The 98,927-nt window shown below is 67.2% G+C and carries 101 protein-coding genes and 2 pseudogenes; 26 read left to right on the top strand and 77 right to left on the bottom strand.

The annotated features are described in order from the left end of the window. Positions 1-418: 418 nt before the first annotated feature. Both B0E41_RS03465 and B0E41_RS03470 read right to left on the bottom strand, forming a co-directional pair. Positions 419-1,678 carry a HAMP domain-containing sensor histidine kinase gene (locus tag B0E41_RS03465; RefSeq protein WP_077328857.1) on the bottom strand — a complete coding sequence of 420 codons (1,260 nt, stop codon included), beginning with the start codon at positions 1,676-1,678 and terminating at the stop codon, positions 419-421. Between the two features lie 169 nt (positions 1,679-1,847). Then, a complete protein-coding gene (locus B0E41_RS03470) occupies positions 1,848-2,579 on the bottom strand; it encodes a response regulator transcription factor (protein WP_171984649.1) in 732 nt (243 codons plus the stop codon). Positions 2,580-2,758: 179 nt separating this feature from the next. Here B0E41_RS03470 and B0E41_RS03475 point away from each other — a divergent pair, with 179 nt between their 5' ends. Beyond that, the gene (locus B0E41_RS03475) at positions 2,759-4,312 is read left to right on the top strand and encodes an AMP-binding protein (protein ID WP_077328859.1); all 1,554 of its coding nucleotides are present in this window, start codon (positions 2,759-2,761) and stop codon (positions 4,310-4,312) included. Here B0E41_RS03475 and B0E41_RS03480 read toward each other — a convergent pair. Beyond that, positions 4,278-5,684: an AmpG family muropeptide MFS transporter gene (locus B0E41_RS03480; RefSeq protein WP_143433639.1), complete on the bottom strand. Its 1,407-nt coding sequence runs from the start codon at positions 5,682-5,684 to the stop codon at positions 4,278-4,280. The two genes, B0E41_RS03475 and B0E41_RS03480, sit on opposite strands and share 35 nt — an antisense overlap. Positions 5,685-5,731: 47 nt before the next feature. Between B0E41_RS03480 and B0E41_RS03485 the strand changes: the two genes are divergently transcribed. Together B0E41_RS03485 and B0E41_RS03490 are read left to right on the top strand one after the other, a co-directional pair. Next, positions 5,732-6,598 carry a M48 family metallopeptidase gene (locus B0E41_RS03485; protein ID WP_077328864.1) on the top strand — a complete coding sequence of 289 codons (867 nt, stop codon included), beginning with the start codon at positions 5,732-5,734 and terminating at the stop codon, positions 6,596-6,598. A gap of 47 nt (positions 6,599-6,645) precedes the next feature. Beyond that, a complete protein-coding gene (locus B0E41_RS03490; RefSeq protein ID WP_077328866.1) occupies positions 6,646-6,882 on the top strand; it encodes a hypothetical protein in 237 nt (78 codons plus the stop codon). 20 nt (positions 6,883-6,902) lie between these two features. On the opposite strand, the gene B0E41_RS03495 is transcribed toward B0E41_RS03490, so the two are convergent. The 3 genes from B0E41_RS03495 to B0E41_RS03505 form a co-directional block, all read right to left on the bottom strand. Beyond that, positions 6,903-7,541: an MBL fold metallo-hydrolase gene (locus B0E41_RS03495; protein ID WP_077328868.1), complete on the bottom strand. Its 639-nt coding sequence runs from the start codon at positions 7,539-7,541 to the stop codon at positions 6,903-6,905. A gap of 39 nt (positions 7,542-7,580) precedes the next feature. Next, the gene (locus B0E41_RS03500; protein ID WP_077328870.1) at positions 7,581-8,540 is read right to left on the bottom strand and encodes a LysR substrate-binding domain-containing protein; all 960 of its coding nucleotides are present in this window, start codon (positions 8,538-8,540) and stop codon (positions 7,581-7,583) included. 236 nt (positions 8,541-8,776) lie between these two features. Next, positions 8,777-9,580, bottom strand: a complete 804-nt coding sequence (locus tag B0E41_RS03505; protein ID WP_171984650.1) for an exodeoxyribonuclease III — start codon at positions 9,578-9,580, stop codon at positions 8,777-8,779. Between B0E41_RS03505 and pyrE the strand changes: the two genes are divergently transcribed. Both pyrE and B0E41_RS03515 read left to right on the top strand, forming a co-directional pair. Further along, positions 9,579-10,295 (top strand): orotate phosphoribosyltransferase, encoded by a 717-nt coding sequence (gene pyrE, locus B0E41_RS03510; protein ID WP_077328872.1) that lies wholly within the window; start codon positions 9,579-9,581, stop codon positions 10,293-10,295. The genes B0E41_RS03505 and pyrE overlap by 2 nt on opposite strands. A gap of 95 nt (positions 10,296-10,390) precedes the next feature. Continuing rightward, complete coding sequence (locus B0E41_RS03515) at positions 10,391-10,963, top strand: DUF4124 domain-containing protein (protein ID WP_253194591.1); 573 nt, start codon at positions 10,391-10,393, stop codon at positions 10,961-10,963. Positions 10,964-11,099: 136 nt separating this feature from the next. Here the strand turns inward: B0E41_RS03515 and gatB are convergent, their stop codons facing one another. The 3 genes from gatB to gatC are packed head-to-tail and all read right to left on the bottom strand — an operon-like array spanning position 11,100 to position 14,393. Further along, positions 11,100-12,599: an Asp-tRNA(Asn)/Glu-tRNA(Gln) amidotransferase subunit GatB gene (gene gatB / locus B0E41_RS03520; protein ID WP_077328874.1), complete on the bottom strand. Its 1,500-nt coding sequence runs from the start codon at positions 12,597-12,599 to the stop codon at positions 11,100-11,102. A gap of 1 nt (position 12,600) precedes the next feature. Further along, positions 12,601-14,097 carry an Asp-tRNA(Asn)/Glu-tRNA(Gln) amidotransferase subunit GatA gene (gene gatA / locus B0E41_RS03525; protein ID WP_077328876.1) on the bottom strand — a complete coding sequence of 499 codons (1,497 nt, stop codon included), beginning with the start codon at positions 14,095-14,097 and terminating at the stop codon, positions 12,601-12,603. Continuing rightward, the gene (gene gatC / locus B0E41_RS03530) at positions 14,094-14,393 is read right to left on the bottom strand and encodes an Asp-tRNA(Asn)/Glu-tRNA(Gln) amidotransferase subunit GatC (RefSeq protein WP_077328879.1); all 300 of its coding nucleotides are present in this window, start codon (positions 14,391-14,393) and stop codon (positions 14,094-14,096) included. The genes gatA and gatC overlap by 4 nt, the downstream gene beginning before the upstream one ends. Before the next feature lie 263 nt (positions 14,394-14,656). Between gatC and B0E41_RS03535 the strand changes: the two genes are divergently transcribed. The 4 genes from B0E41_RS03535 to mrdA are packed head-to-tail and all read left to right on the top strand — an operon-like array spanning position 14,657 to position 19,193. Beyond that, entirely contained in the window at positions 14,657-15,700 is a 1,044-nt protein-coding gene (locus B0E41_RS03535) for a rod shape-determining protein (protein WP_077328881.1), read from the top strand. 51 nt (positions 15,701-15,751) lie between these two features. Continuing rightward, positions 15,752-16,693: a rod shape-determining protein MreC gene (mreC, locus tag B0E41_RS03540; RefSeq protein ID WP_077328883.1), complete on the top strand. Its 942-nt coding sequence runs from the start codon at positions 15,752-15,754 to the stop codon at positions 16,691-16,693. Then, a complete protein-coding gene (gene mreD, locus B0E41_RS03545) occupies positions 16,690-17,220 on the top strand; it encodes a rod shape-determining protein MreD (RefSeq protein WP_077328886.1) in 531 nt (176 codons plus the stop codon). Before mreC ends, mreD begins: the two co-directional genes overlap by 4 nt. Further along, positions 17,217-19,193: a penicillin-binding protein 2 gene (gene mrdA / locus B0E41_RS03550; RefSeq protein WP_077328888.1), complete on the top strand. Its 1,977-nt coding sequence runs from the start codon at positions 17,217-17,219 to the stop codon at positions 19,191-19,193. The genes mreD and mrdA overlap by 4 nt, the downstream gene beginning before the upstream one ends. A 199-nt stretch (positions 19,194-19,392) precedes the next feature. On the opposite strand, the gene B0E41_RS03555 is transcribed toward mrdA, so the two are convergent. The 30 genes from B0E41_RS03555 to B0E41_RS03700 all read right to left on the bottom strand — a co-directional run bounded on the left by B0E41_RS03555 (position 19,393) and on the right by B0E41_RS03700 (position 47,649). After that, positions 19,393-20,151 carry a TSUP family transporter gene (locus B0E41_RS03555; protein ID WP_077328890.1) on the bottom strand — a complete coding sequence of 253 codons (759 nt, stop codon included), beginning with the start codon at positions 20,149-20,151 and terminating at the stop codon, positions 19,393-19,395. Between the two features lie 145 nt (positions 20,152-20,296). Beyond that, entirely contained in the window at positions 20,297-21,640 is a 1,344-nt protein-coding gene (locus tag B0E41_RS03560) for an ATP-binding protein (RefSeq protein ID WP_077328893.1), read from the bottom strand. A gap of 119 nt (positions 21,641-21,759) precedes the next feature. After that, the gene (locus B0E41_RS03565) at positions 21,760-23,217 is read right to left on the bottom strand and encodes a nickel-dependent hydrogenase large subunit (protein ID WP_077328895.1); all 1,458 of its coding nucleotides are present in this window, start codon (positions 23,215-23,217) and stop codon (positions 21,760-21,762) included. A gap of 7 nt (positions 23,218-23,224) precedes the next feature. Further along, positions 23,225-24,220 carry a HupU protein gene (locus B0E41_RS03570; RefSeq protein WP_077328897.1) on the bottom strand — a complete coding sequence of 332 codons (996 nt, stop codon included), beginning with the start codon at positions 24,218-24,220 and terminating at the stop codon, positions 23,225-23,227. Then, positions 24,217-24,765, bottom strand: a complete 549-nt coding sequence (locus B0E41_RS03575) for a hydrogenase maturation protease (RefSeq protein ID WP_077328900.1) — start codon at positions 24,763-24,765, stop codon at positions 24,217-24,219. Before B0E41_RS03575 ends, B0E41_RS03570 begins: the two co-directional genes overlap by 4 nt. After that, positions 24,762-26,282 (bottom strand): Ni/Fe hydrogenase subunit alpha, encoded by a 1,521-nt coding sequence (locus B0E41_RS03580; protein ID WP_077328902.1) that lies wholly within the window; start codon positions 26,280-26,282, stop codon positions 24,762-24,764. The genes B0E41_RS03575 and B0E41_RS03580 overlap by 4 nt, the downstream gene beginning before the upstream one ends. 153 nt (positions 26,283-26,435) lie before the next feature. After that, positions 26,436-26,960 carry an NADP oxidoreductase gene (locus tag B0E41_RS03585; protein ID WP_077328904.1) on the bottom strand — a complete coding sequence of 175 codons (525 nt, stop codon included), beginning with the start codon at positions 26,958-26,960 and terminating at the stop codon, positions 26,436-26,438. Then, positions 26,957-27,661 (bottom strand): 2Fe-2S iron-sulfur cluster-binding protein, encoded by a 705-nt coding sequence (locus tag B0E41_RS03590; RefSeq protein ID WP_077328906.1) that lies wholly within the window; start codon positions 27,659-27,661, stop codon positions 26,957-26,959. Before B0E41_RS03590 ends, B0E41_RS03585 begins: the two co-directional genes overlap by 4 nt. Next, on the bottom strand, positions 27,658-29,481 hold the full coding sequence (locus B0E41_RS03595; RefSeq protein ID WP_077328908.1) for an NAD(P)H-dependent oxidoreductase subunit E: 1,824 nt from the start codon (positions 29,479-29,481) through the stop codon (positions 27,658-27,660). Before B0E41_RS03595 ends, B0E41_RS03590 begins: the two co-directional genes overlap by 4 nt. After that, positions 29,478-30,938, bottom strand: a complete 1,461-nt coding sequence (locus B0E41_RS03600) for a sigma-54 dependent transcriptional regulator (RefSeq protein ID WP_290440835.1) — start codon at positions 30,936-30,938, stop codon at positions 29,478-29,480. The genes B0E41_RS03595 and B0E41_RS03600 overlap by 4 nt, the downstream gene beginning before the upstream one ends. Then, the gene (locus B0E41_RS03605; RefSeq protein ID WP_077328910.1) at positions 30,935-32,689 is read right to left on the bottom strand and encodes an enoyl-CoA hydratase-related protein; all 1,755 of its coding nucleotides are present in this window, start codon (positions 32,687-32,689) and stop codon (positions 30,935-30,937) included. Before B0E41_RS03605 ends, B0E41_RS03600 begins: the two co-directional genes overlap by 4 nt. A gap of 7 nt (positions 32,690-32,696) precedes the next feature. Continuing rightward, a complete protein-coding gene (locus B0E41_RS03610) occupies positions 32,697-33,164 on the bottom strand; it encodes a hypothetical protein (protein ID WP_077328913.1) in 468 nt (155 codons plus the stop codon). A 169-nt stretch (positions 33,165-33,333) separates the two neighbouring features. Continuing rightward, complete coding sequence (gene hypE / locus B0E41_RS03615; protein ID WP_077328915.1) at positions 33,334-34,446, bottom strand: hydrogenase expression/formation protein HypE; 1,113 nt, start codon at positions 34,444-34,446, stop codon at positions 33,334-33,336. Continuing rightward, positions 34,443-35,606 carry a hydrogenase formation protein HypD gene (gene hypD, locus B0E41_RS03620; RefSeq protein ID WP_077328917.1) on the bottom strand — a complete coding sequence of 388 codons (1,164 nt, stop codon included), beginning with the start codon at positions 35,604-35,606 and terminating at the stop codon, positions 34,443-34,445. Before hypD ends, hypE begins: the two co-directional genes overlap by 4 nt. Further along, the gene (locus B0E41_RS03625; RefSeq protein WP_077328919.1) at positions 35,603-35,851 is read right to left on the bottom strand and encodes a HypC/HybG/HupF family hydrogenase formation chaperone; all 249 of its coding nucleotides are present in this window, start codon (positions 35,849-35,851) and stop codon (positions 35,603-35,605) included. Before B0E41_RS03625 ends, hypD begins: the two co-directional genes overlap by 4 nt. Further along, positions 35,842-36,993, bottom strand: coding sequence for a hydrogenase maturation protein HypF (locus tag B0E41_RS03630; RefSeq protein ID WP_077329057.1), 1,152 nt, complete (start codon positions 36,991-36,993; stop codon positions 35,842-35,844). The genes B0E41_RS03625 and B0E41_RS03630 overlap by 10 nt, the downstream gene beginning before the upstream one ends. A gap of 13 nt (positions 36,994-37,006) precedes the next feature. Then, entirely contained in the window at positions 37,007-37,990 is a 984-nt protein-coding gene (gene hypB, locus B0E41_RS03635; protein WP_077328921.1) for a hydrogenase nickel incorporation protein HypB, read from the bottom strand. 23 nt (positions 37,991-38,013) lie between these two features. After that, positions 38,014-38,361: a hydrogenase maturation nickel metallochaperone HypA gene (locus B0E41_RS03640; RefSeq protein ID WP_077328923.1), complete on the bottom strand. Its 348-nt coding sequence runs from the start codon at positions 38,359-38,361 to the stop codon at positions 38,014-38,016. Continuing rightward, the gene (locus B0E41_RS03645) at positions 38,354-39,529 is read right to left on the bottom strand and encodes a hypothetical protein (RefSeq protein ID WP_077328926.1); all 1,176 of its coding nucleotides are present in this window, start codon (positions 39,527-39,529) and stop codon (positions 38,354-38,356) included. The genes B0E41_RS03640 and B0E41_RS03645 overlap by 8 nt, the downstream gene beginning before the upstream one ends. Further along, entirely contained in the window at positions 39,526-40,074 is a 549-nt protein-coding gene (gene hybE / locus B0E41_RS03650; protein ID WP_077328928.1) for a [NiFe]-hydrogenase assembly chaperone HybE, read from the bottom strand. The genes B0E41_RS03645 and hybE overlap by 4 nt, the downstream gene beginning before the upstream one ends. A gap of 190 nt (positions 40,075-40,264) precedes the next feature. Further along, positions 40,265-40,492: a rubredoxin gene (locus B0E41_RS03655; protein WP_077328930.1), complete on the bottom strand. Its 228-nt coding sequence runs from the start codon at positions 40,490-40,492 to the stop codon at positions 40,265-40,267. A 31-nt stretch (positions 40,493-40,523) separates the two neighbouring features. Beyond that, positions 40,524-41,405, bottom strand: a complete 882-nt coding sequence (locus tag B0E41_RS03660) for a hydrogenase expression/formation protein (protein ID WP_077328931.1) — start codon at positions 41,403-41,405, stop codon at positions 40,524-40,526. A gap of 25 nt (positions 41,406-41,430) precedes the next feature. Then, on the bottom strand, positions 41,431-41,856 hold the full coding sequence (locus B0E41_RS03665; protein WP_253194599.1) for a thioredoxin domain-containing protein: 426 nt from the start codon (positions 41,854-41,856) through the stop codon (positions 41,431-41,433). 99 nt (positions 41,857-41,955) lie between these two features. Beyond that, positions 41,956-42,261, bottom strand: a complete 306-nt coding sequence (locus B0E41_RS03670; RefSeq protein ID WP_077328935.1) for a HypC/HybG/HupF family hydrogenase formation chaperone — start codon at positions 42,259-42,261, stop codon at positions 41,956-41,958. Positions 42,262-42,264: 3 nt separating this feature from the next. Then, positions 42,265-42,927, bottom strand: a complete 663-nt coding sequence (locus B0E41_RS03675) for a HyaD/HybD family hydrogenase maturation endopeptidase (protein WP_077328938.1) — start codon at positions 42,925-42,927, stop codon at positions 42,265-42,267. Between the two features lie 22 nt (positions 42,928-42,949). After that, entirely contained in the window at positions 42,950-43,273 is a 324-nt protein-coding gene (locus B0E41_RS03680; protein WP_253194593.1) for a HigA family addiction module antitoxin, read from the bottom strand. A gap of 4 nt (positions 43,274-43,277) precedes the next feature. Next, positions 43,278-44,006: a Ni/Fe-hydrogenase, b-type cytochrome subunit gene (cybH, locus tag B0E41_RS03685; protein WP_077329061.1), complete on the bottom strand. Its 729-nt coding sequence runs from the start codon at positions 44,004-44,006 to the stop codon at positions 43,278-43,280. A 41-nt stretch (positions 44,007-44,047) separates the two neighbouring features. Next, entirely contained in the window at positions 44,048-44,650 is a 603-nt protein-coding gene (locus B0E41_RS03690) for a HupE/UreJ family protein (RefSeq protein ID WP_077328940.1), read from the bottom strand. 26 nt (positions 44,651-44,676) lie between these two features. Further along, positions 44,677-46,536, bottom strand: a complete 1,860-nt coding sequence (locus B0E41_RS03695) for a nickel-dependent hydrogenase large subunit (RefSeq protein ID WP_077328942.1) — start codon at positions 46,534-46,536, stop codon at positions 44,677-44,679. A 24-nt stretch (positions 46,537-46,560) separates the two neighbouring features. After that, entirely contained in the window at positions 46,561-47,649 is a 1,089-nt protein-coding gene (locus tag B0E41_RS03700; protein ID WP_077329063.1) for a hydrogenase small subunit, read from the bottom strand. A gap of 680 nt (positions 47,650-48,329) precedes the next feature. Between B0E41_RS03700 and B0E41_RS03705 the strand changes: the two genes are divergently transcribed. Then, positions 48,330-48,650, top strand: coding sequence for a hypothetical protein (locus B0E41_RS03705; RefSeq protein WP_077328944.1), 321 nt, complete (start codon positions 48,330-48,332; stop codon positions 48,648-48,650). A gap of 44 nt (positions 48,651-48,694) precedes the next feature. On the opposite strand, the gene B0E41_RS03710 is transcribed toward B0E41_RS03705, so the two are convergent. From B0E41_RS03710 to B0E41_RS03730, 5 genes are all read right to left on the bottom strand, one after another. Next, positions 48,695-49,537, bottom strand: a complete 843-nt coding sequence (locus B0E41_RS03710; RefSeq protein WP_077328946.1) for a hypothetical protein — start codon at positions 49,535-49,537, stop codon at positions 48,695-48,697. Positions 49,538-49,565: 28 nt separating this feature from the next. Further along, the gene (locus B0E41_RS03715; RefSeq protein WP_171984652.1) at positions 49,566-50,228 is read right to left on the bottom strand and encodes a hypothetical protein; all 663 of its coding nucleotides are present in this window, start codon (positions 50,226-50,228) and stop codon (positions 49,566-49,568) included. 212 nt (positions 50,229-50,440) lie between these two features. Further along, positions 50,441-51,616, bottom strand: coding sequence for an ATP-binding protein (locus tag B0E41_RS03720; protein WP_077328950.1), 1,176 nt, complete (start codon positions 51,614-51,616; stop codon positions 50,441-50,443). After that, on the bottom strand, positions 51,613-52,341 hold the full coding sequence (locus tag B0E41_RS03725; RefSeq protein WP_077328952.1) for a response regulator transcription factor: 729 nt from the start codon (positions 52,339-52,341) through the stop codon (positions 51,613-51,615). Before B0E41_RS03725 ends, B0E41_RS03720 begins: the two co-directional genes overlap by 4 nt. Before the next feature lie 87 nt (positions 52,342-52,428). Next, a complete protein-coding gene (locus B0E41_RS03730) occupies positions 52,429-54,099 on the bottom strand; it encodes a GMC family oxidoreductase N-terminal domain-containing protein (RefSeq protein WP_077328954.1) in 1,671 nt (556 codons plus the stop codon). A 210-nt stretch (positions 54,100-54,309) separates the two neighbouring features. Here B0E41_RS03730 and B0E41_RS03735 point away from each other — a divergent pair, with 210 nt between their 5' ends. From B0E41_RS03735 to B0E41_RS03755, 5 genes are all read left to right on the top strand, one after another. Next, on the top strand, positions 54,310-55,224 hold the full coding sequence (locus B0E41_RS03735) for a LysR family transcriptional regulator (RefSeq protein ID WP_077328956.1): 915 nt from the start codon (positions 54,310-54,312) through the stop codon (positions 55,222-55,224). A gap of 130 nt (positions 55,225-55,354) precedes the next feature. Next, positions 55,355-57,307 carry an acyltransferase family protein gene (locus tag B0E41_RS03740; RefSeq protein ID WP_077328958.1) on the top strand — a complete coding sequence of 651 codons (1,953 nt, stop codon included), beginning with the start codon at positions 55,355-55,357 and terminating at the stop codon, positions 57,305-57,307. A 113-nt stretch (positions 57,308-57,420) separates the two neighbouring features. After that, the gene (locus B0E41_RS03745) at positions 57,421-58,608 is read left to right on the top strand and encodes an ATP-binding protein (RefSeq protein WP_077328960.1); all 1,188 of its coding nucleotides are present in this window, start codon (positions 57,421-57,423) and stop codon (positions 58,606-58,608) included. 52 nt (positions 58,609-58,660) lie between these two features. Beyond that, positions 58,661-59,110 (top strand): NADAR family protein, encoded by a 450-nt coding sequence (locus B0E41_RS03750; protein WP_077328962.1) that lies wholly within the window; start codon positions 58,661-58,663, stop codon positions 59,108-59,110. 27 nt (positions 59,111-59,137) lie between these two features. Next, positions 59,138-59,524, top strand: coding sequence for a VOC family protein (locus B0E41_RS03755; RefSeq protein WP_077328964.1), 387 nt, complete (start codon positions 59,138-59,140; stop codon positions 59,522-59,524). Positions 59,525-59,533: 9 nt separating this feature from the next. Here the strand turns inward: B0E41_RS03755 and B0E41_RS03760 are convergent, their stop codons facing one another. Further along, positions 59,534-60,394: a hypothetical protein gene (locus tag B0E41_RS03760; RefSeq protein ID WP_077328966.1), complete on the bottom strand. Its 861-nt coding sequence runs from the start codon at positions 60,392-60,394 to the stop codon at positions 59,534-59,536. A gap of 185 nt (positions 60,395-60,579) precedes the next feature. Here B0E41_RS03760 and B0E41_RS03765 point away from each other — a divergent pair, with 185 nt between their 5' ends. Beyond that, complete coding sequence (locus tag B0E41_RS03765) at positions 60,580-61,086, top strand: low molecular weight protein-tyrosine-phosphatase (protein ID WP_077328968.1); 507 nt, start codon at positions 60,580-60,582, stop codon at positions 61,084-61,086. 12 nt (positions 61,087-61,098) lie between these two features. On the opposite strand, the gene B0E41_RS03770 is transcribed toward B0E41_RS03765, so the two are convergent. From B0E41_RS03770 to B0E41_RS03860, 19 genes are all read right to left on the bottom strand, one after another. Next, positions 61,099-62,073 (bottom strand): tripartite tricarboxylate transporter substrate binding protein, encoded by a 975-nt coding sequence (locus tag B0E41_RS03770; protein ID WP_077328970.1) that lies wholly within the window; start codon positions 62,071-62,073, stop codon positions 61,099-61,101. A gap of 36 nt (positions 62,074-62,109) precedes the next feature. Continuing rightward, the gene (locus B0E41_RS03775; RefSeq protein ID WP_077328972.1) at positions 62,110-63,579 is read right to left on the bottom strand and encodes an NAD-dependent succinate-semialdehyde dehydrogenase; all 1,470 of its coding nucleotides are present in this window, start codon (positions 63,577-63,579) and stop codon (positions 62,110-62,112) included. A 13-nt stretch (positions 63,580-63,592) separates the two neighbouring features. Further along, on the bottom strand, positions 63,593-64,612 hold the full coding sequence (locus tag B0E41_RS03780) for a dihydrodipicolinate synthase family protein (RefSeq protein ID WP_077328974.1): 1,020 nt from the start codon (positions 64,610-64,612) through the stop codon (positions 63,593-63,595). Positions 64,613-64,637: 25 nt separating this feature from the next. After that, entirely contained in the window at positions 64,638-65,657 is a 1,020-nt protein-coding gene (locus B0E41_RS03785; protein ID WP_216350724.1) for an ornithine cyclodeaminase family protein, read from the bottom strand. A 109-nt stretch (positions 65,658-65,766) separates the two neighbouring features. Next, positions 65,767-66,669: a LysR family transcriptional regulator gene (locus B0E41_RS03790; RefSeq protein ID WP_077329068.1), complete on the bottom strand. Its 903-nt coding sequence runs from the start codon at positions 66,667-66,669 to the stop codon at positions 65,767-65,769. A 10-nt stretch (positions 66,670-66,679) separates the two neighbouring features. After that, the gene (locus B0E41_RS03795) at positions 66,680-67,639 is read right to left on the bottom strand and encodes an NAD-dependent epimerase/dehydratase family protein (protein ID WP_077328976.1); all 960 of its coding nucleotides are present in this window, start codon (positions 67,637-67,639) and stop codon (positions 66,680-66,682) included. A gap of 13 nt (positions 67,640-67,652) precedes the next feature. Continuing rightward, a complete protein-coding gene (locus tag B0E41_RS03800) occupies positions 67,653-68,633 on the bottom strand; it encodes a fumarylacetoacetate hydrolase family protein (protein WP_077328978.1) in 981 nt (326 codons plus the stop codon). A gap of 38 nt (positions 68,634-68,671) precedes the next feature. After that, a complete protein-coding gene (locus tag B0E41_RS03805) occupies positions 68,672-69,250 on the bottom strand; it encodes a cupin domain-containing protein (protein WP_077328980.1) in 579 nt (192 codons plus the stop codon). An 18-nt stretch (positions 69,251-69,268) separates the two neighbouring features. Further along, complete coding sequence (locus B0E41_RS03810; RefSeq protein WP_077328983.1) at positions 69,269-70,063, bottom strand: cyclase family protein; 795 nt, start codon at positions 70,061-70,063, stop codon at positions 69,269-69,271. Beyond that, complete coding sequence (locus B0E41_RS03815) at positions 70,060-71,214, bottom strand: MFS transporter (RefSeq protein ID WP_077328985.1); 1,155 nt, start codon at positions 71,212-71,214, stop codon at positions 70,060-70,062. The genes B0E41_RS03810 and B0E41_RS03815 overlap by 4 nt, the downstream gene beginning before the upstream one ends. 13 nt (positions 71,215-71,227) lie before the next feature. Next, the gene (locus tag B0E41_RS03820; RefSeq protein ID WP_077328987.1) at positions 71,228-72,358 is read right to left on the bottom strand and encodes an FAD-dependent oxidoreductase; all 1,131 of its coding nucleotides are present in this window, start codon (positions 72,356-72,358) and stop codon (positions 71,228-71,230) included. Beyond that, positions 72,355-72,705: a Rieske (2Fe-2S) protein gene (locus tag B0E41_RS03825; RefSeq protein WP_077329070.1), complete on the bottom strand. Its 351-nt coding sequence runs from the start codon at positions 72,703-72,705 to the stop codon at positions 72,355-72,357. Before B0E41_RS03825 ends, B0E41_RS03820 begins: the two co-directional genes overlap by 4 nt. An 11-nt stretch (positions 72,706-72,716) precedes the next feature. Continuing rightward, positions 72,717-73,649 (bottom strand): VOC family protein, encoded by a 933-nt coding sequence (locus B0E41_RS03830; protein ID WP_077328990.1) that lies wholly within the window; start codon positions 73,647-73,649, stop codon positions 72,717-72,719. Positions 73,650-73,675: 26 nt separating this feature from the next. Then, positions 73,676-74,842 carry a prolyl oligopeptidase family serine peptidase gene (locus tag B0E41_RS03835; RefSeq protein WP_077328992.1) on the bottom strand — a complete coding sequence of 389 codons (1,167 nt, stop codon included), beginning with the start codon at positions 74,840-74,842 and terminating at the stop codon, positions 73,676-73,678. A 5-nt stretch (positions 74,843-74,847) separates the two neighbouring features. Continuing rightward, entirely contained in the window at positions 74,848-75,345 is a 498-nt protein-coding gene (locus B0E41_RS03840) for a nuclear transport factor 2 family protein (protein WP_077328994.1), read from the bottom strand. Then, on the bottom strand, positions 75,342-77,738 hold the full coding sequence (locus tag B0E41_RS03845) for an MMPL family transporter (protein ID WP_077328997.1): 2,397 nt from the start codon (positions 77,736-77,738) through the stop codon (positions 75,342-75,344). The genes B0E41_RS03840 and B0E41_RS03845 overlap by 4 nt, the downstream gene beginning before the upstream one ends. Then, complete coding sequence (locus B0E41_RS03850; RefSeq protein ID WP_077328999.1) at positions 77,735-78,778, bottom strand: hypothetical protein; 1,044 nt, start codon at positions 78,776-78,778, stop codon at positions 77,735-77,737. The genes B0E41_RS03845 and B0E41_RS03850 overlap by 4 nt, the downstream gene beginning before the upstream one ends. A 12-nt stretch (positions 78,779-78,790) precedes the next feature. Further along, positions 78,791-80,143: a DUF1329 domain-containing protein gene (locus tag B0E41_RS03855; RefSeq protein WP_077329001.1), complete on the bottom strand. Its 1,353-nt coding sequence runs from the start codon at positions 80,141-80,143 to the stop codon at positions 78,791-78,793. A 14-nt stretch (positions 80,144-80,157) separates the two neighbouring features. Next, positions 80,158-81,822 (bottom strand): DUF1302 domain-containing protein, encoded by a 1,665-nt coding sequence (locus tag B0E41_RS03860; protein WP_077329003.1) that lies wholly within the window; start codon positions 81,820-81,822, stop codon positions 80,158-80,160. Positions 81,823-82,035: 213 nt separating this feature from the next. Here B0E41_RS03860 and B0E41_RS03865 point away from each other — a divergent pair, with 213 nt between their 5' ends. Next, the gene (locus B0E41_RS03865) at positions 82,036-82,971 is read left to right on the top strand and encodes a LysR family transcriptional regulator (RefSeq protein WP_077329072.1); all 936 of its coding nucleotides are present in this window, start codon (positions 82,036-82,038) and stop codon (positions 82,969-82,971) included. Here B0E41_RS03865 and B0E41_RS03870 read toward each other — a convergent pair. Both B0E41_RS03870 and B0E41_RS03875 read right to left on the bottom strand, forming a co-directional pair. Continuing rightward, a complete protein-coding gene (locus tag B0E41_RS03870) occupies positions 82,961-83,434 on the bottom strand; it encodes an acyl-CoA thioesterase (RefSeq protein WP_077329005.1) in 474 nt (157 codons plus the stop codon). The two genes, B0E41_RS03865 and B0E41_RS03870, sit on opposite strands and share 11 nt — an antisense overlap. Positions 83,435-83,565: 131 nt before the next feature. Continuing rightward, positions 83,566-83,952, bottom strand: a complete 387-nt coding sequence (locus B0E41_RS03875; RefSeq protein ID WP_077329007.1) for a VOC family protein — start codon at positions 83,950-83,952, stop codon at positions 83,566-83,568. A 753-nt stretch (positions 83,953-84,705) separates the two neighbouring features. Here B0E41_RS03875 and B0E41_RS03885 point away from each other — a divergent pair. From B0E41_RS03885 to B0E41_RS03895, 3 genes are read left to right on the top strand one after another with little or no spacing between them, the layout of a single operon-like run. After that, the gene (locus B0E41_RS03885) at positions 84,706-85,383 is read left to right on the top strand and encodes a GNAT family N-acetyltransferase (RefSeq protein ID WP_171984653.1); all 678 of its coding nucleotides are present in this window, start codon (positions 84,706-84,708) and stop codon (positions 85,381-85,383) included. A gap of 4 nt (positions 85,384-85,387) precedes the next feature. Continuing rightward, positions 85,388-86,248: an ImmA/IrrE family metallo-endopeptidase gene (locus B0E41_RS03890; protein ID WP_077329015.1), complete on the top strand. Its 861-nt coding sequence runs from the start codon at positions 85,388-85,390 to the stop codon at positions 86,246-86,248. Beyond that, complete coding sequence (locus tag B0E41_RS03895; RefSeq protein WP_077329018.1) at positions 86,232-87,308, top strand: beta family protein; 1,077 nt, start codon at positions 86,232-86,234, stop codon at positions 87,306-87,308. Before B0E41_RS03890 ends, B0E41_RS03895 begins: the two co-directional genes overlap by 17 nt. Here the strand turns inward: B0E41_RS03895 and B0E41_RS26430 are convergent. From B0E41_RS26430 to B0E41_RS03920, 6 genes and pseudogenes are all read right to left on the bottom strand, one after another. Further along, positions 87,277-87,867, bottom strand: coding sequence for a sce7726 family protein (locus B0E41_RS26430; protein WP_143433640.1), 591 nt, complete (start codon positions 87,865-87,867; stop codon positions 87,277-87,279). The genes B0E41_RS03895 and B0E41_RS26430 overlap by 32 nt on opposite strands. 243 nt (positions 87,868-88,110) lie before the next feature. Beyond that, positions 88,111-88,257 (bottom strand): hypothetical protein, encoded by a 147-nt coding sequence (locus tag B0E41_RS27020; RefSeq protein WP_171984654.1) that lies wholly within the window; start codon positions 88,255-88,257, stop codon positions 88,111-88,113. 169 nt (positions 88,258-88,426) lie between these two features. Next, positions 88,427-88,702 (bottom strand): annotated as a pseudogene (locus B0E41_RS27805) (tripartite tricarboxylate transporter substrate-binding protein); the annotation flags it as partial. A gap of 3 nt (positions 88,703-88,705) precedes the next feature. Continuing rightward, a complete protein-coding gene (locus tag B0E41_RS03910; RefSeq protein WP_077329026.1) occupies positions 88,706-88,951 on the bottom strand; it encodes a hypothetical protein in 246 nt (81 codons plus the stop codon). Continuing rightward, positions 88,948-89,364, bottom strand: a complete 417-nt coding sequence (locus B0E41_RS03915; RefSeq protein WP_077329027.1) for a VOC family protein — start codon at positions 89,362-89,364, stop codon at positions 88,948-88,950. Before B0E41_RS03915 ends, B0E41_RS03910 begins: the two co-directional genes overlap by 4 nt. Continuing rightward, positions 89,364-89,906 carry an AraC family transcriptional regulator gene (locus B0E41_RS03920; protein ID WP_077329074.1) on the bottom strand — a complete coding sequence of 181 codons (543 nt, stop codon included), beginning with the start codon at positions 89,904-89,906 and terminating at the stop codon, positions 89,364-89,366. The genes B0E41_RS03915 and B0E41_RS03920 overlap by 1 nt, the downstream gene beginning before the upstream one ends. A gap of 239 nt (positions 89,907-90,145) precedes the next feature. Between B0E41_RS03920 and B0E41_RS03925 the strand changes: the two genes are divergently transcribed. Beyond that, entirely contained in the window at positions 90,146-91,225 is a 1,080-nt protein-coding gene (locus B0E41_RS03925; protein WP_077329029.1) for an XRE family transcriptional regulator, read from the top strand. Next, positions 91,206-91,715 (top strand): PIN domain-containing protein, encoded by a 510-nt coding sequence (locus tag B0E41_RS03930; protein WP_077329032.1) that lies wholly within the window; start codon positions 91,206-91,208, stop codon positions 91,713-91,715. The genes B0E41_RS03925 and B0E41_RS03930 overlap by 20 nt, the downstream gene beginning before the upstream one ends. A 108-nt stretch (positions 91,716-91,823) precedes the next feature. Here B0E41_RS03930 and B0E41_RS03935 read toward each other — a convergent pair. Together B0E41_RS03935 and B0E41_RS03940 are read right to left on the bottom strand one after the other, a co-directional pair. Beyond that, a pseudogene (locus B0E41_RS03935) lies at positions 91,824-92,296 on the bottom strand (acyl-CoA thioesterase). A 157-nt stretch (positions 92,297-92,453) separates the two neighbouring features. Beyond that, positions 92,454-93,116 (bottom strand): LysE family translocator, encoded by a 663-nt coding sequence (locus B0E41_RS03940; protein WP_077329034.1) that lies wholly within the window; start codon positions 93,114-93,116, stop codon positions 92,454-92,456. A gap of 213 nt (positions 93,117-93,329) precedes the next feature. Between B0E41_RS03940 and B0E41_RS03945 the strand changes: the two genes are divergently transcribed. Beyond that, the gene (locus tag B0E41_RS03945; RefSeq protein ID WP_077329036.1) at positions 93,330-94,304 is read left to right on the top strand and encodes a YafY family protein; all 975 of its coding nucleotides are present in this window, start codon (positions 93,330-93,332) and stop codon (positions 94,302-94,304) included. A gap of 128 nt (positions 94,305-94,432) precedes the next feature. Here the strand turns inward: B0E41_RS03945 and B0E41_RS03950 are convergent, their stop codons facing one another. Together B0E41_RS03950 and B0E41_RS03955 are read right to left on the bottom strand one after the other, a co-directional pair. Then, positions 94,433-95,674: a PHB depolymerase family esterase gene (locus B0E41_RS03950; protein ID WP_253194595.1), complete on the bottom strand. Its 1,242-nt coding sequence runs from the start codon at positions 95,672-95,674 to the stop codon at positions 94,433-94,435. A gap of 66 nt (positions 95,675-95,740) precedes the next feature. After that, positions 95,741-96,160, bottom strand: coding sequence for a CopG family transcriptional regulator (locus tag B0E41_RS03955; protein WP_077329038.1), 420 nt, complete (start codon positions 96,158-96,160; stop codon positions 95,741-95,743). A gap of 154 nt (positions 96,161-96,314) precedes the next feature. Between B0E41_RS03955 and B0E41_RS03960 the strand changes: the two genes are divergently transcribed. Together B0E41_RS03960 and B0E41_RS03965 are read left to right on the top strand one after the other, a co-directional pair. Then, positions 96,315-96,779: a DUF4864 domain-containing protein gene (locus B0E41_RS03960; RefSeq protein ID WP_077329040.1), complete on the top strand. Its 465-nt coding sequence runs from the start codon at positions 96,315-96,317 to the stop codon at positions 96,777-96,779. A 133-nt stretch (positions 96,780-96,912) separates the two neighbouring features. After that, positions 96,913-97,707 carry a DUF2007 domain-containing protein gene (locus B0E41_RS03965; RefSeq protein ID WP_077329042.1) on the top strand — a complete coding sequence of 265 codons (795 nt, stop codon included), beginning with the start codon at positions 96,913-96,915 and terminating at the stop codon, positions 97,705-97,707. Positions 97,708-97,734: 27 nt separating this feature from the next. On the opposite strand, the gene B0E41_RS03970 is transcribed toward B0E41_RS03965, so the two are convergent. Further along, entirely contained in the window at positions 97,735-98,574 is an 840-nt protein-coding gene (locus B0E41_RS03970; RefSeq protein ID WP_077329044.1) for a plasmid replication/partition related protein, read from the bottom strand. A 135-nt stretch (positions 98,575-98,709) separates the two neighbouring features. Between B0E41_RS03970 and B0E41_RS03975 the strand changes: the two genes are divergently transcribed. Further along, a partial coding sequence (locus tag B0E41_RS03975; protein WP_077329046.1) for a hypothetical protein occupies positions 98,710-98,927 on the top strand: 218 nt, incomplete at its 3' end.

Here is a 98,927-nt window from a genome sequence, read left to right on the forward strand (position 1 = left end):
CGCTCCACGCTTCCTTCCTACGCTCGGTCGCCCTCACGCAGTTGCGCTTCACTTTGCTCACTGTGACCAGCTCGCAGCGGGACTTGCACCCGCAGGTGTGCGCCCATGCTGGGCGCACCAAAAAAAAGCCACCTTGCGGTGGCTTTGAAAGTCCTTGGAAGGACGTCGTTGGGAGACCAGTTTCAAACGTTGCAAAACGTGTTGTGTTTGCCGGATCTTTGATTGGTGATGTTGTGACAGCAACTCGCAAATTGTGCGTTGCAATAAGTATTTCGTACATCCCCCATTTGGGGGAGCGCAGCAGCACTTGGTTGCACTTCAACCAACGGGCAGGCCAAAAATCATATCCAAAGGCCTATGGATACACACTGGCGGCCGAAGAGCGCCAGCCCTTTACTGAAACAGTAATTACCGTCAGTTACAAAGCCACGGGCAGGTCCACCACAAAGCGCGCGCCACCGCCCGGCCGGTCTTCGCAATGCACGCTGCCCAGATGGCGGTTCGCGATCGACTTGACCAGCGACAGACCCAGGCCCACGCCACCCACACTCTCGCTGGCACCGGGCAGCCGGTAGAAGGGCTCGAAGATGCGCTCGCGCAACTCGGCCGGCACGCCAGGCCCCCGGTCTTCCACACACACCCGCACCATGGCCGGACCGCGAACGCTCGTGTGCATCGCAATGCCCAGCCGCACCGGCTCGACCACGCCGTTCGCGCCCACCGGCTGACCATAGCGGCGCGCGTTTTCCAGCAGGTTGCGAAACAGGCGGCGCAGCAGCTTGGCATGCCCCTGCACCAGCACCGGTGAAATGCCTTCCGCCACATCGAGTTCGGCGCCGGTGCGTGAGCATTCTTCTGCCGCGAGCCCCACGAGGTCCACCTCTTCGGTCGGACCGATGGCCGACGCTTCGTTGGCGTCGCGCACGTCCAGCCGGCTGGCCAGCAAAATCTCGTCAATCAGCTGGTCCAGCTCCTCGATGTTGCGGGCCACCTCGGCGCGCTGGCTCGCGTGCGCCGCGTCGTGGCCCAGCAGCTCCAGCCCCATGCGGATGCGCGCCAGCGGTGAACGCAACTCGTGCGAGGCGTTGGCGAGCAAGGCCTTGTGCGACAGCATCAGGGTCTGCACACGCTCGGCCGCCGAATTGAAGCGCTCGGCCAGAAAGGCCACCTCGTCCTCACCCGCCACCGGCAGGCGCGTGCTCAGATCGCCCTGCCCCCAGCGCTCCACGCCACGCTGCAAGGCCTCCAGGCGCTTGGTCAGGCGGCGCACGATGGGGTAAGCGCCCAGCGCCACGGCCAACGCCACCAGCCCCAGCAGCCAGGCAAATCCATACGGCGACTGCAGGCCAAACAGGTTGCGGCGGTTTGACGCCGTGCTGCCGGGTGGTCGGCTGGGTCGCGGCAGCTGGATGTACAGCGTCTGGCCGTCTTTCATCTCCACCTGAAATTCCAATCCCTGACCGGGCACGCGCACCGCTTGGGCGGGCGCCTGGCCGACGATTTCGCCCGCGCCGTTGCGCAGAAAGATCTCGCGCGCCGACCGCGCGTCACGTTCCTCGCGGTCGCGGTCCAGCGCCATCTGCCACAACCAACCCGCCATCAGCGCCAACACCGCCACCGCCGCCACCACCGCCAGCCAGATGCGCAGATACAGGCGCTGACCCCACAAGCCTTTCATCGCCACGCTCCAAAGCCGAACCAGCGGCACAGATACAGGCGCCTGCACCCACCATGCCCAGCCAACGCGGTGTGGCCCACGCGGGAACGCCGCAGAACCGGCTTCGCCGGGCTGCAGGCGTTGTCCCCCCCAGGGGGAAGACGCAAAGCGGCGCAGGGGGAGGTCACCTCTAATCCTGTTGTTTCGCGAACACGTAGCCCACACCCCGCACCGTCAGGATGCGCTTGGGCTCCTTGCTGTCGGCCTCGATGGCGTTGCGGATGCGGCCGATGTGCACGTCGATGCTGCGGTCAAACGCCTCCAGCTCGCGCCCGCGCACAGCCTCCATGATCTGGTCGCGCGTGAGCACGCGCCCGGCACGCTCGGCCATCGCCACCAGCAGGTCGAACTGGTAGGAGGTCAGGTCGCACACACCGCTGCCCACCTGCACGGTGCGCGCGTCGCGGTCAATCTCCAGCGAACCAAAGCGCAAGACCGGCGTGCTGCGTGTGGCGGTCGCGGTGCCCGTGGGCTCGCCCCGGCGGCGCAGCACCGCGCGGATGCGTGCCAGCAGCTCGCGCGGCTCGAAGGGTTTGGGCAGGTAGTCGTCGGCACCGAGTTCGAGGCCGATGATGCGGTCCATCGGGTCGCCTTTGGCGGTGAGCATCAGCACCGGCACGCGGGCGCAGTCGTTGGGCAGCGCGCGGATGCGGCGGCAGACTTCGAGCCCGTCGATGCCGGGCATCATCAAATCAAGGATCACGAGTTCGGGCTGCAGCATCGGCAGCTGCTCCAGGCCTTTTTCACCGTCGCCCGCGTGGGTCACGGCGTAGCCGGACTGGGCCAGGTACTCGGTGACCATCTGCGCCAGACGCGCGTCGTCTTCGATCATCAGGAGGCGGGTGGGGCTTGGAGCGTTCATGGCTTTCAGTGTAGCGAGGTAGGTGGCCCCCACACTCCACCGCTGCGCGGGTCGTTGCCCCCCACGGGGGCTGATCCGCCTTGGGGCGGCCCGGCGGCGGATCGGTGAACAAGGCCATACCAAACGCATGGTCGCGCACGCGCGTGAAGCGCGTGGATCGCTCGCGTAAAGTTGCGTGAATGTTCACCCCGTCCTCTCCGCTGCCGCTGCCCGCCCCTTCGATGACCGCGCTGCTGCACGATCTGGCGACGGCCCGGCCCGATGCCCCGGCGCTCAGCGGCCGAGAGCCCGGCCAGGCGGCGATCCCCACCCTGAGCTACGCCGGCCTGATGCGAGAGGCCGATGCACTGGCGCAGGACCTCGCCACCCGCTGGGGCGTTCAGGCGGGCGACCGCGTCGCCTGGCTGGGCCTGAACCACCCGACCCAGATCGCACTGCTGTTCGCGCTGGCGCGACTCGGCGCCATGCTCGTGCCGCTCAACCACCGGCTCGCGCCCGCCGAGTGGGCGGCTGTGCTGGCCGACTGCACGCCGCGCTGTCTGGTGCACGACGCGGCGTTCGCCGAGGCTGCCACCGCCCTGTGCGCCGTACCAGGCGGGCCGGTCAACATCGCACTGCGCGACCTGAACACGCAGACCTGCCCCACCGTCCTCCCCGCGCCAGCGACCGGCGCCACGGACCACCCTGTGCTGCTGGTCTACACCTCGGGCACCACCGGCGCGCCCAAGGCCGCCGTGCACACGCAAGGCAACCTGCTGGCCAACATGGCGATGGCGGCGCAAGTGCAAGGTCTCACGGCGAGCGACACCGTGCTGACCGGGCTGCCGCTGTTCCATGTGGGCGGCCTGTGCATCCAGACCCTGCCCGCCCTCTCGGTGGGCGCGCACGTGCTGTTGCACAGCCGCTTCGACGCCAGCGCCACGCTGCAGGCCATCGCCACCGAACACCCCACACTCACGCTGCAGGTGCCCGCCACGCTCAAAGCGCTGACCGAACACCCGCGGTGGACCGGCACCGACCTGTCCAGCCTGCGCGCCGTCTGGGCCGGCTCCAGCCTGCTGCCGCCCGCACCGTTGGCGGCGTTTCATGCGCGCGGCGTGCCAGTCTGCAATGTCTACGGCAGCACCGAGACTGGCCCGTTCTCGATTGCCCTGCCACCGGAACATGCCCAGGACCATGCCGGCTCCTGCGGCTGGCCAGCGCCCGGCGTCGAGGTGGAACTGCGCGATCCCCTGGGCGCGGTGGTGGCTCCCGGCGCCGTGGGTGAAATCTGCCTGCGCGCGCCGAACGTGGTGACGCGCTACTGGCCCGACCGCACCGCCTGCGACGCCGACGGCTTTTTCCACAGCGGCGACCTTGCGCAACGGGCTGCCGACGGCAGCTACACCGTGGTCGGCCGCGCCAAGGACATGATCATTTCGGGCGGCGAAAACATCTACCCGGCCGAGATCGAGAACCTGCTGCTGCAGCACCCGCTGGTGATTGAGTGCAGCGTGGTCGGTCAGGCGGACGCGCGCTGGGGCGAAGTGGCGGTCGCGGTGCTGGTGCTGCAGCCCGATACGGAGGTGGGCGACGGCTGGGCCGCGCCCTTCCAGCGGTTCCTCGACGGCCGGCTGGCGCGCTACAAGTGGCCCCGGCGCTGGCTGCGGATGGACGCCCTGCCCAAGACCGCGCTGGGCAAAGTGCAGAAGGCCGCGCTCAAGACCCTGCTGGGCGCTCCGGCAACGGAATGAGGCGCGTGGCGAGCCAGATCAACGCGAGGACGGGCACGCCGAGGAGTGCCGTTGCCGTGAAAAAAGTCGGGTAATCGTAGGCATCGACAAACGCGCCCGAATAACCCGCCAGCCACTTGGGCGCAAGCAGCATCATGGAGCTGAACAGCGCGTACTGCGTGGCCGAGTAGGTCACGTTGGTCAGGCTGGAGAGGTAGGCGATGAACGCGGCCGAGGCCACACCCGCGCTCAGGTTGTCGGCCGAGATCACGGCGATCAGCGCCGTCACATCGTGACCGTGACCCGCGAGCCAGGCAAACAACAGGTTGCTCGCGGCCGACAGGATCGCGCCGAGCATGAGCACCCGCATCACGCCCAGCCGCAGCGACAGCGCACCGCCGATGAAGGCGCCGACCAGGGTCATGATCACGCCGTAGATCTTGGTCACCGCCGCCACCTCGTCCTTGGTGTAGCCCATGTCCACGTAGAACGGATTGGCCATGATGCCCATCACCACGTCGCTGATGCGGTAGACGCCGATCAGCGCGAGGATCAGCAGCGCCTGCTTGCCGTAGCGCTTCAGGAAATCGGCAAAGGGCTCGACAAACGCGCCCCGGAACCACTCGGCCGCGTTGCGCGCGGGGGGCACGGCCAGCTGCACCGGCTCGCGCGAGAACAGCACCGTCACCACCCCCACCAGCATGCTCGCGGCCATGACGAGGTAGGCCGTGGTCCAGGCCGCGTTCTGGTACAGCGCGCCCGGTTCGGGCTTGATCGCATCAACCGCCATCGCGGCGGCCTGCGCCACCGGCGCCACCTCGGCCCGCGCCGCCAGCCACAACACGCCCGCACCCGCCCAGATCATCGCCAGCCGGTAACCCGTCTGGTACGTGGCGGCGAGCACGCCCTGGTGCCGTGCGTCGGCGGACTCGATGCGGTAGGCGTCGAGCGCGATGTCCTGCGTGGCCGAGGAAAACGCCACCGCCAGCGCGCACCACACCACCACATTCAGCCCGGTACGCGGGTCTGACAGCGCCATGCCCACCAGCGCCGCCATGATCGCGCCCTGCGACAGCAGCAGCCAGCTGCGACGCCGCCCCATCCAACGCGTGAGCAGCGGGATCGGTAGCCGGTCCACCAGGGGCGACCAGCACCACTTGAAGCCGTAAGCCAGCCCCACCCAGCTCAGGTAACCGATGGTCGTGCGGTCCAGCCCCGCTTCGCGCAGACGAAAGCTCAGCGTGCCCAGCACCAGCAACAGCGGCAAACCGGCCGAGAAGCCGAGCGCAAACATGCGCAGGCTGGCGGGCTCCAGGTAGGCGCGCAGGGTCTCGCCCCAGCTGGGTCGGACTGTGGTGGGTGGTGGCGAAGTGGTGGTGGCGTTCTCGGTCATTGAGGCAATGGGGTGCACCCAGCGGGCGCTTTGCCTATTATTGACCCATGTGTTTTCTCTGCGACCTCAAGACATCCTCCGCCCCCATCTCCCAAGATGCCCCACAGCGCGGCCCCTGGCAGGCGCGCCGCGCCTTCATGCTCGCGGGCGCGGCAGCCGTCACCTTGCCCGCCGCTGCGCAGGTCGACGTTGGCAAAGCCTCCAGCATGCGCAAGCTCGTTCCCGCCGACGCCATCGAAAAGGCTGGCAGTCAGCAGTTTGTGCAAACCGTGCAGGAGGCGAAGCAGAAAAACGCCCTGCTGCCCAGCAACCACCCGCAAACCCAGCGCCTGCACGCCATCGCCCAGCGCATCATTCCGCACGCCGCCGCGTGGAACCCGCGCGCCAAGGACTGGCAGTGGCAGGTGGCGCTGATCCAGAGCAACCAGATCAACGCCTTCTGCCTACCCGGCGGCAAGATCGCCTTTTTCACCGGCATCCTGAGCCAGCTCAAGCTCACGGACGACGAGGCCGCGATGATCATGGGCCACGAGATGGCCCATGCGCTGCGTGAGCACGCGCGCGAGCGCCTGGCCAAAAGCAGCGCCACCAACCTCGGCCTGCGCCTGGGCGCCGAGCTGCTGGGCCTGGGCAACATCGGTACCGTCGCCGCCGACCTGAGCTCCCAGCTGCTCACGCTCAAGTTCAGCCGGGAAGACGAGTCCGAGGCCGACCTCGTGGGACTGGAGTTGGCCGCCCGCGCCGGCTTCCAGCCGCAGGCCAGCGTGAGCCTCTGGCAGAAGATGGCCTCGGCCAACAAGGGCGGCGGCCCGGCGTTTCTCTCGACCCACCCCAGTGGACCGAACCGCATCAAGGAACTGCAGGCGAACGTGCCGAAGGTGATGGGCCTGTACGAGCGGGCCCGGCGGGGCTAGCATCCGCCCGTCGGCACCCGCCGACACCCACCCGAAGGAGATGCACCATGAAAACCCTGATCACCGCGTCCGCCTTGCTGTTGTGCTCTGTGGCCTATGCCCACAACTGCCCCAACGAAATGAAGGCGATCGACGCCAAGCTCGGCACCAGCCCGAGCCTGTCCATGCAAGACATGGACAAGGTGAAGTCCTTGCGTGCGCAAGGCGAAAAAATGCACAAGGAAGGCAAGCACGACGAGTCCATGAAGGCCCTCGGCGACGCCAAGAAGCTGCTCGGCCTCTGAGCCTTGACCGGGCGGGCCGCTCAGCCCCCCTGGACGTGCGGATTGAAGCGCCGCTCCTCCCCAAACGTGCTCTCCGGCCCGTGCCCGGGGATGAACACCGTCTCATCGCCCATCGGCCAAAGCCGCTCCTTGATGCTGGCAATCAGCTGCGCGTGATTGCCCTGAGGGAAGTCCGTGCGGCCGATGCTGCCCGCGAACAGCACGTCGCCCACGAAGGCGCGCTGCGCCTCTGGCGACTGGAACACCACATGGCCCGGTGTGTGGCCGGGGCAATGGCGCACGTTGAGCGTGCAGTGGCCGATCTGCACCGTGTCGCCATCGGCCAGCCAGCGCGTGGGCGTGAAATGGCCCGCCGGCGGAAAACCGAACATGGCGCTCTGCTGCGGCAGGCCGTCGATCCAGAATTGGTCACCCGGGTGCGGGCCGATGATCGGCAGACCCAGCTGAGCGGCGAGCTCGGCCGTGCCGCCCGCGTGGTCGATGTGGGCGTGGGTCAGCCAGATGGCTTTGAGCGTGACGCCCAGGCGCTTCACCTCGGCCAGCAAACGCTCCAGCTCACCCCCCGGGTCGATGACGGCGGCGTCCATCGTTTCATCGCACCAGACGATGGAGCAGTTTTGCGCGAACGCGGTGACGGGGACGGTGAGGTACTGGAACATGGATCTCGGAGTGGGCGTTGAAAGGCTGGCGGTACTGTATCAATCGGGCTGGGGAACGCTGGCATCGCCAGACAGCAGGGTTCCGCCGGGCCAGTGTCCCTCGGTGCAGAGCCGCTGCACCAGCCCCACGACCAGGCTGGCCACGGCCTGGGACGCCGACGACAGCGGTATGTGCACCGATGCGCAAAGCACCAGAATGCGCTCCAGGGGTGGGTTCACCACCGGCCTCGCCACCAGCAGGCCGGCGTCAATCTCCGGCCGCAACGGCATGACGGGCAACAGGGTGTGCCCCAGCCCGGCCAGCAGCGTGGTGCGCAGGATGCTGATGGAGCTGATGTCGGCGAACACCTGGGGCGGTGCGAGGCCAGAGCGGGCCGCGGCCGCCTCAATGATGGGGCGCACGCCGTGTGGGCTTGCCGGCAGGATCAGCGGCTGCGCCAGCGCCTGGGCCAGCGTGACCGTCGCGGCCGGCGTGGTGCCCGGCACGGCGGGCTCGATTAGGCACAGCTGCTCGCTCAGCAGGCCCGTGCTGGTGAAACCGCCCAGGTGGCCGTCGTCGAACAGCACGGCCAGGTTGATCTGCCCGGTGCGCAACTGCCGCGTGAGATTGCCCGTGAGTTCCTCCGTCAGTTCGAGCTCGATTCGGGGATAGCGCTGGTGGACCTCGCGCAGCAGGGGCAGCGCCAATGCGTTGGAAGCGCTGTGCGGGATGCCGAACACCACCTTGCCGCGCGGCTCGTCGCCAGTGTGGCGTGCGCTGCGCAGCGCCTCCTCGGCCTGGCGCAGGATAGCGACCGCGTGCGGCAAAAAACGCTGCCCGGCATCGGTGAGCTCCACCCCGCGCCGGGAGCGGAGAAAGAGGCTGACGCCCAGCTCTTCTTCGAGCTGGGCCACCTGGTGGCTGAGCGCCGACTGGGCGACGAACACCCGTTCAGCGGCCTTGGAAAAGCTGCCGCTGTCGGCGATGGCCACAAAGTAGCGCAGCTGTCGAAGTTCCATGGTGGAGAAGGAATGACCGGTCAGAGGGTGACATCCATCTTGTTTCAAGATGGCAGGTAGCACAATCGGTATTGGACAGATGACTCTAGCGCCACTGTAATGCGTTCACCAACTTTGCCGACGCTCACTTCCAGCCACCCGCCGGAAGCCTCCCGCCGATCAGGCACCCGATGCCGGCAAAAAGCACCTCTTACCGGAAGTGCGGGCCGTTGGCTCCCCGGCGCGGGCGCCCGACCTCAGAGTGTGAAGTCGTATTCGATCGTGATCGGCGCGTGGTCGCTGAACTTTTCGCCTTTGTAGATGGCTTCGGTTTTGGCGTGGGCCGCCAGCGCGGGTGTGGCCAGGTGGTAGTCGAGCCGCCACCCCACGTTGTTCGCGTAGGCCTGGCCCCGGTTGCTCCACCACGTGTAGCAGGTGTCGGTGGTGTCGGGCTGCAGGCGGCGGTACACGTCGACCAGGCCGCCGTCGGCGAGCAACTTGGTCATCCAGGCGCGCTCTTCGGGCAGGAAGCCGCTGTTCTTCTGGTTGCTGCGCCAGTTCTTCAGGTCGGCGTTCTGGTGCGCAATGTTGACGTCGCTGCAGATGATGAAGTCGCGCTGGCCCTTGAGCGCCATCAGATGCGGGTAGAACACATCGAGGAAGCGGTACTTGGCCTCCTGTCGCTCCGGGCCCGACGACCCGCTGGGGCAGTACACACTGATGATGGATCGCTTGGCCGTCGGTGTGTCAAAGCGCAGTTCGACATAGCGGCCTTCGGCGTCGAACTCGCCGGCATCAAAACCCATCACCACGTCGCTGGGCTCATGGCGCGTGTAGACCGCCACACCTGAGTAGCCCTTCTTCTCGGCAAAGTGAAAATGGCCTTTGAGGCCCGCCATGGCTTCAAAGCGGCCGCTCACATCGGGCGCCTGGGCTTTCACTTCCTGCACACAAATACAATCGGGCGAGTGTCCGGCAAGCCAGGCCTCCAGCCCTTTGCTGGTGGCTGAACGGATGCCGTTGAGGTTGAGGCTGGTCAGTTTGAACAAGGAATTCTCCATGTCGTTGGAAGTGGGTGTGGCGGACAACGCCGCAGGAAAAGATGAACTGGCACAGGACTTCGTGCAGTTCTGCGTGGACTCGGGCGTGCTGCGCTTCGGCGAATTCAAGACCAAGGCCGGGCGGCTCTCGCCCTATTTCTTCAACGCCGGCTTGTTTGACGATGGCGCCAAACTCGGCCGGCTCGCGCAATTCTATGCACAGGCCCTGATCGCCAGCGGCATCGAATTCGACATGATTTTCGGGCCCGCCTACAAGGGCATTCCGCTGGGTGCGGCGGTCGCCATCGAGCTGGCCCGTCTGGGCCGCAACGTGCCCTTTGCCTACAACCGCAAGGAAGCCAAGAACCACGGCGAAGGCGGCTCGCTGGTGGGCGCGCCGCTCAAGGGCCGGGTGCTGATCGTCGACGACGTGATGTCGGCCGGCACCGCTGCGCGCGAGTCCATCGCCCTGATCCAGGCCGCCGGCGCCACGCCGCACGCGGTGGTGATCGCACTGGACCGCCAAGAAAAGGCCACCGAAGTGGGCGCCGACGGACAGGTGCGTGACGTGGACCACAGTGCGGTTCAATATGTGCAGCGGCAGCTGGGGATGCAGGTCTGCGCCATTGCGACGCTGTCGGATTTGCTGCACTATCTGACGGTGCACACAGGAGACGAACTGTCCAGCCACCACGACCGCGTGCTGGCCTACCGCGAGCGCTACGGCGTCGCTTGAGGAATCCTTTGCCCGTTTTCATCCCGATTCCTGTTGCTCAGGCGCTGCGACTCGCAACACTGGGGTGTGCCTTGGTGGCGCTGAGTTCTGCCGCCTTGGCACAGGACAAAAGCAAGGCCGGCATCTACAGCTGCATCGACGGCAAGGGGCGGCGCATCACCTCCGACCGCCCTATCGTCGATTGCCTGGACCGGGAACAGCGCGAGCTGAGCAACTCCGGCGTGGTCAAGCGCGTGCTGCCACCCAGCTACACCGCCGATGAACGCGCCCGCCTCGACGCGCAGAAAAAGGTGGAAGAAGCGGAGCGTTCGCGGGTGGCAGAAGAAAAACGGCGGGACCGCGCGCTGCTGATCCGCTACCCCAACCAGGCGGTCCACGACAAAGAGCGCACCGACGCGCTGGCGCAGATCGACGATGTGATTGGTGCGGTCAAGAAGCGCGGGGAAGAACTGGTCAAACAGCGCCGCGACATCGATATCGAGCTGGAGTTCTATCAGAACGACGTCACCAAAGTGCCATCCTGGCTCAAACGGAAGATCGAGGACAACGCGGAGCAGATCCAGATTCAAACCCGCTTCCTGAACGACCAGGGCAAGGAAAAGCAGCGCGTCAATACGCGGTTTGACGAGGAACTGGCCAAGCTGAAGATGCTCTGGAGCACTCGATAGCCCCCCTGCGCCGCTGACGCGGCTTCCCCCCAGGGGGACCAACGCCAGTGGCCCGGCGAAGCCGGTTCCACGGCGTTTGCTGGGTTGAGGCACGCGCTCCGGCTGAATGCCTGGCGGGTCCGCGCCCCCTTCTGCTTTATTGCAACTTTTGGCGCAGCAGGTCGTTGGCCTGTTGCGGGTTGGCTTTGCCCTTGCTGGCCTTCATGACCAGGCCCACCAGAGCGTTGAAGGCCTTGTCTTTGCCGGCGCGGAACTGCTCGACCATGGGGGCGTTGGCGGCCATCACCTCGTCGATGATGGCTTCCAGCGCGCCGCTGTCGTTCATCTGCTTGAGGCCTTTGGATTCGATGATTTCGTGAATCGCAATCGCAGCTTGAGTTAAGTCAGCATTTGCGACACCAAACGCACCACGACGACCTTCCCACAAGGAGTCAAAGACTATCTTGGCCGCATTGTTTGAAATGGTGCCATCGGCAATCTTGTTCAGCATTGCCGCCAAGTAGTCCGCTGGCACAGGGGCGCAGGAAATATCCGTGTCTTCGTTGTTCAAACGGCGCGACACTTCGCCCATGATCCAGTTACTGGCCATCTTGGCCTGCCCACTGGCCTTGGCGGCCGTCTCAAAGTAGGCCGCCATCGCCGGGCTCTGCGTGAGTGTGGTGGCGTCGTACTCAGGCAGGCCGTAGGTCTGCACCAGGCGCTCGGCCATCTGGCGCGGCAACTCGGGCATGCCGGCTTTCACCTGTTCCACCCAGCTGCGCGCGATCACCAGCGGCGGCAGATCCGGGTCCGGGAAGTAGCGGTAATCGGCCGCGTCTTCCTTGGTGCGCATGGCGCGCGTCTCTCCGGTGTCGGGGTCGAACAGCACCGTGGCCTGCTGAATGGCGCGGCCGTCTTCGATCTCTTCGATCTGCCAGCGGATCTCGTAGTCGATCGCCTGCTGCATGAACTTGAACGAGTTCAGGTTCTTGATCTCGCGGCGCGTGCCCAGAGGCGCCCCGGGTTTGCGCACCGACACATTGGCGTCGCAGCGGAAGCTGCCCTCCTGCATGTTGCCGTCGCAGATGCCGATCCAAGTCACGGTCTTGTGCAACTCCTTGGCGTAGGCCACGGCCTCGGCGCTGGAACGCATGTCGGGCTCGGTCACGATCTCCAGCAGCGGCGTGCCGGCACGGTTCAGGTCGATGCCGCTCTGACCGATGAAGTCTTCGTGCAGCGATTTGCCCGCGTCTTCTTCCAGGTGAGCGCGCACCAGGCGCACGGTCTTCTTTTCGTCACCGAGGAAGAAGCTCACCTCGCCGCCCTGCACCACAGGGATCTCGAACTGGCTGATCTGGTAGCCCTTGGGCAGGTCGGGGTAGAAGTAGTTCTTGCGAGCGAACACGCTTTGCTCGGCGATGTGCGAGCCCAGCGCGAGGCCGAGGCGGATGGCGTGCTCGACCGCACCGCGGTTCATCACCGGCAGCGTGCCTGGCAGGGCCAGGTCCACCGCGCAGGCCTGCGTGTTGGGCTCGGCGCCAAACGCCGTGGGCGCGCGGCTGAAGATCTTGGATTGGGTCGCGAGCTGGGCGTGGGTCTCGAAGCCGATCACGACTTCGTAGCCTTGCACCAGGGGGGGTTTGTTGGTGTTGCTCATGTCAAAAGCCCTCCGGCGTCTTCAGATGCCAGTCGGTGGCTTGCTGGAAAGCATGGGCTGTCTGCAGCAGTTCGCCTTCCTTGAAATAGTTGCCCACCAGTTGCAGGCCCACCGGCATGTTCGCGGCGCCGAAGCCGGCCGGCACGCTCATGCCGGGCAGGCCGGCCAGCGAGGTGGACAGGGTGTAGATGTCGGCCAGGTAGTTGGCGACCGGGTCGTCGCTTTTCTCACCGATCTTCCAGGCGACGGTGGGCGCCACGGGGCCGGCGATCACGTCGCACTGGGTGAAAGCCTGCTGAAAGTCTTGCGCGATCAGGCGGCGGATCTGCTGCGCCTTGAGGTAGTACGCGTCGTAGTAACCGTGGCTCAGCACATAGGTGCCGATCATGATGCGGCGCTGCGCCTCGGGGCCGAAGCCCTCGCTGCGTGACTTTTTGTACATGTCGGTCAGGTCGTCGTACTGTGCGGCGCGGTGGCCGAACTTCACACCGTCGAAACGGCTCAGGTTCGACGAGGCTTCGGCGGGTGCAATGACGTAGTAAACCGGGATGGACAATTCTGTGCGCGGCAGCGAAATGTCGACCAGTGTGGCGCCGAGCTTTTCATACTCAGACAGCGCGGCGCGCACGGCAGCGATCACGTCGGGCGCGCAGCCTTCACCGAAGAATTCGTTGGGCAGGCCGATGCGCAAACCCTTGAGCGGCTGCGCAGCGGTCGCACCATCACGAGGCGCGCCCAGCAGGCGCGTGTAGTCCTCGGCCGGGTGGTCGAGGCTGGTGGAGTCGCGGTCGATGTCGGGCCCGGCCATGGCGGTGAGCAGCGTGGCGCAGTCGGCGGCGCTGCGCGCCATCGGGCCGGCCTGGTCGAGGCTGGAAGCGAAAGCCACCATGCCATAACGCGAGCAGCGGCCGTAGGTGGGCTTGATGCCAGTGATGCCGGTGAAGCTGGCGGGCTGGCGGATCGAGCCGCCGGTGTCGGTGCCGGTGGCGGCGGGCACCAGGCGCGCGGCCACCGCGGCGGCCGAACCGCCCGACGAGCCGCCGGGCACACGGGCCGTGTCCCAGGGGTTGTGCACCGGCGCGTAGGCCGAGTTGTCGTTGCCCGAGCCCATGGCGAACTCGTCGCAGTTGAGCTTGCCCAGCGTCACGGCGCCGGCCTGGGCCAGATGGGCCACGACGGTGGCGTCGAACGGGCTTTGGTAGCCCTCCAGGATCTTCGATCCGGCGGTGGTGGGAAAACCCTGGGTGACGAAGATGTCCTTGTGCGCCAGTGGCACGCCCAGCAAGGGGCCGCGCTCACCGGCAGCCACGCGCCCATCCGCGGCCTTGGCCTGCGCCAGGGTAAGGTCTTCGTTGAAGGCCAGGTAGGCGCCCAGGCCGGCGTGCTGCCTGGCACGCGCCAGCAGGTGCTGCGCGGCTTCGACGCTGGAGGTCTTTTTGTCAGCGATGGCGGCGGCCAGTTCGGCCACGCCCATCTGATGCAGTTCTTGTGCGCTCATTCGATCACCTTGGGCACGAGAAACAAGCCGCGCTCGACCGCAGGCGCGCTCTTCTGGTTGGCTTCGCGGTTGTTGGGTTCGCTGGCCACATCGGGGCGCAGGCGCAGACTCACGTGGTCGATCACGGCCGTGGGGTGGGCCAGTGGCTCCACGCCGGTGGTGTCCACCGCGTTCATCTGTTCGACGATGTCGAAGAAGCCGTTGAGCTGGCTGAGCATGCGCTCGCTTTGGGGCCCGGAGAGTTCAAGACGCGCCAGATTGGCGATGCGCCCGATGTCGGACAAGGTCAGGGACATGGCAGGACGGGAACCGGTGTAAGTGGAAAGAAACGGGCTGTTGGAGGCTGAAATGCCCCTGAAACGGCCTGTAAAGTGATGACTGCTCCCCTCGGACGGCACAGTTATGCACAGGGGATACGGTATTATCCAAGGTTTAGCGGAAGTACCCGTTTCAGCACGCTTTTTGCCGCTGAATCAAAGACTTAAAGCCCCGACCTCCCGTCCAGCACCCGGCGATGACCGCACGAAGCGGCGGTCGTGCCCCACAGGATTTTTGCACCATGTTTGAAGCGTTCCGTCGGCAGTTTTCGACCGACCTGGCCATTGACCTTGGCACCGCCAACACCCTCATTTACGTTCGCGGCAAAGGCATCGTGCTCGACGAACCTTCCGTGGTGTCGATCCGCCATGAAGGCGGCCCTCAGGGCAAAAAGACCATTCAGGCTGTCGGCAAGGAAGCCAAGGCCATGCTGGGCAAGGTGCCCGGCAACATCGAGGCCATCCGCCCGATGAAAGACGGTGTGATCGCCGACTTCACCGTGACCGAGCAGATGCTCAAGCAGTTCATCAAGATGGTGCATCCGCGCTCGATGTTCAAGCCGAGCCCGCGCATCATCATCTGCGTGCCCTGCGGTTCCACCCAGGTCGAACGCCGCGCCATCCGCGAGTCGGCCCTGGGCGCCGGCGCCTCCGAGGTGTACCTGATCGAAGAACCCATGGCCGCGGCCATCGGCGCCGGCCTGCCGGTGTCCGACGCGTCGGGCTCCATGGTGGTGGACATCGGCGGTGGCACCACCGAAGTCGGTGTGATTTCGCTCGGCGGCATGGTCTACAAAGGCAGCGTGCGCGTGGGCGGTGACCGTTTCGACGAGGCCATCATTGCCTACATCCGCCGCAACTACGGCATGCTGATCGGCGAACCCACCGCCGAAGCGATCAAGAAGAACATCGGCTCGGCCTTCCCCGGCTCCGAAGTCAAGGAAATGGAAGTCAAGGGCCGCAACCTGTCCGAGGGCGTGCCGCGCAGCTTCACCATCTCCAGCAACGAGATTCTTGAGGCCCTGACCGACCCGCTCAACAGCATCGTCTCGGCCGTGAAGAGTGCGCTGGAACAGACCCCGCCCGAGCTGGGCGCCGACATCGCCGAGCGCGGCATGATGCTGACCGGCGGTGGCGCGCTGCTGCGCGACCTGGACCGCCTGCTGGCCGAAGAAACCGGCCTGCCGGTGCTGGTGGCCGAAGAGCCGCTGACCTGCGTGGTGCGTGGCTGCGGCATGGCCCTGGAGCGCATGGAGCGCCTGGGCACCATTTTCACCAGCGAATAAAGGCACGGCGCCGGTTCCCGGCCCCATCCACACAAGCGAGCCCACCCATCCATGCCACTGGGCACCCTGGATCGCACGCCTCCCCCGTTTTTCAAACAGGGTCCTTCGGCCTTGTCCAAACTGATGGTTTTCAGCGCCATGGCGCTGTTCCTGATGGTGGCGGACACACGTTTCGGCATCACCGCTCCGCTGCGCAGCGCGCTGGCCACGGCGCTGTATCCGGTGCAATGGCTGGTGCTGCAGCCCATTGAGGCGGTCGGTCAGGCAGGGGGCTATTTCACCAGCCTGCACCAGGCCCAGCAGAACGAATCGCTGGCCCAGAAGAAGCTGGCCTCGCAGGCCGAACGATCCCTGCAGCTCGAACAACTCGAACTGGAGAACCGACGCCTGCGCGAGCTGCTGGTCATGCGCGAACGCATCACCACAGCCACCACCGGCGCCCAGGTGCTCTACGACGCGGCCGACCCGTACTCTCGCAAGGTCGTGATCGACCGGGGGCAGACCCATGGCGTCGTGGCCGGCTCGCCCGTCATTGACGACAGCGGCGTGCTGGGGCAGGTGACGCGCGTCTACCCGCTGGTGTCGGAGGTGACGCTGCTGATCGACCGCGATCAGGCGATCCCCGTGCTCAACGCGCGCACCGGCCTGCGCAGCGTGGTCTATGGTCAGCCCGGGGTGGACGGCGATGGCCTGGAGCTGCGCTACACGCTGTCCAATGCCGACATCGCCGAGGGCGACCTGCTCACCACCAGCGGTGTCGATGGCGTCTACCCCGCCGGCCTGCCGGTCGCGAAGATCGCCCGCGTCGAACGCCGGGCCGAGTCCTCCTTCACCCGCATCAACTGCACCCCGCTGGCGCGCGTGCAGGGTGCGCTGCATGTGCTGGTGCTCACCCCTGTGGGCCAGGGCCTGCCGCCGTCACCGCTGCCGGCCACCGCCGCCAAGCCCCGGCGCCTGGCCTCGGACACAGCCAATGCGAGGAGCGCGCCATGATCATGCGACCCGGGCAGCAACTGTTGCTGCCCGCCAACCCCGCGTTCATCTGGTTCAGCCTGTTCGTGGCCCTGTTGTCGAACATGGTCATGAACATGGGCCTGTGGGGTCGGGGTGCCTGGGTGCCGGACCTGCTGGCCGTGGTGCTGGTGTTCTGGAGCGTGCACCAGCCCTTGCGCGTGAGCGTGGGCGTGGCCTTTCTGTTCGGGCTGACCATGGACGTGCAGCAGGGTGCCCTGCTGGGCCAGCACGCCCTCGCCTACACCGTGCTCGGCTACGCCGCGGTCTTCATGCACCGGCGCCTGCTGTGGTTCGGCGTGCCGACCCAGGCGGTGCAGGTGCTGCCGCTGTTTTTCGCGGCTCACCTGCTGGAGTTGCTGGTCGGCATGATCGCGGGTGGCAGCTTTCCCGGCTGGTCTTACCTGCTGGCCCCGATGATCGAAGCCGCGCTCTGGCCAGTGGCCAGCGTGATGCTGCTCGCGCCTCAGCGCCGCGCGCCAGACCCCGACGACAACCGGCCTCTATGACCGAACTGCGCAACGTCGAAGCCGACCTGGCGCAGTTTCGCACCCGGGTGCTGGTGGCGGGACTGGCGGTGGTGATCGCGTTTGGCCTGCTGGCCTCGCGCATGGTGTACCTGCAGGTGATGCGCCACGAAGACCTGGATGCACAGGCCGAGAGCAACCGCACGGCGGTGCTGCCGGTGGTGCCCAACCGGGGCCAGATCCTGGACCGCCATGGCCGCGTGCTCGCCACCAACTTCTCGGCCTACACACTGGAGATCACCCCCTCCAAGGTCGAGAATCTTGAGGCCACCATCGACGCCCTGGGCACCCTGGTGAACATCGAGCCGCGCGACAAGCGGCGCTTTCGCAAGCTGCTGGAAGAGTCGCGCAGCTTCGACTCGCTGCCCATCCGCACGCGCCTCACCGACGAGGAGGTGGCGCGCTTCACCGTGCAGCGCTACCGTTTCCCGGGCGTGGACGTGCGCGCGCGCCTGATCCGTCACTACCCGCACGGCGAGATCGCCAGCCACGTGGTGGGCTACATCGGCCGCATCAACCAGCGCGAAAAGGAATCCATCGAAGACTGGCCGGAAGAGGAGCAGGCCAACTACCGTGGCACGGAATACATCGGCAAACTCGGCGCCGAACAGCACTACGAGCGCGAGCTGCACGGCATCACCGGCTTCGACCGCGTCGAGACCTCGGCCGGCGGGCGCGCCGTGCGCTCGCTGGCCAACACGCCCGCCACGCCCGGCAACACGGTGGTGCTCGCCATCGACATCAAGCTGCAGAAGCTGATCGAAGACATGTTCGGCGACCGCCGGGGCGCGCTGGTCGCGATCGACCCACGCAACGGCGAGGTGCTGGCCTTTGTGAGCAAACCCACCTTCGACCCCAACCTGTTCGTCGAAGGCATCGACGTCGAGAACTGGAAAACGCTCAACGAGTCGCTCGACAAGCCGCTGCTCAACCGCGCGCTGCGCGGCACCTACCCACCCGGCTCCACCTACAAGCCTTTCATGGCGTTGGGTGCACTGGAAACCGGCACGCGCAGCGCCACCGCGATCATCAACGACCCGGGCTACTGGATGTTCGGCAACCACCGCTTCCGCAGCCACGGCGACGGCGGCCTGGGTGCGGTGGACATGCACCGCAGCATCGTCAAGTCCAGCAACACCTACTACTACTCGCTGGCCAACGACATGGGCGTGGACACCATGCACGACTTCATGGCACCGCTGGGTTTCGGCCAGATCACCGGCATCGACCTGCGAGGCGAGGTGCGCGGCGTGCTGCCCAACCAGGAGTGGAAGCGCAACAACTACAAGCGGCCCGAGCAGCAGCGCTGGTACGCGGGCGAGACCATCTCGCTCGGTATCGGCCAGGGCTACAACAACTTCACCATGCTGCAGATCGCGCATGCGCTGGCGACGCTCACCAACGGCGGCATCAAATACAAACCGCATCTGACGCTGGCGACCGAAAACGTGGTGACCCGTGAGCGCACGCCGTTGCCACTGGAGGCACCGGTGGACATGGGCTACCAGCGCGAGAACATCAACATCGTGCTGCGCGCGATGCAGGGCGTGACCACCGAGGGCACCTCGACCCGCGTGTTCGCGGGCGCCGGCTACACCAGTGGCGGCAAGACCGGCACCGCGCAGGCCGTGACCATCGGCCAGAAGGACCGTTACGACGCGCGCAAGCTGGAAGAGCACCAGCGCGACCACTCGCTCTACATCGCCTTCGCGCCCGTGGAGCAGCCGCGCATCGCACTGGCCGTGGTGGTGGAGAACGCCGGCTTCGGCGCCACCAGCGCCGCCCCCATCGCGCGCCGCGTGTTCGATTACCTGCTGATGGACCAGTACCCCAACCCGCAGGACCTGGCCGCGGTACAGAAGGGCGAGGCATCCGCCCCCATCGGAGCGCCACTCAAGGCGAGTTCACTCCCGTGGCCGCAAGAGGATGTGACCACCCCCGCCGCCGCGAAATAAGTCCACCCCCGCGCCGCCTGCGGCGTCACCCCCTCAAGGGGGCGATGCGAGTGGCCCGGCGAAGCCGGTTCCACCGCATCCTCGAACAAGACATGTCGCGCCGCCGGGGGAGTTGATCCCAGGGCACCGCCGGGCCGGCTTTGCCGGACGGCCAGTGCCGCCCCCTTGAGGGGGTCGCGCAAAGCGCGGCGGGGGTGGGTCATCTCCACCAGGCGTCGTAGCTGGTCTTCAGGATCAGCGCCGTCACCACCACGATGAACGCCGCGCGCACAAAACCGCTGCCATGCTTGAGCGCGAGCCGTGTACCGAGCAGGCTGCCCACCACATTGGCCACGGCCATCACCAGCGCGAAATGCCACCAGACGTGGCCCTTCCAGGCGAACAGCATCAGCGCCGCGAGGTTGGAGGTTGTGTTGAGCAGCTTGGCGCTGGCACTGGCGTGCAGGAAGTCGTAGCCCAGCCAGCGCACGAACAGGAACACGAAGAAGCTGCCCGTGCCGGGGCCAAAAAAACCGTCGTAAAACCCGATGGTGGCGCCCAGCGTGGCGGCGGCCATGGCTTCCTGACGGCCCGTGAAGTGCGGTGTGTGGTGGCGGCCCAGGTCCTTGCGGGCCAGGGTGTAGAGCAGCACGCCGAGCAGCACCAACGGCAGCGCGCGGCGCAGAAAGTCGGGCGAGATGATGGTCACCGTCCAGGCGCCCAGCATGGAGCCGGCGAAACACACCAGCGCGGCCGGCAGCAGCGCACGCCAGGGCATCTGCACCCGCTGCGCGTACTGCACCGTGGCCACCCCCGTGCCCCAGATCGACGCACCCTTGTTGACGCCGAACAGCGTGGCCGGGTGGGTGTTGGGAAACACCGCGAACAGCGCCGGGACAAGGATCAGGCCGCCGCCGCCGACGATGGAGTCCACAAAACCGGCGAACAGCGAAGCAATAGAGACGAGCAGCAATTCCATGCAAGGATTGTCACCCCCCTGAAGGATGACACCCCCTGCGCCGCTGCGCGGCTTCCCCCCAGGGGGACCACGCCCTGGGACCGGCAAAGCCGGATCCTCGGCGTGTGCTGGGTTCAGGCACGCGCTCCGGAGAAAGGAGCGCGCATTACTTCACTTTGGGCAGCTCCAGCACGAACTCTGCCCCTCCACCCTCTGCGTTGCGCGCACTCAGGCGCCCGCCGTGCTGTTCGACAATGCCGTAGCTGATGGACAGGCCCAGGCCTGTGCCCTTGCCCACCGGCTTGGTGGTGAAGAAGGGGTCGAAGATGCGCAGCAGGTGTTCGGGCGGGATGCCCGGTCCGTTGTCGCGCACGGTCACATGCACCTGCGTGCCCTCACTCGCCATCGCTACCCACACACAAGGTGACACCACACCAGGGCCGCCCACGGCGTCGAACGCGTTCTGCAGCAGGTTCATCATCACCTGCTGCAACTGCCCCGCACTGCCCATCACGGTGCAGGGCGCGCGCGCCTGCCAGCGCACGTCCACCGGCGTGGGCCGGCCTTTCTGCACCCAGTGGATGGCGCGTTCAATCACCTCGACCAGGTTCACCGGCACACGCTCTTCGGAGTCCATGGCCGAAAAACGCTTGAGGCCGTGCACGATGTCGGCGGTGCGCTGCGCGCCTTCGAGCGTGCCTTCGATCAGCGAGGGCAGGTCGCCCATTAGGTGTTCGATGCGCAGCTTCTGGCGCAGCGCCTGCAGCACCGGTTCGGGCTCGTGCGCGTGCAGCGCGGCCATGTAGGTCTGCAGCCGGTCGCAGTACTTGCGCAGCGCGTGCACATTGCCGAGCACGAAGCTGATCGGGTTGTTGAGTTCGTGCGCCACGCCCGCCACCAGTTGGCCGAGCGAGGCCATCTTTTCCGAATGCAGCAGCTGCTGCTGCGTGCGCTTCAAGGCCTCGTGGGCGGCGCGCATCTCGTGGTACGCGCGCTTGAGCTCGGCCGTGGGCCGGCCCACCCACACGGTGCCAACGCGCCGGCCGTTGGGGCCGATACGGGGCGTGCAGTTCGCGTCCACAGGCACCGGTTGGCCCTGCGTGTCGATCAGGTTGAGCTCGATGCCCTGGCCGGCGCGCGGTGCGTCGGACCGGTCCATCGCGGCGCGCGCCGCGTCCACGCTTGCGGCGTCGGCCAGCAGATCGGCCAGGCCGCTGCCGCGCAACTGTTCTTCACTGCGACCCACCAGCTCACACAGGGCCGCGTTGGCCTGTTCGATCAGACCGCGCTCGTCGCAGACCACCAGCACGTCCGACATGGACGTGAGCACGCTGAAGATGAACTGCTGTGACTGCTCCAGCTCGGTGTTCTTCTTCTCCAGCTCGACCTCGTCGTCGATCAGCCGCGTGTAGACCTCGTCCATCTTCTGGATCACGTCCAGCCAGGTGGACTCGTCAACGCCTTCCATGGACACGGTGGGCAGGGGGCTGGGTGCTCGGTCTTTGGTCATAACAAAGCGATTGTCGAACGAGCAGTGCCTCCTGCAAGGACACCGCCGGGCTGGCTTTGCCAGACGGCTGGTGTCGCCCCCTTGAGGGGGTGACGCGAAGCGGCGCGGGGGTGTTCCATCTAGTGCACGGTGCACACCATGCAAGGGTCAAACGAACGCACGATGTGCTGGACGGAGACAGGCGTTTTTTCGCCTTCCAGCACCGGCGCGTCCACCAGCGCCTGCTCCAGCGCACCGGGCGTGCCGGCGGCATCGCGCGGTGAAAAATTCCAGCTCGTGGGCGCGACGATCTGGTAGTTGGCGATGCGGCCGCGCCGCACCACCAGCCAGTGGCCCAGGCTGCCGCGCGCGGCTTCGCTCAGGCCCACGCCACTGCCCTCGTCGGGCAACGCGGTCGGCACGCAGAACGCCTCGGTCGGGCGGATCGCCTGCAGCCAGGATTCCATCAGCGGCACCACGCGCGCCAGCTCGATCAGCCGCGCCAGCACACGCGTGTAGACCGTGCCGCCGTGCCGCGCCACCGCGTCGCGCACCAGCGGCATGCCGCCGGCCAGCTGGCGCGCGATGGCGCCGGTTTCGACCACCTCGCCCCCCAGCCGCGGCGCCTTGTTCCAGGTGTAGGCGCCGGGCTTGTCGGGCTCGGGGCGGGTGATGCCATGCAGCGGGTGCAGCGGCTCGCGCGCGTGGGCCAGCCAGGCGTGGGTCGCGTCTTCGGTGATGCATCGCGCGTCCAGCACCTCCAGCCGCGTTTCGGCCGCGCGCCACACGCCACCGGGCAGGGCCCAGCCACCACCCGACTGTGCATAAGCGCCATAACTCAGGTAGCGGTCCGGCCCGGGACCGAGCGTGTCGAGCTGCAGGTCGCGCACGAGCGTGAGGAAGAAGCGCAGGTCGCCCCCCAGCGGGTCCTGCGCATGCCAGTCCCAGAGGGCGGCTTCGCTGTCCAGCGCGGCCACGGCTTCGAGCGGCGCGGCGAACAGTTGGCGCTCCAGGAAGCTGCGGAACTCGCGCACCTTGGCCAGCAGGCGCACACGCTCGGCGGCGTCGATGGCGCGGGTGGAGCCCCCCGGTTCGATCGACTGCGTGTGCGGCCACTTGCCGCCCAGCGTGCCCAGCAGCGTGAGCCAGCGCTGACGCGCCGCCGTGGCCGCGCGCACCTGTTCACCGTGGTCGGGTGCGAAGCGGCGTTGGGCTTCGGCGTGCCAGGGGTGACCCGCGTAAACCGGGCGGGCGAAGTCCGGCATGAAGAACAGGTAGAAGTGCGTCAGGTGGTCGGCCAGGTTTTCTGTCGCCAGGATCAGGTTGGTGGCGTGCTGCCCGTTGGGTGGCATCGCTATGCCGCCCAGGTCGGCCAGCGCACGCGCCGACGCCACCGACTGCGAGACCGAACAGATGCCGCAGATGCGCGGCACATAGACCAGCGCGTCGTGCGGCACCTTGCCCTGCAGGATCTGCTCGAAGCCGCGGTACATGGTGGCGTTGACCTGGGCGGAGGTGACGCGGCCGTCGGCGATGTCGAGCGAAACTTCGAGATCGCCTTCGACGCGGTTGAACGGACCAACGAGAAGTCTGCTCATGGCGTGCTCATTTCAAGCGTGTCTTTCTCACTGCGGGTTTGACAACGAGGTGGTCCGCCACCGCGTTGTTCTTCACCCGCTTCGGCGTCGCGCTCTTGGACAGCGAAGCCAGCGCCACGAACCAGGCCTTGGGCATGTCGGTCGGCAGGCCGATGGGGATGCCGGCGAGCTTGGGCGTCTCGTGGAACGGGTGGCCGGGTTCCTGGAACCCGGGCTCGGTGCAGGCGATGCAGGCGTAGCCACCGCGCGTGCAGCTGCCCTCGCCGTTCCACAACCGGGTGTTGCAGTCGGCGTGCACCTGCGTGCCCTTGCAGCCCATGTGCTCCATCATGCAGCCCAGGTCGGACGGCTTTTCGGCGCTGGCCTTGAACTCGTAGTACTCGTTGCGGGTGCAGCCGTGGTGCACCAGCTGGTCGGCGTAGAAACGCGGGCGGTTCAGCGGGTCGAGGTCGTCGGCCACGAAGCCGTCGGCGGCCAGCGCCATCAGCGTGTCGATCACCCAGCTCGGGTGGGTCGGGCAGCCCGCGATGTTGATCACCGGCAGGCCGCTGCCGGAGCGGAATTCGGCGCCGAGCAGGCCACCGATGCGGTCGTCCTCGTACTGCAGGCCGCAGGCGTCGGTGGGGTTGTCCCCGCCCGCCGTGATACCGCCCCAGGCCGCGCAACTGCCCACCGCCAGCACGTGTGCCGCTTTCGCCGCGAGTTCGCGCACCCAGTGGATCATGGGCAGGCCGGTGCCGGCCAGCATGTGGAAACGCCCGGTGCCGTTGGGGCCGCGCAGCAAGGAGCCTTCGACGCACAGCGCGTCGAGCCGGGTGCCCCCCTCCAGCACCGAGTGCAGCAGCGCGATCACCTCCTCGCCGCTCGCCATCGACAGCGACGGGTGCCACAGCAGGTTCACGCCACCGTCGCGCAGATGGCCCTGGAAATCGGGGGTGTCGGCGCACAGCAGCGACATGCTGCAGCCGCCGCAACCGCCACTTTGAAGCCAGAGCACGTTCATGTGGTCATCTCCTCGGTCAGGCCGGCCCAGGTCATCGCCCAGGCCAGCGCTTGCGCCAGATCGGCCATCGCTTGTTCACCGGGTGCCTCGCCCAGCTCGAAGCGTTGGGCGCGGATGGCGAGCAGCGTGCACGGTGGTGGCTCGGCGCGCTCCAGCCCGGTGTAGACCTGCAGCAGCGCCTCGGGGGCCAGCGCGTGGGTGGTGAAGCCAGCGACCGGCGCGGGCAGCACGGTGCTCACCGCGAACGGCGTTTGCAGGCCGATGGCGGCGTCCACGAAGAGCACACGCTCGCGGCCCACGAGGTCGAGCGCGTGTTCGACCTGCAGCTGGAAGTCGGTAAGGCATTCGAGCCGCCCTGCCGGCAGCTGTGCCTGTGCCCGGTCGGCCAGTTGTTCGACCAGCAACGGGCCGAGCGCGTCGTCGCCCCGACTCGGGTTGCCCCAGCCGAACACCAGCAGCGGCGCCACCTTGGAGGTCACTGGCGTACCTTCGCCCTCCGGGCTGCGGTGCGAGCTTGCTTGGGAGCGGCCCGGCGCTGAGCTCATGACGCAGCCTCCGCCGAATGCGGCCGGGTGCCGCGCACGGTGTCGCCGCGGGACGAGCGGTGCACGTGGTCGAGCACCTCACCGTGGGCGTCGCGCAGCGTCACCGCCAGCGGCATCTGGCCCAGCGCGTGCGTGGCGCACGACAGGCAGGGGTCGTAGGCGCGAATGGCAACCTCGATGTGGTTGAGCAGCGGCTCGGTGATGGTCTGGCCGTCCAGGTACTGCAGCGCGACCGAGCGCACGGCCTCGTTCATGGCCTGGTTGTTGTGCGTGGTCGAGACGATCAGGTTGCAGCTCGTCACCAGGTCGTCGTCGCCCACTTCGTACTCGTGGATCAGCGTGCCGCGTGGCGCTTCGATGATGCCGACACCACCGCGCTGGCGCTCACCGCTGGCGAGCAGCGGGCCGCCGAGGATGGCCGGGTCGTCCAGCAACTGCGCGATCACCTCCACGCCGTGCAGCAGTTCGATCATGCGCGCCCAGTGGGTGGCGAGCACCGCGTGCACCGGCTGGCCACCGTGCGCGGCCACGAAGGCCTGGCGCCGCGCTTCGGCGCGGGGCGTGGGAATGAAGTCGCAGTTCTGCACGCGGGCCAGCGGGCCGACGCGGTACCAGCCGGCGTCGGGACCGAGCGCCAGGCGGTAGGGGAACTTCATGTAGGTCCAGGGCTTGACGCCCTCGCCGATCAGCTCGCGGTAGCGCTGGTCTTCGAAGCCGTCGACCGCGATGCGCCCGTCGGCCTCGCGCACGCGCAGCGTGCCGTCGTAGAACTCCATGGCGCCGCCAGGGCCGACCAGCGACATCATGGCCGCGGGGGTTTCGGCAAAGCCGCCGAGGTGCTGAGGCAGGCCGGTGTGCAGGCGTGCGGCCAGGTCCACCGCCGCCTCGGCCCAGGCCAGTACCTCTGGCAACTGCGCACGCAGCACGTCGCGTTCGGCCGCATCCACCGCGCGGTTCATGCCACCGGGCACCGAGCCGGTGCCGTGCACCCGCTTGCCCGCCGTGATGCGGATGCACTCCTGCCCGAACTTGCGCAGCATCACACCCTGGCGCGCGGCCTCGGGGTGCGCCATCGCCACGCCCACGATGTTGCGCTGCACGACGTCGGCGTCGAAGCCGAACAGCAGGTCGGGCGAGGACAGGTGGAAGAAGTGCAGTGCGTGGCTCTGCACGATCTGGCCGTAATGCATGAGGCGGCGGATCTGGTTGGCCGCCTCGGGCACCGGCCAGCCGCCGACCACGCGGTCCAGCGCCTTGGTGGCGGCCAGGTGGTGCGAGACCGGGCAGATGCCGCACAGGCGCTGCACCATCACCGGCACCTCCCAGTAGGGCCGGCCGACGATGAACTGCTCGAAGCCCCGGAATTCGACGATGTGCAGGCGCACCTGCTGGATGCGGTTGTGTTCATCCAGCAGCAGCGTGACCTTGCCGTGGCCCTCGACGCGCGAGACCGGGTCGATCACGATGCGGCGCAGGCCCTGCGGGTCGGCGGCGGTTTCGAGAGAAGAAGGGTTCATGGCTGTTGCTCCACCGCGCTGAGCGCGACACACGACGCATGGCACAACGCCACCCAGGGGCACCGCCGGGCCGGCTTTGCCGGACGGCCAGTGCCGTCCCCACGGGGGGAAGACGCGAAGCGGCGCAGGGGGGCTTCACATTCAGTCATGGCATCAGTCGTAGCGGATCAGAACCTGCGTCGGTTCGCGCCCGGCGATGAGGTCCTGCAGGAACTGCCAGAACGCATCGGCCGACGGCGGGCAGCCGGGCAGCGCGTGGTCGATGCGCACCACCTCGTGGATGGGGTGCACCTTGTTGAGCGGCAGCGGAAGCTCGGGGTCGTTGGGCACCTCGCCGTAGACCGCCTGCAGCATGTCGCCCACATCGAGGTGGTTGCGCAGGGCCGGCAGGCCGCCGGTGATGGCGCAGGCGCCCACGGCCACGAGCACGCGGCAGTTGGCGCGGAACGCGCGCAGCACCTCCACGTTTTCTGCGTTGCAGAGCCCACCCTCGACCAAGCCGATGTCACACGGCCCCACGGTCTTGATGTCGGTGAGCGGCGAGCGGTCGAATGTGATGTGTTCGATCAGTTCGAACAGGCGCTCGTCGATGTCCAGGAAGGACATGTGGCAACCAAAGCAGCCGGCCAGCGAGACCGTGGCCACGCGCAGCTTGCGGGGAGCATTGACGGCGCTCATCCACGCGTCTCCTCGTCGTCGAAGGTCCTTTGACCGATGGGCACCGCAAAGCCGACCCGCTTGGGCAGCAGCGCACCCACCGGGCAGATGTGGGCCGCGCGGTCGGTCACCGACAGCGCACTGTCACCGAGCCGGCCGCTGGTGCTGTTGATCAGCAGGTGCGTGGCGATGCCGTGGCCACCGATGGCGAAGACCTGTTTGCCATCGAGTTCGTCGCTGGCGCGCACGCAGAGCTGGCAGAGGATGCAGCGGTTGGGCTCGAACAGCACGTCGGGGTGGCTGGCGTCGACCGGGCGCTCGGGGTTGAGCGTCTCGTAATGCAGATCGGTCATGCCGGCGCGCTCTGCCTGTTCCTGCAGCAGGCAGAGGCCACTTTTTTCGCAGCCGGGGCAGAAGTGGTTGCCCTCGACGAAGAGCATCTGCAACAGGCGCAGCCGCTGCGCGCGCAGTTCGGCGGTGTGGCAGTCCACGGATTGCCCGGCGGCAACGGCTGTTGTGCAGGCCGCTACTGGCCGGCCGTTCACCTGCACCGTGCAGACCCGGCACGAGGCGCTGGCCGACACCTCGGGGTGCCAGCACAGGTGGGGCACGTCGTGGCCGGCGCGTTGTGCGGCTTGCAGGATGGTGTCGCCGGGTTGCAGCGGAACGGGCTGGCCGTCGAACTGGAACACCGCCCGGTCGTTGTCGCGCGGTCCACTCATAGCTTGTGCTCCGTGTGCAGGTGGGCGCCGGAGTCGGTGCGACCCGTGACGCGCCGGGCCGCCGAAAGTTCGGCGTCGAGATCGAACTCGGGTTCGAACTGCGCGGTGGTCGTGCGCGATGCGTAGACCTGCCCGAAGTGGGTCAGCGTGTCGCGCAGCGGGTTGCAGGCCGAGGCGCCCAGGCCGCAGTGCGTGCCGCTGTGCAACAGCACATCCAGCTCGTGCAGACGTTGCAGGTCGAAGGCCGAGCCGCGACCGGCGCCGCGCTCGTGCGCGAGCTTGTCCAGCCGCCGCACCACCAGTTCGGTGCCCACGCGGCAGGGTGTGCAGAGGCCGCAGCTTTCGTGCGCGAAGAAGCGGGCAAAGTGGCGCGCCACCTCGAACAGGTCGCGCGTGCCGTTGAAGACCATGAAGGCGCCGGCACTGGGCACGTCGTCGAAGGCGATGGTCCGCTCGAACGCCGATGCGGGCACACAGCTGCCCGATGGGCCGCCCACCTGCACCGCCTGGGCATCGCGTGCGCCGCAGTCGGCCAGGATCTGCGCGATGGGGGTGCCCAGCGGGTATTCGTACAGGCCGGGGCGCTCGCAGTCGCCCGAGACGGAATGGATCTTGGTGCCGGTGGACGAGACCGTGCCCATGGCGGCCCACCAGGCGCCACCGCGGCGCGCAATGTGGGCCACGGCGCAGAAGGTCTCGACGTTGTTGACCACGGTGGGGCGACCGAGGTAACCGCGCTCCACCGGAAACGGCGGGCGGATGCGCGGCGTGCCGCGTTGGCCTTCCAACGATTCGATCAGCGCCGACTCCTCGCCGCACACATACGCCCCGGCGCCGAGGTGGATGCCGATGTCGAAGTCCAACCCGGTCAAGCCAGCGGCGTTGGCGCCCAGCAGCCCGCTGGCGCGGCGGCGCTCCAGCACCGCCTGCAGATGCGGCAGCAGGTAGCGGTATTCGCCGCGCAGGTAGAGCCAGCCCTGCTGCGCACCGACGGCGCGCGCGGCGATGGTCATGCCATCGAACACGGCGTCGGCGTGCTCGCTGAGCAGCACGCGGTCCTTGAAGGTGCCGGGCTCGCCTTCGTCGGCGTTGCAGACCACGCAGCGTTGCGGGCCGCTGGTGTCTTTGCAAGCCTGCCATTTGCGCGCGGTCGGGAAGCCTGCGCCGCCGCGGCCGCGCAAGCCGGCGCGGGCCAATTCGTCGATCAGGGCCTGCGGTTCTCGCGCGAGCACTTCGGGCAAGGCCGGCGCGTCCGCCGGCAACCCGCTCAGCAGCACACCGGCGCGGTGCACTTTGTTGTCCACGCGGAACCACTCAGTGGGCCATTCACCCACCGGTACCTCGGCCAGCATGAGCGCGGCGAGCGCGTCCACCCGCGCGGTATCGAGCCGGGTGATCACCTGGTGGTGGTTGATCAGCAGCGCCGGGCCCTGGTCGCACAGACCGGTGCAGGACGCCCGGTCGACGCTGAAGCGGCCCTGGGCATCGGTCTCGCCCGGCGCCACACGCAGGCGTTCGCAGAGCCGGGCCAGCAGCGCCTCGCTGCCCAACAAACGGTCGGTGATGTTGTCGGAGAACAGCACGCGCAGGCGGCCCACGGGCCGGGTGTGGAAGAAGCGGTAGAACGTGGCCACGCCTTCGACCTGGGCCAGCGGCAGGTGCAGCGCTTGCGCGATGTGCGCCAGCAAGTCGCGCGGCAGCCAGTGGGTCTGTGCCTGCGTTTCGCGCAGCACCTGCACGAGCGCGTGCAGGTCGTGGCCCCAGCGGGCCAGCACCGCATCAGCGGCGTGGAAGGCACGGGGCTGGTCGAATGCGGTCATGGCTTGTCGAGACCGAAGCGCTGCATTTTGGCCCTGAGACCCACGCGCGACAACCCGAGTTCCTGCGCCGCCCGCGTCTTGTTCCAGCGCTGGCGCAACAGGGTTTCGCGCAACAGCATGGCCTCGATCACGTCCAGCCGTTCGCCCAGCGTGCCGCTCTGCGGAATGGCGGCGGTGAGGTCGTCGGCCGAGCCCGAAGCGCGGCCTTGCAGCACGCGGCTGGAGAAGGCCGCGGCGTCCAGCTGCGTCCCATCGTGCAGGGCGAGCGCGCGCGCGATCTCGTTGCGCAGCTCGCGGATGTTGCCCGGCCACGGGTAGGCCAACAGACAGGCCATGGTTTCGTCCGGCAGGGTCGCACCCGGGTGGCCCAGTTCGGCCGCCACATCCAGCACCAGCTGGTGAGCGATGGGAGGGATGTCGGCCACGCGCTCGCGCAGCGGCGGCACGGTGATGGTGATGCCGGCCAGGCGGTAGTAGAGGTCTTCACGGAACAGGCCGTCGCGCACACGCTGCTCCAGCTGGCGGTGGGTGGCGGCGATCACGCGCACGTCCACCGGCACCGGGCGCGCGCCGCCCACGGGCCGCACCTCGCCCTCCTGCAACACGCGCAGCAACTTCACCTGAAAGGCCGGCGAGGTTTCGCCGATTTCGTCGAGAAACACGGTGCCACCGCTGGCGCGCTGGAACAGGCCGAGGTGGTCTTCAAAAGCGCCGGTGAACGCACCGCGCTTGTGGCCGAAGAGCTCGGATTCGAGCAGGGTGTCGGGGATGGCCGCGCAGTTCTCCACCACAAAAGGCCCCGCCAGGCGCGGAGAGGCGTAGTGAATGGCGCGCGCCAGCAGCTCCTTGCCGGTGCCCGATTCACCGAGCACCATCACCGGGATGTCGTAACGCGCGACCCGCTCGGCCATGGCGCACACGAGATCGAGCGGGCTGCCCGGCGCGCGCACGATGCGGTCGAAACCGAAGCTGCTGCGCGCCTGCGCCATCTGGTTCGCGGTGCGCTGGCGCAGCACGCGGGTGCTGGTGCGCAGCTCCAGGTCGAGCCGGCTGGTCTGGCGCTGCAGCGTCTGCGCTTCCACCGCGTTGCGCACCGAGTCGAGCAGGTGGTCGGGCGCCCAGGGCTTGAGGATGTACTGGTAGATGCCGGCCTCGTTGATGCCGGCGATGATGTCTTCGCTGTCGGTGTAGCCCGAGATGACGATGCGCACGGTCTCCGGCCACTGCTCGCGCACCTCCTTCAGGAAGGTCACGCCCGTCATGCCGGGCATGCGCTGGTCACACAGGATCACGCTCACCGGCTGGCGCTGCAGCAGGCCGCGCGCTTCCTCGGCACTGCTGGCGGTGAACACGGTGAAGTCCTCGTCCAGCGTGCGCCGCATCGCGTCCTGCGAACGCACTTCGTCGTCCACCACGAGCACGGTGGGCAGGGCTTCGGGAAGAAGAGGCGATGTCACAGCCGGTGTACCGCCAGGTGCCTTGGGGTCCAGGCGTGCGGCTGCTTGTGCACGAAGTGGTGGCGCGCCACGTGGTAGCTGGGATCGAAGCCGTAGAAATTGCGGTGCATGCGCGCCAGTTCCTGTTCGCGGTAATGGGCCAGCGGACGATGGGCTTCGTCCTGCTCGCGCCGGGCCTGTTGGGCCGCCAGCTCTCCGCTGTCATTGTAGGAGCCGGCCAGGGCCAGCGCGCGTTGCAGACAACGTTCTTCAAAGCCTTCGCGCGGCCCCTCATCGTTGTGGTCGATCAGGCCGATCTTCAGCGCTTCGGCGGCCAGCAGCGGCAGGCGCTGCGCCATCAGGTCTTTCGCGCCCGCCTCGCCCAGGCGGCGCGGCAGCAGGTAGGTCCAGTACTCGGAACCGTAGAGGTTGCCCATGTTCTTGTAGTGGGGGTTGAGCACCACACTGCCGTGCGCCCACACCTGATCGGCCGCGAGCGCCAGGAAGGCGCCGCCGGCGCCCGCGTTGCCGCGCAGCACACTGACCGTGAGGCGGTCGGTGGTCTGCAACACCGCGAGCGCGACATCGTTCATGGCGTGGATGTTGCGCCACGAGGCATCGGCCGCGCTGTCGCCCGCGCGGTGGGCCGCGGCCTCGATGCTGTTGAGGTCGATGCCGTTGCTGAAGAAGCCTTCACCGCCCATCAGCAGCAACACCTGCGTGGGCCGCTCGCGCACCTGGAGCAGCGCGGCGCGCAGGCGCTCGCAGCGTGCGGTGGACATGGCGCCGTTGTAGAAGTCGAAGCTCAGGCAGCCCACGCGCGCGCCCTCGGGGCCTTGTTCGATGTAGCGCAGTTCGCCCCACTCGTCGGCTGCCCGCTCCAGCGGCACGGGGCGCTGCGGCAGGCTGGCCGCTTCGCTGGCGAACAGCTCGGCCGCCACCTGCTTGAAACTGCCCTGCGCAGGCGATGTGCCCGGCGGGTCGGCGCGGCGCGCCTGGCCGATCCAGACGCCGCCGTCCACCGTGCGGCGCAGCAACGCGCCGTCGCGCACGGCCAGCAAAGCGCCGGGTTCGGCATTGCTGAACTCGGCCATGCTCGCGGCACTGGCCGGGTGGGCGTCGCCCAGGTAACAGGGCTGGCCCCAGAGCGCGTCGAGCACGCCGGGCTGGCCGTCACCACTTCGAATTTTTGCGAGCACGGTGGCGGTGCTGTCCTCGAACCAATTGATCGCGCGTTCGCCCTGGCGCAGCAGCGGCTGCCAGCGCACCTGCTGCGCCTCATCGGTCCACGCCGGGGCTTCGCGCTCCCCGCCAGCGAAGCGCTGCACGGCGGCCAGCGTGGCCTGCAGCGAAGCCTGCGTGACCTCGCGCCTGTACAAGCTGCCCTTGGTGGCCTCGCGAAGGGGAAAGCGCGCATGGGCCCAGACCGGACCGGCGTCGAAATCGCCGTTGGCCTGCAGCACCGTCACGCCCCAGTGCGGCTCACCGCGCCAGACCGCCCAGTCCAGCGCCGACGGCCCCTGGTCGCCCGGCGGGCCGGGGTGGACCACGAGGCAGGTCACGCGCTGCCACACGGTGGCCGGGATGCGGCGCTTGAGGAACGGCGCCAGCACCAGGTCGGGCCGGAACAGCGCCACGGCCTCTTCGGTCACGCTGTCGGCGATGTCGAGCTCCACGCTCAGGGTATGGCCCGCCGCGCGCAGCTCGGCGAAGAGCCGCTGGGTGAGGCTGTTGAAGCTGTGGCAGAGCAGGAGGATGCGCAAGGGGTTCATCGGGTTGTCAGGTGGCGGGGCGCAGTGCCAGCAGCTCGCGCGCGGCCTGCTTGCGCCCCAGGTAGATGGCCAGTTTGGACTCGATGCCGTCCAGCGCAGCGTTGAACTCGGCCACGCTGCGCGCGCCCAGCAGGGCCTGGGCCACCTGCGGCGTGTCGGGCCCGAAATGGTTGCCCAGATAGGCCATGGCCTGGCGGCGCAAAGCGTCGAGGTTGGGGCTGGCAGACGCCGCCTGCGCCGCCATAGAGGCGGAAACCGGTGCGGGCGGCGGCGCCACCGGCTCGATCAACCCCAGCGCCAGCAGCGTGTCCAAATGCCCCTGCAGCTGCGGCAGCCCACGCGCCATCAGGGCAGACACCGTATCGCTGCCGTTCACCAGGATCAGCACCGTGCGCGTGGCGGCCGACAGCCCCGCCTGCCGCCGAGCGATCTCGGCCTTGCCGCTCTCGGTTTTCCGAAACACCTGACTCGACATCCCGATCTCCTCGTCTCTCAGAATGGGCCGGCGAAAACAAAGACCAAGGACGCAGACCCAAACCTATCCGGAGCGCGTGCAGCGCCCCACCCAGAACGCCGCGGAACCGGCTTCGCCGGGCCGCCAGCGTTGCCCCCTGGGGGGTGACGCCGAAGGCGGCGCGGGGGGATCAACAAATGCGTGGCAGTTGTTCTCCACTCAGCCAGTCCACCACCCGCCGCCCGCCAAAACGCGTGGCCATCTGCACGAAGTGGTGCGGGTCAGCCGTGACCTCGCCGATGCGCGCCGCGTCCTGCCCCAGCGGGTGCGCGCGCATCGCGGCGAGCACCGTTTCAGCGAACTCGGGCGCCACCACCGCGATCAGCTTGCCTTCGTTCGCGACGTACAGCGGGTCCAGGCCCAGCAGCTCACACGCCGCGTCCACCTGCGGCTTCACGGGGATGGCGGCCTCCCGCAGCAGCATGCCCACGCCCGACTGGCGCGCCACCTCGTTGAGCGTGGTGGCGAGGCCGCCGCGCGTGGGGTCGCGCAGCACGCGCACGGCGCCCGGGGCTGCGGCCAGCATCGCGGCCACCAAGGTGTGCAGTGCGGCGGTGTCGCTTTCGATGGTGGTCTCGAAAGCCAGCGATTCACGCTTCGAGAGCACCGCCACGCCGTGGTCGCCGATGCTGCCGGAGAGCAGCAGCACGTCGCCCGGTCGCGCGTTGCGTCCGCTGATCTGCACACCCGGCGGCAGCACGCCCACGCCGGTGGTGCTGATGAACACGCCGTCGCCCTTGCCCTGCTCCACCACCTTGGTGTCGCCGGTGACCACGGGCACACCGGCCTCGCGCGAAGCGGCGGCCATGGACTTCACGATGCGCTGCAGATCGATCAGCGGAAAGCCTTCTTCGATGATGAAGCTCGCGCTCAGGTACAGCGGCTTCGCGCCACTCATCGCCACGTCGTTCACGGTGCCGTGCACCGAGAGGCAGCCGATGTCGCCGCCGGGGAAAAACAGCGGCGAGATCACGTGGCCGTCGGTCGCCATCACGAGCCGGCCCTGCGCCGGGTCGAAGGCCGGCAGCGCCAGCACCGCGCCGTCGTCGCCCTGGCGCAGGAATTCATTGTCGAAGGCCGCGAGGAACAGCTCCTCGATCAGCTGCGCCGCGGCCTTGCCGCCCGCGCCGTGGCTCATGTCGATGCGGCCGTGTTTGATGTCGAGCGGCCGGATGTAGTTCTTCTTCACCGGCCTGGGCGCGGGCGCCTCGCCACCGGCGGGTTGCTCGATGTCGGTTCTCATGGGGTGGCCTCTTCGGTGGCGGTGGTGACGACGATGGGGATGTCGCGGAAGCGGCCGTAGGTGTAGTGCGCGGCGCAGGCGCCTTCGCTCGACACCATGCAGGAACCGACCGGGTTTTCCGGCGTGCACACGGTGCCGAAGATCTTGCAGTCGGTCGGCTTCTTCACGCCGCGCAGGATGGCGCCGCACTCGCAGGCCTTGTTGTCGGCCACGGGCGTGTAGCTCAGGTCAAAGCGGCGCTCGGCGTCGAAGGCGGCAAAGGCCTCGCGGATCTTGAGCGCGCTGTAGGGCACCTCACCCAGGCCGCGCCACTCGAAGCTCGGCCGCAACTCGAACACCTCGGACACCAGGGCCTGCGCCTTGAGGTTGCCCTCGGGCGTGACGGCGCGGGTGAATTCGTTTTCCACGTGGGCGCGCCCCTCGTTGACCTGGCGCACCAGCATCAGGATCGCCTGCATCACGTCCAGCGGCTCGAAGCCCGCGATCACCACCGGCTTGCGGTACTCCTCGGCGAAGTGGTCGTAGGGTGCGGAGCCGATCACGATGCTCACGTGCGCCGGGCCGATGAAGCCGTCAATGGGCACGGTGCCGAGCTGGCGCACCTCGGGCGATTCGAGGATGTGGGTAATGGCCGAGGGTGTGAGCACGTGGCAGCACAAGACGCTGAAATTGGCCAGGCCCTCGCGCGCCGCGTCGCGGATGGCGAGCGCCGTGGGCGGCGTGGTGGTCTCGAAACCGATGGCGAAGAACACCACCTCGCGCTGCGGGTTCGCGCGCGCGATGGCCATGGCGTCGGCCGCGGAATAGACCATGCGGATGTCGCCGCCGCGCGCCTTGGCTTTGATGAATGAAAGGCTGTCCGAGGCCGGCACGCGCATGGTGTCGCCATAGGTGCAGACAATGGCGCCGCGCTCCAGCGCGAGGCGGATCGCGAGGTCGATGCGGCCGATGGGCAACACGCAGACCGGGCAGCCCGGGCCGTGGATCATGCGCACGTTGGGCGGCAGCAGCTCCAGCACGCCGTAGCGGCTGATGGCGTGCGTGTGGCCGCCGCAGAACTCCATGAAGCTGTAGCTGCGATGGGGGAGGGCTTCCGCGGCGATGCGTGCGCCGATCTGGCGGGCGAGGTCGCCGTCGCGGAATTCGTCGATGTATTTCATGCTGTTTCTGCCGGTGCAGGATTGGGTGCGAGCTGCGCCATTTCGGCGAACAGCGCCAAGGTGCGCTCGGCCTCCTCCGGGTCGATCACGCCGATGGCGTGGCCCACGTGCACGATCACGTAGTCGCCCACCTTCACGTCGGCCACGAGGGCGATGGAGATTTCCTTGCGGATGCCGCCGAGGTTGACCACGGCCTGATCGTTGGGGCGCAGCTCCACCAGGAGCGCGGGAATGGCTAGGCACATGGTTCGGTTTCCTTCGTGGTGTGTTCTTGTGGGGCGGTCGCGGCCAGCTGCTGGGCGGCGGCCCAGGCCTGGCCGAGCGCGAGGCCGGCGTCGCCACAGCCCTTGTCGAGCGGCCAGTGCACGCGCAGATTCGCAGCCTGCAGGCGCGCGGTCACACGCTCGCGCAGGATGCGGTTGAAGAAGCAGCCGCCGCCGAGGCACACGTCGCGACTGCCGCGTTCTTGGGCGGCTTGTGTGACCCAACCGGCCAGCGCGTCGGCCAACGCGAGGTGGAAGCCGGCTGCTGCTGCGTCCACGCCATCGGGGCCGGTGTTGAACAGCGCGGGCATGAGGCCCCGCAGGTCGAGGCGGTTTTGGGCGTCGATCACGGTGCCGGTCAGCGGAGGCGTGTCCGGGTGTTGGGCAAGCCAGCGCGCGGCGGCAGCTTCGAGTGCGATGGCGGCTTGTGCTTCGTCGGTCTGGCGAACGCTCAGGCCCAGCGCGCCGGCTGCCGCGTCGAACCAGCGGCCGGTGCTGCTGGTGGCGGGGCAGTTCAGGTTGCGCGCCAGCATCTGCTGCACACCCGACGCTACGGCTTCACCGACTTGCGGTGCGAAACGGGTGGTGATCTCATCGCCCCGGCCCAGCGCGTGCAAGGCACCGGCCGCCATGCGCCAGGGCTCGCGCGCGGCGCGGTCGCCGCCGGGCAAGGCCAGCGGCGTCAGATGCCCAAGGCGCTGCCACTGCGCACCGTCCACCCAGAGCAGTTCACCGCCCCAGGCTTGGCCGTCGGTACCCAAGCCCACGCCATCGAGCGCGAGACCGATCACAGGGCCTTCGATGCCGTGTTCGGCCACGACAGCAGCGATGTGCGCGTGGTGGTGCTGCACGCCGACGGCGGGCACGCCGAGCATGGCGGCGAGTTGCACCGCGAGCTGGGTGCTGAAGAAGTCCGGGTGCAGGTCGTGCGCCACCGCGGCAATGGGCGCGCCGTGGCCGGCCAGCAGGGACTCCACCGAGGCTTCGAGCGCGGCGCAAGCCGCGGGGTTGCTGAGGTCACCGTGCACCGCCGACCACACCGGCGCGCCATCCACCAGCAGGCAGGCGGCGTTTTTCAGCCAGGCGCCGCAGGCGAGCACGGTGGGCAAAGGCGCGGTGTTCATGGCGGACATCAGGTCAGAGCGCGGTGTCGGCGGCCAACGCTGCGCGGGCGCTTGCGAGCTCGGCTTCCAACTGGTGCACACGCTGCCTCAATGCGGATTCGGTGTCAGGCTCTTCGTGGTGGTGATGACCGTGGCCCATGGCGTGGTCCAGCCAGTGCAGCCAGGCGTCCATGCCTTCGCCGGTGGTGGCCGAGAGCTGCAGGATCTCGATGGTGGGGTTCACGCGCCGGGCGAGTTCGATGCAGCGCGCGACGTCGAACTTCACGTGCGGCAGCAGGTCGGTCTTGTTGAGCACCATGAGCGAGGCGGCGGCGAACATGTCGGGGTACTTGAGCGGTTTGTCTTCGCCCTCGGTCACCGAGAGGATGGCGACCTTGGCGGCTTCGCCCAGGTCCCACACGGCGGGGCAGACCAGGTTGCCCACGTTCTCGATGAACAGCAGGCTGTGCGCGTCATGCTGGTGGTGATCGTGCGAATGGCCGTGCCCGTGATCGTGGTCGTCGTGGCTGTGCAATTGCGCGAAGGCCTCGCTCACCATGGGCGCGTCGAGGTGGCAGCCCTTGCCGGTGTTGACCTGGATCGCGGGGGCGCCGGTGGCGCGGATGCGGTCGGCGTCGAAGCTGGTCTGCTGGTCGCCTTCGATCACGGCGACATGCAGGCCGGGCGCATGGGCCTTGAGCGCTTCGATGGTCGCGCAGAGCAGCGTGGTCTTGCCCGAGCCGGGGCTGGAGACCAGGTTGAGCGCGGTCACGCCGTGCGCCTCGAAATGTGCCCGGTTCTGCTGGGCCACGCGGTTGTTGGCACCGAGGATGTCGGTCTCCAGCTTGATCGCCCGCGCCTGGCTCATGCCGGGCACCGAGACGCGGGCCGCGCCGGCGCCGAAGTGCAGGTCGCCGTTGCCGGGGTTCACCTGCACCACGCCGGCCTCGCCCGCGTGGGTCTGGATATGCCGGGCATGGCCCGGGCTGTTGTCACTGCATCCGCAAACGACACACATGGTCTGTCTCCTTCAATCACTGTTCAATCATCACTGACTTGCATGTCAATGACGCGCAATTCCATGCCGCCCGTGGGCTGCATCTGGTAGCTGCCGCAGGCCGGGCAGGCGTCGCCGCGCTGGGTGATCGCCACGGTCTGGGCGCAGCCCATGCACCAGGCCTGACCGGGGGGTTCTTCGATTTCGATCAACGCACCATCGAGCACGGTGCCGGGCGCCAGGCTTTCCAGCGCGAAACGCAGGGCGCGCACGTCCACGCCCGCGAGCTGGCCGGCCTCAAGCCGCAGCGACAGCAGGCGCGAAAAGCCTTCGCTCACCGCCGTGTCTTCGACCAGCTGCAACACACCCCCGGCGAGGCTGGCTTCATGCATGGTGCACCTCCTGGCCAGCGGGCAGCGCGTGCATCACGTCAAACGGCACGCAGGGGTCAAACGCGGCCATGAGCAGGCGCACGCGGCGCTCGGTGTCTTCGGCGGGCTGGCCCGCATCCAGCGCGGCGATGTGTTGTGCCACCACACCCTGCGGATGGAAATTCCACTCGGTCGGCGCGAGCACACGGTAGGCGGCCACGCGCGCCGGCGCATCGCCCACGGGCGCGTCGATCTCCACCTGGTGCACGAGCAGACCACGCGCCATTTCCACCCAGGCCATGCCTTGGCGCTCACCGGTGTTCAGCGACCCGAAGCACAGCCAACCCGCGCCGCCCTGCCCTGGCACATCGGGCTTGCAGAGGCGGATCAGCTCGGCGATGCGGCTGCCCAGCAGCGCCCAGGGTGTGAACGGCAGGCCACCGGGCAGGTCGTTCAAGCGCGTCCAGTGGCCGGTGTGGGCAGGCGCGCCGTGCCACAAGGGGTGCAGCGCGAAGCCGGACGTGAGCGCCAGCGCAGCGGACAAACCGCGTTGGCCAACAAGGTCTGCGTGGGCACGGAGCGCGCTGGCCGGGTTCAGCGGGACCGCCGTGTTGGCCTCGCGCGCGGCGCGCAGCAGCGCGGGCAGCCAGCCGCTGTGGCGGTGGCGGTGGCACCAGTCGAGCAGCCAGTCGGTGCCGCAGGCCTGCCAGGCGCGAAGCCAGGTGGTGGTCGGCATCTGCAGCAGCTGATCCTCCAGCCAGGCGAGCGTGGCGGGCCAGGGGTCGGCCACGGCGGTGGCTGCAGGCGCAAGCAAGGGGCAGGTCATCAACGCAGCCTGCGCCTGGGCAGCCCACGGCCCGTGCGCGTCGGCGGCCAGCAGGCGCGGCCAGTCCAGGCCGATGCGGCGGATGTGTTCCTGCGCGGTCTCGGTGCGCAGGCGCTGCGCCACCTGTGAGGGCGCGGGCAACAGACCGGGCACGGCAGCCTCGATGGCGAGCTGGGCACACAGGCGGTGCGCGTGGCTGCAGAGGTTGAACAGGCTCGCCATGAGGCCGGGCAAGGCGCTCACCGCCTGACCGCGGGTCAGGCGCGGCGCCCAGTCCTGGCGGCTGCTGTGCAGGGCCAGCGGCAGCGGCGCGCCCGGTGCCACGCGCAGGCTGCCGGCCAGATGGGACAGCGCGGTGCTCATACCGCAGCTCCCGCGTCCGGCCGGCGGGCCATGAAAAAGGCGCGGCGCGCTGGCAGCGGCTCGGCCGAAACTGGTGCATCCACAGGTGCTTCGGGCTCGGGCCGGACCAGTGCCAGCGAAGCCAGCGCAGTCTCGCGCGCGAGGTCCTGGCTGGTGAAGCCGTTCATGGGGGAGAACAGCGCGCAGGTTTCGTGGTAACCGATGGCGGGGTCGTGCGCGCCGATGAAGTCAAACCGCTCGCTGCCGAAGTCGCGCACGGCTTTGCGTCCCACGCGGTTGCCGTGGGGCAGGTTGACCGCGGGCAGGCGCAGCAGGTTCATGAACCAGGGGGTGATGAGCACGCCTTCGGCCACAGGCTCGGCGCCCTCTTCTCCTTCTGTCCATTCGAAGCCCACCGCCTCGACCGACAGCGCCGGGTTGAGCAAGGGGATGCCTTGCATGCGTTCGTGTTGCACGTGGCGGTAGAAATCCACCAACGCTTGCACGCGCGCGGCCAGCTGGGCGGGAGAGGCCGAGGGTGTGTCTGTGCGGGTGAGCGGGCTCATGGCTGTTGCCCATCTTGCGGCGCATGGCCTGTGCCTGCGACATACGTTGTTGGCGCGGCGGGCCCCTCACCCCAGCCCTCTCCCCAGAGGGGCGAGGGAGTGAAGCCACCTCGCCCGCTGGCGGAGGAGGCCAGGCCCGTCCTGAACGGGTCGAAAGAGGGTGAGGGTCCGCGCTGGTGTTCCACGTCCATCACTCCAGCATCAGGAACTGTTCGGCATCGCCGTCGCAGTTCGGGCAGCGCCAGTGCGCGGGCAGGTCGGCGAACGGCGTGCCAGGCTGAATCTGCCATTGCGGGTCGCCGAGCGCCGGGTCGTAGACCCACCAGCAGATCTTGCATTCGAGGCGCGAGCCAGGGCGGAGCACGTCGCGGTTGCCCAGGTACGAGCCTTCAAAGCCCTCGAAGTGGTGATCGCTCATGGTGTTTCGCGTGCCGGGTGGGTGGGAACCGTTACACCGACTCGAGGTAGTTCATCACGTCGGCCAGCCGCTCGTGCGAATCGCGCAGGTCTTCCGGGGCGGCCATGGCCACCTCGGGCATGTCCACCACCTCGACCGTGTTGAGGATCACCTTGTCCATCGAGTTGTAGTACACCACGCGCCAGCAGTTCGGCAAGCGCGTGTTGGAGATGCGGCAGTTGCCGTAGCCGCGTGAAAGCATCAGCACGCGGCCGGTGCCCAGGTGGTGGTCAAGAAAGCCGATGTCTTCGGGCGTGACCGGCAGCAGCGTGAGGTTGACCACGTGCGAGACCTGGCCGGGTTTCCATCCCGCCACCTGGTCGCGGATCTCTTCCACCAGCAGCGGCGCGTTCTGCACGTTGGGTGGCAGCGGGCCGGCCCACTGCGGCATCGTGCCTTGCGGCCACACGTCGTCGACCGCGATGACGCGCAGCAGCGCCGGCACCGGGCTGACCTCGATCACGTCGTCGATCAGCGTGCGCTCGCCGTTCACGGTGCGGAAGGTGATGAGGCGCCACACACCGGCGAGCACCGCTTCCTGGATGCGCACTTCGAGCGCGCCGTCTTCTTCACGCACCAGGGCGCTGGCCTCGCCCTCACCCATGATCTGGTTGACCAGCCGCAGGTCGGCTGCGGGCAACGCGGTCAGCGAGACCTGGCCGCCCGGGCCGCGCTCGGCCGTGCGGTCCAGTAGCGCGAGCACTTGGTCCAGCACCGCGCGGGCCGCATCGCGCCCGGCCAGCTCTTCGGGCTCGGGCAGCACCGGCGCGCGGTAGGTGTCCATGTCTTTCGGCATGGGCAGGTAGTCCAGAGATTCGTCTTCGGACTGGGTGCCCGGGCCGAGGGCGACGAGGGGAATGGGAAAGTCTTTCATGGGGTGTCCTTGTCTGTCGGTGGGTTCAATGGCAACCGCTGTCGCTGCTCGCCGCGCCGGTCTGGCTCACCACCGGGATGCCGATGGTGGGTGGGCGCGAGGGCGGCATGGTGAGCGCGGCGGCGACGCCGTTCAGGTAGACGTCCCAGTCCTGCATGCCGGCGATGGCGGTGACGTACTGGCCGTCGCGGAAGAACAGCAGCGTGGGCCAGCGTTGCGAGCCGTAGCGGCGCGCCACCGCGTCCTCGTTGTCGCGCGGCACCACGGCGATCTGGAAGCGGTTGGCGAAGGTCTTCATGAGTTCGGGCAACACCGCCGCCACGTCCTGGCCTTCGGGGAAACGCACCGGGTCGCCTGCGAGCAACACCACGCGGTCGCCACCGCCCGCGCTCCACGCGGCCACGGTGGTCTCTTCGACCCAGGCGGCGCCGAAGTCGCGCGCCAGGCGCATCACCAGCGGCGGCGCGGGGTTGGTGTCGGGCTCGGGCAGGGCAAAGGCCCGGCTGGGGGTTTCTGTGGCGGTGTTCATGGAGGTCTCCTGAGTGAATTTTTAAAACTGGCCTGACAGCTGTTTCAGCTGCTCGGCGGTCATTTGGGAAGGCAAACAAAAGCCCGCGTCGCCGCTGGCATCGAAGCCCTGCATGGCGCCGAGCACGAGGTCGAGTGCGCTGTTGACTTCCGCCGCGCGGGTGGCGTCGATGCGTTCGCGCGCATCGCCCAGGAACACCAGCAACCAGTCGCCCGGCTCCAGCGGACCAACCAGCGCTGTGGTCACGCGGCGGCGCTCGCCACGGCCTTCGCACCAGGCGTGGCCGGGCTCGGTGGCGGTGACCTGCATGGGCATGCCGATGCACATGGCTCAGGCTTCCTTGGGCATGAAGCGGTCGTCGCCTATGCGGCAGGCTTCTTGGGCCGCCGGGCGCTGCGTTTCGTAGGCGGCCAAGGCCAGTTCGTCCATCGTCACGGCCTCGCGTTCGCCCAGCGGCGTTCGGCGCGGCACGGGCTCGCCGCCCCAGTGCGCGATCTGCTCCACGCCCAGGGCCAGCGCTTCTTCCATCGCGGCCTTCACCACCGGGCGCAGGCTGCCGCCGTAGTCTTCCAGCTCCTGCGGCTGACAACCGATGAGCAGCACCTGCGCGGGGAATTTGCCAGTGAGTTGCGCGAGTGAGAGCACTTCCTGGAAACCGGTCTGGTGCAGGCTCATCTTCTTGGCGCCCATGAAGCGTGGCACGGCGTCGTCGCGCACGAGCTTCAGCGTGCCGGGTTCGAGGCCGTAGTCGATGGCGTCGAAGATCAGCAGCGCGTCGGCCGCCTGCACGTGCTGGATCAGATACAGGCCCTGCGTGCCGCCGTCGATGAGCGACACGTGTTCGGCGAATTCGAAGCGTCGCTGCAGCGCTTCGATGCAGCGCACGCCAAACCCTTCGTCGGCCCAGAGCAGGTTGCCGATGCCGAGCACGCAGATGGAACGCGGGCTGTCACCCGAGGGGTGACAGGTGGATTCGGACGGATGAAGGCTCATGGTGGGTGGTCCCGTCAAACGGTCAGTGGGAAGAAGAAGACGTTGGCGCGCAGAGGCGCTTCCAGGCGTGGAAGCTGTCCCAGGCGGCCTGGTGCGCGAGCCAGAAGCCGGCGTCGATGCCGAACTGGCGCGCGCAGCGGATGGCGGTGTCGGGCGACATGGCCCGCTGGCCGTGCACCAGCTCGTGCAGCCGGCGGCGCGACAGACCCAGCACCCGGGCCGCCTCGCTCTGGCTCAGCCCCAGCGGCGCCAGGCAGGTGCGCGCCAGCAGCCGCCCCGGGTGCATGGGCGTGCGCACCGGCACGCCACGCGGCGGGCTGGACCAACTGGCGACTGCCTGCTTCACGGCATCAATCCTTAAAAGTTCTGCGGCCGGAAATCATCGTGGACACGATGGATTGCCGCCCCATGATGTCTTCGCGGATCGCGGCGTACACGTGCAGGACGATGAAGATGATCAGCGCCCACATGCCCAAACGGTGCCAGGTGTGCACGTCCTGGCTCTGGCCCATGAGCGGGATCACCCAGCCGAACATCCGCTCCTGCCACGAACCCATCTGCGAACCTTCGCCATACAGCGCAAAGCCGGTGACGATCATGAAGATCGAGAGCATCAGGAAGCCCGCGAACATGGCCAGCCGTGCCAGCGGGTTGTGGCCCACGTAGCGGCCCGGCCGCGGGATCAGGAAGGTGTACCACTTGAGCATGGTGAGCACCTCTTGCCAGTAGGCCTTCTGGAAGATCGGCACCCAGAAAATCTCGCGCGCGTGGTGGTTGCCAACGATGGCCCAGTAGGCGCGGCCGATCAGGCCCACGGCCAGCAGGTAGCCCGCCGTGAAGTGCGCGAAGCGGATGTAGCCCATGAGGTAGTGCGCGCTGGCCTCGCCGGGCATGGTGGGCAGCGGCTGGCCGATGAAGTAGCCGGTGAGCGCCAACACGGTGATGGACGCCGCGTTGATCCAGTGCCAGAGGCGCACGGGCGCTTCGTACACATAGACCGACTTGGTGGTCTGGCCGTGCGCGACGGCGCTCTCGTCGATGCCGGTGGCGTCGATCAGTTGTTCGGATGTGGTGGACATGGTGGCCTCCAAAGAGCGGTTGCCGTGGATCGGGGTGGCCGTCAGGCCGCCAGCTGACCGAAGAGCACCAGGCCGGTTGTGCCCAGCACCGCGCCCAGGCCACCCAGCGCCCAGCCGCTGCGCTCGGTCAGCGCGCGGCGGATGCCCAGACCGGCGACCACGCCGCCGAGGTGCAGCGCGGCGGTGGTCAGCAGGAAGCCCGCGGCATAACCCGCAAAGCCCGTGGCCGGCGTTTCAGCGCCGTGCGCCAGGCCGTGCAGCGAAGCCGCCGCGGCCACCAACCCCAGGCCGACGGCGGCCGGCATCGGCTGGCGGGCCAGCACCAGCATGGCGCCGAACAGCGCCACCGACAGCGCCACGCCCTGCTCCAGGAACGGCAGGCTCACGCCCGCTGCGCCCAGCGCTGCGCTCGCCACCAGCGCCAGCAGGAAGGTGGCCGGGCCTTGCCAGGCTTTGCCTTTCGGCAGGGCACAGATCGACCACACGCCCACGGCCACCATGGCCAGCAGGTGGTCAAGGCCGAAGGGGTGCGACAGGCCTTCCATGAGGCTGGTGGCACCGTGGCCCGGATGGGCCTGGGCCGCGCCGGCCAGGCCGGCCAGCAGCGCGGCGGCGGCCGCGCGACGGATGTTTTTCGATTGCATGTGTTTCTCCTCGTGGTCTGGGGCGTTCAACGGACGGTCACTTTCGCCATCTCCTGGCCGTCTTCGCTCATCACGTGAGTCGAGCAGGCCAGGCAGGGGTCGAAGCTGTGCAGCGTGCGCAGGATCTCCAGCGGCTGCTCGGGGTTGACCATGGGCGTGTTCATGAGCGAGGCCTCGAAGGCGCCGATCTGGCCCTTGGTGTCGCGTGGCGAACCGTTCCAGGTCGTGGGCACCACGCACTGGTAGTTCTCGATCTTGCCGTCCTTGATCTTGATCCAGTGGCCCAGCATGCCGCGCGGTGCGGCGACCGTGCCCACGCCCTTGGCCTCTTTCGGCCAGGTGGACGGGTCCCATTTGTCGGTGTTGACGGTGCTGGTGTCGCCGGCCTTGATGTTGCCGATCAGCTGCTTGAAGTCGTCCATCATCATCTCGGCGGCGTACTGGCTTTCGAGTGCGCGGGCCAGGGTGCGGCCGATGGTGGTGGGCAGCAGCTGCTTGAGCGTGTAGTTGGTTTCAGGCAGGCCGAGGGCCTTGGGGATGGCGCTGTTGATCGCCACCGCCGCGCCGTCCACCTGCTCCTTCACGCGCTGGCAGTTCTTGTTGCCCTGCACCGCGTGGGCGTAACCCAGGATGTAGCGCGACAGCGGGCCGACCTCGACCGCGTGGCCGCGCCAGCGCGGGCTCTTGATCCACGAGTACTTGGCGGACTCGTCCAGGTTCTCGATCTTGGTGCGCGTGCCCTTGAAGTTGGGGCCTTCGGGGTTGTAGTTGGCTTCGGTCACGCCGTCCCAGGGGTGCAGGCCCTTGGTTTCATCGCCGTACTTGTACCAGCTGTGGCTCACGAACTCCTGCACCTGCTCGGGGTCGCGCGGGTCGATAGCGTGGATCTTGTTCCAGTTGCCGTCGAGGATCACGCCGCCGGGCAGCTGCTGCGTGGTGGCGTCATAGGGCACCTTCTCGTAGGTGCCGTAGTCGGCCACGTTGGTGGCGCTCAAACCACCGCCATAGAGCCAGCCGGCGTTCTTGTAGATGGTGCCGATGGCCAGCACGTCCGGGATGTAGACGTTGTTGTTGAAGTCGATCATTTCCTGGATGCGGGCCTGCACGAAGTTCAGCCGTTCCATGTTGATCGGGGCGCCGGCGGCACCGTTGCCATCGAGGTTGATGGCGCAGGGCACGCCGCCCACCAGGTAGTTGGGGTGCGGGTTTTTGCCGCCGAAGATGGTGTGCACCTTGACCCACTCTTTCTGCAGGTCCAGCGCCTCCAGGTAGTGCGTCACGGCCATCAGGTTGGCCTCGGGCGGCAGCACATAGGCCTTGCTGCCCCAGTAGCCGTTGGCGAACGGGCCGAGCTGGCCGCTTTCAACGAACTTCTTCAGGCGGTTCTGCACGTCGCGGAAATAACCGGGTGACGACATGGGGTGCGCGGGCGACACCATCTGCTGCAGATCGCTGGTCTTCTTCGGGTCGGCCTGCAGGCAGGACACGACGTCGACCCAGTCCAGCGCGTGCAGGTGGTAGAAGTGCACCGCGTGGTCGTGCACCTGCAGGGTCTTGGCCATCATCTCGCGGATCAGGTGGGCGTTCAGCGGCACGCGGATGCCCAGCGCGTCTTCCACCGCGCGCACCGAGGCCAGTGCGTGGCAGCCGGTGCAGACACCGCAGATGCGCTCCACAAAAGCCCAGGCGTCGCGCGGGTCGCGGCCCTTCAAGATCACTTCCAGACCGCGCCACATGGTGCCGGTGGACACCGCGTTGCGGATGACGTTGTTGCTGTCGAGGTTGACCTCGCAGCGCATGTGGCCCTCAATGCGCGTGACCGGGTCGACGACGATGCGCCGGCCGGTGTTGTCCATCTTGAAGCCCTGTGTTTCGTAAGCACCCATGGTGTTCTTCCTCGTGTGTCTGGATCAGCTGTTGGTGGACGCGGCTTTGTTCTCGACGGCCTTGTCGCGAGCGCGCTTGGCCACCGAGATGGCGGCGTGCGCCGCGACCGCGGCACCGACCACACCAGCCGCCGTGCCGCCGATCTCGTCGGCATTGGCTTCGATGCCGAAGGCGTGGATGTCGGTCAGGCGGTCGTAGAACGAACCCTTGTCCCAGAAGCCGTCTTCCGAGCAGCCGATGCAGCCGTGGCCGGCCTTGATCGGGAAGCTCGTGCCCTCGTTCCACATCACCGTGGAGCAGGCGTTGTAGGTGGTTGGGCCCTTGCAGCCGACCTTGTAGAGGCAGTAGCCCTTGCGCGCGGACTCGTCGTCCCAGGCTTCGACGAACTGGCCGGCGTCGAAGTGCGGACGGCGGTAGCACTTGTCGTGGATGCGCTGGCTGTAGAACATCTTCGGGCGGCCCTGGCGGTCCAGCTCGGGGATCTTGTCGAAGGTCAGCATGTAGGTGATCACGCCCGTCATCACCTCGGGGATGGGCGGGCAGCCCGGCACCTTGATGATCGGCTTGTCGGTGATGACCTTGTGGATCGGCGTGGCCTGCGTCGGGTTGGGCTTGGCGGCCTGCACGCAGCCCCAGCTGGCGCAGGAACCCCAGGCGATGATGGCCTTGGCGTCTTTGGCGACGTGCTTGAGCTTGTCGATGAAGGGCTTGCCCGACTGGATGCAGAACATGCCGTCTTCATTGAGCGGCGGGTTGCCTTCCACGGCCAGGATGTACTGGCCCTTGTACTTGGTCATGATCTCTTCGAGGATCGCCTCGGCCTGGTGGCCGGCGGCGGCCATCAGGGTGTCGTCGTAGTCGAGCGAGATCATGGAGAGCACCACGTCTTTGGCCAGCGGGTGCGCCGAGCGGATGAACGACTCGGTGCAACAGGTGCATTCCAGGCCGTGCAGCCAGAGCACGGGTGTGCGTGGCTTGTTTTCCATGGCGTGCGCGATCATCGGCACGAACGAGGGCGCCAGCCCGAGCGAGGTGGCGGTGAGCGAGCAGTACTTGAGAAAGCTGCGGCGCGAGATGCCCTTGCGGCGCATCACCTCGTAAAAGGTTTCCATCATGGGGTTGTCTCCGTTGTCTGGTGTGGGGGCGGAACCGGGCCCCGCCGTTGCAGGCAGGTGTGTGACCGTTTGCAAGCCACGGGCCACCGAAGACCACCCAAGGGAAAACACCGACAAGCCACTGCAAGCTGTTGTTTCACAACATTTTTTTACAGAGCTCGACACACTCCAACGGAGCTGGCCTGTTGGATGCATCAGCCAACTGTCCAGCCAACAAGCCAAACCGGAAGGTTGGTATCCGCCTGGTTTCATACCGAATCCCTACGCAACAGGCGAAAAAAAACCGACCCTTGTGGGGTCGGTTTGTGATCGGTTGCATCTCTGGGGACGCTGAAACAATTTTTTAGTTGGACTGGGTTGTCTCCTCGGTCCCCCGCGGTCACCGGCGCTGTGCGCCGTTTGCGAGTGACGGAAATATAGCCGTCCGCACCAGCCCCGTGCATCGGGGCTTTCCCTTGGGTGCAAGCCCTCCTTTGGGAGGCTGGCGGGACTTCACAAACCATGCCCCAACCGGGCCTCAAGGTATGCAAAGGTTTGCACGTGCATCAACGCTCGGCCACGGCACCCAGCCAAGGCCTGAAAGCCCTGCGCTGGTGCAGACAGGTGCTCTGGAGGCGCCTTCGAGGCATGGCACGGGAAATGCACGTCACGGCTTGTCGTTGGAAAAGGAAAAAACCATGTCGCAAAACGAGGCGTTCGCCGCCGCAGCGCACCTGCATGTGCTGCTCAGGCGCAAAACCGGTCGGGTGACCGACACCGAGTGGATGGTCAGCAACTTTGAATATGCGCAGGCCATCGTCCGCTTCGCGCGCGACAAGGCGAGCGAAGACGGTCACGAAGACCTGTTGCCGCTGGCCGAGCGACTGGAGGCGCTGGTGATCCCGGTGCGCAAGTCCGCCGCACCGTCGATCCCGCTGCTCACGGTGATCGAAGGCCGGCTCAAGGCGCCGTCGACCGCCGTCGACCTCGACACGCGCTATATCGGTCGGCTGCGCTGATCACAGCACTGAATGGGGCGGGTTGCTCTCGTCAAGCAACACATTCAAGTGCTCAAGCCCACTTGCAGGCTTGCCACAAACCCCGCGCTGGTGCCGCCCGTCACTGTGGCGACCTGCTGTGCGGCGCCGTCGTTGCCAAACACGTTGTCGCGCGTCAGCGAGACGCCGGCGTAGTTGCTCACGCTGGCGCTGTAGCCTGCGGCCGCACCGTAGACCTGCTCGCAGGCGCTGGCGGGCAGGGCCAGTTGCGAGACCTTTTCATGGTCGCCCACCAGGCTGTCGTCGGTGGCCGACGAGAGGCTGTCGTAGATGGCGAAGTGGATGTGTGGCCAGCGCCCGCTGTAGCAGCCGGGGAAGATGGTGGTGAAGCTGACCAGGCCATTGGCGTCGCTCACCTGCACGCCGCGCAGGTAGTTCTCCTGCGTGTGGCCGCCCGAATACATCGAGTAGCCGCCGTCGCGCGTGCAGTGCCAGAGGTAGACCGCGAGCCCCTCCAGCGGCAGACACGAAGTCGAGGCGTCCACCAGCGTGAGCTGCACCGTCAGCGGCACGCCCAGCGCGGTGCCGTCGGCGCCCGCGATGCTGGAGCGGATGTCGCTGCGCACGATGCCCGAGAGCGCCAGTGCGTTCAGGCGCTGGCCCGAAGCGCTGCTGCCGTCGGCCGGGTACGGTCCGGCGGTCTCGCTGGGAATGGTGCTGCAAGAGCCCCCGCTGGCCGAGACGGCCGAGGTTTCGCTGTCCTCCACATCACCGCCACCGCAGGCCAGCAGGGCCAGGGGCGTGGTGGTGAAGAGGGCCGCACCCGAGAGCCAGCGCAGGGCCTGGCGGCGTTGCGCCTGCTGGCGAATCAGGGTGTCGAGGTCGTGGGAAAGTCCGTGAGCGTGCATGGAGAGCTTCGTGGTGGAGGAAAAGAAATCAATGGGTCGGCCGGGCGTGATCCAGCGCGATGCCCATCGACCACTCGGCGCGCAGGCCGCCGCTGTCGAGGTCGGTCACGAGGCGGTCGGGCGCCAGCGTCGGCGCGTCGCGGGTGGCGCTGAAGCGCGGCTGGCGCAGGCTGGGTGGTTCGGGTGGCGCCAGCACCCGCTCCTTTGCCGCGCTCACCGCCAGCGCCGGCATCAACAGGCAGGCGTCGGCGCGCGCGATCACATGGCGCCCGTCGTTGAAATAGATCTGCAGGTACACCGGCACGGTGTTGTCGCGGTAGCGGCCCGGATAAACGGTTTGAAAGCGCACGCGGCCGTCGGCGTCGCTGAGCTGCACACCGCGCATCATGGCCACGGCCTTGAGTTCGTCGTCACCGGCATCAAACAGCCAGCAGCACGGGTCGTAGTGCCAGATGTAGACCGCCGCGCGCTGGATCGCCTGGCCCGCGCCGTCGTGCAGGCGCAGCACCAGGGTCAGCGGAACGCCCAGACTCCATGGCGCCAGGTCGCTGCGCATCTCGGGTGATGCGTCCGCGAATTCGGGCAGCGAGTAGGGACGGCGCGTGGGCCGCACCTGCAGCAGCGGGGCCTCGGCCCCGGCCGCGCAACCGGTCGGGATGGCGGTGGGCTGGAGGGTGACCATGGGGTGCATGCGCTGCATTCTGGTCAGCGCATGTGAACCCCGCTTTGGCGGTTTGTGTACGGGTGGACACAGAGCACGCCGTGCGAATCAGGCCCCGAGCGAGCAGGGACTGCCGATGTGGCAGTACCTGCTCATTCAGGGCACCGCCGGGCCGGCTTCGCCGGACGGCCAGTGCCGCCCCCTTGAGGGGGTCGCGCGCAGCGCGGCGGGGGTGACTCCCCTCACTCCAAATGCAAGCGCAGGCTGACGCGGAGTCCGCCCTCGGCGCGGTTGCCCATCGTGAGCGTGCCGCCTTCGCGTTGCGTCAGGTCGCGCGCGATGGCGAGCCCGAGGCCGTTGCCACTGGTGCCGGTGCCGTCCGGCAAGCGCACCCAGGGCTGGAACACGCGCTCCAGCTGTTCGGGCGCGATGCCCGGGCCGTCGTCGTCCACCGTCACCTCCGCCCAACCATCAACCCGCCGGCAGCCCAGACGCGCCGCGCCGCCGTAGCGCAAGGCGTTGTCCACCAGGTTGTCCACCACCCGGCGCAGCGAGGCCGGGTGCGCCCGCACGTGCAAGGCCGGGGCGGCCTCACCGTCGCCCACAAGCGTGACCGGCAACCCCTGTTCGGCCAGGTCGTCGGTCAGCGACTGCAGCAGCGCGCCCAGGTCGAGCAGCGCGGGCCTGGCGCCGGTGGCCTGCTCGCGCACCACGGCCAGCGAAGCGTCGATCAGCTCGTCCATGGCGCGGATGTCGGCACCCGCCGCTCGGGCCGCGTCGCTCGGCAGCTGCTCCAGGCGCAGCCGCAGCCGGGTGAGCGGCGTGCGCAGGTCGTGCGAGACGGCGGCCATGTGCAGGCTGCGCTGGTCGAACTGGTGCTTCAAGGCCTGGGCCATGCGGTTGAAGGCTCGCGCCGAATCGCGCACCTCCACCGTGCCATGCGCGTCGTCGAGCGCGGGCGGGTCTCGGCCCTCGGCCAGGCCTTGCGAGAGCGTGGTCGAGGCCTGCGCAAGGCGCCGCATGGGCACCGAGAGCCAGCGTGCGCCGATGGCCGCGCCCACGCCGATGAGCAGTGCGCGCAGTGCGTAGTCCAGCCACAGCGCACGCGCGGGCATGCCCCCGCCGACCGGCCGGCGTTCGCCGTCGGGCCCGAGCATCGGGGGCGCGGGCGGTCGCCACGCCGGTCCCGGGGGCCGCCCGCCATCGCCCGCGAGCGGGTTGCCCGGCGGCAACGAAGGCAGCGGCGGCAGGGCGGCGGCGCCCTCGGTGGACAAACGACCCATCCACCGGGTACCGACCGGCGACACGACGGAGAAGGCCACCACATGGCTGAGCACCAGCGTGACCCACATCAGCAGAAACAGACGCAGGAACAGCGAGTCCAGGCGGCCCAGGCGTTCACGCCAGCGCTTCATCATCGCGAGCCCTCCAGTGGCTGGAACACATAGCCCATGCCGCGCAGCGTGCGGATCGGGCCCGACAGCCCGTCGGCGCCGCCGAACTTTGCGCGCAGGCGCGAGACCGCGAGGTCGATGCTGCGCTCGTTGGCGTCCACGCCGGGCGCGCGTGTGAGTTCGAGCAGGCGCTCGCGCGAGAGTGCCTGGCCCGGGTGGTCGATGAAGGCCACGAGCAGGCGGTACTCGGCGGCCGACAACGGCGTGACCACGCCCTCGGGCGACTGCAGGCGGCGCTGCACGCGATCAAAGGTCCAGCCACCGATGCGATGGCGCACGGGTGGCACGGCCGGCCCGGGGCCGCCGCGCAGCACCGCGCGGATGCGCGCCACCAGCTCACGTGGCTCGAAGGGCTTGGGCAGGTAGTCGTCGGCGCCCAGCTCCAGGCCAAGCACGCGCGAGTGCATGTCGCCCTGCGCGGTGAGCATGATCACCGGCAGCCGGGGCCAGCGCGGCCGCAGCCACTGGCACAGGCTCAGCCCGTCTTCGCCGGGCAGCATCAGGTCAAGCAGCAGCACATCGACCCCACCGGCCGGCAGGCGCTGCCGCAGCGCAGCGCCGTCGGCCACGGTGTCGAGCACCATGCCGAAGGGCCGCAGAAAACCGGTGAGCAACTCGCGGATGCCCGGGTCGTCATCGACCAGCAGGCAATGGATCAGGGGGGTCGGGGAAGAAGGGGTCTCGGGCATGGGGCCACACCGCCAGGGTGCCGGGAAAAGCGCTCAGCCTGCGAGTGTAGGCAAGGAGGGCCGATGGAAGGCGGTGTGTCAGCTTCTTTACGTGCCTGACACGATCCAGCGCGCCGCCTTCTCCGCGATCATCAAAGTGGGGCTGTTGGTGTTGCCGCTGGTGATGGTCGGCATCACGCCCGCGTCCACCACGCGAAGCCCGGCCACGCCGCGCACGCGCAGGTGGCTGTCGACCACGGCCATCGGGTCGCTGTCCGACCCCATCTGGGTCGTGCCCACCGGGTGGAAGATGGTGCTGGCAATGTCGCCGGCCAGGCGCGCCAGCTCTTCGTCGCTCTGGTACTGCACGCCGGGCTTGAACTCCTCGGGCCGGTACTTCGCCATCGCCGGCTGGCCCACGATGCGCCGCGTCACGCGCAGGCTGTCGGCCGCGACCTGTCGGTCTTCTTCGGTGGAGAGGTAGTTGGGCGCGATGGCGGGCGCGTCGTCGCAGCGCGGTGTCTTGATGCGCACATGCCCCCGGCTCGTGGGGTTGAGGTTGCACACACTCGCCGTGAACGCGGGAAAGCCGTGCAGCGGCTCGCCAAACGCATCCAGGCTGAGCGGCTGCACGTGGTATTCGAGGTTGGCGTGCGGCTGGGCCGGGTCGCTCTTGGTAAAGGCGCCGAGCTGGCTGGGCGACATGCTCATCGGCCCGCTGCGCTTGAACGCGTATTCCAAGCCGATGGCCGCTTTGCCCCAGAGCGAGTTCGCCAGCGTGTTGAGCGTCTTCGCGCCCTGGACCTTGTAGACCGAGCGGATCTGCAAATGGTCTTGCAGGTTCTCGCCCACGCCGTGCAGCGCGTGGTGCACCGGCACGCCCGCGGCCTGCAGCACGGCCGGCGGACCGATGCCCGAGAGCTGCAGCACCTGCACCGAGCCGATGCTGCCCGCGCTCAGCACCACCTCGCGCGCGGCGGTCACCGTCACACGCCGACCGCCGCGGCGCAGCTCGGCGCCGGTGCAGCGCCGCGCGCCCGATGCGTCGCGCGCCAGCGTGAGCCGCTCGACCTGCGTTTCGGTCCACACCGTGAGGTTGGGTCGCTGCATCACCGGGCGCAGAAAGGCCTTGCTCGCGTTCCAGCGCCAGCCTGATTTCTGGTTCACCTCGAAATAGCCCACGCCCTCGTTGTCGCCCCGGTTGAAGTCGTCGGTGGCGGGGATGCCGGCCTGTTGCGCGGCCTGGGCGAAGGCGTCGAGCACGTCCCAGCGCAGGCGCTGCTTCTCGACGCGCCACTCACCGCTGCTGCCCACGGCCTTGTTGCCGTGCAGCAGGGCGAAGGCCGGGTTGCTCAGGCTGTCGCTGCCGCCGTCGAGCTTGTGGTGGTCTTCGTGCGCGCGGAAGTCGGCCAGGCAGCGCTCCCAGCGCCAGTCACTGTCGCCCGAGAGCAGCGCCCACTGGTCGTAGTCGCGCGCCTGGCCGCGCATGTAGATCATGCCGTTGATGCTGGAGCAGCCTCCCAGCGTCTTGCCGCGCGGGTAACGCAGCTTTCGCCCGTTCAGCCCCGGGTCGGCCTCGGTCTGGTAGAGCCAGTCGGTGCGCGGGTTGCCGATGCAATAGAGGTAACCGACCGGGATGTGGATCCAGTGGTAATCGTCCTTGCGACCGGCCTCGATCAGCAGCACGCGTTTGGAGGCGTCGGCGCTCAAGCGGTTGGCGAGCAGGCAGCCGGCGGTGCCGGCGCCGACGATCACGTAATCAAAGGCGGTGTCGTTCATTGGAATACCTCTGCCCTGCGGGCGACGGTGCGAGCTGGCTTGGGAACGGCCCGGCGCTGCGCTCATCGGATGGGTCCCCTCGCTCGGGTGTTCATTTGATGGGCTCATGGCGCAGCGCTCGACGGTGCGTGCACTGTGCCGGAGGTAGCGCCAGTTTTCCAATGAATTCGATCCGATCCAGGTATAAGTTTGGCAAATAATGTCAGCACCATGACCGCCCGCCTGCCCACCACCGATCCCCAGACCCTGCGCGCCTTCGTCGCCGTCGCGCGCGAAGGCAACGTCTCGCGCGCGGCCTTGCGCCTGCACCTGAGCCAGCCGGCCGTGAGCCTGCAGCTCAAGGCCCTGGCCGAGGCCACCGGGCTACAGCTCTTCACCCGCACGCCGCAGGGCATGGCGCTCACGCACGACGGCGCCGCCCTGTTGCCGCTGGCCGACCGCGCGCTCGCCGCCCTGGCCGACTTCGGCCAGGCCGCCGCGCGCCTGCACACCACCGTGCGCGGCACGCTGCGCATCGGCACCATCCTCGACCCCCAGTTCACCCGCCTCGGCGCCTTCCTCAAGCAGCTCGTGGAGGCTGCGCCGCAGATCGGCACCGAGCTGAGCCAGGGCATGAGCGGCGACGCACTCGCGCGCATCGGGCGCGGCGAGCTGGACGTGGGCTTCTTCCTCGACCTGCCGCAAAACCCGTTGGGCCCACCCTACCGGGTGCGCGCGCTCACCCGCTTCACCTACCGCGTGCTCGCGCCCGCCGGCTGGGGGCCGCAGGTGAAAGGCAAAGACTGGAAAGCGCTCGCCGCCCTGCCCTGGCTCGCCACGCCGCCGGCCAGCGCGCACCACCGGCTGCAGCGCAGCGTGTTCGGCCCCGGCTCGCTCACCGGCCTGGAGCCCCAGCGCGTGGCACTGGTGGACCAGGAAGCCTCGATGCTCGACCTGGTGAAAAGCGGTGTCGGGCTGTCACTGGCGCGCGACGCGATCGCGATGCGCGAAACACAGGCCCACGGGCTGGTGGTGGCCGATCAGGTGGCGCTGGAGTGCGATTTGAGCTTCATCTGCCTCGCGGAGCGGGTGGGTGAACCGGTGATCGCGGCGGCGCTGGGGGCGCTGGATGCGGTATGGGGATGATCGCTTGTGGGCTGTTCGACAGCCTTGGCTGCCGTCCCCGAAAGATCGGGGATGATGCGGTGCCTTGCCCTTCCCCCCTGAGCATCCCAGCCTTTCCTTGCACCGACCTCCCTGCCCCGGTGCCCCCGCCATGACCCTCCCGAAACCACAGAGCCCGGTCGCCTACCAGGCCCACATCGACGGACTGCGCGCCATCGCCGTTCTGGCGGTGATCGCCAACCACTTCAGCAAGTCGCTGTTGCCAGGCGGCTACCTCGGCGTGGACATCTTCTTCGTGATCTCGGGTTTCGTGATCACCGCGTCGCTCGTTTCACGGCCGCACGGAGCGCTTGGGCCGTTTCTGCTCGGTTTCTTTCAGCGCCGCATCAAGCGGCTGTTGCCGGCCCTGCTGGTCTGCGTGCTGGTCACCGCCGTGCTGATCAGCGCGCTCGACCCGCAGCCGCGCACCAGCCTGCTGACGGGCATCAACGCGCTGTTTGGCTTCTCCAACATCTACCTCTACCACCAGGCCATTGACTACTTTGCCCCGGCGGCACAGTCCAACGCCTTCACCCAGACCTGGTCGCTCGGGGTCGAGGAGCAGTTCTATCTGGTGTACCCCTCGCTGTTCTGGCTGGCCGCCAGCGGGCGGCTGGGTCGGCCGCAGCGGGCCCTTCCGTTGATGGTCGGATGCCTGAGCCTGCTGTCGTACGTGGCCTTCGTGAACGTCTTCGCGTCCCGCCCCGCCGCCGCCTACTTTTTCACGCCGCTGCGTTTCTGGGAGTTGGGCGCGGGTTGCCTGCTGTACGCGGGGCGCGACAGCCCCCTGGTGGCCGCGCTGCGCCGCGGCCTGGCGAAGCTGGGCCCGCTGCCCCTGGTGGCCCTGATCGCCTGCCTCTGGGCGCCGGTTCAGCATCTGGTGCCGGCCAGCACCGCGGCGGTGGCGCTGACGTGCTTGCTGCTCATCGGGCCCACCGGCCTGAGCCAGCGGGTGCTGACCTGGACGCCACTGCGCCACATCGGCCTGATCTCCTATTCGCTCTACCTGTGGCACTGGACGGTGCTGGTGCTGGCGCGCTGGTCCATCGGCATCGACGCCTGGCACGCGCCCTGGCTGCTGGCGGCGATGTTCCTGCTGGCCGAGATGTCCTACCGCTGGGTGGAGTCCCCGCTGCGCCACTGGTCGGGTCGCTGGCCCGTGGCGCGCGGCCTGGGGGCGTCGCTCGCGGTCACGGCGGCGCTGGCGCTGCTGATGACACAGCACCCCCGCCTGCTGTTGCCACTCGACCCAGCACTGCGCGACGCGCCGGCCTTCCTGCAGGTCAAGGGCAAGGAGTACAACCCCCACTGCGTGGTCGACGGTGAGCAGCGGCGCCTGGAAGCCGATACCTTCGACCTCTGCACGCAAGCGCCCCGTGTGCCCGGTGGACAGACCGTCTGGGCCATGGGAGACAGCCACGCCGGTCACCTGCAGGGCATGCTGTACCGCCTGCACAAGACCACCGGCGTCGGCGTGCACCTGATCGAAACCCCGGGGCGGCCCTACCCCTACGTGGGTCCGGTCTTCGAACCACGGGAACGCATCCTCGAAACCATGTACGCACGCGCGCGCCCTGGCGACGTGTTGCTGGTTTCACGCTTGTATTTCGATCTCGGCAACGCTCAAGCGCCCGCCGACCACACACCCTGGGCCACCGATCTGCAGGCACTGGCCGGCCGGCTCGCAGCGCACCGGATGCACCTGGTGGTGGTCGGCCCACCACCGGTGTTCGACTTCGAACATCCAGTGGTGTGCAAGCGCACCTTGTTTTCGAATACCGCCTGTGCGCAGGATCGAAAAGCCCTGGCCCGCCGGATGGAGCAAGTACACCAATCGCTGGAGCGGTCGCTCGCCGCACAACCCAACGCCCATGTGTTCCACAGCTTCGACATCCTGTGCCCCGCCACACACACCACCTGCACGCCGGTGCACGCCGGCACAATGATCTACCGCGACCGCGACCACCTCAACACCGCAGGTGCGGCGCTGCTCGCAGCACCATTGGCCAGCTTTCTCCAGACCCGCGGAATCCTGGCCGTTCGTTCAACGAAGACCGCTTTCTGACAGGGCCGCTTCACCTGCCTGGCGGAAAGGAGGGCCGTTGGGATGATGACGTTCATTCTGAAATTATCAAAGTTATCGAAAACAAGTATATTTAGATAACTTCGATACACACCATGGACCCCATCCACAATCCCTACTCCCCTGGCGCCGGCACCCCGCCCCCCGAACTGGCGGGTCGCGACGAGCTGCGGCGGCGCCTCGACGTCGCCATCGGCCGCGTGCGCATCGGCAATCCGGCCAAAAGCGTGATCCTTGTCGGTCTGCGCGGCGTGGGCAAAACCGTGCTGCTGGAGCAGATGCGGCAAGACGCGGACCGCTCGGGCGTCCACACCCTGCGCCTGGAAGCCCCGGAAAACCGCTCCCTGCCCGCGCTGCTGAGCCCGCAATTGCGCCTGGCCCTGCTCAAGCTCAGCACCATCGAGAGCGCCAAGGCGCTGGCGCAGCGCGGCCTGCGCGCCCTGGCCGGTTTCGCCAAGGCGCTCAAGGTGAAATACGACGACATCGAGGTCGGCATCGACCTGGAGCCCGAGCTGGGGTTGGCCGACAACGGCGACCTCGAAGGCGACCTGACCACCCTGCTCGAACAGGTGGGACTGGCCGCCCAACAGGCCCAGACGGTGGTGGTGCTGTTCATCGACGAGCTGCAATACGTCGAAGAGGAACAGCTGGCGGCACTGATCACCGCCCTGCACCGCTGCGCCCAGCAGAAGCTGCCGGTCATGCTGGTCGGCGCCGGTCTGCCGCAGTTGGTCGGGAAAGCGGGCAAAGCGAAGTCGTATGCAGAACGCCTGTTTGACTACCCGGTCGTGGGGCCGCTGAGCCGCGCCGATGCCGCGCTGGCCATCACCAAACCTGCGGAAAACCTGAAGGTCAGCTTTGCGCCCGCCGCCGTGGACCGCATCATCGACATGACCCAGGGCTACCCGTATTTCCTGCAGGAGTGGAGCAAACAGGCCTGGGACACCGCACAGCGCAGCCCCATCACGCCGGAAGACGTGCAGACCGCAGAACCTCTGACCGTCGCGGCGCTGGACGAAGGTTTCTTCAAGGTCCGCTTCGACCGCTGCAAACCCAGCGAACGACGCTACCTGCGCGCCATGGCGGAACTCGGCCCCGGCCCGCACCGCTCGGGCGACATCGCCGCGAAGCTCGGCAAATCGGTCAACACCTTTGCCCCCGTGCGCAGCAGCCTGATCAACAAAGGCATGGTCTGGAGCCCCAACCACGGCGAGACCGCGTTCACCGTGCCGCTGTTCGATCAGTTCATGCGCCGGGCGATGGTGATGCCTGAGGTGGCGTGAGCAGCTGACACTCACAGACCCTCATTCGTCGTTTGAGAAAGCAACCTTCGACATGCTGGAACCCATCTACTTCTACACAAAGACCGGCCCGTTCTATGAGCTGTCCAACTTCGCGCCCTACGGTTTTGAAGCCGAGGGCGTCTATTGGCCGACGGTAGAACACTTTTTCCAGGCTCAGAAATTCACGGACCCCAGTTATCGGGAGCGGGTTCGACTTGCACCATCTCCAAGAGAAGCTCGTGCGCTGGGTCAAAGCCGCGCCGTTCCCATCCGCTCCGATTGGGATTCGGCTCGCGAAGAGCTGATGTTCAAAGCACTGTGCCTCAAGTTTCAGCGTCGGGAACTTCAGACGCTCTTGCTCAGCACGGACTCACGACCCTTGGTTGAAGCGTCACCTTTCGACCACTTCTGGGGCGCCGGCCAGGATGGTTCAGGACAGAATCGGCTCGGGCACTTGCTTGAGCAGGTGCGCCTGCAGCTCGCCGCCAAAGCTGAGACATAGTCCGCGCACACGCCACCGCCTCACGCCATGCTCCAACGCATCCACCACGCCGCCATCATCTGCTCGGACTACCCGAGGTCGAAGCGCTTCTACACCGAGGTCCTCGGTCTGAAGGTGATCGCCGAACACTTCCGCGAGGCGCGCAACTCGTGGAAGCTGGACCTGGGCCTGCCCGACGGGTCGCAGGTGGAGCTGTTCTCCTTCCCTGGCGCCCCGCCGCGCCCGTCGTACCCTGAGGCGCAGGGCCTGCGGCACCTGGCGTTTGTGGTCGAGGACGTGGCCGCTTGCAAGGCGCGGCTGGAAGCGCAGGGGATCGCGGTGGAGCCGGTGCGGGTGGACGAATACACCGGGCGGCGGTTCACATTTTTCAGCGACCCGGACGGCTTGCCGTTGGAGTTGTACGAGGCGGGGTAATCCCGGCCCTCAGTTCAGCTCCATCACCTTCGCCGGAAAATCGTAGTTCTCGTCCAGCGCGCGCGCGGCCATGACCGGCAGCATGTGGGTGATGAAGACCTCGCCGATCCAGCGGCGCACAGCGGGATCGTCACCCGCCAGCAACGTGAGCGCGCTGAAGCGGGCGATGCCCACCTCTTCCGCCAGCCCGGCGGGCACGTGCGGCGCGCGCAACTGGCCCTCGGGCAGGGCGTGGGTGGTTTCCAGCCGCCAGGCGCCGAGCATGCGGTCGAAATGGCCGACCGTGCCGCGCCGCCAGACCTCGGTCACGTAGACGTTCCACTCGCCGGGGTCTTCGGTGATGAAGCCCCAGTCAAATTCGTAAATGGCGCCGGGCTCGCTTTCGAAGAGGCCGATCTCGCTCACGTCGCTGCGCATCGCAAACTCGGCGAACAGCACGCCCGCGCCGGTGGGCTGACCGTCGATGAAGCGCTGGACGGCCAACGGATCGGCCACGTACAGCGGCTCGGGTTCGCTCCAGGCGCGCTTGGCGCGGTTGAGCAGGCGCGCGGTGGCGTCCACGCTTTTCTGCGCGTTGATGCACCAGTCCCTGAAGGTCTGGCGGCCTTCGGGGGTCGCGATCTGCTGCAGCGTGGCGTCGAACTGCTGGTCGTCCTTGAGGTAACCGTCTTCGCGCAAACGCAGCACGATGTCGACCATGGAATTGCGGGTCACGTGCTCGATCATGTAGGCGACCTCGCCACCCGGAAAGTCGGTCATCGAGCGCTGGATCCACTCCATCGTCGCTTCGTGCGAGAGGCCTTGTGGCGCCCGCGGTATGTCGTTGAACAGCGCTCGAAGCACGCGCACCGTATCCAGATCACTGGCCATGTCGGTTCCGGGTGAAAAGAAGAAAAAGGGGCTCGCGGCCGCCGTCGGCAACCGGCGGACCGTTCCCAGTGCACAGCATAGTGCCAGCCCCCCGGGGGCTGAAACCCTGAAAAGCTCCCGAAAACCGGTCAGTTCGCACGGCGGGCGCTGTTCCCGGCCGGGCGGTTTGCGGTCCAATCCATCTCATGAACAGCCCACACACCGATTCAAGCTTCCGCGTCCTCTTCGTCTGCATGGGCAACATCTGCCGCAGCCCCACGGCGCACGGCGTGTTCGAGGCCCGGGTGCGCGAGGCGGGCCTGTCGGACCGGGTGAAGGTCGATTCGGCTGGCACGCACAGCTACCACGTCGGCGCGCCGCCCGACGCGCGCAGCCAGAAGCACGCGCTGCAGCGCGGCTACGACCTATCGACCCAGCGCGCACGCCAGCTCACGGCGCGGGACTTCGAGACCTTCGACCTGGTGCTGGTGATGGACTGGGAGAACTTCGTGCTGGCCGAACGGCTGTGCCCGCCGGCGCACGCCAAGAAGCTGCGGCGCTTCGCCGAGTTCTTCCAGCAGCACGACAGCCCGGTCGTGCCCGACCCGTACCAGGGGGGCGCAAAAGGCTTCGAAGAGGTGCTGGATCTGGTGGAGGACGGCAGCGCGGGGCTGCTGGCGCATGTGCAACGCCAGCTGGGCCTGGCACCCTGACCCGGTCTTGTCCTATTCCTTGAACGTCAACCGGGCATCGGTGGCGATTCGCCGATAGAGCACCATGTCCTGCTGGACGGCGTTGGCCAGCGCCGAGGGCGTCCCGTTGTCGGCTGTGATGCCCAGGCCTTCCATCTGTTTGATCAGGCCGGGGTCGGCCAACGCCGCGTTGACGGCCTTGTTGAGTCGTTCCAGCACCGGGGTCGGCGTGCCCACAGGGGCGAACACGCCCAGCCACGAACCCAGGACGAAGTCCTTGAGGCCGCTCTCCGCCGCCGTGGGGACGTTGGGCAGGCGCGGGTCTCGGTGGTCTCCCGTGACCGCGATGATCTTCACCTTGCCCGCGTCGGCGTAGGACTTGGCGGTCGCGTCGAACGTCAGGTCCAGAACCCCGCCGGCGACGTCGATGATGGCGGCCGAGGTGGACTTGTAAGGCACATGGACCATCTCCGTGCCTGTCAGGCTCTGGAAGAACTCGCCGAGAAAGTGGGCCCCGCTGCCCATGCCCGCGCTGCCGTAGCTCAGCTTGCCGGGGTTTTTTCTGGCGTGGGCGATGAACTCGCCGAGGGTGTTGACGGGCAACCGGGTGCTCACCACCACGGGCAGGCCGTAGGTGCCCACCAGGGCCACGGGCATCAGCGCCTTCACCGGGTCGTACTTCACCGCCGTGTCCGTGATGGGGAGGATGGTGTAGCTGGGGTTGGTGAAGAGCAGGGTCGTGCCGTCCGGGTCGGCGCGCATGACGGTCTCGGAGCCGATGCGCGAACCCGCACCGGGCCGGTTCTCGATGACCACGGTCAACGCCAGCGACTTCGACACGCGGTCCAGCACGCCCCGCGCCACCTGGTCGGTGATGCCGCCCGCCACGAAGGGCACGACCACCTTGATCACGTTGGCGTTGGATTGCCCCGACGCCGTGGCCGTTGCGCCGAGCACGGCCGCACCGACGAGTGTTTTCAGCAGGCGGCGTTTGGATGTGTTGAACATGGATGTCTCCTTTTAGGTGATTTGAAAACAGGGCGATCAGTCGTTGTCGATGCCGTCCCAGCACAGGTACTTGATCTCGAGGAATTCATCGATGCCGTACTGGGCGCCTTCGCGTCCCAGACCGCTTTGTTTGACGCCGCCGAAGGGCGCGACCTCGGTCGAGATGAGGCCGGTGTTGATGCCCACCATGCCGCACTCGAGGGCTTCGGCCGTGCGCCAGATGCGGGATGCGTCCCGACTGAAGAGGTAGGACGCCAGACCGAACTCGGTGTCGTTGGCCATGACGATCGCTTCGTCGTCGGTCTTGAAACGCAGCAGAGGCATCACGGGGCCGAAGGTTTCTTCGATGGCGACGGCCATGTGGGGCGTCACGTCGGCGAGCACGGTGGGTTCGTAGAAACCGCCACCCAAGGCATGGCGCTGTCCGCCGGTAAGCACGCGCGCACCCGCCGCGACGGCGTTGGCCACATGTGCCTCGACCTTGCGGACGGCGGCGTCGTCGATCATCGGTCCGATCTGCACGCCGTCGTCCAGCCCGTTGCCGACCTTCAGCTCCGCCACACGCTCGGCGAGGCGCCGGGCCAGCGCGTCGTGGACGCCGTCTTGCACCATCACGCGGTTGGCTGCGATGCAGGACTGGCCGGTGTTGCGGAACTTGGCCACCAGGATGCCTTCGACCGCCAGGTCGAGGTCGGCGTCGTCGAACACGATGCAGGGCGCATTGCCGCCCAGCTCCATGGAGCATTTCTTGATGGTGGCGGCCGACTGTTGAAGCAGAACGCGGCCCACTTCCGTGGAGCCCGTGAAGGTGATTTTGCGAACGAGGGGGTGCGAGGTCAGCACACCGCCGATGGCGCGCGTGTCGGCGCCGGTGACCACGCTGAACACGCCGGCAGGCACGCCTGCGCGCAACGCCAGCTCACCGAGCGCCAGCGCCGTCAGTGGCGTCTGGCTGGCGGGCTTGACGACCATGGTGCAGCCGGCGGCGAGCGCCGGGCCGGCTTTGCGGGCAATCATCGCGGCCGGGAAGTTCCAGGGTGTGATGGCTGCGCAGACGCCGATGGGCTGCTTGAGCGTGACGATGCGCTGCGTGTCCTTGGGCGCCGGAATCACGTCGCCGCGCACGCGCTTGGCTTCTTCGGCGAACCACTGCACGAAGCCGGCGGCGTAGTCGATTTCGCCGCGTGCTTCGGACAAGGGCTTGCCTTCCTCCAGCGTGATCAGCGTGGCCAGGTCGTCCTTGCTGTCAACGATGAGCTGCCACCAGCGGTACAGGACCTGCGAGCGGTGCCGGGCCGTCGTCTTGCGCCAGGTGCGGAAGGCCTTGTCCGCCGCTTCCACGGCGCGGGTGGTTTCTACTTCCTTGCAGCGTGGCAGGCGGGCCAGCAGTTCCCCGTTGGCCGGGTTGAAGAGGTCCGAGGCGCCGTGTGGCGTGTCGGTGATCCATTGGCCGTCGATCAGCGCGGCTTCGCGCCAGAGGCCGGGGTCTTTGAGCAGGGTCTTCATGCGGATGCCCTGTTCAGCAAGGAAACCGGCCGACCATGAACTGGCTGTCGGGGTCGTCGGTCACGGGCAACCCGGAAGCGACGAGGCCCTGGCGCAGCGGCTTCATGAAGCGGTCGGGAATGCGCATGGCCGGCGCGCGCAGGGGGCCGCCGTTGAAGCCGGCCAGCCAGTCCTGGTACTTCCACATGGTGCGGTTCAACACGCCGGTGCCGCCGGCGTACGACTGGGCGGCCGCGCCGTTGGCACTGCGCGCGGGGTTGACCTGCCAGTACAGCGCCATGGCGGCTTCCCATTCGCCCTGGCGGGCGAGCTCGAAGGCACGGGGGTAGTAGTCGCTCATCCATTGCGTGTTGCTGGTGCCCGAGAACTGCAGCTTCATCAGGCTCATCAGGGGGATGGCGTCGCCTTCGATGGGGCAGCTGATGACCACTTCGTCGCGGAAGTGGTGGTACATCTCGCAGATGCCGGCGGGCAGCGGGAAACCCTGCTCGGACTTGATGGCCACGATGTTGGGGCAGTCCTTCAGGAGACGGCGCACCAGCTCCACGGACATGCCGGCCGGGTGCACGCGCTCGAAGCCCCACAGGGGAATCGGGAACAGCATCACGGCCAGGTCGGTCGCGTCGCAGAACGCCTTGGTGTAGTCGTAAATCTCCTGCTCGGTCGTGGGCCAGAACTGGGGCGGGTACGACAGCAGCACGATGTCGGCGCCGGCCCTCTCGGCGAGCTTGACCGCCTGGATGTTTTCGGCCAGCGTGCCAAAGGCCGCATGGAAGAACAGGCCCAGGTCCTTGCCACCGGCCTCGCGGGCCAGGGAGGTGAATTGCGCGTTTTCTTCCGGCGTGATGGCCACCTCGGCGCACAGGAGGGTGTAGGTGTAGCCCAGCTGCTTGGCCAGCTCGATGTCGTGGCGAATGCCGCGCTGATTGAGCCTGGAGAGGTCTGCCGAGTAGGAAGGGATGGTCACTGCAGAGCAGCCCACCAGGTGTTCACGGGCCCAGGCGCGGGCGTCACTGCGTTGGTACGAAGCCATGGTGTTCCTTTGGATGCGGGACGGGTTACTTGGAGACGGGGACGATGCTGTGGGTAAGCGGCGTGCCGATGCCTTGTTCGCGGGCGCGGGCCAGCAGCATTTCGGCGGTGACAACGTCTTGCAGGGCCGAACCGACCGACTTGTAGACCACGATGTCGGCGGCCTGTTGGCGCCCGGCCCGGCCCGACACAAAATCGGCGAGTGAGACCAGCTTGGACGACACGTCGACATGGGCCTGGCTCGCGGCCAGCATGTCGCCGGTGTCGTGCGCCACTTCTTCGACCATGTCGGCAACGATGAGGGCGGCCCGCGACAGTACCTGTTCGTCCACCTCCCGCTGTTCGGGCAGGGTGGAGCCAATGGACACCACGGTCATGCCGGGCTCCAGCCACGCACCCCGCAGCACGGGCGACTCGTCACGGCTGCGCGCGGCGCACAGGACCACGTCGGCGCCTTGAACCGCTTCTTGTGCGGAGGCCGCCGGCTCCACGCTCAGGGACGCCTGGGTTCGCATGTCGGCGGCAAACCGCTCGCGGCTGGCCGGCGTGGGGCTGAAGACGTTGACGGCGGCCAACTCGCGGATGGAGGCCAGGGCCAGCAGCAGGCCGCGGGCTTCGAAGCCCGAGCCGATGACCGCGACGCGAAGCGGCTTGTTGGGCGCCGCCTTGTCGACGGCGACCGCCGCCGTGGCGGCGGTGCGGATACCGGTGACACGGTTGCCGTCGATCAGCGCGGTCAGGCCCATCGTGGCCTGGTCAAAGAGCGAGATGAGGTAGCTGGCCCGGCGGTGCTTCATCGAAGCCGAGATCAGCTTGCAGCCCATGTGGCCGCCCGAGGGCGAGACCGCGGTGAGTCCTCGCAGCCACATGCCGTCTCCGCGGGCCATCGAGCGCGGCGGCACCATGGCCGGGTTGATGGCGCTGGCGTAGGCCTGGCGCAGAGCCTGCACGGCCGCGTTCCAGTCGGCCAGTTTTTCGACGTCGGCGTCAGAAATGAAGAGGGTCGGCGGCACAACGATGGCCGCATCGGGGTGGGAGATTCCCAAGGCATGTCTCCTGAAGATAGAAGCGCATGCTAGGGATCGGCCGCCTGTTGAGGGAGCCCCGGAACGCGAAAGCAGCTTTCCGGAATCCGGTTGGCCGCGAAGCCGCGCCTTACGAATTCAGCATGGCCGACGCGATGTCCAGAATCAGCCGGGACACCTCGCGCAGCGCATGCGTGGAGGGCCGGTGAAGCGTGGTGCCCAGCACCACCGAGCGCGAGAGCACGGGGTCGACGATGTGCAAGGTGGCCAGTCGCTGGCGCTCCGGCTCGCTCAGATGGCCGGCCGTGATGGCAAAGCCACCGCCATGCGCCACGATCTCGTGCTGGAGGTGGATGGAATCGGCCTCCGCGCCGATCTTGAGCGCAGCGCCGTGCTGCCGCGCCAGCGTCTCCAGCCGCGAGCGCAGGGGGTGGGGATGGGAAGGCAACACCAGGGGCAGCGTCAGGACTTCATGGAAGGCGATGGTCTTGCGGGACGCGAGCGGGTGGCCCAGGGGAACAATCAGCAGGAGCGGCAGCTGGGTCAAAACAGGCTCGTCCGCGCTCGCGGTGTTTTCCTCCCGCAGCAGAAGGGCGAGGTCCAGGCGGCCTTCGTTGAGCCATTCTTCGAGCTGCGCGCTGGAGCCTTCGGTGATGTGCAGTTGCACCTCTGGAAACTGCTTCCGGGCTTCAGCAAAGAGGGGGCCGGCGAGCAGGGCCACGGTGGAAGGCAGCAGTCCGAGGCGAACCTCGCCCATGGGAATGCCCCGGCTCGTTCGGATGTCGTCGGCGAGCTGCTCGCCCTCGCGGATCAGCACCTTGACACGGGGGTAGATGCGCTCGCCCAGCTCCGTCAGCACCACCCCACGGCCGGTCCTTCGAAACAGCCGGCTGCCGGACGCCGCTTCGAGTTGGGCGATGTGCCGGCTGACCACCGACGGGGGCATGTCCAGCGCCGCAGAGGCACGCGACAGGCTGCCCAGTTCAGCGACTTTGGCGAACAGGTGCCACTTGGGGTCCAGGATGGTCTGCAACCGCCCTCCTTCAACCAGGCGCCAGAGCCTGCCGAACCAGCGCATCCAGGTCGGCATCGGCCCGGAACCCTGCCGCCTCGGCGCGTGGCGTGAGCAGCGTTGGAAAGCGCCCGAACAGGGTCTCGATGCGCTCATCGGGAGCCCAGTGAACGAGGTCGGCGGCGGGCGTGCCGTGCACACCGCCGACGGCTTGCACCAGTTCGGCCATGGCAAAGCGCAGGGTGGGCAACGTCAACACCCGGTGGCCATCAGTGGCCGCCACGTCGAAGGTGGCCGCGTGCAGCAACTGCCCGACCACACAGGGCAGCGAGGAGGCCCAGGTGGTGGCCTCGGGCGAGGTGGGGCAGGTAAAGGCCCGGCCCGCCGCCAGCTCGCGGATGAGATCGCTCAGGAAGGCCGAGAGTTGGCCCGTTCGCGCGGGCGGGCGGGCCAGCACGCCCGGGATGCGCACGGCCCGGCCATCGACCCAGCCGCGCCGGCTGAAGTCCTCCACCCACATCTCGCCGATGCGCTTTTGTGTGCCGTAGGTCATTTGCGGGCGGGTGGGCGTGTCATCGTCCACCACGGCGGGCATGTGGCCGAAGACAGCGATGGAACTGGCGAACACGAACACCGGTGCCGGCTGGCCACGGGCCACCTGCTGCTGGCCGTGCTCCAGCAGGGTCTGCGTAGCTTCCAGGTTCACGCGGCGCGACAGCGGGTAGTTCTGCTCGGCGGTGCCGCCGGGGATGCTGGCGAGGTGGAACAGCACGTCGATGGGCGGCCCCTCGTTCAATGCATCGCGCAGCCAGTCCGCGTGGCCCATGTCGCCCACGCAGTGCCGCACGCCATCCGGCGCCTGGCCTTCGAGCGCCAGGTCCAGCAGCGTGAGCCGGGTGACGGCCCGGTCGCCCAGCAGGCTGCCGGGCACCAGGCGCTGCGCCAGGGCCCGCCCCAGAAAGCCAGCCGCGCCCGTGATCAGCACGTGCATGGCAGGGGCTCCTTCACGCCTGCACCACGCGCTGCTGAATGACGCCGAACGGCCCGGCGCGCCCGTCGTCGAACAGGGCCTGCATGCGCACGCGGTCGCCGAATTTCATGAAGCCGGTGCGGATCTCGCCCTGGTCGATTTTCTCGATCACCCGCCGCTCGGCGATGCATGCCGAACCCGCGCTGCGCGACACGTTGCTCACGGTGCCCGAGCCCACGATGGTGCCGGCCGTGAGCCGCCGCGTGCGCGCCGCGTGGGCGACGAGTTGACCGAAGTGGAAGTTCATCTCGCCGCCGTGCGGTTCGCCAAAACGCTCGCCGTTCCACTGCACCATCAGCGGCATCTGCACCCGGCCGTCGCGCCAGGCGCTGCCGAGCTCGTCGGGCGTGACGGCCACGGGCGCGAAGGCGGTGGAGGGTTTGGCCTGCAGAAACCCGAAGCCGGTCTTCATTTCGTGCGGCCCCAGCGCGCGCAGGCTCCAGTCGTTGATCTGCACCACCAGGCGAACGCAGGCCAGGGCCTGTTCGGGTGTGGCGGCCATGGGCACGGCGCCGACGATGACGCCGAACTCGCCCTCGAAGTCGATGCCGTCGGCCTCGGTGGGCAGGGGAACGTCATCCACCGGCCCGAGGAAATCGTCGCTGGCGCCCTGGTACATCACCGGCACGCTGTCGAACAGCGGGATCGCCGGCGTGTTGAAGGCCTGCTCCATCAGGCGGCCGTGGTTCAGGAAGGCCGATCCGTCGAGCCACTGGGGGCAACGCGGCAAGGGGGCCGAGCAGGCGGCGGGGTCGAAGTCAAAAGCGCCGGGCGCGCTGCCGGCGTTGAGCGACTCCGACAGATCGGACAGCGGCAGGCGGACTTCGTCCCAGCGCCGCAGGGCCTCGATCAGGCTGGACGCGATGGCGCTGGCTCGCACGGCGCGCTGCCCGTCGCGAGAGACCAACAGCAGCTGTCCATCAAGGCTGCCGTCACGCAAAGTGGCGAATTTCATGGGCGTTTTCCTTGGGGCTTTGAAACGTTCGGCTGGGCTCAACGCGCCGCGAGCGCTTGAGCGATGGCCGGGTCGTAGCTGCCGTCGACCAGCACAAACAGCATGCGGCAGGGCTTGCCCGAGCGATTCGCCCAGGCGTGGTTGGTGCCACGCTGCACGACCACGCTCCCGGGCAAGAGCTGCACTTCGCTGTCGTCGAGCACCAGGGTCGGTTCGCCTTCGATCACGACACCGTAGTCGACGGACTCGGTGCGGTGCATCAGCGGGTGCGGCGAGTCGGCTCGAACGGTCGAGGCCTTCGTGTCGCCGATCTGCGCAAACGCATCGTGCATGCGCTCGGCGCCGTGGGCCAGGTAGTCGGCCGTGTCGGGCGGCATGTCGACGAAGCGCATGCGGGTGCCCAGCTTGGGCGGCGGCAACACGATGGGGCCGAGCGTCGGGTCGGCGCCGTTGTCCACCGGCGCCGGGGTGGCGGCGGTGCTCCAGACCTCGTGGAACACGGTGCCCGGGATCGCGGCGATCTCGACCACGGTGGGCAGCGGGCCGTTGCTCGCAACGATGGCTTTGCCGTCGGCGTCGTGGCCGGTGACGACACGGTGGATGGGGGGAAAACTCATGGTGTGTCTGTCTTCAAATCAGTCTTCAAAAATGGCCACGGCGCGCGTCCAGCCCGCACTCGCGCCGCGGATCTTGTGCGGGAAGCAACTGATGGTGAAACCCGTGGGCGGCAACACTTCGAGGTTGTGCAGCTTCTCCAGGTGGCAGTAGCCGATGTCGCGGCCCGCCTTGTGGCCTTCCCAGATCAAGGCCTTGTTGCCGGTTTCGGCCACCTTCTTGGCGGTGTACGAAAACGGCGCGTCCCAGCTCCAGGCGTCGGTGCCCGTGAGGCGCACGCCACGCTCCAGCAAATGCATGGTGGCCTCGTAGCCCATGCCGCAGCCCGCGCCCAGGAAGTCGGGCTGGCCATAGCGTGAACCGGCTCGGGTGTTGACCACCACGATCTCCAGCGGCTCCAGCGTGTGGCCAATGCGCGCGAGCTCGGCCTCCACATCGGCGGCCGTGGCCACGTAGCCGTCGGGGAAGTGGCGGAAGTCGAGCTTCACGCCACTCTGGAAGCACCACTCCAGCGGCACCTGGTCGATGGTGATCGAGGGCTTGCTGCCGCCGTTCTTCGCGTCCTGCGTGGAGTGGAAATGCCAGGGCGCGTCGAGGTGCGTGCCGTTGTGCGTGGTCAGCGTGACCCACTCGGCCGCAGCGGCCTCGCCGTCGGGGTAGTCCTCGGGCGTGGTGCCGGGCAGCATCGCCATGAACTCGGGCAGCGTGTCGGCGTGCTTCTGGTAGGTGATCTTGGGTGCCAGCGGCGGCGGGTCGGACAGCACGTCGTTCTCCAGGTAGATGGAGAGGTCGACGAAGCGGCGTTGCGGTTTCATGCCGGCTCCTGGGCCAGCGAAGAAGAAGGCTGCCCCGGCAGGCGCGACATGCAGAAAACGGCCACGCAGCCGATCAGCAGTGCCGCCAGGCCCAGGCTGCCGTAGCCGGCCGTCTTCACCAGCGTGCCGCCGAGCACCGGGCCGATGGCCGCGCCCACCATCAGCATCGCGGGGGTGGCGGCCATGGCGCGGCCGCTGGGTTCGAGCCGCGCCATCAGGCCGAAGGCGAAGGTGTGGGTGAAGATCATCACGGCGGCGAACACCGAGGCCGCCGCGGCATAGGCGTAGAAGCCGGGCGCGTTCATGATCGTCGCCGCCAGCAGCGCCTGGATCACCGGGCCGGCCAGCAGCACGCGGCGCGCATGCCAGCGTTTTTCCAGCATCGCCGCCAGCGCGGCGGGCAGCAGGTTGACCATGCCCAGCACCACCAGCACGCCCGTGATCAGGCTCAGGCTGTAACCCCGGTCGGATCCGACCCGCTCCAGGAAGCTGAAGGTCATGGACTGCACCAAGGCCATGGCGCTGATGCCCACGATGCCGAACCAGACGGCGCGCGAGATGCGCGCCACCGGTGCGCCCAGCGCCGTGGCCTCGCGCTCGGGCTCGGGAAAACCCACGGCGCAGACCAGCGAGGCCAGCAGCATGACCGCGCCGAAGAGGGCGAACAGCATGTAGCCGCCGGCCTCCGCGATGATCTTGGGTGAGGTGCCCAGGAACAGCACCGCAAACACCCCCAGGCCGATGCCGACGAGGGCGAACTTCAGGTGCGGGTTGACGCTGCGCGCGATGGTGCCGTGGGTGACGCTGAGCGCGGCCCCGGCGGCCAGGCCACCGGCCGCGTGCAGCATGGCCATGGTGGCGTAGTCCAGCGGCTGCGACAGCGTGCCGAAGCAGGCGGCGGCCAGCGCATAGCCGCCCGCCGCCACCCAGCGCCCCTTGACCCGCTGGAAACGCGAGGCCAGGAAGACGCTGGAGACCACGGCGCCGATCAGGAACAGCGTGACCAGGCCGCCGGCCTGCTGCGGGTCGAGCTGGTAGTGCTGGATCAGGGTGCCGACCCAGACCGGCAGCGCGACAAGATCGACCATGCCGGCGCAGTGCGCCACGATCAGGGCGACGTGGCCCAGGGTGCTGGTGGAACGCGTGTTCATCGTGTTCTCCAAGTCAGATGGGTTGGGCCAGCGCCATCAGCGACTCGCGCATGATGCGACCGTGTTCTTCCTTGTCGCCGCCGGCGACCTCGATCTCACCCAGGCGGGCCGAGTTCTCCACCACCATGCGGCAACGCTCCCAGCGCCGGGCTTCGAACGCAGCCAGGGCCTCGCTCACCCCGGCCGCCCGGCCCAGCTCCTCGGCCAGCACCAGCGCGTCTTCAATCCCGATGCAGGCGCCCGAGGCCAGGTGCGGCGTGGTGGCGTGCACCGTGTCGCCGATCAGCACCACGCGGCCACTGGCCCAGGGGCGTGGCATCAGAAGGCCTTCGAGCGGGCGGTAGACGATCTGCGAATCGGGGCCGATCTGGTCGCGGATGGCCTGCAGCGTGGGCGCGGGAAAGGCGGCCAGCAGGCCACGCAGGTGGGTGGCGAAGGTGGCCGGGTCGACGTGGTCGTTGCTCGGCCGGGGCTCGGTGACGAAGAGGTACATCTCGGTCTTCGAGACCGGGTTCACGCCGGGTTTGATGTTCGGGCCCATCCACATGATGCAGGTCTCTACTTCGGGGGGGCGCGGCAGCACGGCGCGCCAGACGGCCTGCCCGCTGTACTGCGGCTTCGGCGCTTGCGGGAACACCGCCTCGCGCACCTTGGAGTACAGGCCGTCGGCGCCGATCACCAGGTCGTAACGGCGCTGCTGGCCGTCGGTGAAGCTCACGTCCACGCCCTCGGCGTCTTGTTCGATTTGCGTGAAGGTGCAGCCCAGGTGCACGTTCGCGCCCGAGGCCCGCGTGGCGTCGGCCAGGATGCGGGCCAGCACCGGCCGCAGGATGGCGCCGCCCCCGGGCACGTTGGCCCCGGCGATGCGCGGCGTGGGCAGCTCGGCGACCTGGGGACCGTGCGGCAGGCACAGCTGCACGCCGTCGGCGGCATGGCCGTGTTCCAGGAACGCGTCCAGCACACCCAGGGTGCGGAAAGCGCGCAAGGTGGCGCCGCCCAGGCTGATGCCGGCGCCGTAGCTGCGCCAGCCGGGGTCGATCTCGACCAGGTCGACCTCGGCGCCCAACTTGCGCAGCTGGATGGCCGCCGCCATGCCGGAGAAGCCACCTCCGATGATGAGGATGCGGGATGCTGAGCGGGTCATGTGGATGTCTCCAGAATGTTGTTGGGTGCGAGGTGGACCTCGCCGTTGTTGTGGATCTGCAAAGTGACGGGCGTGAGCGAATCGCCCAGGCAGGGCCCGAGCGTGCACAGCCCGGTGGAGATGTCGAACTGCGCGCCGTGCGCCGCGCAGACGATGTGTTGGCCCGTGCCGTCGAGGTAGGCGTCCTTGCGCCAGGCCATGGGCGTGTCGTGGTGGGGGCAGGCGTCGCGGTAGGCGAACAGCTGTGCCCCCTGGCGCACCACCAGCACCGTGTCCTGACCGACCTGGTGCGGGTCAAAACCCCGGGATGCCCCGTCGGGCAGGTGGTCGATGTGACACAGCCTCATGGTCATGGCCTTCAGTGCGCCGGGGCGCCCGGGGGCGGGCCGCCGCCCGGTGCCCACTTCTCGCGGTGCTGGAACAGGAACAGCTGCGAGGCGTCGGCGTCCAGGGGCACCTCGCGCGCGGCCCAGCGCTCGTCGTGCTGGTCCATGTCGGCGTCGTACTCGACGTGGCAGCCCAGCGGCGAGTTGAAGTACCAGAACCAGTTGCTGCCGAACTTATGGCGTCCTGGCCCCCAGAAGCTCTGGTAACCCTTCTCCACAAAACGCGAGCCGGCCAGCATCACGTCCGTGGGGCCGCCCATGTGGAAGGTGAAGTGCTCGCAGCCTTTCATGAACGGTGGGGTCTGGATCATGAAGAGGCTGTGGTGGTCGTGGGTGCCGGCGGGCCGCAGGAAGGGGCCGACGCCGGTGAAGCGGTCGGTGCAGACAAAGCCCAGCCGGGTGTAGAAGGCCTCGGCCTTGGCGGTGTCGGGCACGAAGTACACAACGTGCGACAGCGAGCGCGGCAGGGCCGGCGCGTTCTGGTCCACCGCGACCGTGTTCGCCGGGCGCTGGGCCGTTGCACCCGGCGCGTTCACGGTTTCGGCGGGCAGGTCCAGCGGGCGGCGCACGCTGACCTGAAAGGCCAACGCAAAACCCAGGTCGTCCAGCGCGCGCACCACGCCGTCTTGCTGCGTCACCGTGCGGTCGCGCGACAGCTCTGTGACGATGGCCTGCAGCGTGGCGGCGTCGGCCACGCCGTAGACGGTTTCGCGCAGCATGCTGGCGGTACCCAGGCCGGGCGGCAGCGTTGCGTCGTCTTTGGCGCGGATGACCACGGCGGTGCCGTCGAGCGCTTCGAAGCGGTCGCCGCCGGCGTCGCGCAGGCCGTAGTCGATGAGGTACTGGCGGCAGGCGGCGAGGTCGTCCACGCCAAAGACCAGGGCGTCGAGTCCGATGATGTTCATGTTGGTTTCCCTAGGTTCGTGATGGTTCAGGCGGCCGTGCGTCCGCCCAGGGTTTCTGCCACCCAGTCGGCGATGTAGTGACCGGCGTTGATGCTGTTGTCGAAGCTGGCGTGCTGCACGCCGCCCTCGCGGTCGGTGAAGACCTTGAGTTCACGCTTCGGGCTGTTGACCAGCTGCTCATAGGTGCGGTGCGCCCACTTGAGCGGGATCTGCGAATCGCGCTCGCCGTGCGTCACCAGGAAGGGCACCTTGATTTTCTCGACCACGCCGTCCAGGTGCACGTCTTCGGCGATGCGCATGAAGTCGTCGACGTCCTTCGCGCCCCAGACCCAGCACACGTGGGCCCAGTAGTGCGGCACCGGGAAGTCGCCCTCTTTTTCCAGCCGGCGCTTTTGCACGTCGCGCCAGTCGTGGTTGGCGCCCCAGGCCACGCCGCAGGCAAACCGCGGCTCCATGGCCACGGCGCGCGGGCAGTAGTAGCCACCCAGCGACACGCCTTCGCAGCCGATGCGTTTCGGGTCCACGGCGGGGTGCTGCTCCAGCCAGTCGACCACGCGGCTGGCCCAGTGCTCAGCGTCGAAGCGCGCGGTCAGGCCCTGCAGGCGCAGCGCCTCGCCCGTGCCCGGCTGGTCCACCATCAGCGACGACACGCCGCGTTTGGCCAGCCACGAGGACAGGCCCACCAGGTGCTTCATCTCCTTGGTGGAATCCAGACCGTTGAGCTGCACCAGCAAGGGCGCGCGCTCGCCGGGCTGCAGGCCTTCTGCGGGGCGGTAGAGCGCCGACAGCTGCCGACCCTCGTAGGGGATCTCGACTCGCTGGACCGGGTCCCCCATCAGGCGCGAGCCCTTGAGGAACAGCTCCAGCTCGCGCTGGTACAGGGCCAGTCGACCCGGGGCGTCGTGGGCCTGTAGGCGCTCGGCGGTGATCAGGTAGCTGGCGGCGCGGCGGTATTTTTCACCGGCCGACAGCAGGCGGCCCTGGGCCTCGTCCTCTTCGGCCAGGCCGCAGAGCCGGTCGGCCATGTTCACCCAGGTTTCACGGAAGGCCTGGGTGCCGGCCGCATCGGGTGCCTTGGCGGCGTCGAGCAAAGGGGCGCACATCTGCTCGATTTCGCCCATGCGCGCGCCCATCTCGATGGCGAGATTGACGGAGAGGTTCCAGACGTAGTTGGTGGGGAAGTACTTGAACATGGTGCTCACTTGGAAGGGGTTTTGGCGGCGCGCGGGCCGATGCCCAGCGAGCCGAAGAAGATGGCGGTGGACTCGTCGCTGAAGTCGGGCACGAAGCGGAAGCCGTGGATCAGGCCGTTGCGCACACGGACGATGTCGGTGCCCACGATACGCTCGATGCCGGCCTTCGAGTGCCAGGGGCTGCGGACCTCTAACCGGGCGCTGACCGTGTCGCCATCAAGCTGGCGGCGCAGCACGGTGAACCGCGCCTTCGGCTGGACGACGGTGGTCTCGATGTAGTGCGCCAGGCAGGTCGGGTTGTCCATCTCCGGGCGGCAGCCGACATAGTCGGAGCGCTCGACGTCGTGCGCGATCAGGGTGCGCACCGTCACCATGTCGCCCGCGTGCACGGCGGCCACGTAGCGGTCGAACACGGCGTCGGGCGACTCTGCGGCCCCGGCGCAGGACGATCCGGCCAGGATGGACAGGCCCAGCAGCGAATGGCGGAGCAAAGAAGGGATCATGGTGAAGTCCTCATGTGAAGGGGGGTGGGCGCGGGCGCCGGGGCGACGGCGGCTTGCGTCCGGGGCTTGAGCAGGAAGTGCGCGAGCGCGGGCAGCAGCACCAGGGCGCCGAGCATGTTCCAGAGGAACATGAAGGCCAGCAGCAGGCCCATGTCGGCCTGGAACTTGATGGGGCTGGCGACCCAGGTGATCACACCGATGGCCAGCGTGACGCCCGTCAGCATCACCACCTTGCCGGTGAACAGCAGGGCGCGGTAGTAGGCCTCGGACAGGCTCTTGCCTTCGCGCAGCTGGGCCAGCGTGATGGAGAGGATGTAGAGCGCGTAGTCCACGCCGATGCCCACGCCCAGCGCGATCACCGGCAGCGTGGCGACCTTCACGCCCATGCCCAGGGCCACCATCAGCGCCTCGGCCAGGAACGAGGTCACCACCAGCGGCAGCACCGCCACCACCACCGCGCGCCAGGAGCGGAAGGTGATGAAGCACAGCAGCACCACGGCGCCGTAGACCATCAGCAACATCGTGCGCCACGCGTCCTTCACCACGATGTTGGTCGCGGCCTCGATGCCGGCGCTGCCGGCGGCCAGCAGGAACTGCGTGTCGGCGGTGTTGTTGACCTGGGCGAACGCTTCGACGTGGTTCACCACGCGGCTCAGGGTGTCGGCCTTGTGGTCGCGCAGGTAGACGTAGACCGTGAGCAGGCCGCAGGCGTCGTTGTAGAGGCCACGCGGCGCGCTGGCGGTCACGGTGTTGAGCATGTCCTGGTTGGGCAGGAACTCGTACCAGCGCGGGTTGCCTTCGTTCAGGCCCGAGAGCACGCGGCGGTTCAGCAGCGCCAGCGTGTTGGTGTTTTCCACGCCGTCGATCTGGCGCAGCTCCCATTCGAGCGCGTCGATCTTGTTCAGCGTGTCGTAGGCCGAGCACTGGCCCTCGGGCGTCTTGACCATCACCGCGAGCACGTCGCTGCCCGCGCCATAGGCCGCGTTCATGAAAGCCACGTCGCGGTTGTAGCGGCTGTCAGCGCGCAGCTCGGGCGCACCGGGGTCGAGGTCGCCGATCTTGAGCTGGGTGCTGGCGGCAAAACCGCCCACGCCCATGAGCAGGCCCACGGCCACGGCCGCCGTGGCCCAACGGCGCTGGGTGAAGCGGTCGAGAAAGGCCCACATCGGGTGCTTGGCCGCGCCGGCGGCGTCGGCCTGCTCGGCGCGCAGGCTGCGCGCGGCCGCCACCGGGCTCACGCCGGTGTAGCTCAGCATGATGGGCAGCAGGATCAGGTTGGTGAAGATCAGCACCGCCACACCGATGGACGCGGCAATCGCCAGCTCACGGATCACCTGGATGTCAATCACCAGCAGCACCGCGAAACCCACCGCATCGGCCAGCAAGGCAGTGAGCCCCGCCAGGAACAGGCGGCGGAAGGTGAAGCGCGCGGCCACGAGTTTGTCCACGCCCCGCCCCACGTCCTGCATGATGCCGTTCATCTTCTGCGCGCCGTGGCTCATGCCGATGGCGAACACGAGGAAGGGCACGAGGATGGAGTACGGGTCCAGCGCGTAACCCAGCAGCGGCAGCAGCCCGAGCTGCCACACCACCGCGATCAGCGAGGCCAGCACCACCAGCAGCGTGGAGCGCACGCAGCGCGTGTACCAGAACACCATGGCGGTGGCGATGGCGACCGCGAGCGCGAAGAACACCAGCACCGCTTTCACGCCGTCGATCAGGTCGCCCACGATCTTGGCGAAGCCGGTGATGTGCACCGTGACGCCTTCGGCTTCGTAGGTCGCGCGCAGTGCGTCCAGCTGGGCGGAGAGACGGGCGTAGTCGATGGCCTGGCCCTCGGCGTCTTTGGCCAGCAGCGGCACGAAGATCACCGACGACTTCCCGTCGCGCGCCACGGTCTGGCCGATCTCACCCGAGCGCGCCACGTTGGCGGCCAGTTGCTGCAGCTTGCCCGCCGAGCCGTCGAAGCCATCGGGAATCACCGGCCCGCCTTCGAGGCCGTCTTCCGTCACGCCGACCCAGCGCGTGCTGGGTGTCCAGAGCGACTTCATGCGCGCCCGGTCCACGCCGGGCAGCAGGAACACCTCGTCGGACAGACGCCTCAACGTGTCGAGGTACTTCGCGTCGTAAATGCTGCCTTCAGGTCGCGCCACCGCGATGCGCACCGCGTTGCCCAGCCCGCTCAGCTCGGCCTGGTGCGCCAGGAAGTTCTGCACGTAGGGGTGGCTGGTCGGGATGGTCTTTTCAAAGCTGGCGTTGAGCTGCAGGCGCGTGGCCTGCCAGCCCAGCAGCAGCGTGACCAGCGCACACAGCAGCACGACGATCGCGCGGTGGTTGAACAGCGCGCGCTCGACCAGCGAGCCGGAGCGGGAATCAAAGGTGCCGGTGTTCATGGGGACTCCTTCGCGGCGACCGGCACCACACCAGCCACACCCAGCGTGAGCAGCGGCCCGCCCTGCAGCGGCAGCAGTGCCGAGGGCATGGGCACCGGCGGCGCCTTCAGCGGCACCAGCGCGTCGCCCTGCAGGCGCATCACCACGCCGGCCTGCGTGGCGAGCAGCAGCCCGCCATCGGCGCCCACCGCCATGGCGGTGATGGTGGCCGGCACCGGCGAGGCCAGCTGGGCCCACTGCGCGCCGCCATCGGTCGAGCGCCACACGTTGCCGCGCAGCCCGGCCAGCACGGTCTGCCCATCGGCGCGCAGCTCGCCGGCAAACCAGCTGCCTTTGTAGGGTGAGTTCATCGCTTGAAAGGTCTGGCCACCGTCGTCGGAGCGGGCCAGCAAGCCCTGCTCGCCGGCCAGCAGCAGGGTGTTGCCCACGCGCCGAGCCACGTACCAGTGCAGGGCCTTGGGGTTGGGCAGGCGGTCCATCCAGGGGGCCCAGCGCTCGCCGCCGTCGGCGCTGTAGAAGGCCAGCCCGTAGGCGCCGACCGCGAGCAGGCGTTTGGCGTCCCACTGCAACACGTCGAGAAAGGGTTTGTCGGGTCCATCGGCGAGCAGGCGCTCGGCTTCCTGTTGCGCCTCGGGCGTGGTGGCGGCGGCCTTGGCCAGTCCGGCCAGGCGACGCCCATCCAGGCCCAGGCGCCAGGTGGCGCCAGCGTCTTCGGTGGTCAGCACCGTGCCACCGTGGCCCACCGCCACGCCATGTTGCTCATCGGCGAAGCGCACCATGGTCAGCGTCACGCTCACCGGGCTCGGCGCCTGGCGCCAGCTGGCGCCGCGGTCGTCGCTCAGGGTCACGATGCCGCGCTCCCCCACCGCCACAATGCGCGGGCCGGCCTGGGCCGCCGCGAGCAGCACGGCCCGCTGCGGCGCCTTCACCGACACGGCCGGGCGCTGCAGCGCTTCGCCCACCGGTGCCTGGGCCTGAGCCAACCCGGCCACCGTGAGGGTGGCAACGAAGGCCGCAACGATGGGAATCAACAAACGCATGGTGCTTCCTGATCAGCGCACGCCGTCGCCGGCCAAGGCATCGCCGGTGAAGTAGCTGTCTGGACGGCGCGGCGCGATCTTGTAGTGCTGGTTGCGCTCGTTGACCACGCCGCTGGCGTACCAGGCACCGGAGATCAGGTCGTTGAACCCCCATTGCTGTTGCGGCGTCGTGGCCGGCAGGTCGGGCATGGCCACCGGGTGCGACCAGATGGTCTTCCAGAGCTGGCCCTTGGCGTCCCAGCGGTCACCCAATACAGCCACCCAGGTGTCTTCGTCCACGTAGTAGCGGCTCTTGGGCGCCTGGTGGCGCTGGCCGGCCTTGAGCGTGGCCTCGACCACATGAACGCGGTGCAGCTCCCAGCGCACGTGGTCCGGGTTGAGGTGGTTGGCCAGCAGCACGTCGCTGTCCTTGGTCGGGGTGTGCAGGCGGTTGCTGTTGTAAGGGATCAGCATTTCCTGTTTGCCCACGATCTTCCAGTCGAAGCGGTCGCTGCGGCCAGCGAACACGTCAACCTCATCGAAGCTGGCCACACCGGCGCTGGCCGGGGTGGGCGTGTCGCAGCAGGCGTTGGGCAGCTTGCGCACGCGGCGCTGGCCGGTCAGGTAGACCCAGGTGGCGCTCTTGTCCTGGTCCAGGCTCTGGTAGCCGGTGATGGCCTCGCCGGCACGCACCGGCGGGCCGCTGTTGACCAAACGGATCGCCCAGTACGCGCCATTGAACTTGTCGGCCTGTCCGTCGGCGTAATACGGCATCTGGAAATCGCCCCGACCCTCCACGGACAGCACGCGCTGACCGCTGGCCGTGCCGAGGTAGCCGCGGAAGTCGGCCTGCCAGGCCTCGCCGCGCCAGTGCAGCTCGTGGTTGGCCATGACCTCCTGCCCGGTCTTGGGGATGGGGAACGGGATACCGCCGTAAGCACCGGTGACCACGTCGCCTTCGATCTTGGCGGTGGTGGCGTTCTTCGCGGTGTTGTCGTAGACCCATTGCGGCGCAGCGGCGGTGCGGTGGGTCTTGTAGACATCGACGCGAAAGCTCTGCGGGTACTTCTTGAGCAGCGCCACGGTGCCTTCGGTCAGCTTGCTGGCGTGCTGCGCCATGTTGTCGGCGGTGATGCTGTAGAGCGGCTTCTCGTTCGCAAATGGGTCGCCGCGGCGGCCACCGTTCTTGAAGCCGGGGATGGCCGTGGTGTAACCGCCGGTCCAGGCCGGGATGCTGCCGTCCTTGTTGCCCGCGCGCTCGCCGCCCAGCGGCGTGAGCTCGCTCTTGAGGCGGGCGGCCTCTTGCGCGGTCACGCCAGCGTGCGCAGTGGTCGTGGCGACCAGGGCGCACAACAGTGCCGGGGCCCAATGGGAAGTGTGTTTCATGAATATCTCCTCGATCAGAAGGTGGTGCGCAGCGACACGGTCAGGTAGTTCCGGTCTTTCAGCGCCTGCTGGTACACGGCGTTGTTTTTGGCGTCGAGCGTGGGCGCGGCCTTGCCCAGGAAATGCACGACGTTCACGCCCAGGTTCCACGACCCGAGGTAGACCGCATTCAGGCCCAGGCTGATGTCGCCGCCGCCATCGACCCCGAAGCCCGGCCCGACGGCCGAGGACTTGCCTTTGGTGTAGCCCAGGCCGATGCTGGGCGAGAGGTCCAGGCCCGGCAGCGCTTGGCGGTAGCTGGGCGAAAACACCAGGCGCGTGCCCACGGCCGATTTGTCGGCGTTGGGGTTGAGCATCTGCTCATTGCGGGTGACTTTCATGCGCGTGTTCCACGCCACCTCGCCCACGAACGACGCTTCACGCGACAGGAACGAAGGGCCGAGCGAGGCGATCCACGAGACCTGCGCGTGCGCCGTCTCGCCCACCGCGTAGCCGGGGTTGCTGTTGTTGTTCAGGCCACTGTTGACGCGAATCGTCGACAGCGTGGACTGCCCGGAACTGGCCAGCGACGTGTTCTGTCGCAGCGACACCTCGCCGGCCCAGCCCCATTCGCCGACCGACTTGGCGAAGCTGGCGCCGAAGGCCCGCACCCCCTCGTGGTACATCCAGCGGTAGCTGGTGGGCACCAATGCGGGCGGCACACCGGTGAGGACGTTGTTGATGTTGCTCGGCGTGGTGGCGTGGTAGCGGATGGCGTAGAGGCCGAAGTCGGTGTCGATCGACGGCGCGCGGAAGCGCAGCTGCACACCGCCCTGCCCGCTGTCCTTGGCGTCAAGGTCGGGCTGGCGCACGAAGGCGGCGGTGGGGCCGGCCTGGATGCGCTCGGCGCCCGGGCCCAGCGCGTCGCTGGAAGAGAGGTAGGCACCGACCGGCATCAACCGGGTCTTCTCCCACTCGTAGGTCAGGTAGGCGCCCAGCGACACGTCGGGGCTGAGCTGCACCTGACCCGAGAGCTTGCCGGTGGGCATGGCGACCTCCTTGAAGGTCGCGTTGGGCACCGAGAGCAGCTTGATCAGGTCCAGCGGCGCCTGGCCGCCCGCAATGCCGTTGGCACCGAAGAACAAGCTCTCACCCCACAGCAGCGTGTGGCGGCCCAGTCGCGCCGAGGCGGGGCGCTCGCCCAGATCGAACTTGCCGTACACAAAGGCGTCGAGCAGCTCGGCCTTGCGGCCCATCAGGTCGCGGGTTTCCGTCGCGAACTCGCTGGCCGGCCGGTGATTGGCGGTGAAGCTGGTGTTGTCGGTCTTGCCGTTGTAGACGCTGTCGTACCAGGCGGCACCGCTGATCCGCGCGCCGTAGCCCGGACCGGCCAGGTCCAGCTCGGTCAGCAGGTCCAGGCGGTTGGACACGAGGCCCTTCTTGAAATTGTTGTCGCCGTCGTCCTGGTTGGCGGTCAGCGGCATCTGCGCCGAAAGCGTGGGCGAAGCGTCCTTCAGGCGCTGCATCAGGCTGTACTTCACGGTGTTGTCCCACCGCAGTTTCCAGTCCGGGTTGCCGGTGTCGATCTCGATCGCCGAGGCCGACTGGGCCGTCAACAGCGCCAGAAAGAGGCAGGAAATCGCGGGGCGTGCGGCGGACCTGCGCGCAGTGGCTTTTCGGGCAAACGCTCGAACGGGCATGGCTTGTCTCCTTGTAGGTGTGGGGTCCTCGTCGATCCGGGCAACGTGATCCGGATCCAACGAGCCGCGACTTTAGGGAGAAGGCCATCTCCTGGGAAATGGGTTGTGAGAATCCTTTCCATCCACTTTTGAAATATCAGGGCAAACCCTAGAGCCCTGCGCGCACCGCCCGGCGCGCCGCCAGGGCTGATGCACACTGGCCCCTACCCCACCATGCGATTCAAGAAACTCGACCTCAACCTGCTCGTCGCACTCGACGCCTTGCTGACCGAAAAAAACGTCACCCGGGCCGGCGAGCGCGTGTTCCTGAGCCAATCCACCATGAGCAACGCGCTCTCGCGGCTGCGCCAGTATTTCGACGACGAGCTGCTGGTGCAGGTCGGTGGCCGCATGGAGCTGACGCCGCGCGCCGAGCTGCTGCACGAGGCGGTGCGCGACGTGCTGGTGCGCATCGACACCACGGTGGCCGCGCGGCCCGCCTTCGACCCGACCGAATCGGAGCGCGAGTTCACACTGTTCGTGTCCGACTACTCGATGGCGGTGCTGATCCCGGCCATGCTGGCGCTGGCCCACCAGCGCGGCAGCCGGACCCGCTTCAACTTCAAGCAGCAGGTGGGACCGCCCCACCGCAACCTGGAACGCGGCGAGGCCGACCTGCTGATCATTCCGTCGAACTTCTGTTCACCGGACCACCCGCTGGACCCGCTGTTCGACGACCGTTTCGTGTGCGCGGTCTGGCAGGGCAGCCCACTGGCGCAGGGCGCGCTGACGATGGAGCGTTACCTGCAGGCGCGCCATGTGGCGATGGTCCCGTCCGATGGCAGCCTGCCGGTGTTCGACACCTGGCTCGCCAACGACCACGGCCTGAGCCGCGAGATCGGCCTCACCACCTACAACTTCAGCGCGATGCTGCACCTGGTGGTCGGCACCGACCTGATCGCCACCGCGCACGCGCGGCTCGCCCTCATGCTTCAGGGCATGCTGCCCATTGCGCTGCGGCCGGTGCCGATGTCGATGAAGCAGTTGCAGCAGTCCATGCAATGGCACAAATACCGCAGCCGCGACCCGGGCCTGATCTGGCTGCGCGACCTGCTGCGCGAGGCCGCTGCGGGCATGGGCCCCTGCCCCGCCGAGCCGGTCAGCGGATAGCCGAGAAACGCTGCTCCATCTCGCGCCGCATGCTCTTGCGCAGCTCGGCCGCCGAGTGGCGGCGGCGCTCGTCGGGCGTGAAGGGGCGCAGCGGCGCCACGGTGGTGGGCTTGCCGGTGTCGTCCACCGCGACCATGGTGAAGAAGCAGCTGTTGACGTGGCGATTTTCCTGGGTGCGGATGTTTTCCGCGATCACCTTGATGCCGATCTCCATCGACGAGCTGCCGGTGTGGTTGACCGAGGCGAGGAAGGTCACCAGCTCGCCCACGTGGATCGGCTGGCGGAACATCACCTGGTCCACGCTCAGCGTCACCACATAGGCGGCCGCGTAGCGGCTGGCGCAGGCGTAGGCCACCTGATCGAGCAGCTTCAGGATGGAGCCGCCGTGCACCTTGCCAGAGAAGTTGGCGGTGTCGGGGGTCATGAGCACGGTCATGCTCAATTGGTGGGCGGGGAGTTCCATGGCGGTGGGCGTGTGTGGCGGTCGGCGGGATACCGGGGCTTTTCAGGAAGCAGCGATGGTGCCACGCCTTGTCACAGCGCGAATCAGTGGAACCCGAAGACCTGGCCAGGCTGAGCACCGCGTGTTCGGCCCTACGCCTCCGGGATGTCCTCGTGGATGCAGAGGTAGTTTCCCTCTGTGTCCTTGAACCAGGCCGCCTTCTCGGCTCCCAGTACGCAGACGTGGTTCACCGTCTTCAGCCCCGGGAAGTCGTAGTCCTCGAACGTCACCCCCGTGTGCTTCAACGCTTCAATGCTGGCGGCAATGTTTTCCACCCGGAAGCTGATCGCCGTGTGGTCGGCCCGGGTCCCTTCAGGCTTCGGAAACAGTGCCAGCGTGGCGCCACCCACCGTGTAGATGAACTTTCCGTCGGGCCTGAACCCACTGGGCCTCAGACCCAGGCAGCCCTCGTAGAAAGCGCGGGCGCGGTCCATGTCCTTGACCGGCAACATCGTCGTGACAGAGGCATCGGACAACATACGCAGTCCTTTCGCTCAACCCGGTCCTGTCCCAGCCACCAGACACCCGGAAGCCGTCCGCCGGAACCACAGCTTATGCCTCTCGGTGCTGTGGCGCCAGTGCAGACGCGGGACGCCATCACCATGCGCGAAATCCAGGCCCGGGGTTTGGTGGTGGCCGACCAGGTGGTGCGGGAATGCGACCTGAGTTTTGTTTGTCTGGCCGAACGGGTGGGGGAACCGGTGATAACGAGCGCTTGGGGGCGTTGGAGGTGGTTTGGGGTTGAGGGGAGTTTCTCGGTGGAGTGTTTCTACCCATTGCGGGCACCCTGCTGACCGGAACCACCGACTGTTACGCATCGAGCAGACGCTCCGAAACTGTTTACCGCTGGCGCCTGATTCGCCTACAGCGGGGTGTGCGGGGTTAGGACCTCCCATTTCGCCATGGGTACCGAAGCTTCCTGAGGCAGCGATCGGGAGGGGCGTCCCAGATGGGCGTTGCGAGGAGGCGGCCGCTGCATTGGCGGCGCTCGTCATCATGAAGGCTAGGCCACGCAATGCCGCATGGGAATTGCCTTCATAACGATTCTTGATTCTCACATGGGGCCACGTATCCGCAGAAATTTCCGAAGGGGCGGATATTTCCGTCGTTGGTTGCAAAACAGATCTGATCTGATCCGCTGGACGTCGCCAATCGAACTGCTACTATGAGTGCCTTGCACGACTAGCAGGGCAGATAAAACGCCCCGGTCGCATGCGATTCAGGGAGGCCTCTTGAACTACACCATCGAAGACATTCGGCGAGCGCTAGACGCCGCTCCACCGGAAATAAGCTCACATGGGATCATTTCCAATGGAACGCTGACCGGGCGAACCGGTACAGTCGACTACACGATCCATTTAGGCTGGGATCTCTTAATCGCGAATTTATGCGATCGATCGTGGGGCGCTTTCAATGTCACGCTTCTGCGACACATCCGGAACCTCGAATCTGGAGGCGTAGATATAGCTCCGATTCTGGAATCGGCACAGCTCGAAGACAATCATTGGCGCTGGCTCGACAAGAGCCTGCACTATAGAGGCGACTGCTACAAGTGGTTTTTTCTGATTGCAGAAAATTACCCACAGGCAGCTTGTCTCGTCTATCATCCAAAAGCCAGCGTCGCCGGCGTGGGAGATATTTTCTATGTTGAATATATCGCGACTGCACCATGGAATCGCGATAACGTGTTGGCTGAACGCGCTTTTAAGGGCGTAGGTCCTAAGCTATTGGATCGCGTTATCAGCTACGCGAAAGACGACTTAAATCTACGCTCGGGATTCTCTCTGCACTCGCTTCCTAAGGCAGTACAGTTCTACGAAAAGATCGGCATGACGGCGTTCCCACAATACGATAAAGAAGGGCTGAGATTCTTTGAGTGGGTAGCCCAAGAAGAGCAAACGAAGGGATGATTTTATGAAAATCCTTGCCACGCTCGAAGAAGATTTCCCGTGTCCAGCCTCCTCGGCGGTTGAGCCGCAAAAATATTACGACGCTTTTCTAAAAGCAGAAGCGATATTGGCGGCAGCCCCCAAACAGTATCGAGACACTGGTGAAAACCGCCTTCCGGAGCTAACGAGCTATCTATACCGCGGCGGTGATGCTGCTGCTGCGCTTTACCGGAAACGAGACGACGCCTCAGAAGTCCTAACCGGCCTTTGGTTGTCTGCGGTTCGACAAACGGCTGGGTGGTACGTTGCAGCCAATGCAACACCAGTCTTTCATGGCTTTGAAAAATCCAGCCTTGCCGATCTGCCTCGACAGTTCAAGAAACCGGCAGATTTGCCCAAAATCGGTCCGTTCTTGGCAGCTTACGGCATCATATTTCTTTGGGAGGATTCAATTCCATCAATGAAGCTTGACGGTGCCGTGTTTTCTCTGTCGTCGGGACAAATCGTCGTTGCGCTAAGCCTGAGATATGCACGTCTAGACCATTTTTGGTTCACTTTGATGCATGAGCTTGCACACACAGTGCTGCATGCTGATCGTTTAAGCATGCCAATTTTTGATGATTTGGATAATATTTCCAAGGATCTAACAGAGCAGCAAGCCGATCGCCTCGCCTCGGACAGTTTGATTCCGAGAAATGAGTGGCGCAGTTGCCCCGCAAGATATAGCAACTCGGTAAAGGATATTGTTAGCTTTGCGAATCGACTTGGCATTCCACCTCAATGTGTTGCCGGACGCCTGCGAAGGGAGCTGGGTCGATACGACCTATTCTCTGAGATTATCAATGAATATAACGTCAGGGAGATTTTGAATGGCCGCCAATCATAACTACACACCATTTTTGAAGTTTAAGGCAAACGAGGTATCGGGCCTTTCCGTACTCAGCTCCGAGCTGAAGGCTGAGCTAACGCCTTTTTTCGATTTGCCTCGAAAAGATGGCATGACCAGGGTCAATTTTGAGAAATTAGTTGGATCTTGCCGCAAGAAATCAGAGAAGTACTTGACGGCCTTCCCCTATATATTTATAGACTCATTCGACATCCCTGATTCAATGGCGATAGTCGGTTCGCCAAATTGCAGGATTGTAATTGAAGCATTCGCAGGCTTCAAATATATCCCCGTACTGGGGTTAGATCGAGCTGCGGATCATAACCAAGCTATTCTTGCCGCGAAGGCCGCTGGTGAAATAGTCTCCGACACTGTGGCAGTGCGACTTCAGTCGGATGAATTTTCCTCTTTTGACTTGATCAATGACGAGTTGATTGATCTGATTACTGCCGGATCGGACCTCTTTACCAATTGGATTTTTGTATTTGATTGCCGAGTCTGTCTAGCAGGCAATCGAATGAAGCTCGCAACGGATATCGCAAATTTTGTCACGGCAGTTGATGACGCCATTGAGGTTCAGAAGTACATAATCGTGGGATCCTCCATTCCTGCCATGATTACGGATATTGCCAGACCAAGCGATGAGTCGGTAATAGCCAGGGCCGAACTTGAAGTTTTCCATGCTGCTCAGGAAATGGTTGGAGCCAATCTCATCTCGCTGGGCGACTACACCATAGTGAGCCCGACATACTCGGAACTCACCATTGCACCGGAGTTGCTGCTCAGCGTAATTGCGCCAAAGGTGTTCTATACCTTTGACAACTACCATTACATTGCCCGAGGTGGGCGCATAAAGACTAACGGATACGGGCAATACGATGAAATTTTCAAGGAGATAGTGGGCAAAAGTTTCTACCGAGGAGCGCCATACTCTTGGGGAGATAATCTCATTAAACAGAGAGTCGACGGGATTCGCGATAAGAATGTTACTCCTTCAACGATTCTGAAGCCAACAATCTGCGCCCACATTACATATATGGCACAGGACTACTCAACATAGTATTGCGTGGATTGCGTTCTGCAAGCGCCCGCCCCACACTCTCGTTGATTACGCTGATTGGGGCGCTCGAAGCGATGAGCGCAGCGATCTTTTGTCTATTCATTTTTTCCAGAGATGCGGTGCTGGCGCTAGGGAATTTGATCAGCTCTGAACGCCATAAACTCAGCAAGGCGATCTCCGGGCGATACGACGGATTTCGGGATGCGCCCCTCACATGCCTTAAGACCACCGAACTGCAGTGGGAAGGATTGGCTAGCACGATCCCCCAATGCTTTGGCGCGATAATCTCGGCGCTTCTTAGGTGGTTTGCAGTCGTGACCAGCGATACAAGCGGAAAGGCCAGGTCATAAAACTGAGATTGTCGGACAATCCGATTTATTGAATCAGTTTCGCCTTTGATTTCATAGCAGTGCATTGATTTGTAGACCGCGACCACATCTGCAATTGCACTGCCATTGCACACGTGTACCTCCTCCAAGGTAGCACGTGGTGCGTTCGCTCTTCGACCTAAATTGGCAATGAGCGCTTGTCTTATTTCTTTGTCCGTCAGCTTTTGCATGTGGAAGGAATTCTTCGCGCAACTGAAAGGCGTTCAGTCGCACAACGCTAGGGGTGACATCGAAGGAATGTCCTCGTATTTTCGCCGATAACCCTTCATCCATGCTCCCACGGCGATGAGGCATGTCGGTCCTGTATGTGGGTTATGTTCACCGCGAGCGCCAGCGCCGGCTGTAACTCGGCGGTGGACGCTTGCGTCAGGCCGCCCGGCAGGAGCGGCAAACGTGGCAATCCGCCGACCCGGTCAGCGGATTGCCACGAAGCGCGGCTCCTTCTCACGCCACATGGTCTTGCGCAGCTCGGCCGCCACGAGGCGGCGACGCTCGTCGGGCTTGAAGGGGCGCAGCGGCGCCATGGTGGTTGGCTTGCCGGCGTCGTCCACCGCGACCATGATGAACGTTGGCGTTGTGGATCAGCGCGGTTTCATTCCTTGAAAGTCAGCTTGGCATCCGTGACGATTCGCCGATGAATCGCCATGTCCTGCTGGACGGCGTTCGCCAGGGCCGAAGCTGGCCCGCTGGCTGGCGTGATGCCCATGTCTTCCATCTGCTTGACCAAGCTGGGGCGGCCAGTGCTGCGTTGACGGCCTTGTTGAGCCTTTCCACCACCGCCTCGGGCGTGCCCACAGGGGCGAACAAGCCCAGCCACAAACCCAAGACAAAATCCTTCAGGCCGCTCTGCGCCGCGGTGGGGACGTTGGGCAGGCGAGGGTCACGGTGGTCTCCCGTGACGGCGATGATCTCCACCTTGCCAGCGTCGGCATATGGCTTTGCCGTTGCGTCGAAAGCCAAGTCCAGCACGTCGCCGGCCCCGAGCCGGGCGGCGACTGACGGCACCCTTCAGGCGCCCGGCGCCTCTTTCGCCCCCGGGGCACGCCGCGCACCCCGACGCGGGAGGTAAGGCAACGCGAACAAGTACAGCCCCGTCAACAGCAGCAGCCCCAAGGGAAGCAGCGGCGCGTAGGTCACCCAAGGTGGAGGCTCGCCCTGCCCTTGCGCCCGGACGACGAAGTTGGCGATGACCGTCGCCGTGAAGGCCATGGAGACCCAGCGGTGGGTCCGGCGAAACAAGGTGCTGCCGCTCATGTCGAGCCCTCCGCCGCCTGGATCATCTTCCAGCCGTTGCCCGCCGGGTCGCGGAAACCGGCGTCGATGCTGCCGAAGCGTTCCACCGGCTCCTGCGTGAATTCCACACCCAGGGCCTGCCATTGCCCGTAGGTGGCCCGGCAGTCGGCCACGGTCAAGACCAGCGGCGGCATCGCGCCCTTGGCCACCATGGCGCGCAGCGCCTGCGCCGTTGCTTCGTCGTGCACGGGCGGCCCCGGTGTAAACAGGCCGAGCTGAAACGATGGCTGCTGCGGGTGCTGCACCGTCAGCCAGCGGTAGGCGCCATTGCGCACGTCCGTGTGCACACGAAAACCGAGCTTGCCGACGTAGAACTCCAGCGCCTCGTCCTGGTCGTTCACGTACAGGCCCACCACATTGATACCTTGGTTCATCACATCTCCTTGGTTGAATCATCCTTGAGGGATGACCGGTTTGTACCCGTCGCTGCGCGGCGCCGCTTCTCCGAAACTGCTGTGGTGAGGTCTGGCCTCTGCGCGGCCTTCAGCACGCAGGCGGGCACGCGGTCGAGTGGTCCCGCTGCGGCCCTGGCCTGCAGGCGCAGGGTGCTCGGGGTCTGGCCGGTGATGTCGCGGAATATCCGCCCGAAGGTGCCCAGGCTCTCCCAGCCTGTGGCGAAGGCGATCTCGGTGATGGGCAGCTCGGTGTCGCGCAGCAGCGTGGTGGCCTGCTCGATGCGCCGCGTCAGCAGGTAGCGGTGTGGCGGGATGCCGAAGGCCTGCTTGAACGAGCGCGCGAAATGGGCTTCGGACACACCGCTCACCTCGGCCAGCCGCTTCACGGGCCAGGCTTCGTGCGACGCGGCATCCATGCGGTCTTTCGCGCGCAGCAGGCGCCGCAGCAGGGCCGGGTCTTGCAAGCCGCCCGCTTCCGGCGATGCAATGGGCGATGCGTCAGGGGGTTGGCGGGGTGGCATGCTGCAAGGGCGTCGAAGGGGTTTGCCAGTGTCGTCCACCGCCACCATGGTGAAGAAGCAGCTGTTGACGTGGCGCTTGGCCTGGGTGCGGATATTTTCCGCGATCACCTTGATGCCCACTTCCACTTTGCGAGCGCCTGGGGGGCGTTGGATGGTGGGATTTGGGAGCGATGTTGTTCTCTTTGGTTTAAATTTTTGTTAGAGTTAAAGACTTTTTAAACTCAACCCAAGGAGGCTTCATGATTGCAGATCGCATCCGCCAAGCGCGATTGGCGGCAGGTCTGACCCTGGGTGCATTGGGTGAACAGGTGGGGGTTTCTCACACCGCCATCCAGAAGTACGAGAAGGGTCTTCTGACCCCCTCGTCGTCTCAGCTGCTCAAGCTGGCCCGTGCCTGCGGCATCCGGACTGAGTATTTCTTTCGCACGCATACGGTCGAACTGCTGGAGCCCGAGTTTCGCAAGCTCTCGACCTTTGGCAAGACGGCGCAGGATGCGCTGAAGATCAAGGTCGTCGAACTGGTGGAAAAGCGCGTGGAGTTGCTTGGCGCTTTTCCCGAGCTACCGTTTCCGGCGTTTGCACCGCCCGCGAACCTGCCTGAACACGTTGCCTCGCTGGACGAGATCGATGCGTTTTCGGCTGCTGTCCGCAACGCTTGGCAGTTGGGCATGAATCCGATTGCCGACCTCACCGACACCCTCGAAGGGCTTGGCTTGCTGGTCATCGTGGTCGATGAAGAGAACCCGGGGTTCTCCGGCTTGACGGCCAAGGCGCGAACCGAAGATGGCCGGGAGTATCCGGTCGTGGCTGTTTCCAAACGTTGGCCCGGTGATCGGCAGCGGTTCACCCTCGCGCATGAGCTGGGGCATCTGCTGCTCGAAGGACGACTGGCCGATGGCATCGACGAAGAGAAGGCCTGCGACCGTTTCGCCGGTGCATTCCTGGCTCCGCGTGTCGCGGTCCTGCAGTTGCTCGGGGCGCAGCGCCATGCACTGGAGTGGCAGGAGCTCTATGTGCTCAAACATGAGTTTGGCTTGTCGATGGCCGGATGGCTGCAGCGCGCCAAACAGTGCCGCGTGGTCACCGACGAGGCCCACCTTGCGATGGTGAAGCGGTTTTCGGCAAAGGGCTGGCGCAAGAACGAGCCGGGCGACCCGCTGCCGCAAGAGCATCCGCGGTTGTTTGATCAGCTGGTGTACCGAGCCTTGGCCGAACAGTACATTTCCGAGGGCAAAGCGGCGGAACTGCTGGGCATCCCGATGATGCGCTTCCACAAAGAACGCCAGTTGGAGTCATCGGATGCGCTTGCTCATCAGTGATGCCAACATCTTGATTGACATGGAAGCAGGCGCGTTGATGAACACGCTCTTCCAGCTTCCGATGCAGTTCGGCATCCCTGACCTCCTGTACTACGAAGAAATTGAACCCGGCAGTCCGGGCCTTGAAGACATGGGTTTGCTGATCATGGAGGTCAGCGGAGGCTTCGTCGCGTATGCCCAGCAGCTGCCAAGCCAGCACAACCACCTGCTTCCGGCGAAAAACGGCCCCAAGCCCAGCCACAACGACTACCTGGCGCTGGCGCTTGCAAAACAGGAAGCCTGCACCCTGCTGACGGGCGACACCAATCTGCGACTGGTTGCCGACAAAGAGCAAGTCAACGTCATGGGCACCCTTGGGCTGTTGCGCGCCATGATCGAAAACCAGTTGCTGACAGTCGACGACGCCTTCAAGGCGCTCGGCCGCATGAAGACGGGCAAGCGACGGCTGCCCTGGCCAGAAACCGAGAAAATGCTAAACGCACTGCTTTGAGGCCATTCATCACCCCAACCTCGTACTGAGGGTGATCGACATCGGCAATGGCGGTTGGTGTTTCGACCCTGCGCTGCGGTGGGGCACGCCGTGAACCCGCCGAGCCGGTCAGCGGATAGCCGAGAACCGCTGCTCCATCTCGCGCCGCATGGCCTTGCGCACCTCGGCCGCGGCGTGGCGGTGGCGTTCGTTGGGGGAGAAGGGGCGCAGGGGGGCCACGGGGACGGGTTTGCCAGTGTCGTCCACCGCCACCATGGTGAAGAAGCAGCTGTTGACGTGGCGCTTGGCCTGGGTGCGGATGTTTTCCGCGATCACCTTGATGCCCACTTCCATGGACGAGCTGCCGGTGTGGTTGACGGAGGCGAGGAAGATGACGAGTTCGCCCACGTGGATGGGTTGGCGGAGCATGACCTGGCCTACGCTGAGGGTGACGACGTAGCTGCCGCGTAGCGGCTGGCGCAGGCGTAGGCCACCTGGTCGAGCAGCTTGAGAATGGTGCCGCCGTGCACGTTGCCGGAAAAGTTGGCGGTGCCGGGGGTCATCAGCACCGACATGCTGAGCTGGTGGGCGGGCAGTTCCATGGGGTCTTGGCAGGGTGTGGGTTGAACGGGCGGCTGCGGTGCACGGGACGGGCAGCCGCGATGGTGCCACGCAGCGCAAGGGCCCGCCAGCGGGCGGGCCATGAGGCCGGCCGTGGCAGGCTCGGCACGGGCCACGGCCCCAACCCCTCTCAGGCGCTCAGGCCCCCGCGGTCTGCCAGCCCTGCCACAGCGTCCACACCCCACCCACCACGAGCAGCCAGCCCAGGCCTTGCCCGGCGAGCACCTGGGCGCGCCCGCTGCCGCGCAGCCAGGTTTTGACCCTCACGCCGCCCAGCGCCACGGCGCCATACACGCCGATCTGGGTGGCCGCGATGATGGCGCCCAAGGCCACAGCTTGCACGGCCAGCGGGCCGTAGGCCGGGCGCACGAACTGGGGGAACACGGCGACCATGAACAGGTAGGCCTTGGGGTTGAGCAAGCAGGTGAGCAGACCGCGCCGGAAGGTGGCTGCGAGCGGGCGCGAGGCCTGCGCGCTCACCTCGCCCAGCGCGGCGGCGCCGCGCACGAGCTGCCAGCCGATCCACGCGAGGTAGAGCGCGCCGGCGATGAGCATGGCGTTGAACAGCTGGGGCAGCGCCTGCAGGGCCAGGCCCACGCCGAGGCTGGCCATGACGGTGTGCACCACGCCGCCGGCGACCACGCCCGTGAGCGCGGCCAGGCCGCCTTTGAGGCCGTCGACCAACGTGCTGCCGAGCACGAAGGCCATGTCGAGCCCGGGCAGCGCGATGATGCCGAAAACGAGCAGAAAGAAGAGCCAGAGGTGGGCGGTGTGGGCGAGAGGGAAGCTGAGCCAGTCCATGGGGTGTGCGGGTGAAAGTTGCGATGGGCAGAGCTTGCCTGACATAACATGCCACCTGATGTCAGGTATAAATTCAACACACCCCCGCCGCGCTTCGCGCGACCCCCTCAAGGGGGCATCACCAGAGGCCCGGCAAAGCCGGTTCCTCGGTGATCGCTGGGTTGGGGCATGTCATGCGTTGCGCATGTCACTCCGGAGCCATGGGACATTGAGATGAAAGCGAGCCGCCTGCTGTCGATCCTGATGTTGTTGCAGGCGCATGGCCGCCAGTCGGCGCCGGTGCTGGCGCGCGCGCTGGAGGTCTCGGTGCGCACGGTCCTGCGCGACATTGACCAGCTCTCGGCGGCGGGCGTGCCGCTGTGGGGCGAACGTGGGCGCCAGGGCGGGTTTCAGCTTCGCGAGGGCTGGAGCACCACACTGACCGGCATGACCGAGCCCGAGTCGCAGGCGCTGCTGCTGGCCGGGTTGCCGGGCGCGGCGACCGATCTGGGCCTGGGTGCGGCGGCGGCTTCGGCGCGGCTGAAGATGGTGGCGAGCCTGCCGGCCGAATGGCGCGAGCAGGCCGACCGCGTGGGCGCGCGCCTGCACATCGACCCGGTGGACTGGTACCGCGCGCAAGAGACGCCGGCGCACCTGCGCGAGGTGGCCGAGGCGGTGTGGAACGCGCGGCGCGTGGCCGTGCGCTACGAGAGCTGGCGCGGCCAGGCTGAGCGCGAGCTGGAGCCGCTGGGCCTGGTGCTGAAGGCGGGCACCTGGTACATGGCGGCGCGTGCGTCGGGGCAGGACGCCGTGCGCACCTACCGGCTTGGCGCCGTGAAGACGCTGCGCACGCTGCCCACGAAATTCCGCCGGCCCAAGGCGTTTGACCTCGCGGCCTACTGGCAAGCCTCGGCCGCGCGCTTCGAGGCCGAGTTGCGCACGCTGCAAGCGCGGGTCGCCGTCTCGCCGCGCGCCCTGGGCTGGCTGCACAACGAGCGCATTCCCTTTGCGCCCGACGCCGCAGCGGGCGCTGAGCCGACCCGCGCGGGCTGGGCCACGGTGCTCATGCCCATTGAATCCATCGAACACGGCGCGCGCCGCCTGCTGTCGTACGGTGCCGAGGTGGAGGTGATCGCGCCGCCCGCGCTGCGGCAGCGCTTGCTCGACGAGCTGGCGGCCACCCGCACGCATTACGCCGGCGCGGGGTGAAATTCGTGGGCCCGGAGCGCAGGGGCACATCTCGGTGCGAAATGCCCCCGCCCAGAACGCGGCGGAACTGGCTTTGCCAGGCCGCTCGCGTTGCCCCCTGGGGGGTCGCGCAAAGCGCGGCAGGGGGTCTAACTCCCCAGGAAAAATCGCAGCATCTCGGCCGAAGCGTCGGGGCCCGCGGCATCGGTGAAGGAGCCCGACGGGTCGCCGCCCGACCAGGCGTGGCCCGCGCCGTGCAGCGTCCACTGCTCCACGCGCGGCTGGCCTTGGGCGTCGGCGTGCACGGTGCGCGTGTAGCGCCGCCCGCCGGTTTCGCCTTCTTCGGTGGTGCTGACGAGGGCCAGGGCCTTTGGCAGGCGCGCGTGGGCCGCCCTGGCCTGCGACACGATGGTTTCGCCGTTGCTGTGTTGCACCGTGTGGTCCCGGTCACCATGAAACACGATCACCGGCACAGCGTGCGACGCGTCGAGGCGCGGGTCGTCGGCCGTGCCGGGGAAGTGCCCGCGGCCCATGGCGCCGCGCCCCTTCATGGCGCCCAGCGCCGAGGGGATGTCGTGCGCGGCGGCATAGGGCAGGCCCGAGTGCGCGCCCACGGCGGCGAACAGCTCGGGGTAAGTTTCACCGAGCACCACGGCCATGGCCGCACCCGCCGAGAGGCCCGCGACGAACACGCGCTTCGGGTCCACCGCGCACTCTTTGCCCACCGCCTCCACGATGCCCGCCAACAATGCCGGCTCGCCGCTGCCGCGCTGCTGGTCTTCGCTGCGAAACCAGTTCCAGCAGCGCGAGGGGTTGGCGCTCGAAGGCTGCTCGGGGTAGACCACGAGAACGCCCCGCTCGTCGGCGAGCCGGTTCATCTGCGTGCCGGCGGCGAAGTCGTCGGGCGACTGCGTGCAGCCGTGCAGCATGACCACCAGCGGCATCGGCTGGGCGGCCTGCGCCGCGGTGTGGGCGGGGATGTAGAGCTTGTAGGCGCGCGCGCCAGCGGGCCCGGTGAAGCTGCGCAGGAGGAACTGGCCCGGCAGCTTGTCTGCCGTGGCCGCCTTGACTGGTTTGGCGGGTTTGGCTGGCTTGTCCACCGGGTCGGGCGTGTCGGTCGGCATGGGCGTTGGCATGGGCGTGTCGACCACTTCGCGGGCATGCACGTCGATGGGCACGTCGCGTGCCTCACGGCTCGGCGCGGCCGGCTTCGCCGGCGCCGGTGTCCCGCCCAGGCCTGCGGAGGCCAGTGCTTTGCGGATCGTCTCGGTCACGCCACGCAAGGGGCCGCTCTGGGTGTTGAGCCCGGCGGACGCCAGAGCGCGTTCGATGGTTTCCTGGATGTTCATGGCGAGGGCGCTGGACGCCACCGTGTTGGAAGAGGGTTTCAAAAGCGCTTTCGGGAGCGTCTGCAAGAAAGAAGAAAGGGGTGAAAAGGACAACAAAGAAGGAGCGGGTCAGACCATGCGGCTGGCCAGGGCCTGCCGCACCGCGAGGCTGGCGTGGAAGGCGCCGAGCACCGAAACCGACCCGATGGCGGCCAGCGCCAGCTCGGGCGGCACGTCTTCGTCGATGCGCGCCAGGCCCACGACCTGGATGCGCAGCATCTCGCCCGCGGCCACCGCGCGCTCCAGATCGGCGCGGCTCAGGTGCTGCAGGCCGATCATCAGCGTGCGTCGCGCCACCGTCTGTCGCACCGACTCGGCGTGCGTGGCAAGCAAGTTGCGCACCGCCGTTCGGATCAGGTCGGAGCGGTTGGAATAAAAGCCTTCCTGCACCAGCAGGTCGATCTGGCCAAGGTCCACCACGCCCAGGTTGATGGTCAGTTTTTCGGTGTCCCCGATGCGGGGTTTGGGTTCGATCAGTGCGGTTGCCATCTACATACCATCCATATGGAATCTATCTGGAGGGCATTTAACCATGTTTTCCGCCAGTGGACTGTGCGGCACCCCACAAAGTCTGGTTTGTCCGACACGCAGGCAGGGGGAAATGTGATGACGAAAATAAAACTTTTGTTGCCAGGAGCGCGCCATGCCAGCTGCCCTTCGCCCCGAGGCCCTGAGCCGCCGGTGGCTCGTGCGCTGGGTGCTGGTACTGTGCATGGCCTTGGCTGCATCCGCGGGCGCAGCGGGCGAGCTGCCCGATGCCCAGGCGAAGGCCGTGCGCGCCGTGGTGCAGGCACAGCTCGACGCCTTTGCCAACGACGACGCTGAACGCGCCTTCTCCTACGCCGCGCCCAGCCTTCACGAGTTGTTCGGCGACGCCTCCACCTTCATGGCCATGGTGCAAGGCCAATACGGCATGCTCGTGAAACCCGAGTCGGTGCTGTTCCTGATCCCCGAATCCGTCCACGACGACGTGATTCAAGAGGTGCTGCTGCGCGACAGCGCGGGCCGCCTGTGGCGCGCGGCCTACCGGCTGGAGCTGACGGCCGAAAACGGCTGGCGCATCAACGGCTGCGCGGTGAGGCCGGACGACGGCAGGTCGTCGGCCTGAATGGAAGCCACCCCCGCCGCGCTGCGCGCGACCCCGCCAGGGGGCGATGCGAGTGGCCCGGCGGAGCCGGTTCCACCGCATCCTGGTTAAGGCATTTCGCGTCGGAACGCTGCCTTCCTACTACAGTGGCGCCATGCAAAGCCTCTACCAGCCCGCCAGCGCCGTCGAAGGCCACATGCTCGCCGACCTGCTGCGCCAGCAGGGCATCGAAGCCACCGTGCTGGGCGAGCACCTGCAAGGCGCCATCGGCGAGCTGCCCGCCGCCGGGCTGATCCGCCTCATGGTGGCGGAGGAAGACCACGCCCGGGCCCGCGAGATCATCGAGCGCTGGGAAGCCACCGCCGTGGTGGACCCGGTGCAGCGGCCGGCGCCCTCTGGTTCGCGCCACGTTGTCTGGGGCCTGGCCGGCCTGCTGATCGGCGGCGCGCTCTGCTTGGCCTGGCTGCGTGCGCCCACACGGGAGCTGGAGATGGACCGCAACAAGGACGGCATCGTCGACGAGCGCTGGGCCTATTCGCCGGCGGGGACACCGCTGGAAGGCGCGTTCGACCGCAACTTCGATGGCCGCATGGATGTCCGGATGTTTTACGACACCAAGGGCATGGCCGTGCGCAGCGACAGCGACGACGATTTCGACGGCACGTTCGAGAGCCGCCACCAGCTCCGCTTCGGCGACGCCGTTCGCTCCGAGGTGGACACCGATGGCGACAAGCTCGTCGATCTGGTCGTGGGCTACCGCAACGGTGTGATGGAAACGACGAGCTACCTCCAGCCCCTCACCGGGCAACCCACGCGGATTGAACACATGCGCCTGAGCCGCCTCGACCACGTCGACCGCGACACCGACCTTGACGGCACGCTGGACGCCCGGGACCACTACAACGCACTCGGGCAGGTGACGCGGTCGGAGCGGCTGGCGGCGCCATAAAGCCCAGATCGCCCACCGCCCCGCCGCTCAATCCACCAGCTGCGCGCTCAACGCCTGCAACTGCTCGCGCAGCGAAGCGTTCTCCGCCTCCAGCTCGGCCACCCGGCGGCGCAGCGCCTGCAGCGCGTCATCTGGCTCGCCGCCTTCGGCCTGAACCGGGGCGGCGTCAGCCGCTGCTTCCGGGTTTTCCTCCGGCTTGCGGCGCGATTCGCGCACGCGCTTGACCACCAGCTTGAGTTCATCCTTGCCGGCCAGCGCAGCGGCCTTCTGCTCTTCGGCGGGCAGGCTGGCCACCACGGCGGCGGCGTTGAGCGAGATCGCGCCGGCTTTCAGCGCCTCCACCAGCTCGGGCGCCGCCTGCTTCTGGATCTTCTCGATCATCACCACCTGGCCGCTGCTCAGGCGAGCCGCGCGGGCGATGTCTTCGCGGGTCTTCAAGGGCTTCGGCGCAGGCGCTTCGACGGCGGCCGAACCGCCCGACCCGGTCACGTCTTCCGACTCAGCCAATGAAGAAGCCGGAGCCGCCGCCGAGGCGCGCCCGCGCCGCTCGGCCTCGATCTCGCGCCGGCGCAGCGCCAGCACGCCGCGCTGGAAGTCCGACACGCTGCGGCGCCCCAGGTGCTGGTCGATCATCCAGAGGTGCACGTCTTCCATCGACTGGAAGCGCGGGTTCTGCACCGTCTGGAACGGCAGGCCGTGCTTCTGGCAGATGCCATAGCGGTTGTGGCCGTCCACCAGCACGTCCCCCCAGAGCACCAGCGCATCGCGGCAGCCCTCGGCCAGCAGGCTGCGCTCCAGCGCGTCGTGCTCGTCGGGGGTCAGCGGGTCGATGTAGGCCTTGAGGTCGGCGTTGACGGTGATGTTCATGGGGTGGGGGTGTGGCAAATCAGACAAAGGGGCGGGATTGTAGAGTGGCACCCTGAACCGGCTGGCACCCCGCCAGATCGCCGCCGCGCCGACAACACGCAGGCCGCTCAAGCAGAACAAACGAAGGGAGCCCCATTGATCGACCCCACCGACTGGTTTGACACCCCTAAAGGCCTCGTGCTCGGCGTGCTGCGGGTGCTCTGGTGGCTGGCCATGGACCTGCTCATCCAGACCGTGGGCTGGTCGATCGGCTGGTGCGTGCTGCGGGTGCTGACCCTGGGAAACTACCCGGAGGAGCGGCTGGGCGGGGTGGATGAAGCCGGAACCTACACAGCGTTCGTGGTGGAGGTGGT

The organism is Hydrogenophaga sp. A37 (genome assembly GCF_002001205.1).
Taxonomy (GTDB): domain Bacteria; phylum Pseudomonadota; class Gammaproteobacteria; order Burkholderiales; family Burkholderiaceae_C; genus Hydrogenophaga.

Coding starts and splice junctions, on each gene's coding strand:
- B0E41_RS03940 (WP_077329034.1), bottom strand. CDS start 93,116: ATGGACTGGCTCAGCTTCCCTCTCGCCCACACCGCCCACCTCTGGCTC.
- B0E41_RS03710 (WP_077328946.1), bottom strand. CDS start 49,537: ATGCACGCTCACGGACTTTCCCACGACCTCGACACCCTGATTCGCCAG.
- B0E41_RS03660 (WP_077328931.1), bottom strand. CDS start 41,405: ATGAAAGACTTTCCCATTCCCCTCGTCGCCCTCGGCCCGGGCACCCAG.
- B0E41_RS03845 (WP_077328997.1), bottom strand. CDS start 77,738: ATGAACACCGGCACCTTTGATTCCCGCTCCGGCTCGCTGGTCGAGCGC.
- B0E41_RS03945 (WP_077329036.1), top strand. CDS start 93,330: ATGAAAGCGAGCCGCCTGCTGTCGATCCTGATGTTGTTGCAGGCGCAT.
- B0E41_RS03920 (WP_077329074.1), bottom strand. CDS start 89,906: ATGCCACCCCGCCAACCCCCTGACGCATCGCCCATTGCATCGCCGGAA.
- B0E41_RS03820 (WP_077328987.1), bottom strand. CDS start 72,358: ATGACCCGCTCAGCATCCCGCATCCTCATCATCGGAGGTGGCTTCTCC.
- B0E41_RS03930 (WP_077329032.1), top strand. CDS start 91,206: ATGCGCTTGCTCATCAGTGATGCCAACATCTTGATTGACATGGAAGCA.
- B0E41_RS03745 (WP_077328960.1), top strand. CDS start 57,421: ATGGACCCCATCCACAATCCCTACTCCCCTGGCGCCGGCACCCCGCCC.
- B0E41_RS03675 (WP_077328938.1), bottom strand. CDS start 42,927: ATGAGCCTTCATCCGTCCGAATCCACCTGTCACCCCTCGGGTGACAGC.
- B0E41_RS03655 (WP_077328930.1), bottom strand. CDS start 40,492: ATGAGCGATCACCACTTCGAGGGCTTTGAAGGCTCGTACCTGGGCAAC.
- hybE (WP_077328928.1), bottom strand. CDS start 40,074: ATGAGCCCGCTCACCCGCACAGACACACCCTCGGCCTCTCCCGCCCAG.
- B0E41_RS03605 (WP_077328910.1), bottom strand. CDS start 32,689: ATGAACCCCTTGCGCATCCTCCTGCTCTGCCACAGCTTCAACAGCCTC.
- B0E41_RS03955 (WP_077329038.1), bottom strand. CDS start 96,160: ATGGCAACCGCACTGATCGAACCCAAACCCCGCATCGGGGACACCGAA.
- B0E41_RS03625 (WP_077328919.1), bottom strand. CDS start 35,851: ATGTGCCTAGCCATTCCCGCGCTCCTGGTGGAGCTGCGCCCCAACGAT.
- B0E41_RS03690 (WP_077328940.1), bottom strand. CDS start 44,650: ATGCAATCGAAAAACATCCGTCGCGCGGCCGCCGCCGCGCTGCTGGCC.
- B0E41_RS27020 (WP_171984654.1), bottom strand. CDS start 88,257: ATGGTCGCGGTGGACGACGCCGGCAAGCCAACCACCATGGCGCCGCTG.
- gatA (WP_077328876.1), bottom strand. CDS start 14,097: ATGAGCGCACAAGAACTGCATCAGATGGGCGTGGCCGAACTGGCCGCC.
- B0E41_RS03970 (WP_077329044.1), bottom strand. CDS start 98,574: ATGAACATCACCGTCAACGCCGACCTCAAGGCCTACATCGACCCGCTG.
- B0E41_RS03670 (WP_077328935.1), bottom strand. CDS start 42,261: ATGTGCATCGGCATGCCCATGCAGGTCACCGCCACCGAGCCCGGCCAC.
- B0E41_RS03490 (WP_077328866.1), top strand. CDS start 6,646: ATGAAAACCCTGATCACCGCGTCCGCCTTGCTGTTGTGCTCTGTGGCC.
- B0E41_RS03915 (WP_077329027.1), bottom strand. CDS start 89,364: ATGAACCAAGGTATCAATGTGGTGGGCCTGTACGTGAACGACCAGGAC.
- B0E41_RS03640 (WP_077328923.1), bottom strand. CDS start 38,361: ATGCATGAAGCCAGCCTCGCCGGGGGTGTGTTGCAGCTGGTCGAAGAC.
- cybH (WP_077329061.1), bottom strand. CDS start 44,006: ATGTCCACCACATCCGAACAACTGATCGACGCCACCGGCATCGACGAG.
- B0E41_RS03865 (WP_077329072.1), top strand. CDS start 82,036: ATGCGATTCAAGAAACTCGACCTCAACCTGCTCGTCGCACTCGACGCC.
- mreC (WP_077328883.1), top strand. CDS start 15,752: ATGCCACTGGGCACCCTGGATCGCACGCCTCCCCCGTTTTTCAAACAG.
- B0E41_RS03735 (WP_077328956.1), top strand. CDS start 54,310: ATGACCGCCCGCCTGCCCACCACCGATCCCCAGACCCTGCGCGCCTTC.
- B0E41_RS03800 (WP_077328978.1), bottom strand. CDS start 68,633: ATGAAATTCGCCACTTTGCGTGACGGCAGCCTTGATGGACAGCTGCTG.
- B0E41_RS03575 (WP_077328900.1), bottom strand. CDS start 24,765: ATGAGCTCAGCGCCGGGCCGCTCCCAAGCAAGCTCGCACCGCAGCCCG.
- B0E41_RS26430 (WP_143433640.1), bottom strand. CDS start 87,867: ATGCAAAAGCTGACGGACAAAGAAATAAGACAAGCGCTCATTGCCAAT.
- B0E41_RS03555 (WP_077328890.1), bottom strand. CDS start 20,151: ATGGAATTGCTGCTCGTCTCTATTGCTTCGCTGTTCGCCGGTTTTGTG.
- B0E41_RS03760 (WP_077328966.1), bottom strand. CDS start 60,394: ATGGCCAGTGATCTGGATACGGTGCGCGTGCTTCGAGCGCTGTTCAAC.
- B0E41_RS03580 (WP_077328902.1), bottom strand. CDS start 26,282: ATGAACCCTTCTTCTCTCGAAACCGCCGCCGACCCGCAGGGCCTGCGC.
- B0E41_RS03475 (WP_077328859.1), top strand. CDS start 2,759: ATGTTCACCCCGTCCTCTCCGCTGCCGCTGCCCGCCCCTTCGATGACC.
- B0E41_RS03485 (WP_077328864.1), top strand. CDS start 5,732: ATGTGTTTTCTCTGCGACCTCAAGACATCCTCCGCCCCCATCTCCCAA.
- B0E41_RS03960 (WP_077329040.1), top strand. CDS start 96,315: ATGCCAGCTGCCCTTCGCCCCGAGGCCCTGAGCCGCCGGTGGCTCGTG.
- B0E41_RS03830 (WP_077328990.1), bottom strand. CDS start 73,649: ATGAACATCATCGGACTCGACGCCCTGGTCTTTGGCGTGGACGACCTC.
- B0E41_RS03875 (WP_077329007.1), bottom strand. CDS start 83,952: ATGTTGTCCGATGCCTCTGTCACGACGATGTTGCCGGTCAAGGACATG.
- B0E41_RS03895 (WP_077329018.1), top strand. CDS start 86,232: ATGGCCGCCAATCATAACTACACACCATTTTTGAAGTTTAAGGCAAAC.
- B0E41_RS03695 (WP_077328942.1), bottom strand. CDS start 46,536: ATGGGTGCTTACGAAACACAGGGCTTCAAGATGGACAACACCGGCCGG.
- B0E41_RS03720 (WP_077328950.1), bottom strand. CDS start 51,616: ATGATGAAGCGCTGGCGTGAACGCCTGGGCCGCCTGGACTCGCTGTTC.
- B0E41_RS03700 (WP_077329063.1), bottom strand. CDS start 47,649: ATGGAAACCTTTTACGAGGTGATGCGCCGCAAGGGCATCTCGCGCCGC.
- hypB (WP_077328921.1), bottom strand. CDS start 37,990: ATGTGTGTCGTTTGCGGATGCAGTGACAACAGCCCGGGCCATGCCCGG.
- B0E41_RS03505 (WP_171984650.1), bottom strand. CDS start 9,580: ATGGAGAATTCCTTGTTCAAACTGACCAGCCTCAACCTCAACGGCATC.
- B0E41_RS03750 (WP_077328962.1), top strand. CDS start 58,661: ATGCTGGAACCCATCTACTTCTACACAAAGACCGGCCCGTTCTATGAG.
- pyrE (WP_077328872.1), top strand. CDS start 9,579: ATGTCGTTGGAAGTGGGTGTGGCGGACAACGCCGCAGGAAAAGATGAA.
- B0E41_RS03630 (WP_077329057.1), bottom strand. CDS start 36,993: ATGAACACCGCGCCTTTGCCCACCGTGCTCGCCTGCGGCGCCTGGCTG.
- B0E41_RS03705 (WP_077328944.1), top strand. CDS start 48,330: ATGTCGCAAAACGAGGCGTTCGCCGCCGCAGCGCACCTGCATGTGCTG.
- B0E41_RS03590 (WP_077328906.1), bottom strand. CDS start 27,661: ATGAGTGGACCGCGCGACAACGACCGGGCGGTGTTCCAGTTCGACGGC.
- B0E41_RS03860 (WP_077329003.1), bottom strand. CDS start 81,822: ATGCCCGTTCGAGCGTTTGCCCGAAAAGCCACTGCGCGCAGGTCCGCC.
- B0E41_RS03725 (WP_077328952.1), bottom strand. CDS start 52,341: ATGCCCGAGACCCCTTCTTCCCCGACCCCCCTGATCCATTGCCTGCTG.
- gatC (WP_077328879.1), bottom strand. CDS start 14,393: ATGTCCCTGACCTTGTCCGACATCGGGCGCATCGCCAATCTGGCGCGT.
- B0E41_RS03850 (WP_077328999.1), bottom strand. CDS start 78,778: ATGCGTTTGTTGATTCCCATCGTTGCGGCCTTCGTTGCCACCCTCACG.
- B0E41_RS03910 (WP_077329026.1), bottom strand. CDS start 88,951: ATGAGCGGCAGCACCTTGTTTCGCCGGACCCACCGCTGGGTCTCCATG.
- B0E41_RS03765 (WP_077328968.1), top strand. CDS start 60,580: ATGAACAGCCCACACACCGATTCAAGCTTCCGCGTCCTCTTCGTCTGC.
- B0E41_RS03595 (WP_077328908.1), bottom strand. CDS start 29,481: ATGACCGCATTCGACCAGCCCCGTGCCTTCCACGCCGCTGATGCGGTG.
- B0E41_RS03775 (WP_077328972.1), bottom strand. CDS start 63,579: ATGAAGACCCTGCTCAAAGACCCCGGCCTCTGGCGCGAAGCCGCGCTG.
- hypE (WP_077328915.1), bottom strand. CDS start 34,446: ATGAGAACCGACATCGAGCAACCCGCCGGTGGCGAGGCGCCCGCGCCC.
- B0E41_RS03795 (WP_077328976.1), bottom strand. CDS start 67,639: ATGCACGTGCTGATCACGGGCGCGGCTGGCTTTCTGGGGCGGGCCCTG.
- B0E41_RS03560 (WP_077328893.1), bottom strand. CDS start 21,640: ATGACCAAAGACCGAGCACCCAGCCCCCTGCCCACCGTGTCCATGGAA.
- gatB (WP_077328874.1), bottom strand. CDS start 12,599: ATGAGCAACACCAACAAACCCCCCCTGGTGCAAGGCTACGAAGTCGTG.
- B0E41_RS03855 (WP_077329001.1), bottom strand. CDS start 80,143: ATGAAACACACTTCCCATTGGGCCCCGGCACTGTTGTGCGCCCTGGTC.
- B0E41_RS03890 (WP_077329015.1), top strand. CDS start 85,388: ATGAAAATCCTTGCCACGCTCGAAGAAGATTTCCCGTGTCCAGCCTCC.
- B0E41_RS03815 (WP_077328985.1), bottom strand. CDS start 71,214: ATGAACACGCGTTCCACCAGCACCCTGGGCCACGTCGCCCTGATCGTG.
- B0E41_RS03755 (WP_077328964.1), top strand. CDS start 59,138: ATGCTCCAACGCATCCACCACGCCGCCATCATCTGCTCGGACTACCCG.
- B0E41_RS03730 (WP_077328954.1), bottom strand. CDS start 54,099: ATGAACGACACCGCCTTTGATTACGTGATCGTCGGCGCCGGCACCGCC.
- mreD (WP_077328886.1), top strand. CDS start 16,690: ATGATCATGCGACCCGGGCAGCAACTGTTGCTGCCCGCCAACCCCGCG.
- B0E41_RS03585 (WP_077328904.1), bottom strand. CDS start 26,960: ATGAGCGCCGTCAATGCTCCCCGCAAGCTGCGCGTGGCCACGGTCTCG.
- B0E41_RS03500 (WP_077328870.1), bottom strand. CDS start 8,540: ATGGAACTTCGACAGCTGCGCTACTTTGTGGCCATCGCCGACAGCGGC.
- B0E41_RS03470 (WP_171984649.1), bottom strand. CDS start 2,579: ATGAACGCTCCAAGCCCCACCCGCCTCCTGATGATCGAAGACGACGCG.
- B0E41_RS03925 (WP_077329029.1), top strand. CDS start 90,146: ATGATTGCAGATCGCATCCGCCAAGCGCGATTGGCGGCAGGTCTGACC.
- B0E41_RS03810 (WP_077328983.1), bottom strand. CDS start 70,063: ATGAAACCGCAACGCCGCTTCGTCGACCTCTCCATCTACCTGGAGAAC.
- B0E41_RS03495 (WP_077328868.1), bottom strand. CDS start 7,541: ATGTTCCAGTACCTCACCGTCCCCGTCACCGCGTTCGCGCAAAACTGC.
- B0E41_RS03835 (WP_077328992.1), bottom strand. CDS start 74,842: ATGTTCAAGTACTTCCCCACCAACTACGTCTGGAACCTCTCCGTCAAT.
- B0E41_RS03805 (WP_077328980.1), bottom strand. CDS start 69,250: ATGAGTTTTCCCCCCATCCACCGTGTCGTCACCGGCCACGACGCCGAC.
- B0E41_RS03610 (WP_077328913.1), bottom strand. CDS start 33,164: ATGTCGAGTCAGGTGTTTCGGAAAACCGAGAGCGGCAAGGCCGAGATC.
- B0E41_RS03740 (WP_077328958.1), top strand. CDS start 55,355: ATGACCCTCCCGAAACCACAGAGCCCGGTCGCCTACCAGGCCCACATC.
- hypD (WP_077328917.1), bottom strand. CDS start 35,606: ATGAAATACATCGACGAATTCCGCGACGGCGACCTCGCCCGCCAGATC.
- B0E41_RS03870 (WP_077329005.1), bottom strand. CDS start 83,434: ATGGAACTCCCCGCCCACCAATTGAGCATGACCGTGCTCATGACCCCC.
- B0E41_RS03465 (WP_077328857.1), bottom strand. CDS start 1,678: ATGAAAGGCTTGTGGGGTCAGCGCCTGTATCTGCGCATCTGGCTGGCG.
- B0E41_RS03715 (WP_171984652.1), bottom strand. CDS start 50,228: ATGCACCCCATGGTCACCCTCCAGCCCACCGCCATCCCGACCGGTTGC.
- mrdA (WP_077328888.1), top strand. CDS start 17,217: ATGACCGAACTGCGCAACGTCGAAGCCGACCTGGCGCAGTTTCGCACC.
- B0E41_RS03570 (WP_077328897.1), bottom strand. CDS start 24,220: ATGAACGTGCTCTGGCTTCAAAGTGGCGGTTGCGGCGGCTGCAGCATG.
- B0E41_RS03780 (WP_077328974.1), bottom strand. CDS start 64,612: ATGGCTTCGTACCAACGCAGTGACGCCCGCGCCTGGGCCCGTGAACAC.
- B0E41_RS03535 (WP_077328881.1), top strand. CDS start 14,657: ATGTTTGAAGCGTTCCGTCGGCAGTTTTCGACCGACCTGGCCATTGAC.
- B0E41_RS03645 (WP_077328926.1), bottom strand. CDS start 39,529: ATGAGCACCGCGCTGTCCCATCTGGCCGGCAGCCTGCGCGTGGCACCG.
- B0E41_RS03565 (WP_077328895.1), bottom strand. CDS start 23,217: ATGAGCAGACTTCTCGTTGGTCCGTTCAACCGCGTCGAAGGCGATCTC.
- B0E41_RS03770 (WP_077328970.1), bottom strand. CDS start 62,073: ATGTTCAACACATCCAAACGCCGCCTGCTGAAAACACTCGTCGGTGCG.
- B0E41_RS03840 (WP_077328994.1), bottom strand. CDS start 75,345: ATGATCCCTTCTTTGCTCCGCCATTCGCTGCTGGGCCTGTCCATCCTG.
- B0E41_RS03665 (WP_253194599.1), bottom strand. CDS start 41,856: ATGCGCCTGGCGCGCGACTTCGGCGCCGCCTGGGTCGAAGAGACCACC.
- B0E41_RS03825 (WP_077329070.1), bottom strand. CDS start 72,705: ATGAGGCTGTGTCACATCGACCACCTGCCCGACGGGGCATCCCGGGGT.
- B0E41_RS03480 (WP_143433639.1), bottom strand. CDS start 5,684: ATGACCGAGAACGCCACCACCACTTCGCCACCACCCACCACAGTCCGA.
- B0E41_RS03965 (WP_077329042.1), top strand. CDS start 96,913: ATGCAAAGCCTCTACCAGCCCGCCAGCGCCGTCGAAGGCCACATGCTC.